The organism is Vibrio sp. YT-15 (assembly GCF_033337445.1).
In the GTDB taxonomy this organism is placed as follows: Bacteria; Pseudomonadota; Gammaproteobacteria; order Enterobacterales; family Vibrionaceae; genus Vibrio; species Vibrio alginolyticus.
Genome location: NZ_JAWOQR010000004.1, coordinates 173,015 through 288,357, shown reverse-complemented (window position 1 = coordinate 288,357; position 115,343 = coordinate 173,015). Strand labels below are relative to the sequence as shown.

General features: G+C 45.2%; 109 protein-coding genes and 1 pseudogene (2 of these 110 running past the window's edge). 52 read left to right on the top strand and 58 right to left on the bottom strand.

Annotated features, from left to right (window positions below):
- The 4 genes from R7D93_RS10455 to R7D93_RS10440 form a co-directional block, all read left to right on the top strand.
- Positions 1-1,346, top strand: the 3' portion of a protein-coding gene (locus R7D93_RS10455; protein WP_130546454.1) for a cation:proton antiporter. It extends 454 nt beyond the left edge of the window; the window shows 1,346 of its 1,800 coding nt (coding positions 455-1,800); its start codon lies beyond the left edge, outside the window; the stop codon is at positions 1,344-1,346.
- Between the two features lie 238 nt (positions 1,347-1,584).
- Positions 1,585-2,604 carry a type 2 isopentenyl-diphosphate Delta-isomerase gene (fni, locus tag R7D93_RS10450; protein ID WP_225496508.1) on the top strand — a complete coding sequence of 340 codons (1,020 nt, stop codon included), beginning with the start codon at positions 1,585-1,587 and terminating at the stop codon, positions 2,602-2,604.
- 194 nt (positions 2,605-2,798) lie between these two features.
- Positions 2,799-3,062, top strand: coding sequence for a DUF3012 domain-containing protein (locus R7D93_RS10445; RefSeq protein ID WP_005373992.1), 264 nt, complete (start codon positions 2,799-2,801; stop codon positions 3,060-3,062).
- 252 nt (positions 3,063-3,314) lie between these two features.
- A complete protein-coding gene (locus tag R7D93_RS10440) occupies positions 3,315-3,713 on the top strand; it encodes a GFA family protein (protein WP_005373991.1) in 399 nt (132 codons plus the stop codon).
- A gap of 96 nt (positions 3,714-3,809) precedes the next feature.
- Here the strand turns inward: R7D93_RS10440 and R7D93_RS10435 are convergent, their stop codons facing one another.
- Entirely contained in the window at positions 3,810-4,160 is a 351-nt protein-coding gene (locus R7D93_RS10435) for a rhodanese-like domain-containing protein (RefSeq protein WP_225496497.1), read from the bottom strand.
- Between the two features lie 267 nt (positions 4,161-4,427).
- Here R7D93_RS10435 and R7D93_RS10430 point away from each other — a divergent pair, with 267 nt between their 5' ends.
- From R7D93_RS10430 to R7D93_RS10420, 3 genes are all read left to right on the top strand, one after another.
- A complete protein-coding gene (locus R7D93_RS10430; protein WP_005373989.1) occupies positions 4,428-4,718 on the top strand; it encodes a co-chaperone GroES in 291 nt (96 codons plus the stop codon).
- A gap of 33 nt (positions 4,719-4,751) precedes the next feature.
- Entirely contained in the window at positions 4,752-6,350 is a 1,599-nt protein-coding gene (gene groL, locus R7D93_RS10425) for a chaperonin GroEL (RefSeq protein ID WP_005388702.1), read from the top strand.
- Positions 6,351-6,455: 105 nt separating this feature from the next.
- Positions 6,456-6,665 (top strand): hypothetical protein, encoded by a 210-nt coding sequence (locus R7D93_RS10420; RefSeq protein ID WP_005373984.1) that lies wholly within the window; start codon positions 6,456-6,458, stop codon positions 6,663-6,665.
- A 131-nt stretch (positions 6,666-6,796) separates the two neighbouring features.
- On the opposite strand, the gene R7D93_RS10415 is transcribed toward R7D93_RS10420, so the two are convergent.
- Positions 6,797-7,408, bottom strand: coding sequence for a LysE family translocator (locus R7D93_RS10415; protein ID WP_017635118.1), 612 nt, complete (start codon positions 7,406-7,408; stop codon positions 6,797-6,799).
- Positions 7,409-7,517: 109 nt separating this feature from the next.
- On the opposite strand from R7D93_RS10415, the gene R7D93_RS10410 reads away from it, so the two are divergent.
- Entirely contained in the window at positions 7,518-8,408 is an 891-nt protein-coding gene (locus tag R7D93_RS10410; RefSeq protein ID WP_005388706.1) for a LysR family transcriptional regulator, read from the top strand.
- A 59-nt stretch (positions 8,409-8,467) separates the two neighbouring features.
- Complete coding sequence (locus tag R7D93_RS10405; protein WP_005373979.1) at positions 8,468-8,839, top strand: VOC family protein; 372 nt, start codon at positions 8,468-8,470, stop codon at positions 8,837-8,839.
- 98 nt (positions 8,840-8,937) lie between these two features.
- Here the strand turns inward: R7D93_RS10405 and R7D93_RS10400 are convergent, their stop codons facing one another.
- Positions 8,938-9,159: a hypothetical protein gene (locus tag R7D93_RS10400; RefSeq protein WP_017635120.1), complete on the bottom strand. Its 222-nt coding sequence runs from the start codon at positions 9,157-9,159 to the stop codon at positions 8,938-8,940.
- Positions 9,160-9,281: 122 nt separating this feature from the next.
- On the opposite strand from R7D93_RS10400, the gene R7D93_RS10395 reads away from it, so the two are divergent.
- On the top strand, positions 9,282-9,809 hold the full coding sequence (locus R7D93_RS10395) for a TetR/AcrR family transcriptional regulator (RefSeq protein ID WP_005373975.1): 528 nt from the start codon (positions 9,282-9,284) through the stop codon (positions 9,807-9,809).
- Positions 9,810-9,853: 44 nt separating this feature from the next.
- Here the strand turns inward: R7D93_RS10395 and R7D93_RS10390 are convergent, their stop codons facing one another.
- Positions 9,854-10,804 (bottom strand): helix-turn-helix domain-containing protein, encoded by a 951-nt coding sequence (locus R7D93_RS10390; protein WP_213867554.1) that lies wholly within the window; start codon positions 10,802-10,804, stop codon positions 9,854-9,856.
- Positions 10,805-10,988: 184 nt separating this feature from the next.
- Here R7D93_RS10390 and R7D93_RS10385 point away from each other — a divergent pair, with 184 nt between their 5' ends.
- The 4 genes from R7D93_RS10385 to R7D93_RS10370 all read left to right on the top strand — a co-directional run bounded on the left by R7D93_RS10385 (position 10,989) and on the right by R7D93_RS10370 (position 15,936).
- Positions 10,989-12,401: an ethanolamine ammonia-lyase subunit EutB gene (locus R7D93_RS10385; RefSeq protein ID WP_213876823.1), complete on the top strand. Its 1,413-nt coding sequence runs from the start codon at positions 10,989-10,991 to the stop codon at positions 12,399-12,401.
- Positions 12,394-13,278 carry an ethanolamine ammonia-lyase subunit EutC gene (eutC, locus tag R7D93_RS10380; protein WP_171344256.1) on the top strand — a complete coding sequence of 295 codons (885 nt, stop codon included), beginning with the start codon at positions 12,394-12,396 and terminating at the stop codon, positions 13,276-13,278. The genes R7D93_RS10385 and eutC overlap by 8 nt, the downstream gene beginning before the upstream one ends.
- An 11-nt stretch (positions 13,279-13,289) precedes the next feature.
- Positions 13,290-14,693: an ethanolamine permease gene (eat, locus tag R7D93_RS10375; protein WP_225496495.1), complete on the top strand. Its 1,404-nt coding sequence runs from the start codon at positions 13,290-13,292 to the stop codon at positions 14,691-14,693.
- A 187-nt stretch (positions 14,694-14,880) separates the two neighbouring features.
- Positions 14,881-15,936, top strand: coding sequence for an NAD(P)H-dependent flavin oxidoreductase (locus R7D93_RS10370; RefSeq protein WP_225496493.1), 1,056 nt, complete (start codon positions 14,881-14,883; stop codon positions 15,934-15,936).
- Positions 15,937-15,974: 38 nt separating this feature from the next.
- Here R7D93_RS10370 and R7D93_RS10365 read toward each other — a convergent pair whose 3' ends face one another.
- Positions 15,975-16,454 (bottom strand): peptide-methionine (S)-S-oxide reductase, encoded by a 480-nt coding sequence (locus tag R7D93_RS10365; RefSeq protein ID WP_005388723.1) that lies wholly within the window; start codon positions 16,452-16,454, stop codon positions 15,975-15,977.
- A gap of 217 nt (positions 16,455-16,671) precedes the next feature.
- On the opposite strand from R7D93_RS10365, the gene R7D93_RS10360 reads away from it, so the two are divergent.
- A complete protein-coding gene (locus R7D93_RS10360; RefSeq protein ID WP_017635127.1) occupies positions 16,672-17,412 on the top strand; it encodes a DNA-binding transcriptional regulator YciT in 741 nt (246 codons plus the stop codon).
- On the opposite strand, the gene R7D93_RS10355 is transcribed toward R7D93_RS10360, so the two are convergent.
- The 4 genes from R7D93_RS10355 to R7D93_RS10340 all read right to left on the bottom strand — a co-directional run bounded on the left by R7D93_RS10355 (position 17,413) and on the right by R7D93_RS10340 (position 20,258).
- Positions 17,413-18,306: a DMT family transporter gene (locus R7D93_RS10355; protein WP_005373960.1), complete on the bottom strand. Its 894-nt coding sequence runs from the start codon at positions 18,304-18,306 to the stop codon at positions 17,413-17,415.
- Positions 18,307-18,460: 154 nt separating this feature from the next.
- A complete protein-coding gene (locus tag R7D93_RS10350) occupies positions 18,461-18,817 on the bottom strand; it encodes a VOC family protein (protein ID WP_042523322.1) in 357 nt (118 codons plus the stop codon).
- Between the two features lie 29 nt (positions 18,818-18,846).
- Complete coding sequence (locus R7D93_RS10345) at positions 18,847-19,500, bottom strand: isochorismatase family protein (protein ID WP_054579245.1); 654 nt, start codon at positions 19,498-19,500, stop codon at positions 18,847-18,849.
- Between the two features lie 32 nt (positions 19,501-19,532).
- Complete coding sequence (locus R7D93_RS10340; RefSeq protein ID WP_005373953.1) at positions 19,533-20,258, bottom strand: NUDIX domain-containing protein; 726 nt, start codon at positions 20,256-20,258, stop codon at positions 19,533-19,535.
- Between the two features lie 297 nt (positions 20,259-20,555).
- Between R7D93_RS10340 and pncB the strand changes: the two genes are divergently transcribed.
- The 4 genes from pncB to R7D93_RS10320 all read left to right on the top strand — a co-directional run bounded on the left by pncB (position 20,556) and on the right by R7D93_RS10320 (position 24,229).
- Complete coding sequence (pncB, locus tag R7D93_RS10335; protein WP_042523435.1) at positions 20,556-21,866, top strand: nicotinate phosphoribosyltransferase; 1,311 nt, start codon at positions 20,556-20,558, stop codon at positions 21,864-21,866.
- 320 nt (positions 21,867-22,186) lie between these two features.
- Complete coding sequence (locus R7D93_RS10330) at positions 22,187-22,546, top strand: hypothetical protein (RefSeq protein WP_017819785.1); 360 nt, start codon at positions 22,187-22,189, stop codon at positions 22,544-22,546.
- A 214-nt stretch (positions 22,547-22,760) separates the two neighbouring features.
- On the top strand, positions 22,761-23,279 hold the full coding sequence (locus tag R7D93_RS10325) for a glycine zipper 2TM domain-containing protein (protein ID WP_225496491.1): 519 nt from the start codon (positions 22,761-22,763) through the stop codon (positions 23,277-23,279).
- A gap of 170 nt (positions 23,280-23,449) precedes the next feature.
- On the top strand, positions 23,450-24,229 hold the full coding sequence (locus R7D93_RS10320; protein ID WP_225496489.1) for a methyltransferase domain-containing protein: 780 nt from the start codon (positions 23,450-23,452) through the stop codon (positions 24,227-24,229).
- 63 nt (positions 24,230-24,292) lie between these two features.
- On the opposite strand, the gene R7D93_RS10315 is transcribed toward R7D93_RS10320, so the two are convergent.
- A complete protein-coding gene (locus tag R7D93_RS10315) occupies positions 24,293-25,174 on the bottom strand; it encodes a DMT family transporter (protein WP_005373940.1) in 882 nt (293 codons plus the stop codon).
- 93 nt (positions 25,175-25,267) lie between these two features.
- Between R7D93_RS10315 and R7D93_RS10310 the strand changes: the two genes are divergently transcribed.
- The 3 genes from R7D93_RS10310 to R7D93_RS10300 all read left to right on the top strand — a co-directional run bounded on the left by R7D93_RS10310 (position 25,268) and on the right by R7D93_RS10300 (position 28,775).
- Positions 25,268-26,152: a LysR family transcriptional regulator gene (locus R7D93_RS10310; RefSeq protein WP_005387224.1), complete on the top strand. Its 885-nt coding sequence runs from the start codon at positions 25,268-25,270 to the stop codon at positions 26,150-26,152.
- A gap of 180 nt (positions 26,153-26,332) precedes the next feature.
- Positions 26,333-26,947: an outer membrane beta-barrel protein gene (locus R7D93_RS10305; protein ID WP_005373936.1), complete on the top strand. Its 615-nt coding sequence runs from the start codon at positions 26,333-26,335 to the stop codon at positions 26,945-26,947.
- A gap of 160 nt (positions 26,948-27,107) precedes the next feature.
- Entirely contained in the window at positions 27,108-28,775 is a 1,668-nt protein-coding gene (locus tag R7D93_RS10300) for an ABC transporter substrate-binding protein (protein ID WP_225496487.1), read from the top strand.
- Between the two features lie 75 nt (positions 28,776-28,850).
- Here R7D93_RS10300 and ompV read toward each other — a convergent pair whose 3' ends face one another.
- From ompV to R7D93_RS10280, 4 genes are all read right to left on the bottom strand, one after another.
- The gene (gene ompV, locus R7D93_RS10295) at positions 28,851-29,627 is read right to left on the bottom strand and encodes an outer membrane protein OmpV (RefSeq protein WP_017635134.1); all 777 of its coding nucleotides are present in this window, start codon (positions 29,625-29,627) and stop codon (positions 28,851-28,853) included.
- A gap of 222 nt (positions 29,628-29,849) precedes the next feature.
- On the bottom strand, positions 29,850-30,383 hold the full coding sequence (locus R7D93_RS10290; RefSeq protein ID WP_005373930.1) for a copper resistance protein NlpE: 534 nt from the start codon (positions 30,381-30,383) through the stop codon (positions 29,850-29,852).
- A gap of 261 nt (positions 30,384-30,644) precedes the next feature.
- Positions 30,645-31,874: a glycine betaine/L-proline ABC transporter ATP-binding protein gene (locus tag R7D93_RS10285; protein WP_225496485.1), complete on the bottom strand. Its 1,230-nt coding sequence runs from the start codon at positions 31,872-31,874 to the stop codon at positions 30,645-30,647.
- Positions 31,867-32,766: an ABC transporter permease gene (locus R7D93_RS10280; protein ID WP_225496482.1), complete on the bottom strand. Its 900-nt coding sequence runs from the start codon at positions 32,764-32,766 to the stop codon at positions 31,867-31,869. The genes R7D93_RS10285 and R7D93_RS10280 overlap by 8 nt, the downstream gene beginning before the upstream one ends.
- Before the next feature lie 500 nt (positions 32,767-33,266).
- Between R7D93_RS10280 and R7D93_RS10275 the strand changes: the two genes are divergently transcribed.
- From R7D93_RS10275 to nqrM, 3 genes are read left to right on the top strand one after another with little or no spacing between them, the layout of a single operon-like run.
- The gene (locus R7D93_RS10275) at positions 33,267-33,557 is read left to right on the top strand and encodes a DUF134 domain-containing protein (RefSeq protein WP_005373924.1); all 291 of its coding nucleotides are present in this window, start codon (positions 33,267-33,269) and stop codon (positions 33,555-33,557) included.
- On the top strand, positions 33,554-34,060 hold the full coding sequence (locus tag R7D93_RS10270; protein ID WP_137282820.1) for a NifB/NifX family molybdenum-iron cluster-binding protein: 507 nt from the start codon (positions 33,554-33,556) through the stop codon (positions 34,058-34,060). The genes R7D93_RS10275 and R7D93_RS10270 overlap by 4 nt, the downstream gene beginning before the upstream one ends.
- A gap of 1 nt (position 34,061) precedes the next feature.
- Positions 34,062-34,271 (top strand): (Na+)-NQR maturation NqrM, encoded by a 210-nt coding sequence (nqrM, locus tag R7D93_RS10265; RefSeq protein ID WP_017635136.1) that lies wholly within the window; start codon positions 34,062-34,064, stop codon positions 34,269-34,271.
- Here nqrM and R7D93_RS10260 read toward each other — a convergent pair.
- Positions 34,249-35,061: an aminoglycoside phosphotransferase family protein gene (locus tag R7D93_RS10260; protein WP_195723030.1), complete on the bottom strand. Its 813-nt coding sequence runs from the start codon at positions 35,059-35,061 to the stop codon at positions 34,249-34,251. The genes nqrM and R7D93_RS10260 overlap by 23 nt on opposite strands.
- Positions 35,062-35,248: 187 nt before the next feature.
- Here R7D93_RS10260 and R7D93_RS10255 point away from each other — a divergent pair, with 187 nt between their 5' ends.
- The gene (locus R7D93_RS10255; protein ID WP_005373920.1) at positions 35,249-35,443 is read left to right on the top strand and encodes a hypothetical protein; all 195 of its coding nucleotides are present in this window, start codon (positions 35,249-35,251) and stop codon (positions 35,441-35,443) included.
- A gap of 75 nt (positions 35,444-35,518) precedes the next feature.
- Here the strand turns inward: R7D93_RS10255 and fusA are convergent.
- From fusA to R7D93_RS10230, 5 genes and pseudogenes are all read right to left on the bottom strand, one after another.
- Positions 35,519-37,536 (bottom strand): annotated as a pseudogene (gene fusA, locus R7D93_RS10250) (elongation factor G).
- Positions 37,537-37,829: 293 nt separating this feature from the next.
- Entirely contained in the window at positions 37,830-38,822 is a 993-nt protein-coding gene (gene dgcA / locus R7D93_RS10245) for an N-acetyl-D-Glu racemase DgcA (protein ID WP_225496480.1), read from the bottom strand.
- A gap of 50 nt (positions 38,823-38,872) precedes the next feature.
- Positions 38,873-39,877, bottom strand: a complete 1,005-nt coding sequence (gene dgcN / locus R7D93_RS10240) for an N-acetyltransferase DgcN (RefSeq protein ID WP_137283147.1) — start codon at positions 39,875-39,877, stop codon at positions 38,873-38,875.
- Between the two features lie 101 nt (positions 39,878-39,978).
- Complete coding sequence (locus tag R7D93_RS10235; RefSeq protein ID WP_213867566.1) at positions 39,979-40,860, bottom strand: LysR family transcriptional regulator; 882 nt, start codon at positions 40,858-40,860, stop codon at positions 39,979-39,981.
- 154 nt (positions 40,861-41,014) lie between these two features.
- Positions 41,015-42,223, bottom strand: coding sequence for an MFS transporter (locus R7D93_RS10230; RefSeq protein WP_213867567.1), 1,209 nt, complete (start codon positions 42,221-42,223; stop codon positions 41,015-41,017).
- Positions 42,224-42,424: 201 nt separating this feature from the next.
- Here R7D93_RS10230 and soxR point away from each other — a divergent pair, with 201 nt between their 5' ends.
- Entirely contained in the window at positions 42,425-42,859 is a 435-nt protein-coding gene (soxR, locus tag R7D93_RS10225) for a redox-sensitive transcriptional activator SoxR (RefSeq protein WP_130546430.1), read from the top strand.
- Between the two features lie 9 nt (positions 42,860-42,868).
- Here the strand turns inward: soxR and R7D93_RS10220 are convergent, their stop codons facing one another.
- Positions 42,869-43,264 carry a DUF2391 family protein gene (locus R7D93_RS10220; RefSeq protein ID WP_005373896.1) on the bottom strand — a complete coding sequence of 132 codons (396 nt, stop codon included), beginning with the start codon at positions 43,262-43,264 and terminating at the stop codon, positions 42,869-42,871.
- A 13-nt stretch (positions 43,265-43,277) separates the two neighbouring features.
- Entirely contained in the window at positions 43,278-44,123 is an 846-nt protein-coding gene (locus R7D93_RS10215) for a tetratricopeptide repeat protein (protein ID WP_005373890.1), read from the bottom strand.
- 200 nt (positions 44,124-44,323) lie between these two features.
- Here R7D93_RS10215 and R7D93_RS10210 point away from each other — a divergent pair, with 200 nt between their 5' ends.
- Entirely contained in the window at positions 44,324-44,794 is a 471-nt protein-coding gene (locus R7D93_RS10210; protein WP_138939740.1) for an ASCH domain-containing protein, read from the top strand.
- Positions 44,795-44,848: 54 nt separating this feature from the next.
- On the opposite strand, the gene R7D93_RS10205 is transcribed toward R7D93_RS10210, so the two are convergent.
- On the bottom strand, positions 44,849-45,436 hold the full coding sequence (locus R7D93_RS10205; protein WP_213972645.1) for a class I SAM-dependent methyltransferase: 588 nt from the start codon (positions 45,434-45,436) through the stop codon (positions 44,849-44,851).
- 90 nt (positions 45,437-45,526) lie between these two features.
- Positions 45,527-47,044, bottom strand: a complete 1,518-nt coding sequence (locus R7D93_RS10200) for a phospholipase D family protein (RefSeq protein ID WP_225496478.1) — start codon at positions 47,042-47,044, stop codon at positions 45,527-45,529.
- 518 nt (positions 47,045-47,562) lie between these two features.
- On the opposite strand from R7D93_RS10200, the gene R7D93_RS10195 reads away from it, so the two are divergent.
- The 5 genes from R7D93_RS10195 to R7D93_RS10175 all read left to right on the top strand — a co-directional run bounded on the left by R7D93_RS10195 (position 47,563) and on the right by R7D93_RS10175 (position 54,881).
- The gene (locus R7D93_RS10195; RefSeq protein ID WP_005387110.1) at positions 47,563-48,720 is read left to right on the top strand and encodes an efflux RND transporter periplasmic adaptor subunit; all 1,158 of its coding nucleotides are present in this window, start codon (positions 47,563-47,565) and stop codon (positions 48,718-48,720) included.
- 13 nt (positions 48,721-48,733) lie between these two features.
- Positions 48,734-51,892 (top strand): efflux RND transporter permease subunit, encoded by a 3,159-nt coding sequence (locus R7D93_RS10190; protein WP_225496476.1) that lies wholly within the window; start codon positions 48,734-48,736, stop codon positions 51,890-51,892.
- 324 nt (positions 51,893-52,216) lie between these two features.
- Positions 52,217-52,483, top strand: a complete 267-nt coding sequence (locus tag R7D93_RS10185) for a hypothetical protein (RefSeq protein WP_005373876.1) — start codon at positions 52,217-52,219, stop codon at positions 52,481-52,483.
- 339 nt (positions 52,484-52,822) lie between these two features.
- Complete coding sequence (locus tag R7D93_RS10180) at positions 52,823-54,043, top strand: hypothetical protein (RefSeq protein WP_225496473.1); 1,221 nt, start codon at positions 52,823-52,825, stop codon at positions 54,041-54,043.
- A gap of 4 nt (positions 54,044-54,047) precedes the next feature.
- Positions 54,048-54,881, top strand: a complete 834-nt coding sequence (locus tag R7D93_RS10175) for a DNAase (protein ID WP_213867570.1) — start codon at positions 54,048-54,050, stop codon at positions 54,879-54,881.
- Positions 54,882-55,396: 515 nt separating this feature from the next.
- Here the strand turns inward: R7D93_RS10175 and R7D93_RS10170 are convergent.
- The 9 genes from R7D93_RS10170 to R7D93_RS10130 form a co-directional block, all read right to left on the bottom strand.
- Entirely contained in the window at positions 55,397-58,498 is a 3,102-nt protein-coding gene (locus tag R7D93_RS10170) for an efflux RND transporter permease subunit (protein ID WP_213867571.1), read from the bottom strand.
- The gene (locus R7D93_RS10165; protein WP_225496471.1) at positions 58,495-59,823 is read right to left on the bottom strand and encodes an efflux RND transporter periplasmic adaptor subunit; all 1,329 of its coding nucleotides are present in this window, start codon (positions 59,821-59,823) and stop codon (positions 58,495-58,497) included. Before R7D93_RS10165 ends, R7D93_RS10170 begins: the two co-directional genes overlap by 4 nt.
- A complete protein-coding gene (locus R7D93_RS10160) occupies positions 59,810-60,466 on the bottom strand; it encodes a TetR/AcrR family transcriptional regulator (protein ID WP_213903212.1) in 657 nt (218 codons plus the stop codon). The genes R7D93_RS10165 and R7D93_RS10160 overlap by 14 nt, the downstream gene beginning before the upstream one ends.
- A gap of 179 nt (positions 60,467-60,645) precedes the next feature.
- Positions 60,646-61,305 carry an HAD family hydrolase gene (locus R7D93_RS10155; RefSeq protein WP_225496469.1) on the bottom strand — a complete coding sequence of 220 codons (660 nt, stop codon included), beginning with the start codon at positions 61,303-61,305 and terminating at the stop codon, positions 60,646-60,648.
- A 2-nt stretch (positions 61,306-61,307) separates the two neighbouring features.
- Positions 61,308-62,327 carry an ABC transporter ATP-binding protein gene (locus R7D93_RS10150; RefSeq protein ID WP_025767985.1) on the bottom strand — a complete coding sequence of 340 codons (1,020 nt, stop codon included), beginning with the start codon at positions 62,325-62,327 and terminating at the stop codon, positions 61,308-61,310.
- Positions 62,324-63,112, bottom strand: coding sequence for an ABC transporter permease (locus R7D93_RS10145; RefSeq protein ID WP_025767984.1), 789 nt, complete (start codon positions 63,110-63,112; stop codon positions 62,324-62,326). The genes R7D93_RS10150 and R7D93_RS10145 overlap by 4 nt, the downstream gene beginning before the upstream one ends.
- A 2-nt stretch (positions 63,113-63,114) precedes the next feature.
- On the bottom strand, positions 63,115-64,005 hold the full coding sequence (locus R7D93_RS10140; RefSeq protein WP_213867574.1) for an ABC transporter permease: 891 nt from the start codon (positions 64,003-64,005) through the stop codon (positions 63,115-63,117).
- Positions 64,002-64,826: an alkaline phosphatase family protein gene (locus tag R7D93_RS10135; protein ID WP_005373854.1), complete on the bottom strand. Its 825-nt coding sequence runs from the start codon at positions 64,824-64,826 to the stop codon at positions 64,002-64,004. Before R7D93_RS10135 ends, R7D93_RS10140 begins: the two co-directional genes overlap by 4 nt.
- A 12-nt stretch (positions 64,827-64,838) precedes the next feature.
- On the bottom strand, positions 64,839-65,906 hold the full coding sequence (locus R7D93_RS10130) for an ABC transporter substrate-binding protein (protein ID WP_213867575.1): 1,068 nt from the start codon (positions 65,904-65,906) through the stop codon (positions 64,839-64,841).
- Positions 65,907-66,116: 210 nt separating this feature from the next.
- Here R7D93_RS10130 and R7D93_RS10125 point away from each other — a divergent pair, with 210 nt between their 5' ends.
- A complete protein-coding gene (locus R7D93_RS10125) occupies positions 66,117-66,845 on the top strand; it encodes a UTRA domain-containing protein (RefSeq protein WP_005387087.1) in 729 nt (242 codons plus the stop codon).
- A 61-nt stretch (positions 66,846-66,906) separates the two neighbouring features.
- Here the strand turns inward: R7D93_RS10125 and R7D93_RS10120 are convergent, their stop codons facing one another.
- Entirely contained in the window at positions 66,907-68,493 is a 1,587-nt protein-coding gene (locus tag R7D93_RS10120; RefSeq protein ID WP_005373846.1) for a BCCT family transporter, read from the bottom strand.
- Between the two features lie 303 nt (positions 68,494-68,796).
- On the opposite strand from R7D93_RS10120, the gene R7D93_RS10115 reads away from it, so the two are divergent.
- Entirely contained in the window at positions 68,797-71,205 is a 2,409-nt protein-coding gene (locus tag R7D93_RS10115) for a beta-mannosidase (RefSeq protein ID WP_225496467.1), read from the top strand.
- 101 nt (positions 71,206-71,306) lie between these two features.
- Here R7D93_RS10115 and R7D93_RS10110 read toward each other — a convergent pair whose 3' ends face one another.
- Positions 71,307-71,561: a hypothetical protein gene (locus R7D93_RS10110; protein WP_005387084.1), complete on the bottom strand. Its 255-nt coding sequence runs from the start codon at positions 71,559-71,561 to the stop codon at positions 71,307-71,309.
- A gap of 167 nt (positions 71,562-71,728) precedes the next feature.
- On the opposite strand from R7D93_RS10110, the gene R7D93_RS10105 reads away from it, so the two are divergent.
- Both R7D93_RS10105 and R7D93_RS10100 read left to right on the top strand, forming a co-directional pair.
- Entirely contained in the window at positions 71,729-72,088 is a 360-nt protein-coding gene (locus tag R7D93_RS10105) for a DUF6559 family protein (RefSeq protein ID WP_017819807.1), read from the top strand.
- 137 nt (positions 72,089-72,225) lie between these two features.
- Complete coding sequence (locus tag R7D93_RS10100) at positions 72,226-73,260, top strand: ABC transporter substrate-binding protein (RefSeq protein WP_017633571.1); 1,035 nt, start codon at positions 72,226-72,228, stop codon at positions 73,258-73,260.
- Positions 73,261-73,367: 107 nt separating this feature from the next.
- On the opposite strand, the gene tyrS is transcribed toward R7D93_RS10100, so the two are convergent.
- The 4 genes from tyrS to ppsA all read right to left on the bottom strand — a co-directional run bounded on the left by tyrS (position 73,368) and on the right by ppsA (position 79,032).
- Entirely contained in the window at positions 73,368-74,627 is a 1,260-nt protein-coding gene (gene tyrS / locus R7D93_RS10095) for a tyrosine--tRNA ligase (RefSeq protein WP_017633572.1), read from the bottom strand.
- Between the two features lie 82 nt (positions 74,628-74,709).
- The gene (locus R7D93_RS10090) at positions 74,710-75,516 is read right to left on the bottom strand and encodes a response regulator transcription factor (RefSeq protein WP_225496465.1); all 807 of its coding nucleotides are present in this window, start codon (positions 75,514-75,516) and stop codon (positions 74,710-74,712) included.
- Positions 75,517-75,709: 193 nt separating this feature from the next.
- Positions 75,710-76,489 (bottom strand): hypothetical protein, encoded by a 780-nt coding sequence (locus tag R7D93_RS10085; RefSeq protein ID WP_005373824.1) that lies wholly within the window; start codon positions 76,487-76,489, stop codon positions 75,710-75,712.
- Positions 76,490-76,659: 170 nt separating this feature from the next.
- A complete protein-coding gene (gene ppsA, locus R7D93_RS10080) occupies positions 76,660-79,032 on the bottom strand; it encodes a phosphoenolpyruvate synthase (RefSeq protein ID WP_225496463.1) in 2,373 nt (790 codons plus the stop codon).
- A gap of 251 nt (positions 79,033-79,283) precedes the next feature.
- Between ppsA and R7D93_RS10075 the strand changes: the two genes are divergently transcribed.
- Positions 79,284-80,120: a pyruvate, water dikinase regulatory protein gene (locus R7D93_RS10075; RefSeq protein WP_005373820.1), complete on the top strand. Its 837-nt coding sequence runs from the start codon at positions 79,284-79,286 to the stop codon at positions 80,118-80,120.
- Between the two features lie 76 nt (positions 80,121-80,196).
- Here the strand turns inward: R7D93_RS10075 and ansB are convergent, their stop codons facing one another.
- Together ansB and R7D93_RS10065 are read right to left on the bottom strand one after the other, a co-directional pair.
- Positions 80,197-81,261 carry an L-asparaginase 2 gene (ansB, locus tag R7D93_RS10070; protein ID WP_213961589.1) on the bottom strand — a complete coding sequence of 355 codons (1,065 nt, stop codon included), beginning with the start codon at positions 81,259-81,261 and terminating at the stop codon, positions 80,197-80,199.
- A 370-nt stretch (positions 81,262-81,631) separates the two neighbouring features.
- The gene (locus tag R7D93_RS10065; protein WP_213891507.1) at positions 81,632-82,888 is read right to left on the bottom strand and encodes an adenylosuccinate synthase; all 1,257 of its coding nucleotides are present in this window, start codon (positions 82,886-82,888) and stop codon (positions 81,632-81,634) included.
- A 105-nt stretch (positions 82,889-82,993) separates the two neighbouring features.
- Here R7D93_RS10065 and R7D93_RS10060 point away from each other — a divergent pair, with 105 nt between their 5' ends.
- From R7D93_RS10060 to R7D93_RS10050, 3 genes are all read left to right on the top strand, one after another.
- Positions 82,994-83,863 carry a LysR family transcriptional regulator gene (locus tag R7D93_RS10060; RefSeq protein ID WP_225496461.1) on the top strand — a complete coding sequence of 290 codons (870 nt, stop codon included), beginning with the start codon at positions 82,994-82,996 and terminating at the stop codon, positions 83,861-83,863.
- A gap of 19 nt (positions 83,864-83,882) precedes the next feature.
- Complete coding sequence (locus tag R7D93_RS10055; RefSeq protein WP_017819813.1) at positions 83,883-84,275, top strand: ribosome recycling factor family protein; 393 nt, start codon at positions 83,883-83,885, stop codon at positions 84,273-84,275.
- Positions 84,276-84,352: 77 nt separating this feature from the next.
- Positions 84,353-84,967, top strand: coding sequence for a LysE family translocator (locus tag R7D93_RS10050; protein WP_017633575.1), 615 nt, complete (start codon positions 84,353-84,355; stop codon positions 84,965-84,967).
- 93 nt (positions 84,968-85,060) lie between these two features.
- Here the strand turns inward: R7D93_RS10050 and R7D93_RS10045 are convergent, their stop codons facing one another.
- The 6 genes from R7D93_RS10045 to doeA form a co-directional block, all read right to left on the bottom strand.
- Positions 85,061-85,582, bottom strand: coding sequence for a DUF2058 domain-containing protein (locus tag R7D93_RS10045; RefSeq protein ID WP_054574550.1), 522 nt, complete (start codon positions 85,580-85,582; stop codon positions 85,061-85,063).
- Between the two features lie 172 nt (positions 85,583-85,754).
- Positions 85,755-87,158, bottom strand: a complete 1,404-nt coding sequence (locus R7D93_RS10040) for an aspartate aminotransferase family protein (protein WP_225496459.1) — start codon at positions 87,156-87,158, stop codon at positions 85,755-85,757.
- Positions 87,159-87,199: 41 nt separating this feature from the next.
- Entirely contained in the window at positions 87,200-88,720 is a 1,521-nt protein-coding gene (locus R7D93_RS10035) for an NAD-dependent succinate-semialdehyde dehydrogenase (protein ID WP_225496457.1), read from the bottom strand.
- A 155-nt stretch (positions 88,721-88,875) separates the two neighbouring features.
- On the bottom strand, positions 88,876-89,355 hold the full coding sequence (locus tag R7D93_RS10030) for an Lrp/AsnC family transcriptional regulator (RefSeq protein ID WP_054576150.1): 480 nt from the start codon (positions 89,353-89,355) through the stop codon (positions 88,876-88,878).
- Between the two features lie 123 nt (positions 89,356-89,478).
- Complete coding sequence (gene doeB, locus R7D93_RS10025; protein WP_005373782.1) at positions 89,479-90,486, bottom strand: N(2)-acetyl-L-2,4-diaminobutanoate deacetylase DoeB; 1,008 nt, start codon at positions 90,484-90,486, stop codon at positions 89,479-89,481.
- Between the two features lie 54 nt (positions 90,487-90,540).
- The gene (gene doeA / locus R7D93_RS10020; protein WP_005373780.1) at positions 90,541-91,728 is read right to left on the bottom strand and encodes an ectoine hydrolase DoeA; all 1,188 of its coding nucleotides are present in this window, start codon (positions 91,726-91,728) and stop codon (positions 90,541-90,543) included.
- A 271-nt stretch (positions 91,729-91,999) separates the two neighbouring features.
- On the opposite strand from doeA, the gene R7D93_RS10015 reads away from it, so the two are divergent.
- Positions 92,000-93,433 carry a PLP-dependent aminotransferase family protein gene (locus R7D93_RS10015; RefSeq protein WP_080996739.1) on the top strand — a complete coding sequence of 478 codons (1,434 nt, stop codon included), beginning with the start codon at positions 92,000-92,002 and terminating at the stop codon, positions 93,431-93,433.
- Between the two features lie 20 nt (positions 93,434-93,453).
- Here the strand turns inward: R7D93_RS10015 and R7D93_RS10010 are convergent, their stop codons facing one another.
- The gene (locus R7D93_RS10010; RefSeq protein ID WP_213961034.1) at positions 93,454-94,476 is read right to left on the bottom strand and encodes a helix-turn-helix domain-containing protein; all 1,023 of its coding nucleotides are present in this window, start codon (positions 94,474-94,476) and stop codon (positions 93,454-93,456) included.
- A gap of 131 nt (positions 94,477-94,607) precedes the next feature.
- On the opposite strand from R7D93_RS10010, the gene R7D93_RS10005 reads away from it, so the two are divergent.
- Genes R7D93_RS10005 through R7D93_RS09995 form a run of 3 tightly spaced genes read left to right on the top strand, consistent with a single transcriptional unit; the run spans position 94,608 to position 96,985 of the window.
- Positions 94,608-95,369, top strand: a complete 762-nt coding sequence (locus tag R7D93_RS10005; RefSeq protein WP_054574554.1) for an SDR family NAD(P)-dependent oxidoreductase — start codon at positions 94,608-94,610, stop codon at positions 95,367-95,369.
- A gap of 40 nt (positions 95,370-95,409) precedes the next feature.
- Positions 95,410-95,922 carry a 2,4'-dihydroxyacetophenone dioxygenase family protein gene (locus R7D93_RS10000; RefSeq protein ID WP_225496455.1) on the top strand — a complete coding sequence of 171 codons (513 nt, stop codon included), beginning with the start codon at positions 95,410-95,412 and terminating at the stop codon, positions 95,920-95,922.
- 4 nt (positions 95,923-95,926) lie between these two features.
- Positions 95,927-96,985, top strand: coding sequence for a zinc-binding dehydrogenase (locus tag R7D93_RS09995; protein WP_225496453.1), 1,059 nt, complete (start codon positions 95,927-95,929; stop codon positions 96,983-96,985).
- Between the two features lie 82 nt (positions 96,986-97,067).
- On the opposite strand, the gene R7D93_RS09990 is transcribed toward R7D93_RS09995, so the two are convergent.
- Together R7D93_RS09990 and grxB are read right to left on the bottom strand one after the other, a co-directional pair.
- Positions 97,068-98,192, bottom strand: a complete 1,125-nt coding sequence (locus tag R7D93_RS09990; protein WP_225496451.1) for an alkene reductase — start codon at positions 98,190-98,192, stop codon at positions 97,068-97,070.
- Positions 98,193-98,202: 10 nt separating this feature from the next.
- The gene (grxB, locus tag R7D93_RS09985) at positions 98,203-98,832 is read right to left on the bottom strand and encodes a glutaredoxin 2 (protein WP_005387027.1); all 630 of its coding nucleotides are present in this window, start codon (positions 98,830-98,832) and stop codon (positions 98,203-98,205) included.
- A gap of 198 nt (positions 98,833-99,030) precedes the next feature.
- On the opposite strand from grxB, the gene R7D93_RS09980 reads away from it, so the two are divergent.
- The gene (locus tag R7D93_RS09980) at positions 99,031-99,966 is read left to right on the top strand and encodes a LysR family transcriptional regulator (RefSeq protein ID WP_225496449.1); all 936 of its coding nucleotides are present in this window, start codon (positions 99,031-99,033) and stop codon (positions 99,964-99,966) included.
- On the opposite strand, the gene R7D93_RS09975 is transcribed toward R7D93_RS09980, so the two are convergent.
- The gene (locus tag R7D93_RS09975; protein ID WP_025506531.1) at positions 99,919-100,830 is read right to left on the bottom strand and encodes a LysR family transcriptional regulator; all 912 of its coding nucleotides are present in this window, start codon (positions 100,828-100,830) and stop codon (positions 99,919-99,921) included. The genes R7D93_RS09980 and R7D93_RS09975 overlap by 48 nt on opposite strands.
- 220 nt (positions 100,831-101,050) lie before the next feature.
- Here R7D93_RS09975 and R7D93_RS09970 point away from each other — a divergent pair, with 220 nt between their 5' ends.
- A complete protein-coding gene (locus tag R7D93_RS09970; RefSeq protein ID WP_225496447.1) occupies positions 101,051-103,930 on the top strand; it encodes an amylo-alpha-1,6-glucosidase in 2,880 nt (959 codons plus the stop codon).
- Positions 103,931-104,033: 103 nt separating this feature from the next.
- Here R7D93_RS09970 and R7D93_RS09965 read toward each other — a convergent pair whose 3' ends face one another.
- The 3 genes from R7D93_RS09965 to R7D93_RS09955 all read right to left on the bottom strand — a co-directional run bounded on the left by R7D93_RS09965 (position 104,034) and on the right by R7D93_RS09955 (position 106,781).
- Positions 104,034-105,602: a DEAD/DEAH box helicase gene (locus tag R7D93_RS09965; RefSeq protein ID WP_225496445.1), complete on the bottom strand. Its 1,569-nt coding sequence runs from the start codon at positions 105,600-105,602 to the stop codon at positions 104,034-104,036.
- Positions 105,603-105,887: 285 nt separating this feature from the next.
- Positions 105,888-106,598 carry a biotin/lipoate A/B protein ligase family protein gene (locus tag R7D93_RS09960; protein ID WP_005387017.1) on the bottom strand — a complete coding sequence of 237 codons (711 nt, stop codon included), beginning with the start codon at positions 106,596-106,598 and terminating at the stop codon, positions 105,888-105,890.
- Between the two features lie 27 nt (positions 106,599-106,625).
- Complete coding sequence (locus R7D93_RS09955; protein ID WP_213871512.1) at positions 106,626-106,781, bottom strand: hypothetical protein; 156 nt, start codon at positions 106,779-106,781, stop codon at positions 106,626-106,628.
- Between the two features lie 42 nt (positions 106,782-106,823).
- Here R7D93_RS09955 and R7D93_RS09950 point away from each other — a divergent pair, with 42 nt between their 5' ends.
- The gene (locus R7D93_RS09950) at positions 106,824-107,150 is read left to right on the top strand and encodes a DUF4156 domain-containing protein (protein ID WP_005387015.1); all 327 of its coding nucleotides are present in this window, start codon (positions 106,824-106,826) and stop codon (positions 107,148-107,150) included.
- A gap of 68 nt (positions 107,151-107,218) precedes the next feature.
- Here R7D93_RS09950 and R7D93_RS09945 read toward each other — a convergent pair whose 3' ends face one another.
- Positions 107,219-108,247, bottom strand: a complete 1,029-nt coding sequence (locus R7D93_RS09945; RefSeq protein ID WP_225496443.1) for a hypothetical protein — start codon at positions 108,245-108,247, stop codon at positions 107,219-107,221.
- A gap of 410 nt (positions 108,248-108,657) precedes the next feature.
- Positions 108,658-109,806, bottom strand: coding sequence for a PLP-dependent aminotransferase family protein (locus R7D93_RS09940; protein ID WP_017819834.1), 1,149 nt, complete (start codon positions 109,804-109,806; stop codon positions 108,658-108,660).
- A gap of 125 nt (positions 109,807-109,931) precedes the next feature.
- Between R7D93_RS09940 and R7D93_RS09935 the strand changes: the two genes are divergently transcribed.
- Positions 109,932-110,801 (top strand): AraC family transcriptional regulator, encoded by an 870-nt coding sequence (locus R7D93_RS09935; RefSeq protein ID WP_005387011.1) that lies wholly within the window; start codon positions 109,932-109,934, stop codon positions 110,799-110,801.
- 80 nt (positions 110,802-110,881) lie between these two features.
- On the top strand, positions 110,882-111,778 hold the full coding sequence (locus R7D93_RS09930) for a LysR family transcriptional regulator (protein ID WP_225496441.1): 897 nt from the start codon (positions 110,882-110,884) through the stop codon (positions 111,776-111,778).
- An 80-nt stretch (positions 111,779-111,858) separates the two neighbouring features.
- Here the strand turns inward: R7D93_RS09930 and R7D93_RS09925 are convergent, their stop codons facing one another.
- On the bottom strand, positions 111,859-112,896 hold the full coding sequence (locus R7D93_RS09925; RefSeq protein WP_225496439.1) for a DUF4382 domain-containing protein: 1,038 nt from the start codon (positions 112,894-112,896) through the stop codon (positions 111,859-111,861).
- Positions 112,897-113,128: 232 nt separating this feature from the next.
- Between R7D93_RS09925 and R7D93_RS09920 the strand changes: the two genes are divergently transcribed.
- Positions 113,129-113,368 (top strand): YdcH family protein, encoded by a 240-nt coding sequence (locus R7D93_RS09920; RefSeq protein WP_005373737.1) that lies wholly within the window; start codon positions 113,129-113,131, stop codon positions 113,366-113,368.
- A 72-nt stretch (positions 113,369-113,440) separates the two neighbouring features.
- Here R7D93_RS09920 and R7D93_RS09915 read toward each other — a convergent pair whose 3' ends face one another.
- Positions 113,441-114,112 (bottom strand): cupin domain-containing protein, encoded by a 672-nt coding sequence (locus R7D93_RS09915; protein WP_225496437.1) that lies wholly within the window; start codon positions 114,110-114,112, stop codon positions 113,441-113,443.
- Positions 114,113-114,320: 208 nt separating this feature from the next.
- Here R7D93_RS09915 and R7D93_RS09910 point away from each other — a divergent pair, with 208 nt between their 5' ends.
- Positions 114,321-115,343 carry the 5' portion of a hypothetical protein gene (locus tag R7D93_RS09910; protein ID WP_054577734.1) on the top strand. 120 nt of this gene lie beyond the right edge of the window, so the window shows 1,023 of its 1,143 coding nt (coding positions 1-1,023); it begins with the start codon at positions 114,321-114,323; the stop codon falls past the right edge of the window.

Genomic DNA, 115,343 nt, shown 5'->3' with positions numbered 1-115,343 from the left:
TGCGATGGGAAGGGATTTTGATTGACCCGCTCGGTGCGCTTTTTGTTGTGATGGTTTACGAGTTTATCGTATCTCACAGCGCGATAAATAGCGTCGAAGTGTTTGGGACGATCATTGCTGTCGGCGTCATGCTAGGTGCGGCCTCAGGCTATGCAGTTGCGACGATCATGCGTCGCTCTTGGCTACCGGAATATTTGCAGCCATTTGCGGTTTTGATGGTGGTTCTAGGTGTATTTTCGGTCTCTAACCACATTGAGTCTGAAGCTGGGTTACTAACCGTCACCGTAATGGGTATGTGGCTCGCAAACGCTAAAGACATCAATATTCAGCAAATTCTGCACTTTAAAGAGCATTTAACCATTTTACTGATCACCGGATTGTTCATCTTCCTTGCGGCTCGAATCAGTCTGGATGATTTTGCTGCGCTAGGTAGCGGTGCGTTATTGTTGTTTGTATTTATGCAGTTAGTGTCGCGTCCGTTATCGATTTTTCTTTCAACCTTCCGCAGCAACTTGCGTCTCAAAGATAAGCTGTTTTTGTCTTGGGTTGCACCGCGCGGTATTGTTGCTGCTTCGATTTCGTCTCTTTTCGCGATCAAATTGACCGAATACGGCATTGATGAAGCGATTTTACTGGTCCCTATGACCTTCATGGTGATTATAGGAACGGTCGTGTTACAAAGTGCGACGGCACGTCCTGTAGCGCTGACGTTGGGCGTTGCAGAGCCAGCACCACGCGGCTTCTTGTTGATTGGTGCTAACCGAGTAGCAAGAGAAATAGGGCAGGCGTTGTCGCGTTATGACCGTCGCGTATTAATGACTGACTCAAACTGGGAGTACATCAGTCAGGTTCGTATGTTGGGACTGGATTACTATTACGGCAACCCTATTTCTAGTCACGCGGACGACAACTTGAACTTGATAGGAATAGGACAAGTGGTTGCATTAACGCCCGATCAGCATTTCAACATTATGGCTTGCATGCAATTCGTCGACGAGTTTGGGGAAGATAAAGTTCACTGCTTACAAAAAGTGAAAACCAACGGCAATGGCAGCGAGAAGCACTCCGTGGCTCAGGAGTACCATGGTAAATTGCTGATGGGCGGCAATGTAAGCTATACCCAGCTAGCCAGTATGTTAAGTCGTGGTGCCGAGGTTAAACACACGAAATTGAGCGATAACTTCACGTATCAAGACTATTTAGCGCATCACAAAGGTAGTTCAGTTGTACCGCTGTTCCATGTAGAAGAAAAAGGAAAAATTCAATTCTGTGATGATCCCGAACAGTTTGAACCAACGACGACAAGCACTGTTGTGTCGCTAATTCTGTCGGACAGCGTAAAGTAAACTACAGAGCAATGTGATCCATTTTCATCATGGGTATCGTACGCTGATTATCTCAATTTGAAGAGAAACTTGCCGGCTTGTTTAAAACGGAAAGCGAGTTTCTTTTCTTATAATGTCAGGGGCAGTCGAGATTCATTACTCGTTTCGGAAAAGTAATCCGGCAAATTCACAAAATTCGCATTGACGTTACTGATAAGGATCGCAATACTGCGCGACTGTTTTACTTTAGGGTGACATTATGGCTCCGCAAACTAACCGAAAAGATTTACACCTAGATGCTGTTTTACATCATGATATGAGCATGAAGCATAAAACGGCGGGTTTTGAGTCTGTCGAGTTTGAACACTGTGCGCTGCCAGAATGTGACTTTCACGCGATCGATTTATCGACAGAGTTTCTTGGTCATCAATTAGCGCTACCGTTTTTGATTAGCTCGATGACTGGCGGAGCAAAAGACGCAGAAACGATCAATTGTCGTCTAGCTGAAGCAGCAAGTGAATTAGGTATTGCCATGGGTGTGGGCTCGCAACGGATTAGCTTAGAAGAAAGTCAGCATTCGGGCTTGGGTAAAACCATTCGTGAGTTGGCGAAAGAAGTACCGTTGTATTCCAATCTTGGAGCCGCTCAATTGCTCGATAAAGGTAAACTCGATAATGCGCAACGTGCGGTTGAGGCGATTCAAGCCGATGCCTTGTTTGTGCACGTTAATCCAATGCAGGAAGCGTTTCAGAAAAATGGCGACCACAATTGGGTTGGTGTTTTCCAGGCAATTGAGATGCTTAAATCTCGCGTGAAGGTTCCTATCATTATCAAAGAAGTCGGTTTTGGTATTAGCGGACACGTTGCGCAGCGATTAATTGATGCTGGTGTGGATGCAATTGACGTTGCGGGCGCGGGTGGCACAAGCTGGAGTGCGGTTGAAGGGTATTGCCAAGATAATCCGAAAATGCAGCGTGCAGCCGAGCTTTTCCGCGATTGGGGTGTCCCTACAGCAACATGTTTGGCTCAAATCCGCGCACTGCATCCTACATTACCCTTGATCGCCTCGGGAGGTGTTCGTAATGGGCTTGAAGCGGCGAAAGCCATTCATCTGGGTGCTAATCTCATTGGGCAAGCAGGTGCAGTATTAAAAGCTGCGACGATCAGCACGCAATCTGTCGTCGATCACTTTGAACAAATGGCATTAGAGCTGCGTTTAGCGTGCTTTGGTACTGGCTCTTTTAAGGTTGGTGAGCTAACAAAAGCGCGCTGCCTATAGCTTTTAGAATGGCGCGCTTTACACAGTGTCGCTCAATAATTTTTCGGTGTCTTAACACGTAGACTGATAATTTCGTTATAGTTGATACAAAAGTCACTTCAGCTAGTGACGCCTTTATTCAGACACTTGAATGGGCATGTGTTGAAGAGATTGAGTTTAATTTTACTATTGTTTGCAACTGGAACCTTAAATTTATGAAAAAACTAGTCATGCTGATGTTGGCGGCTTCTGCTTTGACCGCTTGTAGTGATGAAGTGGGCACTGAAGGCTGGTGTAACGACATGCGCGATAAGCCAAAAACAGAATGGACAGCAGACAACGCGGTAGACTTTGCAAAGCATTGTGTTCTGCAAGATGGTGTCGGCAGCGAGCAATGGTGTGAAAACCTGAAAGATAAGCCGAAAGGTGACTGGACTGCAAACGAAGCGACCAGCTTTACTAAACACTGCATTTTTTAAGCACAGCGGAAAGCGCCTTTTCTGAGGCGACATTCTGTGAGGGAAACACCAAGCGTTATTGCTTGGTGTTTTTGTATCTAAAATAGCTCGATTTTTCACGTGTCGAGCGCACTTCCCTCTGAATGGAATGTTTTACATTTTCGTTTCATTTTTGAAAACCTGTATTGCCTGTCTTTAATTTTTCGTATTGCAATGGCATGGTGTCGAGATAGCCATCTAATTCAATTAGATTCATAACAAAAAGGAATTCAAATGGAAGTACTAAAAGGCTCATGTCTGTGCGGCAAGGTAAAGTTGGAAGTGGCAGATGAATTTAAGTACATGGGAAATTGCCATTGCTCTGAATGCCGCAAGTTCACAGGTTCTGACTATTCATCTGCCGGTGGTATTGCGTTGGATAAACTGCTTATTATCCAAGGGAAAGAAGATATTCAAACTTATCAGAAAAGCGAAAATACCATGCTATGCTTTTGTCGCCACTGCGGATCGAGCCTGTATTCGAAAAAGAACAATGGGATCGTCAATATTCGCCTTGGTATCTTGGATGACACACCTTCTCACAAGCCTGATTTCCATATTTTTGTCGCATCGAAAGCGCCATGGATCGAGATATCGGACAACCTGACTCAATTTGATGCAGGGCCCAGATAGTAGAGTTGTTGTAGATAAGTATTTAGAAACAGAGCGCGTTACAATACGCTTGCGACACGCTCTGTGCTTTTACTTTGTATATTAGAACGGAGACGACTATTTGGCGTCTTGTAGTTCTTCTAAGCCACCTGCATTGTGCAGATTCGTAAAGCCTTGTGATTGTAAGTATTGATACGCTTTGCCAGAGCGGTTACCACTGCGACAGTACAACACGATAGCTTGATCTTTATCGACGTCTTGAAAATGTTTATCAAGTTCAGATAAAGGGAAGTTGACGGCATTATCCAAATGCTCTTCAGAAAACTCTTGCGGCGTACGCACATCGACAATCATCGCGCCCTTGTCAATCAATTGCCACCCTTGTTCAGCGCGTTCAGAAGCCGACACGTTGGGTGAGAGGAAGCCAACGCACAACGTTGCAAGAAATAGAGATACGGCCTTTTTCATTGTTTGATTATCCTTTTTAAGAGTACGTAACCACTCTAGATTTGATTGAGCATATTTTCCATCATAAAGAGATGCTAAGTAGTTGTGAATGCGATAATTCGATAGAAAATTTTATTTAATTTAATAAAAAATTTTTATCAAATTCACCTCTTGAACTCTCATTTTTCGACCTTATTATTTTCATCGAAAGCGAGCTGTCGACTCGCAAATCCATCTTGATGTTTATTTTGTCTTTTATTTTTGGTTCCAAGTAGGAGGCACTTAAAAATGAAAATTCGTCCTTTAAATGACAAGCTAATTGTTGAAAGACAAGAGGTGGAAAATAAATCTGAAGGGGGAATCGTTTTAACTTCTCAGTCGGTGAAAAAATCAAACCGCGGGAAAGTCATTGCTGTTGGTTTAGGTAAACGTCTTGAAAATGGCGAACGCGCTGCGATGGAAGTCAAAGTGGGCGACCAAATCATTTTCAATGACGGTTACGGCGTGAAAACCGAGAAAATTGACGGCGCAGAATACTTAATTCTGTCCGAATCTGATGTGTTAGCAATCGTTGAGTAATTATTTTTGTAGTAGTTTTTTGAGGAGATAACCATGGCTGCAAAAGACGTATTATTTGCTAATGACGCACGTCAAAAAATGCTGAAAGGTGTGAACTTACTGGCGGACGCAGTAAAAGTGACACTAGGCCCGAAAGGCCGCAACGTTGTGCTTGATAAATCTTACGGCGCGCCAACCATCACCAAAGATGGCGTGTCTGTAGCGAAAGAAATCGAACTGAAAGATAAGTTCGAAAACATGGGCGCACAAATGGTGAAACAAGTGGCGTCCAAAGCGAATGATGAAGCGGGGGACGGTACAACGACCGCTACCGTACTGGCGCAATCTTTCATCAATGAAGGTCTTAAAGCGGTAGCCTCTGGCATGAACCCAATGGACCTAAAACGTGGTATCGACAAGGCCACTGAAGCGGCGGTTGAGAAACTACGTGAAATGTCTAAGCCATGCAGCGACAAAGAATCTATCACCCAAGTGGGTAGCATTTCTGCAAACAGCGATCGCGCGATCGGTGAAATCATTGCAGAAGCGATGGAGAAAGTGGGTCGCAATGGCGTGATTACGGTTGAAGAAGGCCAAGGTCTAAACAACGAATTGTCTGTGGTTGAAGGTATGCAATTCGACCGCGGTTACTTGTCGCCATACTTCATCACTAACCAAGAAAATGGCAGCGTCGAGCTAGACAACCCTTACATCCTATTGGTGGACAAAAAAGTCAGCAGCATCCGCGAGCTATTGCCTGTACTAGAAGAAGTAGCGAAATCTTCTCGCTCGCTATTGATCATTGCTGAAGACATCGAAGGTGAAGCGCTAGCGACATTGGTTGTGAACAACATGCGCGGCATCGTGCGTGCGACCGCGGTGAAAGCGCCTGGCTTTGGTGACAACCGTAAAGCGATGATGGAAGACATTGCGGTACTAACTGCTGGTACGGTCATCTCTGAAGAAATCGGCCTAGAGCTCGAAAAAGCAACGTTAGAGCAACTAGGTAGTGCGAAGAAAGTGACCATCACCAAAGACACAACAACCATTGTGGGTGGCGCAGCAGAAGCAAGCGCGATTGCTGATCGTGTGGCTTCGATTGAAAAACAAATCGAAACAACCACCTCTCAATACGATAAAGACAAGCTTCAACAACGTGTTGCGAAGCTTTCTGGCGGCGTAGCGGTGATCAAGATCGGCGCTGCAACCGAAGTTGAGATGAAAGAGAAGAAAGACCGCGTGGACGATGCGCTACACGCTACCCGCGCAGCGGTTGAAGAAGGTATTGTTGCTGGTGGTGGTGTTGCCCTAACTAAGATCGCGAAAGAATTGGCGGATCTAAAAGGCGACAATGATGACCAAAACGTGGGTATCCGAGTTGCGCTACGTGCAATGGAAGAGCCTCTTCGTCAAATCGCAACTAACGCAGGTGACGAAGCTTCTGTTGTGGCGAACGCTGTCAAAGCGGGTGATGCCGATTACGGTTACAACGCTGCAACAGGTGAATACGGCAACATGATCGAAATGGGCATCTTGGACCCTGCGAAAGTAACACGCTCAGCGCTTCAATTCGCTGCGTCTGTTGCTGGCTTGATGATCACCACTGAAGCGATGATCACCAACCACGTTGAAGACAAAGAACTTGATATCTAACGTCATCAACCGTTAGTGATTAAGTAAGCGTTAAAATAACAATAACATTGCAAAACCTAAGCGGGCTCGCTTGAGCCCGCTAATCAGTCATTTGAGGTAAGTGTTATGACCCGTTTACCTGCGTTTTCTTTCTCAATATCTGAGCCGGGCGGTAATGAAGCTTCGTCAACGTGGCCGACTGCTATTCACTTCCCCCTCGTTCCAGCTGGGCCAGAGTTTTCGATCGAAAATGCTCTGCCTAAACGTCCGACAGTGACGATATTCACTATCGATCTGTCTCAGTTATTTAAAGGGGACGCTCGGGTCATCCATTAACTGTATCGAAACAGCCAGCGCACGTTGGCTGTTTTTTTCTAATTTAAAGTATTGATAATGTAGATTTTTATTTGATTACTGCCACTTGTTCAATGATCAATTTGAACTGGGGTAATCGGACCGCAAGCGCACTACACCTTTAAGCCCAGCATTGCGCCGAAAATGATTAATCCCGCCCCACATGCTTGATTGAGTCGATGCTTAATCTTCAACAAGAAAGCTTGTAGCTGGGATGACGTGAATAAAACAGCAACGATAGAAAACCAAATACCATGCAGCGCAATCATATAAATCCCGTAAAACAAGGCGATGTGTTGCTGACTAGAGTCGGGAGAAATCACTTGGCTAAAAATACTCAGAAAAAACAGCATCGTCTTGGGATTGAGTAAATTACACAGAAATCCCTGCATGAAAAATCGCCACATTGAATACTCGCTCTGTTGAATGGTTTCTGAGTTTGACGCAGGCTGCGAGGAGAATATTCCTTTAATCCCAAGGTAGACAAGATAAGCGGCCCCAAGATAGCGCACGAGATTAAACAACCATTCATTTTGTGAAATTAAGTAACTGATCCCTAGCATGGAGTAAGCGATGTGGATGCTGATCGCCATGCTGATACCAATCGCACTGTATACGCCTGCTTTTCGTCCTTGATTTAAGCTATTTCTTAATACCAAAACAAAGTCTGCGCCAGGGCTAATGACAATAAGCACACCTAATAACGCAAGAGTTACAAATTCCATATCGATTTCCTGTTTGAATGATGAAGTCTGGGATGTAGCGGAATTGTAGGCGTCTTTATTACTGACTATAATCGAAAAACATTCCCATATTGGTGAGAAAAACTCACAGATGCGTCACCTGAAATCTTTTTATGTCTTCCACGTTGCGGCGAGTTCTTCAAGCTACACTGAAGCGGCTGACAAACTGAACATTACCCACGGAGCCGTGAGTAAGCAGATCAAGCAACTTGAGCAATATCTGTCTCAACCTTTGTTCTTCAAAGAGGGCAGGAAAGTCGTGTTGACGGCAGAAGGCGAATTACTCAAGACATACACAGAAACGGCATTCCAAACGCTAGAAACAGGCGTGAATACGCTTATTCAAGAGAAGCATCAGCATCTTGAAGTGTCTTGTGAACCGACATTAACCATGCGCTGGTTGATGCCAAGGTTGGCCGCGTTTAATGATGAACACCGTGCTGATGTTCGTTTGTCGACGGCTGGTGGCCCGGTAACATTAGGATCAACTGGGCTTTCGATGGCGATTCGTCGAGACGATTTTGCGCAGCATCACGATTACGACAAAACCATTCTTGTGGAAGAGTGGGTGGGGCCGGTATTTTCTCCTGAGTATTGGCAATCCATTAAAGACAATTTGAAAGCAGCTCGATTGTTGAATAGCCAAACCAGACCGAATGCTTGGGCGGATTGGCAGCAATCAACACGTTGTGAAACTTTCAACGGCAACACTCAGCAATCATTCGCGCATTTTTATTTTTGCATACAAGCCGCAGTGGATGGCTTAGGCGTCGCAATGGGATCGTATCCTTTTGTCATGGACGATATTAAGCGTGGTAATTTGGTCGCACCATTTGGGTTTTCTCCATCAAGTTGCAATTACGTTTTATTGAGTCAAGATAAAAAGCGTACAGAACTCGAACATAAATTTATCACGTGGTTACAAACGCAAATGGCAGAGTGTGTGCCACTGTCATCACAGCAGATTACGCAAGGCGAATAGAAGGCATAGAGCGAGATTACGTCAGTCAGTTTTATGGAAAAAGGCTTAGGAAATTGGAAATGGAAAACCTCAATATTGTTGAAATCAAATCATTTGTTCCGGCGAAAGATTACGCGCTATCAAAACGCTTTTATGAGGCGATTGGCTTTGAAATGGCGTCGGACTTCGGTGATGTAGCATACTTCTCTCAAGGTAGCTGCGCGTTTCTTTTACAGAATTTTTATGAGCCAGAACACGGCAATAACTTCATGATGCACTTGCTGGTAGAAGACGCAGAAAGTTGGCATCAGCACTTATCCAAAGTGGGTCATGAGGAATTTGGTTCGCGTTTGACTGAGCTGGTCGAGCAACCTTGGGGCATGCGCGAATGTTGTTTGTTTGACCCTAGCGGCGTTTTATGGCGAATTGGTCAGAACATGAATACTGACTAACGCCAGTCTTATTTTCACCACATCTACGCGCAGGTATTGAGATCTCGATATCTGCGCGTTTTCTTTTTTACTTAGCCTTGCCAACGTTTGTAGCGCACTCACGCCTTTTTCGAGGTGGTGTGCGATGGGCTAACGCCAAAAAACTCCTCAAGCAGCATGGCTTTGAGTTCTGCTCTGACTTCTGCGCCACCGATTAACGCCAAAAGTGCGAGTCCTCCTGGAATAAGGATGACCATTAATATCGGTCTTAAAATATACGAAAAGCAGAAGATGGTCGGGAAGAAAATCAATCCTTGGCCTAGTTTGTTTAATACGTACATGAGCGATTCCTTTTGTTTTTATATAAAATGAGCATGCTCAATTTTATAAATGAGCGCGCTCAATTTGTCAATCTCAACCACGCAAGGTATGATCCTTTCAGGCTCATTAAGCAGACACATCAATGACGAAGCGACAACAAACCAGAGATAAAATTCTAAAAGCCGCATGGGCATCTTTTGCTCAAAATGGCTATGACATGACGACCACAAGGCAGATAGCGAGAGAAGCAGGAGTAGCCGATGGCACAGTGTTTAGCCATTTCCCGACTAAACTGTCGATTTTGCGCGAAGGGATGCTGGCGCAACTGCAACAGATCAGCCAAGAAACGCTAGTCAGTGTGGAAGGTAAAACCGATATCGACATTGGTTTGGCGCTGACGGAGAAATACTATCGCTACTATTTTGCGAACGTTGAGCTGAGCCGAGCTTTGTTGAAAGAGGTGATTTGGGATTTGGATTATTATCAGTCGTTTAACCAAGCTTTGTTTCAATCTGTAAACGGAAGCTCCGTCCTTGAGGGAAAAATACCGCTGATTTTTGACTGCTATTTTATGACGTTAATCTCGCACTTGAGCCGTGCAGAACCGGATGTTGAAGCGGCACTTGAAGAGCTTCATGCTAAGTTTCAGCAAATCATTGCGACTGCATAACATGGCCCCAACGCAGGATCTGAAAGAATATACTGCCTGTCATCTTATTTGCTGGACTCCCATTTTCTCGTTTCAGTTGGTGTCTCACCAAATAGCCGCTTGTAGCTTTGACTGAACTGCCCGAGATGGAAAAAACCAAAGTCAAAAGCGATTTCTGCAATTGTTCGATTATCTTCAGGGCTTTGTAGCACTCTACGTACTTGATTCAGGCGCATTCGATGTATGAACTGCTTTGGGGAAGTATTACAGCAATGTTCAAAGGTGTACTGTAGTGTGCGACGACTGACGTGTACTGCATCACACAGTTCACTGACGGTTATCGGTGTACGGTAGTCTAGATCCTGTAGCTGTTGTTTTATACGGTGCATCACGTGTTGACGATGAGAGATTGATATCGGATGGCTCGTGTGCAGTGAACTGAGTGAGAACAGCTCCAGCACAATATCTTTTAAGATTGCTTGATGTGTGGTTTCAGACCATCTTGGTTTGGCGGAACCAAGTAACATGCCTAAGTAGTATTTAAGTTGTTGAATGTGTTTTTCCGTCAAACCCCTTAAGTGTAATGTGTTGTTTTGGATACTCCCAAGCTCAAGTTGATTTTCTATGATGTGAACGAAGTTTTTGTCGAGCACTATTCCATAGATAGAAAACTGCTCCGGTGTCATTAACTCAAAATCAGCGCCACCTTGCCTAAGCAAAAGTTGGCTTGAATTAAACTGACTGTGATTTAGGTGTAGCGGCTTATTTTCCGCACTCAAACCCAACCAAATACCTCCCTCTTCAACCCTGCATTGCTGTCTTAGCGAGCGGTTACTGTCTTCACGAAATACATGGAAATTGGGAAATCGTCGTTCTCGAATTTGACCTAAAAATCGACCATCGCTGAGTTGGTCATATTCCTGTTGCCAGTTTATCAGACTCGCAGCTTGTTGGTTTGCATCCTTAGTGTGATGGATGCACAGCATTGGTGCAGTTTGGGGCATTTGGTTACTCATCCTTGTGATGCTCATTCCTTTTTTGTGAGTCATGTTGGAGCAGTATTTACATAACTCATTGTTTATTATTGGTTTATAAATGTTGCCAGTTTTTGATAACGCTACGGAACACATTTGGCAATACTTTCTTAAAGCTTATTGATAGTTCAGCAAAAAGCGAACCAAATAGTGAAGAGGAAGAGCAATGACGGCAACTTATCGTCGGCAACAAGGAAGTAAAGTCTATACCTTTAAGTCATTAGCTGACTTGATGGCGAAAGCGACACCGGAGCGCTCAGGCGATGCGTTAGCCGGGGTTTGTGCTCAGTCAGCGGCAGAACGTGTAGTCGCACAAATGGCGCTGTCTGAGTTACCACTTAAAACGTTTCTTAACGAGGCGGTTATTCCATACGAAAGCGACGATATCACTCGCCTAATTATCGATACGCATGACCTTGAAGCCTTTAAGCCGATTGAGCACTTAACGGTTGGAGATTTTCGAAATTGGCTGCTGAGTGAAGAAGCCGATGGTGAAACGTTGGCTAAAATTCGTCAAGGTTTAACACCAGAAATGGTGGCCGCAGTCAGTAAGATTATGCGCAACCAGGATTTGATTCTCGTTGCTAAAAAATGCCAAGTTGTCACGGCTTTTCGGAATACGATAGGTTTGCCGAGTCGCCTGTCTACTCGCTTACAGCCGAATCATCCCATTGATTCTCTCAACGGTATCGCAGCGACCATTTTTGATGGTCTGATGTACGGAAATGGCGATGCGGTTATCGGTATCAATCCGGCAACAGATAATGTACCTCAAGCTATTAAGTTAATGAACTTAATGGATGAGGTGATTCAACACTATCAAATACCGACTCAGTCTTGTGTGTTAACTCATGTCACGAACACGATCGAAGCCATTGAAATGGGTGCACCAGTCGATCTCGTTTTTCAGTCGATAGGCGGCACGCAAGGGACGAATGATACCTTCGGAATCGACTTGTCGATTTTGAAAGAGGCCCACGAAGCCGCGTTGTCTTTGAATCGAGGTAGCGTAGGAAACAATGTGATGTATTTTGAAACCGGACAAGGTACAGCGCTGTCTGCGAATGCATTTCATGGGGTCGATCAGCAGACTTGTGAAGCCCGCGCTTATGCTGTCGCGAAACAGTTCGATCCTTTGTTGGTTAATACTGTCGTTGGGTTTATTGGCCCTGAGTATCTGTTTGATGGCAAACAGATCATTCGTGCTGGGCTTGAAGATCATTTCTGTGGGAAGTTGCTTGGTTTACCTATGGGTTGCGATATCTGTTACACCAATCATGCCTATGCCGATCAGAATGACATGGATAACTTGCTGACACTATTAGGTGTGGCCGAGTGCTCGTTCATCATGGGTATTCCAGGGTCTGATGACATCATGCTCAACTATCAAACTACCTCATTTCACGATGCCCTTTACGCAAGAAAAGTACTCGGTTTGAAGCCAGCACCAGAGTTTGAAAAATGGTTAATGGAGATGCAGATTTTCGAGAGCGTGCAAGACGTTCGGTTAAGTGAGCAAATCTCTCGCTCGTTTTCGGGAGCAATTAACCAACTGAATAAGGGGTATTCTCATGGGTAAAGTAATCACCATTGCTCAGTCCCCACAAGATGAGTCTGGAGTTGTCACACACAACCCTTGGGGCAAGTTACGCGACTTCACCTCTGCTCGGATCGCTCTGGGTCGCAGCGGAAACAGTGTACCAACCAACGAGTTACTCTCATTTCAGCTGGATCATGCCCAAGCTATGGATGCAGTGCATTGCAGTTTGAATATTGAGTCTCTCGTTGCTGGTTTGTCGGACTCTTACTCGATTCTTGAAAATACCTTAGAACCTCCAGTGGTAGTGAGCAGTCAAGTGAGTGACCGGCTTATGTACCTGCAAAGGCCCGATTTGGGAAGGCAGCTCGATGAATCTTCTTGGCAAACGCTCAACTTGATAGCAAATGAGCATAACACTGACATTGATCTTGCGATTGTTATTGCTGATGGACTTTCTTCCGTCGCAATTCAAAACCATGCCGTGCCTGTTGTTACTCGATTGATTTCTCTTTTAAGCGCTGATGATGGACATCAATGGAAATTCGCACCTATCACAATTGTAAAGCAAGGAAGAGTAGCGGTAGGGGATGATGTTGGTGAATGTTTTAACGCCAAGGCCGTGCTGGTTTTAATTGGAGAGAGACCCGGTCTAACTTCTCCGGATAGCATGGGTATGTATCTCACTTGGGGGGCTAAACGAGGCTCTAAAGATTCCCAAAGAAACTGCATTTCCAATGTGCGTCCCCAGGGGCTCAACTATGACGATGCCTGTGAACGCGCATTTTACTTGCTCAAAGAGGCTCGAAAATTACAACTGTCAGGAGTGAATCTGAAAGATCGCTCCGATATCAATGAGCCAAGTGGCGCAAGCGTTGAAGATAAACACAGCGACAACTTTTTAATTTCATCAAAGTAGAAGGATTTACTATGTCTAAACATCAGGAGTACTTGGCCAAAAGGCAGCTAAAAAGAGGCACCGCAGGTTGGATTTTACTTGCTGGCTTAGGTGTCTCGTATGTTATATCTGGTGACTTCGCCGGTTGGAACTTTGGCATAGCTCAAGCAGGATGGGGAGGCTTTCTTATTGCTGCTATCGCGATGGCAGTAATGTATTTCACGCTAGTATTGTCTTTAGCTGAAATGTCTGCGGCTATTCCTGCTGCGGGTGGTGGTTACAGCTTCGCAAGACAGGCGATGGGGCCGACAGGTGGCTTTTTCACTGGCTTATCGGTTTTGATTGAATATGCGCTCGCGCCTGCTGCGATAGTGATTTTTATTGGCTCAGCAGTGAATGAATTGGTTGGTATCGATGGCCCTGTTGTTTACGCACTTTTCTACGCCGTCTTTATCGCTATTCATATGGCAGGGGTTGGCGAAGCTCTCAAAGTAATGATGGTCATCAGCGGTTTGGCTGTGCTAGCTATTCTCATTACTGCTGCTGTGCTTATTGGTCATTTTGATGTTAACAACTTATTCGATATTGCTCCGGCGACGGCTCAGGCAACAGAAATCTTGCCGTTTGGGTGGTATGGCGTATGGGCTGCGTTGCCATTTGCAATGTGGTTGTTTCTTGCGGTTGAAGGTGTGCCTTTAGCGGCAGAGGAGGCAAAAAATCCGGCAAAAGATGTTCCCAAAGGCATCATTGGTGCGATGCTGTTTTTATTGCTAACCGCAACTATCGTAGTCGTCCTTTTGGCTGGTGCGGTTGGCCCAAAGGTCATAGGCGATAGCGCGGTGCCATTAGTTGACGCCCTAAAGCTTACGGGCAATTCAACGGTAGCAATGGCCGTGAACTTACTTGGATTGGCTGGCCTTATCGCTTCTTTCTTTTCAATCATTTATGGTTACAGTCGCTTGGTGTTTGCGCTTTCCCGCGCGGGTTATTTACCGCAAACTTTGTCATTAACCAGTGACAAAAAAGTGCCTTCTCGTGCGCTTTTGGTTCCGGGCGTTTTTGGGTTCTTGGTTTCACTTACGGGTGAGGGGGACTTAATCTTGGCGATGGCTGTTGTCGGTGCGACTGTATCGTACGCATTAATGTCCTTGAGCCATATTTTATTGCGAATTAAACAGCCGGAATTAACTCGTCCATATAAAACGCCTGGTGGGATAATTACTTCGAGTATTTCTCTGGTGCTTTCTTTGATCGCAATGACAGGTGTTTATGCTTTTGATCCCTCGGCCTTTTTCATGACAATGGGATTGTTTCTTATCGGTGGTGTTTATTATGGGTTATACAGCCGCAACAAATTGGTGGCAGCAACCGCCGAGGAAGAGTTTGCCATGCTGTCTGTAGCAGAGCTAGAGCTTGAATCAGATGTCGTACGATAGTCACTCTGATTCTTGTTATTCAGCATATTAAGGGAGCCATAGGCTCCCTTTGTCATTTCTATCAAAAGTGCATAGCGCACAAATGCATCACTTTAACTTTATAAGTGGTTAATCATGTGAAAGTCTAGTCTGGATAACGATGGCGCAGATCCATCACAGGTAAAGGTTAAGTTTTCAAGGAAAGGTCATGATAAATAAGGTATTTAATACACTTTTGGGAACAGAGTTACCGATTATTCAAGCGCCAATGGCCGGTGTGCAAGACAGCCAAATGACCATAGCCGTCAGTAATGTTGGCGGGCTTGGCTCGTTACCTTGTGGAATGCTGAACAAAGACGCCATCGTAAAAGAACTTCAACTTATCAAGCAGGCAACTAACCGACCGTTTAACCTCAATTTCTTTTGCCATGAAATGCCGGAGTATGACGCCAACAAGCACGAAAAGTGGCAACAAACGCTGCAACCGTATTTTTCCGAGGTTGATGCAACCGTTCAGGCTCAGCCAAACGCTCCGACAAGGATGCCTTTCAATCATGATATTGCTGACGCGATTGAACCATTTGCACCGCCAGTGATCAGTTTCCACTTTGGTTTGCCAGACGATGATCTGTTAGCTCGAATTAGAGGGTGGGGAGGGAAGATCCTTTCGTCAGCGACTACGGTGGACGAAGCACTTTGGCTAGAAGCAAAAGGCGTTGACGGTATTATCGCCCAAGGCTTGGAGGCTGGTGGACACCGAGGTATGTTTTTATCGGATGATTTAACTACTCAATTAAGTTTGATTGCGTTATTACCACAAATCGCCAAACGGGTGAATTTGCCTGTTATTGCTGCAGGCGGAATCGCTGATAGAAGTGGGGTGGAAGCCGCGTTGAGATTAGGAGCTAGTGCCGTTCAAGTTGGCAGCGCCTATTTGTTGTGTGATGAGGCGAAAACATCGTCTTTACATCGATATGCCATTGCCAGTGAACGCGCGCAACATACCGCTGTGACCAATGTTTTCTCGGGCCGACCAGCGAGAGGCATTGTGAATCGCGCGATGTCGGAGCTAGGCTACATCAGTAAGTTTGCGCCGAAATTCCCATACGCCTCCATTGAAATGGCTCAACTAAGAGCGCTTATGGAAAAGCAAAACCGAGATGAATTCACACCGTTGTGGTGCGGACAAAACTCGTCGGGTTGTAAGGAAATATCGGCGGCAGAAATGACATTGTCATTAGTGGAAGGCATCGATTTAAACTGATATGCATCTTGCCTTTTAAAGCGATGCTGACTGAATGGTTACGAGTTATCCCTGTATTTATGTAGTAAATCTAATGGGATGTGGCAGTAATCATTCGGAAAGTTTGTGAGTCTGTCTTGGTGCTCATCATCACTTGGCACATAATTTGTGAGTGGCAGTACTTCTACGGCGATCTTGTCGGCGTCCGGTCGTGCTGCGATAAACGCTTTCGCGATGGTGAGATGCTGTTCGTTTTGGCTATAAACACCAGTACGGTACTTCTCACCTACGTCTTCACCTTGCTTGTTAACGCTGTAAGGGTCGATTATCTCAAACAAATACCCCATTAAAGTTTCAACCGAAACTTGCTCAGCATCGAACTGGGTTTTCACGCACTCTGCGTAGCCATCGTATTCGGATTGAGTGTTATCCGTTGTGCCATTTGCTCGCCCGGCTTCTGTGTTGATTACGCCCGGAAGGTGGCGCATAAATTCTTGCACGCCCCAAAGGCAGCCGCCTGCGAAGTAAATTTCTTCCATTACTTTGATCCTAGTCTCTATCGTTGTTGGGATGTAGGGAGTTAACCCCTCTTCTTCCATCCCATTTTCGTTGCCCTATTATCTGTTGATGGGAGCGATATTCGCAAGGTACAGCTTGGCTAATCAGACCACGCGTTTTTTCCTTTTTACTTTCAAGTTCTTTTCATATGAAACATCAGGTGAGTATACTGTAAGCTCATCAATAAGGAGCGAACCTGTGAACCCAAGACAAAATGAAATCCTGCAATTAGTGAACGACCGTAAACGCGTTCAAGTCACAGAGCTTTCTGACATCATTGGCGTGTCGGGTGTGACCATCAGACAGGATTTGAACTTTCTGGAGCAACAGGGCTACCTAAAGCGCGTTCACGGCGCAGCTACCGCGTTGCAAAGTGATGACATTGATGCCCGCCTAGAAGTACGTTTCGATATTAAACAATCGCTCGCAAACCAAGCTGCGGATTTGGTCGCACCGAATGAGACAGTGCTGATTGAAGGAGGCAGTGCGAATGCGTTGTTGGCTCGGACATTGGCTGAGCGCGGCGATGTGACCATTATTACGCCATCGGCGTATATCGCCCATCTCATCCGTAACACTTCTGCCAACATTATCTTGCTTGGTGGCGTGTATCAGCACCAAGGCGAGAGCTTGGTCGGACCGCTGACTAAGTTGTGTATTGAGAACATTCATTTCAGCACGGCCTTCTTGGGTATTGACGGCTTCCATCAAGACACTGGCTTTACTAGCCGCGACATGATGCGCGCTGAGATTGCAGAAACCATCATTGCGAAAAAAAGGCGCAATATTGTTCTAACGGATTCTAGTAAATTTGGGCAAATTTATCCCTCATCAATTGGTAAGACTGACGAAATATCAGTGCTGCTGACTGACAAAGCCGCTCCGAAAAGCGACCTTGAACAAATCAAAAAGCGAGGTGTGGAAGTTATATTAGGCTGATTAAGCCACGCTTCGTTTTCGCTTCGCGAGCATTGCTGTTGGGGAGAAACCGGTGACTAGCATAGTGCCGCTAAGCACTAGAATTGTTCCTATGATGGTGTTAGAGCCGACGGGCTCATCTAGCACCAAGTAGCCCCATAAGATACCAAAAACAGGAACAAGAAAAGTGACAGTCAGTGCTGACGCTGGGCCGATATCAGAAACTAAGCGGAAATAGAGCAAATAAGCGAACCCTGTGCATACAACGCCGAGCGTGACAACAGAGCTCCATTCGAAATGACTTGGTTCTGCACGCATTGGTAAGAATGGTAGCAGCGGCAGTACCCAAATAACCGCCGCCCACATACTGCCGTGAGCATTGTCAAAAGCTGGTACTTGTGGCGCATTTTTAGTGTAGTTGGTAGCAATGCCATAGCTGAAAGAAGCCATCAAACTGGCGGCAATAGGGAGCATGGCTTCTTCACCTATGGTTGAAGTATCTAAGCCGACCAAGACTGCAACGCCTCCTATGCCTATTAGCATACCGAGAACAGATTTCGCTGTGAGTGGGCTGCGGTACCAAACAAAGCCAACTAGTGCTCCCCATATTGGGGCGGTTGAGTTCAATATTGCTAAAGTTGATGCATTCAGTGTCTGGGCTGCGTACGCAAAGAGTAAAAATGGAACTGCGCTATTGAATAAGCCAATAATAAAGAAGTGTTTAGTATGCGCAGTTAACGTGAGTTTCTTCTTCAAATATACGGCGATCAATAACAAAGCGACGGCGGCAAATGTAACTCGAAATTCGATTAAGTAAGCCGGCCCGAATGTGTTGGCGGCGACTCGCATAAACAGAAACGAGCCACCCCAAATAGCAGCGAGGCAGAGTAAGCGAAAAAAACTGACGGCAGTCATTTGACATCCTTGGTCGAGGTCTAGCGCCTCATCGATTAATTGTTGCGCTAACAGTGAATTAAACCAAGGATGAGGTCAACCAGAAATGTAATGCCAGTTCCGGATCTGGCTAGCTTGGGCTCACGTTGATGGTGTGTTGTTGATTTGTGATGACTTAATGGCTCTCTGACCATACTGCGAATTCATTTCCACTCGGTTCAGTGAAGTGGAATCGACAGCCGCCGGGGAATTCGAAAATAGGGCGGATAATTTTTCCACCATGCTGCTCTACTTTTGTCTGAGTGGCCTGAATGTCTGAGCTATAAAATACTAAAAGTGCGCCACCATTTGCGGTTTGGTTTATAAACTCAGATTTGAAGAATCCGCCATCCAACCCTTGTCCTGAAAATGCAGAATATTCTGGACCATAATCGGTAAAGCTCCAGTCAAAAGCACGCTCAAAAAATTGTTTGGTCGCACTGACATTAGTGGAACCAAATTCAACGTAATTCAATTTTTCATGTTGATGCATGGTGAAATCCTTCTCGGTTACTATCGTTTCTAGGCGAACTTTTCTACGATGATGTCGTCCGCTTTCTCGACAAATAATGCGCCATTATCTCTGAGCTCTGTCAGCACATTCTCTACATTATCAGGCAGCACCGCTCGAGTTGAAGCAAGATTAACTACCACATTGTAGCCAAGTTCCAGCGCTTGCATGACGGATTTTTTCACGCAAAAGTCCAAGGCAAGGCCACCGATAACTAAGGTATCAATCCCGTTGAACTTTAGAAATTCATGCGCACCTGTCGTTTTGGTGTCGGCAATATCATGGAAAAAAATACCGTAAGGGTGCGCATCAGGATCCATGCCTTTATTAACTTGAAAATCGTAGTCCAACACGGGTGGTAAACCATCTAGCAGCTCAGAACCTGTTGTGCCAAGCACACAGTGACGGTTCCACTTTATATCCACATTCGGTAAACCAACGGGCTCAAGCATATTGGATGGCGATTCTGCATCCCACTTTGCTTTTGGTGGGTGTAAGTCACGACTGACCAGTTTTAATCGGCCTTTGGCATGATTACTCAGAAGCTCCGGTACGATTTCCAACGCACCTGCAACGGGCAGTTCATTTGGACATAACTCACTAAAGCCTTTCTCTGGATCAACGTCGATCACTGCTGTAGTTTGATAGTTTACTCGAACAGTCATGGCAGACTCCTTGTCTGTCTGATTGTCTGCGTTTATCCACGCAAACAGTTTTGAAAAAAGGTTACTTCGTCGCTAGTCAGCGTATATACCATTGCGGGTTTTCCACCTTTGCCTTTGTTGGTTGAAGCGACTTTATTAGTGGGTTTTAGTACGCCTGAATCTATCAAGCGGCGCTTAATCGTCATTCGGCTGATATCAATACCAAACTCTTGATAAGCAGAAATGATGTCCGCAACCAAAAACTCTTTGTCTAATGCAAACAAAAGAACCGATGTGTATTCAATGGATGCACGAAGCTTTTGCCACGCTTTTTCAATGGTTTTTTGATGATCAAATGCGAGAGTCTCTTCTCCATTGAGAATAGCCTGTAGCGAAAACCATTTAAGTTGGCATTCCGGTACACCTGCATTATTTATTTGCTCTACATTGTTACGATCGACTAAGGCGTAGTGCGTAATGTTTAAGCTCCAGTCTTCTGGGTCGCGCTTTGGATCACCGTCGATAAACGCTTCGCTAAAATGGCGAGGGTAGGTATGGATTTTCTCACGGCAAATTCGGCGACGCGCCGCTTCAAAGTTTTCATCGGCCGGGCGTCCGCCTTCACTGGTTAAGTCTTTATCAAAGACAAATCCGCCCGGTAGTGCCCAGACTCCATGGTATGGCCGATTTGGATTTGAACGTTTAATCAACAACACTTCCAATCCCTTATCGGCACAGCCAGATAGCCTGAATGGAATAATGTCGACAGATACGATCATGGTTGGGTCCTAATATTGATTTGTAAGTAATCTAGCGCATAACAAGTGGTCAATCAATGGGTAAGTAACGAGTTGTTAGAAACGTTTTTGGTAGTGTTCGTAATACGGTTTGAGCATAAATTTACGGATGACTCTGACTTATTCACAATGCTTGCTCGAATTCTAGACAAAAAACCTTATAAAAATGAGTGGTTAGTAACAAAAGTTGACAAACTATAGATGGGTGTTTATTGTTTACGCAAATTAGTTAGTAACAAAAAGTTATATACCCAGGAAGGGCATGTAGAAGGGCACCTAATGACCACCAAACTATTTTCTTCCCGCATCATTCAAAGCGCTTTGGATTTCGATGTCTACAAAGTCAATATGATGAGCGCTGTAACAGCGCTTTACCCTGATGCGATGGTGTCATATAAGTTTATCGTGCGCAGTGAGGAAGACCTCTCTGAGCTTTTGCCCGAGGTAAAAGCCGAAGTCCTTAAACTGCAAGATATTCAATTTACGCAAGAAGAAATTGAATATATTAAGCGTGTCGCGCCTTACCTGAATCCTGACTTTGTTGATGCACTGCGCCATTTCCGTTTCAACCCACAAAGTGATGTCTCTTTCCATAATAAAGCCATGGCTGATGGCTCAAGCCAGTTAAGAATTACCATTAACGGTTTGTGGCGAGATACCATCTTGTACGAAACGATCATCATGAGCATCGTGTCTGAAGTTCGTAGCCGTCAGCGTTGGTCAGATATCCCTGTTGCGCAATTTACCACTGTTTTAGAAGAGAAAGTTCGGCACCTAAAGTCGGAACTAAAACGTCGTAACATCACTAACTTTAAATTTTCTGACATGTCGACGCGTCGACGTTTTTCCTTCCAAGCTCAGCGCACTATGCTGGAATATTTGTGCCAGGAAGTGCCGGAATGTTTGACAGGAACAAGCAACTATCACTTAGCAAAAGAGCTAAACTTGACGCCTATCGGCACCGTTGCTCATGAATGGTTTATGGGACACCAAGCTCTGGTGAATGTGCGAGATTCGCAAAAAGTGGCGTTGCAACGTTGGCAAAAAATGTTTAATGGTGCACTAGGTATTGCGTTAACCGATACGATTGGTATCGATGCTTTCCTTAAAGACTTTGATGAAGAACTAAGTAACGCGTACTTCGGTGTACGTCACGATAGTGGTTGCCCTTATAGCTGGGGTGAAAAAATGATTGCACACTACCAGTCGCTGAATATAGACCCATTAACAAAAACACTGGTGTTTACCGACGGACTTAACTTCGAACAAGCGTTAGATATTTGCGAGTATTTCCAAGGACGTATTCAGGTGAGTTTTGGTATCGGTACTTTTCTTGCCAATGATATGGGTGATTATGTCAATAAAGATGGTGAAGCCTACCAGCCACTTTCTATCGTGATAAAAATGGTCACGTGCAATGGTTCACCGGTCGCCAAAATCAGTGACGAACCTGAGAAAGCCATGTGTGAAGATATCTTCTTTTTGATGAATCTCAAGCGCCGCTTTGAACAACCTCTTGATTTAAATGAGTGTCGTAAAATGATCGATCGTTTAGAAACTGAAGGTCAAAATTATCTCATCGACGCGTAGGCGTTATCCTCTCTCCATGATAAGCACCCTCTATCGTTACGACAAATTTATATAGGTAAACGTGGAGGGTGTTTTCGTTATAGTAATATACAGAAGTAACCAGATACAGCGCAGGAAAGCACTCAAAAGTTGATGTGTTATCTGCCTTTGATTGGTGTAAATCGATACGTTACAGCATCGTGGACGGTGTATCTCATCCGACACTAAACTCAGTCTAATCACGTAGTTTATTCCCACGTACCATGAGCTCACTTGGGTATAGACGTCTATCTGCTTTTATGACTTTGGGCTTCACGTAGTTGCTTGAATCAGGAGTCAAAATGAACCTAGTAGTACATTTGCAAAAGAAAGCGATCCGAAAATATGGCTATGAGATGGCCACTCGCCAAGCATGGAGGTGTGGTATCAAGGCAAATCTTGTAAAGCGCGTGATTGGCCTTTTTAAAGGACAAATTGTTTGTGTGGTTGAAGGTTGCCGAGCAGAGTTTTCTTCTCCTCTTAATAACCCCCTTCACGAAGATGACAAGCAGGGGCGATATGTGTTTGTTGGCGGTGTATGCTGGGAACCAAATAACATTATAGCGCCTGGTTTCCCTGATTTTATGTTTATGCACGTGCGTAATCTAAGCCACCGTCATAAGTATTTAACGGATGACGAACTATTTTTGAGCTTGGCTTAAAAATAAATCTCATAGACTAGTCCAGCCCAATCATAATCAGTAGTGATACAGTTTTAGCTCTGTTGACATTCTGCTGAGTGTTTCTTGACGTACCTCTTATAAAATAGTGTTTCTTTACTTGTTAATAACAGAGGGTTTGTTTTCGTCTGATGTGATTTCCCTTTTGCGATTTACCATAACGCTCATCAAAGCAAACCATACTGGGATGTAAATCATGAATATGAAATCTATCGCAATTGCAACGGCAGTTGTTGCTGTACTAGCAGGCTGTAAAGACAAAACGCCACCAGCTCCAACTCAAGCAAACATTACTTTGGTTGAAGCGGTGACTGAAACGGTGAAAAAGCCGCACCAAGTATGTAAAGACGTGGTAGTAACCGAGCAAGTTGCCCCTGCGGATGACAATAAAATTATTGGTACGGTTGGTGGCGCAGCAGCTGGAGCAGCGCTGGGCAACCAAATCGGTGGTGGCTCAGGTAAAGTGATTGCAACTGCAGCTGGTACGATTGCTGGTGCACTGACAGGTCGTAAGATCCAGGAGAATGTGCAAAAAGGTGATGTAGTAACAACGACGAAAAAACAGTGTCATACAGAATATACGACATCTGATAAAGTAGTGGGTTACGACGTCACTTACGAAGTTTCAGGTACACCAACGACGGTTCGTTTGGCGAGCAAGCCAGCGACAAAAACGTTCCCAATTCAAGATGGTAACGTTGTTCTACCACAATAGTTAGCGACTTAACCGAAGCGATTAACAAGCCCTTTTATCTTTGAGATGAAAGGGTTTTTTCACATAAGCGGCGTTTTCATCTGTTTTCCTATTGGAATGTGCGGCCAGAAATACCCGTTAATTTCCGCGTTCGATACAATCACTTTTCTAAAAGTACGAACGGAAAAAACATGGAAGATTTTTACCTGACCGAGCACGGTCTGGCTGGTTATTTCGAAGCTCAATGGTTCGACAAGTTCATTGAGGATCAACAGATTGAGATGATAACCAGTCGCTCAAAACAAGTCCCACTTTCTTTTTTGTCATCACCTCACTGCTCCCAAGTTGCTGATTTTATTGCGCAGGCGGTAATCGAAAGCAGCGTTCAGCCGTATTCCCTACTTGAGGTTGGGGCGGCGCTGGGAAGAAATTATTATGAGTTAGTGCAACGCTTACCTAACCTTAAAGAAGCGACGCTTGTGGAGCCTTCAAATAGGTTAATGGATGGCTTGAAGCAACTGTTAATAGAAGAACAACGCGTCGAGCTTACTTACCTTCACGATGTGAACACCTTAAACACTTTAGAGGTTGAGAATAGAGATATCGTACAGAAATGTGCTCATGTTGATTTGACGCTAATTAACCAGCCTTTTGAGCTCGATATTCTCCAATCTCGCTTTGATTTAGTCGTATGTTTAAATGTGATTGATCAATGTGAGTCGCCACTTAGCGTGATCAATGCTCTAAAAAAAACCACCAAGGTGGGTGGGCTGATCGTTGTCTCTTGCACTTATCAGTGGAACGCGAAACACATCAAAAATAAAGAAGAGGCGGTTGATGATATCAAAGAATACTTTGCTGAAGGCTGGCGTCTAGTGTCGGAAGCCGAGCATGAATATCGCATCCGGTTTAATGATCGCTTTGCAAGGCAGTTTTTATCTCACGTAGTCGCTTACGTAAAAACCGATTAGAGCCACATAAAAAAACCGAGCACTTACGGCTCGGTTTTTTAGTCTTTGGGTTAGAGCACAACTTTAAGTAACGTGCGCTTCTTGTTGCTCTTGCAACTTTTTCTTACGACGTTCTCGTTTAGAAAGCCAAACCAGAGGCACAACAATCATAATGGTTCCTATTGCCATAAATATATCTGGCACTTCTCCAAACCAAATCAATCCCACAAACACGGCACCAATTAAGCCACTGTATTCAGCGCTGGCAATTTTGTTGCTATCGATCGAGCGGTAAGCGATGACACATGTTGCTGCATAAATCATGATGAACAGACTTGAGCCAGCAGCAACAGGGAAAGCACTCCAGTCCCAAGGTTCTGCTTCGATCAGAACAAGCAAGAAGGCTACTGGAATACCTGCCAAGTTTGTCATCAATAATGTTTGCATCACAGACTGATTTTTTGGCAGTTTTCGAATGAGCAAGTTATTGATTGCTAAAGTAATTGCAACAACTAAAGCTGAAATCGCTGCCCAATCGATTTGGTCTGGACGAATGATGACCAATACACCGGCAAAGCCCATTATCGCTGCGGCGACCGATTGTTTAGATAGCTGTTCGCCAAAAAAGATTGCTGCAAGCGGCAACATGATCAATGGCGCGGCGTAAAAGATCGCGTTCGCAGTTGCGAGCGGTAAAGATGAGATCGCCAAAACCATGAATATTGCACCAAGTAACCATACGTGAGCGCGAACAGCATGCCACTTAAACCCTTCAAGAAAAGGCGCATTTTTTGTTAGCAAGTAGACTGGCAGCAGGAAAAGCACCGCTGAAATTTGTCGGAAAAAGACAAATTGAAAAATAGGCACTTCATTTCCGACACTTTTAATTAAAGAGTCCGAAAGCACCGCAATGAGATTTCCAACAATTAATAGCAGCATCGCTGCTCCGACCGATGTAACTTTCACTTTTTCCTCTCCTCTTTCTTTGCCAAAGAGTAGGTGATGTCATAGGATGAAGTGAAGTGATATTTATTAGTTTAAGTATGAGATTTTTAGATAATGAAATTGCCACCACTCAGAGCGGTTCACTGTTTTGAATCTGTTGCCAGAAACTCTAGCTTTTCGCTTGCTGCTGAAGAACTCAATGTGACGCAAAGTGCCGTTAGTCACCAGATACGACTATTAGAAGATTATTTGGGTGAATCATTATTTATCCGTCAAGGCAGAAAGCTCTCTTTGTCCGATACGGGCACCCGCTATTTAGAGGATATTAGCCCAGCAATTAGCTCAATTGCGATGGCCAGCCAAAAGGTGCGAGAAGGGGACAAAGGCAGCATACGGTTGGCGATTTATAGCTCGCTTGCCGTAAAGTGGCTTATTCCTCGTTTGTCTGATTTTAAGCGCTTACATCCAGAAATCGATCTGACACTCAATATGGTCGTTGGTGATCCTGAACAGACAGACAGCGTTGGCGATTGTTTTATCACGGTAGAAAAGCCAAAGCGAAACTACATGTCGGTAAAGTTATACGCGGAGACGCTGTATCCGGTCTGCAGCCATAAAATTTGGAAAGAGTTGCAAGATCAACCGATTCCAGAAGCGCTTTGGCGATACCCTATTTTGTCGACAGACTCAATTTATCGTGAGAGAGGAAAAGACTGGGCTGAGTGGTGCAGAGCGGGCGGTTACACCTTGCCGAAAGATGTCGATGTTCAACATTTTAGTCATATGTTGTTGGCAATAGAGGCGGCGCGTTATGACCAAGGCATCGCATTTGCGAATGATTTTATGCTTAATGAAAGAGATAAAGCGCACGATTTGGTGTATATCCCTTCTCATGGATTGGAAACCGGCGACAGCTTTTATTTTATTCATAAAAAGAGTCGAGCCAAGCAAGCGGAAATCATCAAGCTCACTAACTGGTTGAAGCAGCAATGCTTGTGAAATGACTAAATTGTCAAAATTAAGAAAGAAAGTGGCAAAGTTGTGTCTAAATATTTCATGTTTTATTGAGTTTTTATTCATTAACATCCACTTGGTTTTGAAACCAAGTGAAATGGATAGCATGGCATGCTTAAGGATGGGCAAAACACAACCTCAATAATTAACAGGCAGTGAAATACAATGTTTAAAAAAACATGGCTAATGACAGCCCTTCTAGCAACATGTTCTGTTGCAAACGCAGCTCCTTACGTTGGTGCATCTGTAGGTCAAGCATCGTTTGGTGATGTTAATGGCTCTATCAATGGTGGTGGTACTAACGCTAGCACTAAACTTAAACTTGAAGATGACTCAAGCCTTTCAGGCAAAGTATTCGGTGGTTACAAATTCAACGAATACATTTCTCTAGAAGCAGCCATTGGTGGCTACGATGCTTTAGACGGCAAAGTTGTTACTGTTGGTGATATGAAGTATCTATCGATTCAGCCAAAAGCGACTCTACCGATTGGCGATCGTTTCAACCTTTTTGCTAAAGCTGGTCTTTCTTACTTCAATGCTGAATTCAAAATTAGCAACTCTGTGATTGACGGTAGCGCAGGCCATACCACCATTTCTGACAGCACTGTAACAGGCATGTACGGCTTAGGTGCAGAGTTCGCTATTACTGAAAACTTTGCTCTACAAGTTGAATGGGAATACATGATGCCTGAGCTAGACATTGCGAAATTTGGCAATGAAAAAGTAACGGTTGATGCAGACATCAATGTATTCTCTGTAGGTATGAGCTACCGTTTCTAAGAATACTTATTCAAGTTACCTCTTGGATTAGTAAACGCTTTTGACTTCTGTTGGTCGAGCTGAGTCCAAGCTTTGAATTTGTTTAGATATAGCACAGGAAGTTTAGTTGCTAAGCGTCCTGTGCTATTTTTTTGCTTTGGAATAACTCTTAGGAATCTTTGTGAACGATGTCAATCTTAGGTATCTGGATCTACTGTTAAAGCACTTTGAACCTCACCAGTATCACCTTGTTACGCTTTCTGAGCTAGAGGCGGTGATTTGCACGTCGAGGCGCAATGTTTCTATTGTGATGAAAAAGCTTGCCACTTACGATTGGGTCGATTGGCAACCTGCGATTGGCCGAAGTAACGCTAGCCGTCTCAGTATTAATATTTCCCTCCAACAAGCGATGACCGAGTTTTTGGTTGAGGAGCTTGGCAGAGGAAGAATGAACTCAATAACGAAACTTATTGATTGGTTCGGTCAAACCGCGGTTAGAGCACTAACCATCGCTTCTGAAAAAGTGAATCGATTGAATGAATCAAATAACGCTATTTTGATTTCTTCTTACCCTTGGGTATCCAAAATCGACCCTGCGAATACTTACCGTCACACTGAATTACACGTCGCGAAAAGCGTTTATGACGTATTGCTGACCCAAAATTCCAATGGTGGTATCGAGCCATCGTTAGCACACGAATGGAAAATGGAAGGCAAGGTAATGACGTTATGGTTGCGGCCAGGCATATATCGCCATGATGGCGAGCCCCTTAACATACAGGATGTGGTTTGGAGTATAGAAAGACTCAGGGAGATAAAAGGACCAGTTCACGAGCTCTGGCAATGCATTGATAGCGTGGTTGCAGAAACATCTAACTGCTTAAAAATCATATTGAAGCATCCGAACAAGTTGTTTCCATACATGCTAGCAACTCCTCATGCGTCTATTCTGTGTCGAGATGTCGTCTCTTTCGGTTCTAGTTATTCCTACCACATCGGGACTGGACCATTTAAAATCAGCGGCTGGAACCAGGAGAGTATGACTCTTGAAGCGCACAAAGAGTATTTTTCAGCACGCGCATTGTTAGATCAAATAACGCTGTCTCATGGTGATGTTAAAACCTTAAATATGTTGAGCTTTAACCAAAGCTCCGATCACGTTGAAGTGGAAAAAATTAGCGCATTTTCATATTTGACCTACCGTGAACGCGTGGAATCCCAACTCACAAAAGAAACTTGGTATCAACTCGCTGATTACATCCATGTGCAAAAGCGAATTTATGATGCGCCAAGTGCCGTTGACAGCATTCAGTTAGAGACTCATGAGCAAGGTTTATCAATAACAGATGGTGGTGTGATACCTAAACTGAAAGGTAAAGTGGTATTAGCTGAACCTGTCTGGACGATACCGAGTTTAATTCGTCATTCCGAATGGTTGCACAGTGTGATTCGTGCAACGGGATTGGAGTTGGAGATCGTCGTTATTGATGACATTAGTTTTCCTGAGGTAGTGTCTCACCAAGCAGACTTGCTCTTCATTGAGGAAGTCATGGAAGCACCATTTGAATATGGCATCTTCGAATGGCTGTCGATAGCAACTGGACTGCGTTTTAGTTTTGATCAAAGCCAGATGTTAAGCCATAGAGAAAAGGTTCGCAGAGCGATGGCAGATGATCACTCGCTACAGTCTTTATTAAACCTAGAGAAAGCGCTGCGCGATCAGTACCTATATTTGCCTTTGTTTGTTGGCTACGAAGAAGTGACAAAAACACAGCAAGTGCGAGGTGTGCAGGTGAAGAATACAGGCTATAGCGACTTACATAGGTTATGGATTGCTCATTCACACTAACGTCTGTGTGCAAGATGATGCAAATGTCCAACGCATAAAGCCATCGAAATGATGGCTTTATAAGGGCGTGTCGGATTAGAAGTTGTACGACACACTTGCGCCAACAACCCATTGGTTTGCACTATCAACGATAGAAGAGTCGCTGATACCGCTGCCTAGGCGCGTGTATTGTGTCATTTGGCTTACTTGCCAGTTGTCGTTGATCGGCATAACAAGTTTGTAGCCCACACCATAGCTTACCGTTGAATCACCTTTGTATGCTTTGCGGTTTGCGTTTGCTTCGCGTTGTTTCACACCAAAGTAGTAATCTACGTAGTCTTCACTTTGATAAGTTAGGTTAGCAAAAGGAACAAAATCAACACTACCGAATTTCATGATGTGGAAGTAAGTCGCGCCCGCTAAGTAACCTTTGTAAGCACCACTGATATCGTGCTGAAGGTACGTAGAAATGACGTTGTTTTGATCCAGTGTAAAGTCTGCGTTTAAACCTAGATCGACGGCGAAGCGGCGTTTATCTGTGCCTTTCAGGCTTTTCGCGGTATCACCGTCGCGCATTACACCGCTACCTACAAGGTAGGCACTCATGTTGATTAACTCATTGGTGTTACCGAAGAAGCGGTAGTTAATGCCACTTAGGTCGGCATTAAAGTCGTCACCATGGTAACCACCGTTGAGAATTGGTGCTGTATTATGCTTTTGATCTTTGAAAAGATCGCTGCCTTGAGCCACACCAGCTTCTACGTTCCAACCGCCTTCGTTGTTGTAGATGTTACCGTTACGAATGTAAGTATCGCCAGCGAAAGCTGAGCCAGCAGCTGTCAGAGTAAGTAGTGCAATTAATGTTTTTTTCATCATTTTTCCGAGTTGTTCTGTTTTGTTTTGAACACTGTACAAAATGACGTTGTAAGCATCTATCGGCAAAGCGTATGGAAATGTAATGAACAATCAGGGTAAGAAGCAGAATGTTGCTTCAGAATAGAAAGGTTGCTGGAATAGCTTTCGTTAAAACAGCGAAAAAATCCGAGCTGGGGTGGCTCGGATTTGGAGTATTTATCAGGTATTGATACTAACTTCTTACTGTTTCGTTAAGTTGTATAGTGGTGCTAGGTCACCCGTTACTTTTTCGCCATTCATGTCTAGCTTCATAAGTACGTTTTCACCAACAAAGTATTGGTTTGGTGCATCTTCATTTGTCAACGTTACGATGCTGCCATTAGCGTCCCAAGTGAATTGACCTTCAGATTTTGATTGACCGTCTTCTTTGTCTTGGTAGCTTTCTTCAAGTACGTAAGTGCCATCTTGATTTAGTGTGATGGTCATATCGATACCAGCACAATCCGCGCAAGGTAGTGTTCCTTTGTAGGTGCCGTTCCAGTCCAGAGCACTTTGTGCGTTGTGTTCAGAGTCTACAAATGTCTCTTCAGTAATTACCTGTTCTTCTTCTACTGGTAACGTGTCAATTGTCTCAGTCGTAACGTCTGCACTGGTGGTGACTTCAGTTTCCGTTGCCTGAGGTACTTCAACTGCGCTTGTTTCGGCAGGTTTCTCATCTTGACAGCCTGCAAGAATGATTACCGCGCCTGTTAGTGCCAACATTGTCTTTTTCATTTTATCCCTCTTTAAATCAAGATTTTGTATGAGAGTAATAGTAGACATTTATCGAGGATTTGCGTCATCAAAAAGCAATAGAATGATCTAACTATGTCAATAAAACCGGATATGAGCATGAAATTGTCAGGAAAATCAGAACAATGTAAATGTTGCTTTGGGTATCAAGCTTGAGCCCACAGATAAATATCTAAAAAGGGGAGTGGGAGCGAGTTAATTGATAACAGCCCACATTATTGTGAGCTGTATTATCAACATCATCTAAGAAACGTTATTGAAGCTTGAGCGTGAAGTGCCCCGTTTTGTGCTTCGTTGATCAGAAAACAGCTCCGCAATAACCTGACGATTTAATTCGCCTTTCAAATGGCCGTGCTCATCGATGACGGGCAGTGAATATTCACACGACGTGACTTCAGTCAGCACTTGCTCAATGGCTAAATGTGGAGAGATGATAGGCACCTCTTCATAGATATCATCACGCCAATCTGATATATGAGTTAACTTCGCTGCGTTTAGCAATCCTTGCTGTGTTATCACGCCTTGATAGCCTGCATTGGTCTCATGGTAGGCATAATCACGTTTAACACGTTTCATTTCACTCAGTGCATCTTCAATGGTTTCAGCGCGAACACAGTACGAAGGTGGCTGCATCAGCGTTTCGACCGTCAGTGCTCGCGCTCTATTGACGTCTTTTACAAAGGCTTCAACGTACTCATCGGCAGGATGCAGTAAAATTTCGTCTGGTGAACCTTGTTGGACAAGTTCACCGTCTTTAAGAATCGCGATGCGATCGCCAAGTCGAAGCGCTTCATCTAAATCATGAGTAATGAAAATAATGGTTTTGTGCAGCTTCTGTTGCAGCTCTACCAGCTGATCTTGCATTTCGCTCCGAATCAGAGGGTCCAATGCCGAGAAAGCCTCGTCCATCAACAGTATTTCGGCGTCGGTAGCCAGTGCCCGTGCAAGGCCCACACGCTGTTGCTGTCCACCCGATAGTTGAACAGGATACTGGTGCTCATAACCCGTCAGTCCAACGGTTTCTAACCATTCATTTGCTTTTTCTAAGCGCGCCTCTTTATTTATGCCCTGAACTTCTAAACCATATGCGATGTTGTCGATAACAGTGCGATGAGGCAGCAAGCCAAAGCGTTGGAACACCATAGACATCTTGTGACGGCGAAACTGTTCAAGTTCTTTGTTAGAAAGTTGCATGACATCCACCCCTTCTACCAAGATCTGCCCCATGGTTGGATCGATTAATCGATTGAAGTGGCGAATCATGGTGGATTTTCCAGAACCGGATAATCCCATAATGACAAAAATTTCACCCTTTTGAATTTGCAGGTTGATGTCTTTTAGTCCGACCGTGTGGCCCGTTTCCGCTAAAACCTGCTCTTTACTATGTCCCAACTTAACGCGCTCAATCACGCTATTGGGCTTGGGGCCGAAGATTTTATACAGACCGCTGATTTCGATAAGTGGACTAGTCATGTTTTGAGTCTCCTAAATGAGCTTGAGTGCGTTTCGCATACGCTTGTGAAGCACGATCAAAAAGGATTGCTAGGGCGACAATTGCTAAACCATTGAGAAGACCAAGAGTGAAATATTGATTGGTAATAGACTTTAGAACAGGCTGACCTAAACCTTTTACCCCAATCATTGATGCGATGACCACCATTGACAGTGCCATCATGATCGTTTGGTTAATTCCCGCCATGATGGTTGGCATTGCAAGCGGAAGCTGAACCCCCAAAAGCCGTTGCCGAGTGCTGGCACCAAATGCGGTTGCGGCTTCCAATACTTCTTTGTCAACTAGACGAATGCCCAAATTGGTTAAACGAATAACCGGTGGAATCGCGTAGATCACTACTGCGATAAGGCCAGGAATTTTCCCGATGCCCAATAACATCACAACTGGAATGAGATACACAAATGCCGGCATGGTTTGCATGACGTCGAGTAATGGTGTTACCACCGACTGAATGCGATTAGAGCGCGCCATAGCGATGCCTATAGGGATACCAAGTGCGATGGCAAGCATAGTACATACAGTGATGATACTGAGCGTACGCATAGTGTCTTCCCACATTCCAAAATAGCCAATCAGAATCAGCGAACCAAAACATGCAGCGGCCAGTTTCCAAGAGCGGCTGGCGGCATAAACGAGAGTGGTGCAGACACCTAAAATAATGAACCAAGGTGTAGAAATCAGAAGTTTTTCAAACCAGACAAGAAACGCAAGGAGTGGATCAAACAGAGACTCAATGAGTTCACCATACTCGCGAGAGAAATCTCTGTAGGCGCCGTCGAGTGTTTTGCGAATCGCCCTGAGATCAGAGGCATCCATTTCCGGGAATTCGCTGAGCCAATTTGAGTCAGACATATGTACTTCCTTTTTCTGATATACCTAAGCGCTTTCAAGAAACTTAATTTGGCAAGAAGAGTAGGGCACCTAGGCCAAGTAATGTTCGTTCGACAGGTTCTGTATCGAAAGTATTACCCTTTAAGCTCAGGCCAATGTCGTCAAACTTCTCTTTTTCGTTCTTTAGGTATACATCCTTTTAAATAAAACAATCATTAGTGTTCAAACTAATGATTTGCTTGGATTATAGTTTTTCTTCTTCAATAAAATGAACACATTAGCGTGTATTTGTATGAAAAATCTGCGCAAACTAACGTTTTTATTATCCGGTTAATTAGAATTGATCTTTTTGTTCGTTTGTCATCAAAATTCCTAAATTATTAGATGTCTAATTAATGCTGATGTATTACGTATTTGTCGTGTTGATTTTTGCAAACTTAGTTTATTGGCATATGCTAAAAATGTTATTGGCATATGCCAGTTTAAGGCGTAATTTGACTCTGTGTTTTTGAGGGACAATGATGGCAAGACCAAAGATAGAAAGACGAATATGCGGACGTGCGGCTCACCACTGCTTTAAGCCCAATGGCATTCCATTTAATCAGTTGGAGCAAGTCGCCATATTACCAGAAGAGTTAGAAGCGCTACGTTTAGCCGACTTAGAGGGGCTTAGCCAGCAGCAAGCTGCGGAGCAGATGGGCGTTTCTAGACAAACTTTTGGTAACACAGTAAAAAGTGCAAGATTGAAAGTCGCAAAAAGTTTAGTTGAAGGTCATGCATTAGTTTTTCCGAATGAGGAGTCAAACTTATGATTTATGCTATTCCTAATGATGGTGAGCGGGTGGCAAACCACTTTGTAAAAGCACCATACATTGCTATTTATTCTGATACTGACGGTATGCTAAAAAACTTAGCGAACATAGCTTCTATGCCACAAGCGGGTTGTAATGCGAAGTCTCAGTTGATTCAGTCTCTACAAGGGTACAATGTGGATGCTGTTCTTGTGCGAAATATCGGTGAACGTGTATTGGCAAAGCTACTTAGCAGTGGCACGCCAGTATTTAGGCTGTCTACTCGTAGTTCCTTGGAAGATGTGCTTGCGGTTCCAAGAGAGCCTTTGATTGAGCCCTCTCAAGGACGCCCATCAAACAATCATAAGAAAAGTGTTCACCAACAAAAAGGCGGCTGCGGCTCCTGTGGTTGTGGTGGCCAAAAATCAAAACCCTCCTTGTTGGCAAGACCTAAAGCGCTACTCAAAGCAACATCTAGCCCTGCTATACTTAAGCTAGAGTCGATGGCTAATAAGGCAGGTTAATATGGTTTGGTTATTTACCTTTCTTGGTTTTCTCGCAATCATTTTGTTGATGTCACTTGGCGTCATTTTTCACAACAAGCGCATTCAAGGGAGTTGTGGTGGTTTGAATAATGTCGGCGTTGACAAGGTGTGCAATTGTGAAACCTCATGCGCAGAACCTGAAAGGCGTTTATATCAAATCTCAGAGCCTAACTCATCACCTGAGCGCTAAGGCTTTTGGCCCATTGCGGCAAGGTTTGCCGAAACCAGTCCAAATATTTGCTGGTCTGCGGATTCTCTCTGGAGACCAGTATGTTGACTACCTCGACAACGATCCACGCTTTTGCTAGTCCGATATCGCGCGCCAATTCTGTTGTTTCACCTTTCTCTGCGCACTCTATATACTTGCCTGCTACGTTCAAGTAATCATCAAATGTGCCCATGCCCTCGATGAGCGGCGCTAAATCTATCGCGACATGCCCTGTAGAAAAGCGTTCCCAGTCGAACAGCACTAGCTCGCCATTTTCGCGCTGTCCCCAGTTTCCAGCATTCGAGTCTCCGGAGATCAAGTTCTGTCCATCGAAAAGATGCGCCGATCGTTGTTGGAGGTTGTGGAAGAACTGCTCTGTCTCTGAGCCCAGTTCAAGTGTAGCGAGTGCTTGTTGAGTCGCTTGTGGTGTCCACTGGTGGCGGTGATAAACACCATTTGATGTTGGTGGAAGTTGGTGCAGTTTGACGAGTTGTTCAATGACTCGATCATCTTCAAGTAAGAATGCTTGCTCGACTGCGTGGGGAACGTATTCAATGTGCAGAACGTTTTTCTGGTCGTCGAATTGAATCAAGCGCGGTACGTGTATTCCAAGCGCGTTAAACTGTTCGGCATAGCGTTGATAAAACGCGACTTCTATTTGAGTAGGGTTACGTTTTTCTATTACTTGGACGCCATCTTTTTCGATGAGAAAAACTTTGGCACTGCCCATTTGGTTGAGTTCTTGCTGCGACACCGGACTTCCTGTCTTCATGTAGAGAGAGCTCACCTTAATCGCTGCACTCACGTTTGCCAATAGCCACGACAAAGTGCCTCAAAAATATTAAATGCAACTGTTTAAATATGATTTTGTCGTTGGTGTCTAAATTTTACACAGTTACGCCTGTACTCCGATAAATTCGTTCTACGCTTACTATTCGTCTTAATAAAGGAGAACCAAAATGGCTGTAATGAAGCAGGATATTCCAAATCGTGTAACGGTTTACCATGACAATATCGATCAAGAACAAGAGCTGAAAAATGCGATGCTGCCAGAGAAACCGCGCTACTTTAACGGTGCTCCGACTTACAAAGCGAACAGCATCGAAGAGTTTGAAAGCAAAATCAGTCAGATAGGTTTGTCTCTCGATAAATAATTTTTCTTTTACCTAAAAGCGCCCTCAAAATGAGGGCGCTTTTTTATTTGTATGATTGATTTGAATCGTAGGGAATTAACCTTGTTGTGCACTGCCTTGGCAGACTTGCTTCTGCACTGCTGGTGGCGAAGGCAGCTTAAGGTCATACTAAAGCTGCCTTCGCCACCGGTGATGGAGCGTAATCGACGAGCGTAATCTTGCAGCTCGTTTACTGGTGACTTGGCTCTGAGTAAGGTGAAGCTGCTGTCGATTGGCTCGGTGCCTTCGATCAAGCCTCGGTTTCCAGATAAATCACCAGAAACATCGCCAACGTTCGCGGTTGGGATGTGCAGTTCCATCTGGACAATGGGTTCTAGCACAATAGGATCGGCGTTGTTAATCGCATCTAAAAAGGCTTTCTTACCTGCGATGACAAATGCAATTTCTTTCGAATCGACGGAGTGATATTTACCGTCATAAACGGTGACTTCCACATCCTTAATTGGGTTGCCAGAAATCGCGCCTTCCTCTAACGCTTGCAAAATACCTTTTTCAACAGCAGGAATGAGCGCGGTTGGAATGGCGCCACCCACCACTTTGTTGATGAACTTAAATCCGGCGCCACGCTCGAGTGGACGAACCTTCAATTGCACTTCACCAAACTGGCCTGCACCGCCACTTTGTTTTTTGTGTCGATAATGCCCTTCGGCAGGTTTGGTGATGGTTTCAAAGTACTCGACGCTTGGTTGGCAGGTTTCGACGTCCAGTTTGTACACGTTCGCCATCTTTTCTAATGCGACTTTGAGGTGAAACTCCCCTTGTCCGCTGATGATGGTTTCGTTGGTGCGAGCGCGATGTTCGATGCGCAGCGAAGGATCTTCACTGGCGATTTTATTCAGCACATCTCCTAATTTTTGCTCATCTCCACGCTTAAGAGGCTTCAAGCACAAAGAATACATGGAGTCAGGAAGGTCCAACGTTTTGAGTTGAACTCCATCTTCTTCGTGAGAGTCATGAACGATTGAATCGAATTCGAGATCATCCACTTTGGCTAAAACGCAGAAGTCGCCTGCAAGCGCGCGAGGGATCTCGGTTCTATCTTTGCCCTGCAGTTGATATAAGTGCCCAACTTTAAATGCCTTGTTGCTTTCGCCAATATAAAGCTGGCTGCCCGCATTGATTTCACCCTGATACACACGTAAGTAGGCAAGTTTTCCCATATATGGGTCGACGCTGACTTTGTACACGTGTGCGACGGTGTGCTCTAAGGTTTCGCAATTTACTTTGATTTTTTTGCCGTTCTTTTCCAGTAGAGGAGGGTTACCCTCGTTTGGCATGGGCATGATCTCCGCCAAGGTACGAAGCAGAAGCTCGACGCCCGCGCCGGTTTGTGCTGAGACAAAACAGACCGGAATCACATGTCCAGTTCTCAGTGCTTCTTCAAACGGATCATGCAGTTGCTCTGCGGTGAGTTCAGAGCCTTGTTCCAGATACAGTTCCATTAGTTCTTCATCGACTTCGATAACTTGGTCAATCAAGGTCTCATGAGCTTCATCTACCGTCGTAAGTAAGGTTTCTCGTCCCAATTCTGGTTCGAAATAGCAGTCAACTACAGATTCCCCGTCAGTCGAAGGTAAGTTGATCGGCAAGCAGTGGTCACCAAAATGCTCAACGATGTTCTCCATCAATCTTTCTAACTGACTACCGTGGTTATCGAGCTTATTGATGATGATCATCTGACATTTTTGCTGCTCTTTTGCAAAGGTGAATAAGCGATCGGAAGTTTGGTTAAGTGGTGTTTGAGGGTCGATGACAAGGGCGGATGTTTCAACGGCAGGAAAAACGCTGATAGTACGGCCAAGTAACTCGTTTTGTCCCGGAGTGTCGATGATATTGAGCCGGTGTTTATTCCAGCGCAGTGCGACTGGCGTTGCTTCAATACTGTGTTGATATTGGATGGATTGAGGGTCGAAGTCGGTAACAGTATCGCCTTTTTCTACGCTGCCTAAATGGTGGGTGGCATCGCAGGTGAAGAGCAGTTTTTCTATCAGTGTGGTTTTACCGGTCCCGGTTTGACCGACAAAAGCGATATTGCGTATTTTATTGATAGGCATAAAGCCTCCTTGCAAGATGGCGTGAAAAACCTACGAATTGCTAGGAAGTGGGTTGTTATAGAAACCCACGCACTGCATTGGAGTAGGGCGGGATTACCGCCTATTCGTCTTCCATGTCATTTTCCGGATGACTCGATGCATAAGACCACCTTCTTGGACTACTGGAATCTTAGCATGCCTCAATAACCATATAATTTATGTGATTTATTTCATGATGGGGCTGATTGTTTTTTAATCGAGATCATAAACTCAGAGGTTCTGACTTTTGGAGCAAAACCTCTGGATTGTTTAGGCTATTTGGAAAGAACGATTTCGCCGTCGCGATAAACCAAGCTTGGCGTTACATCTTGTCCGAGCAACACCGGGCCATCAAGATCGACAACGCTTGCCTGAGCAGCAATGGGTAAGGCAGCACGCATCGCAAGCGACGTCCCCAACATACAACCGGACATGAGGCTAAAACCGAGTTTTTGGGCGTCGTCGGCTAATAATAGTGCTTCAGTGAGCCCGCCAGTTTTATCTAGCTTAATATTCACCATTTCATATTTTCCAACCAGCTGATGTAATTGCTCTCTGGTGTGACAACTTTCATCGGCGCAAAGTGGAATGGGGTGCGGAATGCTGGCGAGTACGTCGTCGCAGTCTTGTGGCAACGGTTGCTCGATCATGGTGATATTAAACGGTTCGAGTTGAGCAAATACCGTCGCGAGGTCGAGGTTTTGCCACGCTTCATTCGCATCTAAGACAATTTGTGCGTGCGGCGCGGCATCGCGTACTGCTGCAACGCGCTCAATCACGTTTTCACCATCCAGTTTTACCTTTAGCAGTTTTGCGCCTTGGCTAAGGTAAGCTTGTGCCTGTTTTGCCATCGCTTGCGGCGTGTCGATAGAAACCGTCATCGCCGTCACAATCGCCTCTGGTAACGTAAAGAGGTCGTTAACCTGCTGCTTGTGGCTCAAAAGCGCGTGAAGATGCCAAAGGGCGCAATCCAATGCATTTCTTGCCGCCCCCGCGGGCAATAACGATTGAAGCTGGCTTTTGAGAACCATGACATCAGCTTCGCCTTTGGCATACAAACTTTGCAGTTCATGTGCGGCGTGAGAAATCGCCTTAATCACCGATTCAACCGATTCACCATAACGAGGGTATGGCGTGCATTCACCTTGGGCGGTCATGCCTCGATGTTCAATTGTCACTCGGACTACGTGGCACTCTGTCCGACTGCCGCGAGAGATGCGAAATGGTGTCGCCATGGCAATCGTGACAGGTTCTACATGAATTTTCATCTCACTAGTTTCCCCTAAACCGCAGTTATTTTCTAAACCGTAAATGTTTCCTAAATCGTAAGAAGCCTATCTGCAACCGCATCAACGCCAAAACGTACAGGGTCGGTGACGGGCACTTGGTATTTGTCGCTCCAACCCTGGCATAACTGGGCTGCATCTTCTTCGCTGAGCGCCGAAGTGTTTAAGCAAATACCCACTAATTGAGCGTTTGGATTTGTTAGGCGAGCAGCGGCCAGATTTGCTTCTATCGTTTGTTCAATGGTTGGCAAGCTCACATGTGGTAAGTTGCGAATGTGCGGGCGACCAATCTCATGGCACAGTATCAGAGCGTCAGCTTGTGCGCCGTGAAGTAAGCCCAAACTTACGCCAGCAAACGAAGGGTTAAACAATGAACCTTGCCCTTCGATGATGTCCCAATCGTGATCGGTGAACTCAGGGCTGATCGCTTCTACTGCGCCGGAGATAAAATCGGCAACTACGGCATCAATCGAAATGCCACTGCCTGCGATGAGAATTCCGGTTTGACCCGTTGCTTTGAACTCTGCACGACAGTTTTTACGCTTCAATGCATGCTCAATGGCAAGGGCAGAGTACATTTTGCCAACGGAGCAATCTGTCCCTACAGTAAGTACTCGCTTACCTGCGCGAGCTTTGCCATTGCCGACCTTGAGCGGGGCATCATAATGGCGAACATCATACAGTTTGGTTAATCCGCGTTGTTCTAGATCGGCAAGAGGAGCAAATTCCGCCAAACGTTGGTGCATGCCCGATGCAATTTCAAATCCCATTTCTGCCGCTTCAAATAAGGTTGCTTGCCAAGCTTCGGGAATGACGCCTCCTGGATTTGCAGTGCCAAGCACCAGCGTTTTTGCTCCTTGCTGCTGCGCTTGTTGTAGTGTCATGTCGGTTAAACCAAGCGATACGGTTTCTGGCGTCAGGCGGATTTGGCCAAGACAAATCTCAGGTCGCCATTGATATATGCCACGTGCGGTTTTTGCTGCGAGTGGATCGGTTACATCGCCAAGAAAAAGTAGGTAAGGTTGAGCAATTTGCATGATGGTTCCCTTCGTCATCGTTATTGCTCATTAATGTAGCCAGACTGATTTAGGAAACCGAATGCTTATTTGTTAGGCAGGTATAACTTCAGGTTATACCTTTAAACCATCTGTTGTTTTAGGGCGGTGATAAATTGCTTTGTCGCAATGGATTGAGGTGTGTGCTCTGCGAATAAAATAGAGACAGAGAAGGACATATTTGGCTCCAAAGCATGCACGGAAACGGCATTATCTTGGCGATATTGTTTTGCAGTCCAAGGGTCTACAATCGCGAATCCTGCTTCGTTTTTCACCAGTTCAGCCGCCGCGGAGTAGCTGCGGACGGTAATGGCATGTTGATAATGCTCGTCACGCGCTGACAAGGTTTGATGTAACAGCAAGCCCAGAGGATCTCGGCTATCTAAACCGATAATGGGTAAATCGTGACTGATGAGTTCTTCTAAAGTGACGGTTTTTTCTGTGGGTATCGCTGCGCTTTTAGGAGCGATCAGTGCTAAGTTTTCTTTCAATAACACGTGCCCCATGATCGCTGGTGGTGTTTCTTCACCGAACGCAATGGCGACATCCAGTTCATGTTTCAGTAATCCTGAGCACAGCTCATCGCGATTGGCCGTTGAGAGCTCAAAGGAGATGCCGTGTTCTTTCGACAGCAACGCGACAGTCGGCGCTAACAAGTGTGCGGCCAAAACAGGCGGAGCACCAACTCGTAAATGTTGAGTTCCCTGTTTGACTTTGTTGGTCAGAGAGCGAAATTGTCCGAGTTGTTGATAGACTTTTTCAGCCTCTGGCAATAAGGCTTTGGCTTCTTGAGTTGGAACGAGACGGCCCTTTACACGCTCAAATAAAGCGAAGCTCAGTTGTTGTTCTGTATGGGCGAGAACTCGAGTGACATTGGGTTGGGAAACGTGCAGTAAGCGAGCCGCGCCTGACACCGTTCCTGCTTGCATAATGGCGTAAAAGACTTCTAATTGCCTTAAGTTCACGGCGATTTCCCTCTGCTCATGTTGGTCACCTCAGAATACCCAACCTTGCTGATAAGCGATAGAGGTAAAAGTGCTGGCGTAAAAAATAGGAAGACGATGTTGGTTGCCTTCCTATCTCGCTTTTTCAATTTCTCAACTTCTCAATTTATATGCTTCACTTTGCTGCTGCATGAAGGGGCAGGTCGTTAAACGGCTCTACGTCTCGACTGAGCAATCCCATCAAAATCACTGCTAACACCATGACAGCAGCTGCGATTGCAAAACCGTATTGTGTTAGCTCGTAATGACTCAATATTGCAATCAGGACGTAACTGAGAGATTGAATGGTGGTGGCAAACATGCTGATGCCGCCATCGACGCGACCTCGTTGATGAACCGCTACGGTGTGATGCATCCAGTTGACTCTCGCAATGCGATTTAGCGCGTTAAATACGCCAAACAGCGCCGTAAACAATAAGATGGTCAGCGGGTTCATCGCAAAACTCATCCCGATAAGCGCAAAAGAGACCATAATCATCGAAGCGAACATAATGTGGCTATGGGAGGCACGGCTTAGCACTTTGGTGACAATAAAGCCGGTTAGCAACGAGCCGAGGCCAAAACTGATGTTGAACCCTGCAAACCAATCGCCAGAGATGCCTTGTTCAGAAAACCAAATCGGCACCAGTTTGCTCAAATACGTCAATGCAGGATAAGAGAGGCAAGAGAGCAGAATAAAGCCATAAAATCGGGGTTCGAGACGGAATATTTGTTTGCTCTCTTTGAGTTGTGCGATGAAAGCAACGGATTTTGATGCCCTTAATTGTTGAGTATAAGGCGTCAGAATATAGAACATCGCTGCTAACGCAGAGGCGCTGGCCGCAAACAAAGCAAACTCTTTCATGCCCCACATTTCAAGCAAAACAATACCCAACGCGCCAGCTCCGAGGGTTGTGGATTGCATTACAATTTCTTGCTGACCCGAAATTTTCGCATACTCATGGTGCTGATAATTTTCTTGGGTGAAGGCGTTGTTGGTCGTCCATGCAAAATTACTTGAAACCCAATACACCAGTTGCGCAAAAGCCAGCAACCAGTGTGACTCAAACCCTAACCAATAAGCAATGAACACCACCAAAGCCATACCCGATTGAAACCATTGATTGAGCACGAGTAGTACTTTGCGTGAATGTCGGTCAATTAAAGTGGAAACGAAAGGCGTTGCTAGAAAAGAAATCGCGGTGCAGCTCAGAGAAACTAAAGCTACGAAAGTGCCCATGTTAGGTTCGGAAAGCATGACCCATGGTAGCGCCATCATGAATAAGCCAGAGGAAATGCTGTCGAAGAAGCGGCCAGCTAAGTACGGCTGAGTTTTATTTTTCATTATGTTTGCCTCTAACTCCCGATGGATTTCAAAAGGTTGATGTCCAACTGTCTTGTGTTTAACAACCAAGTCGTTCACGCTGAACACATTATCTTGAGATAGCCGGGGTTTAGCGTTAATTAAGATGGTGCAACTTTAAAACCTCAAGTAAACTTAAGGTAAAGCATTTTTTTAACAAAATTGATACACAGGGAGTCAAGGATGGAAATCAGCGTAGGAGAAGTGGCAAAACGTTCTGGAGTGAAAGTATCTGCCCTACATTTTTACGAGCAAAAAGGACTGATTTCGAGTTGGAGAAATCAAGGTAATCAGCGTCGCTACCATCGCAGTGTGTTGCGCCGTGTTGCGGTGATCAAAGCAGCGCAGCAAGTTGGGTTGTCGTTAGAAGAAATTAAACATGCGTTAGATGAACTGCCGAAACACCAAGCCCCTAACAAAGCGCAATGGGAAGAAATGGCAAGCCATTGGCATGAACAGTTAGAACAAAAGATTCAAAAACTTAAAGCGTTGCAAAACGATTTAGGCGGATGCATTGGCTGCGGGTGCTTGTCGTTAGAAACCTGCGCACTGCGAAACCCAGAAGATGTATTAGGGAAAGACCACTCGGGGTCGAACTTAACGTTATATGAAGAGTAGCGATTATCTCTATTCTTTGTCGAAACTGTCGACTACGATCGCGCCCATCGAAGCAGGCATTGTGATGACGATAACGCGCTTTATCGCAACCAAAGGCTCATTCATGAGTGGCAGCTTATCAAGACAGAAAAGAACTAACGCTACCACAACGGCCGCAATGAGGTACGCGATAACCACACGAAAAATAAAGATGGATACGCGATTCTTGATGTGGCTTTGAAACACGCTTTGATACGCGAAAAAACTGAGGAAAATGACAGAAAGACTTAACAGCATGAGCAAGTTTGCCATTGGTAGGCTCTCACCCAATCGCCACGCTTCCTCCGAAAATGAGATCGGGACTGCTAGGGCAAAAGCGCCAACCAATACTTGGCTAGCGTCTTCTAGATTAAAGTGGCTGCTCATGCTGTTTATTCCATTATTCGCTTGCTAGATGTAAGAGCTTTTCAAAACGCTCATTACCGTGCAGCAATTCGAGGTCTCGTTCTTCGGCAAGTAAATCACGAATGGATGGGCTGTATTCAATTGCGCGTTCCAAGTCTTCAATAGCTTGCTCTTCGATACCAAGGCGAGAGTATGCACACGCGCGTTGATACAGTGCAGGGCCGTTGGTGTAATCGACTTCAAGTACGCGGTTACAAATGCTAAGTGCCCAATGGTATTCGTTGATTTCCATCGCTGCGTCGGCTTTGTACGTCAACGCTTCTAAATCACCTGGACGAATTAACAAGATTTCATCATAGATTTCAATACGTTGTTCTGGAGTTTGAGAGCTTTGTGCACGTAGCCATAAGTTATGGATCTCGTTGATTTTCTCAATCTCTTTGTTGTTTTCACTGATAATGCGAGTTTTGCGTTTTAAATCTCGCTCAAGGGCGACAAACTTTTTCTCGTATTCTTGGGCGATCTTCTCCAATCGTTTATCAGCCATCTCTTTGGTGTTGTGTTTAAACTCACGCAGAGATTGCCATCCGACAAAGGCAATCAGCGATGCGACACCAGCAATGATGTAGAAGAAGTATGTAACGGTCACGTTGGCATAGTTCAACGATTTATCTGCGACCGTTAGCTCGCGATCGGTGATCTCTGTGATCATTCGCTTTTCTAGGCTTTGATAGTCCTGACGCAGCGCTTTTAGTTCATCTAAAATATAGCGTTCCATTAATGGTCTATCTAACAGATCCGATTCTGAATACTTTTCCTCCGATGCCATTGTTGGCAAGGCAAGTATCAGCGAGAAAAAAATACCAATAAATAAGCGCATATAACGTCCTTTCACGAGAAGAGTACAGATAGACCATGCAACAATAGCAAATAGCACAAACGTTTAGCAAAGTTATTACAAAAGAAATAACAGTCGTCTACGTAGAAGTCATATTCTTGTTGTTTTTCAGCTTGTTCCTGGTGGTTATTTGTTGTGATATCTTTTATCCTCCTTGCGAATTTATGATTAATGGAGTGAGCATGGACGCGCGAGCTAAGGATTACTTAGAACAATTCCTAGAACTATTATCACCAGAACAAAGGGAAGCTGTACCATCAGTCAGTGCTGACTATTATTGTGCCGATGAATACAACGCGAATGTATGCGCAGATTTGGTTCGTATTGGACAGAAAACTGCATCGTGCAGTTTGGAGCTTTGGTATCGAGAACATGGTGAAACCATGCCCCAAGTCGGTCATTTACAAGTAGTGACGAATTGGGATGGGGACCCGGTTTGCGTGATACGAATTACTGACGTAAGTACATGCAAATATGAGGATGTAACCGCAGAGTTTGCCTTCGCAGAAGGCGAAGGTGATAGAACCTTAAACTGGTGGCGTGATTCTCATACTGCATTTTTTAAAGCTGAATGCGATGAGTTGAACATCGATTGGCATGAGAAACGTACGCTGGTTTTAGAGCGTTTTGAAGTGGTGTATCCCGTCAATTAATCTCTGATAGCAGCACTGATTTGAAGTGCTGCTTTCTTTATTGAGAGACCATTTTTAGCGCTTTCGAGCGGTCACACTAAACATATGCCAATGTTTTTGGCTTCCTACTACAGTGGTCCCGTCTTCATCTCTTTCATGCAATGAAATGAGGTCGTAACCCTCGAATAAGCTTTCCACTTCCTTTTTTGTTAATGCGGTAATGTTTGGATGCATTTCGGAGGTAACCCACGAGTCTTTCACTCCCAAGAAATCGCCGCAGAAGATACCGCCCGGTTGTAATGCGCTGTCTATTTTTGTCCAGACTTGTTTGAAGCCTGTGTCAGGGCAAAAGAACAAACTGGCATTTGCGATAACCAAGCTGCACTGAGGGTAATTAAATTCAGTAAAACAGCACTGCGAAACTGAAAATCGCTTATTACCTTCAAAGCGTGTTAAACAAGTTTTTACTGCATCTTCATTGCTATCACATGCGTGAACCTTAAATCCCTGTTCGAGGAGAAAGTGGCTGTCTCGACCTATTCCGCAGCCAATATCGAGAGCGACTTTGCCTTCTATCTTAAGTCGGTTTACGGCATTCTCCACGTTTGGGCGGTGAGGTTGGCTTAAAATTTTCTGATAGTATTCATTCCATTGCGCTGGCATTGAACTTCCTTATGTTGGTTGTGTACCCTGCCCAAAACTAGCGTCCATTTTGTTTTGCTTGACTGGGGAGGTTTGCAGTATTGGCAGCTGTTATAGCTGATCTTCAATCGGTAATATTCCGGAGAACCAAGCGCCCATTTTTCGCCATACTCCTGCTTCTGGTTCGGAGTCGTATTCTTCGCCTGTTTTTACGTCGATCCAGACAATGTCCCCGTCGCGCAGAGTTAAGGCGTAGGCGTTACTCGACAGTTGATTCGGCAGTTGTTCTAGAAACATTTGCACATATTCTGGCTGTTCTATAACAACGGCCATTTCGGTATTCAAAGCTGCCGAACGTGGGTCCCAGTTCATTGAACCAACGAAAAGTGTTTTGTTATCAATCGTCATTGCTTTAGCGTGTAAACTTGCTCTGCTACTCCCCGTGAGGCTCCACTTACTTTTGAGTTTCGCGCTCGCTTTTACTTCCCAAAGCTTGATTCCAGCTTCGAGTAGATCTTTTCGATATTTTGCGTACCAACCATGCACGGCAAACACATCGTTAGACGCGAGGCTATTGGTCACAATCGTGATATCAACGCCTCGCTTGGCCGCGTTACTTAATGCTTGAGTACCTACTTCAGTTGGAACGAAATAGGGAGAGATGAGCACAAATGAATCCTCAACACTTTTAACCAGTTCCGACAAATTATCAATAAGTTGGCTCTCTCGGGTTGCGACTTTATCGGGCAGATCAAACCATACTTTCGCTTCTCCCCAGTAGAGCTTGAGTTTGCCTTGTTTTAGATCTTGGTACATATCCAGTTGGGTGAAGTCATAGCGGCCGGTTGAAAACTTTTCCTCTAACCGGAGTTTATTGACCTGCTTTTGAATCGCTTGGTCGGTAATTTGCTGTGAATTCGGTGTAATCCATTCCATTGGTATCGCATAGGCGCTATTCCAGTAGAGGTCGAACTGATCGGCAGTTTGTTGTACCGCCTCACCATAGAGCAGAAGATCAAAATCACCAAACTCAACTTGCGATTCAAAAGAGAAGTATTCATTGCCGATATTTCTACCTCCGACAATGGCGGAAACACTGTCTGCAATCAGAGACTTATTGTGCATACGACGATTAAGACGTTCAAAATCGCTAGCAAGAGCGAACCAACGGGAGTCGCGATACTGATGCGGGTTAAATAAGCGGATTTCTATATTAGGATGTGCATTGAGGGCAGCCATCACATCGTCGTTTCGCTTTTGCATATCGTCAAGCAACAGCCTTACTCGAACACCACGCTTTGCCGCTTCATACAAGCGCCACGTTATTAGCTGACTCGTTTCGTCACCGCGGTAAATATAGTATTGAAGATCAAGGCTTTTCTGAGCGGACTCGATCAAAGAGGTTCGAGCAAGAAGGGCATCGTGTCCCTGATTTAACGGTGCAAAGCCAGTTATGGACTTAGGATCTCTCCCGTAAGCTTCAAAGTACTGCGCAAGAACAGAATCCTTTTGATAACCGAGCTGAAAGCTGGTGGACTTTTCACTGGCGTCATTCAACGATACGGATGAGCATGCCGATAAAATAGTGAGCAGCGAGGGGAAGAGCAACTTGGCGAGCGTTTGTAACAAAGCACATTTCCTTGTCTTACAGAGTGTTACCTACTCCAAATTATAGACTTAAGCTGACGCCACATGCACCCAGAACCGTTTGATAACGAGCGATTAATCAATGAATTGCCATAGAGCCTGCACTAAGTTCAACTTTTAGAGCGCAGATAATCATTTATTTTAATTATCATTATGGCCGTATTGGTCATAATCACTAATATCTGGTGATTATGACCAATAGCACACTGGATAAAATAATGATTTTTATATAACCATATGATTTTTAATAAATAAATGCTTGGCATGTCATTTGCTGTTTAGAATAAAAGTTAAGTCAGAGCAACTTGCGCAGTTGGTTAATTTTTTGTTAATTTTATTAACTTTGAATTGGCAATAACTATCTAGTTCGCTGCTTAAAAGACTAGGCAAGTGCCGCTTTGATGTTTATTCAAATTCAATTCTCTCACCACCATGCTTACCGGGAGCAATGGACTGAATAAAAGTGTGGTGTTGAAAACAACAATAAAAAAGGATTTTCGATGTTAGCAAAACCCATATTACGTTGGCTTTTACCCTTCGTCGTCGTTGGAGGCTCTTATGCAGGATATGCTGCAATTGCCGCAACTGCGCCGGAAAAAGAGTCAACCAAAGATGCAATTACAGAACCTACTGTTCAGGCTTCTTCTCTTTTTCCTACCGATCACAAAGTGGTGATTACCAGTCACGGTGAATTAGTCCCTTTTGAAAAAACACACCTTTCCGCGCAAGTTAGTGGTGAAGTTACGAGTTGGCACCCGAATTTTGTGACGGGTGGCATCGTAAAACGAGGAGAGGTTCTTTTCACAATTGAAAGTGACAACTATGAAGCGTCGGTTTTACAAGCTGAAGCCGACTTAGCTAGTGCACGCGCAAACTTGATTGAGGAACAAGCGAAAGCCGAAGTGGCAAAACGTCAGGCAAAGAGACTGAGCGATAAGCAAGTGACGGATCTGTATTTACGCAAGCCTCACGTTTTGAGCGCACAAGCCCAAGTGAAGTCGGCTCAAGCGGCACTCAAACGAGCAAAAAGAGAGTTAGAAAATTGCAAAGTCGTTGCACCTTACGATGCGCTGGTTGTTGAGCGTGATATTGGTGTTGGTCAATTTGTTACATCTGGTTCTCGAGTTGCCACGTTAAACAACATTGAAGTGGCAGAGGTGCACGTACCCATTGCCGGTTTTGATAGTGCATTTTTACCCGAATCCATTGGTGAACTCACTGCGACAGTGACGCAGCAAGGTGTGTTTTCTACCACTAGAGAAGGTCGAGTAGTTCGTGATTTAGGCATGATTGATAGCGCTACCCGAATGATTAACATGGTCATTCAAATCGCGGACCCATACGGTGTCGATAACCAGCAGCCTCCAATTAAATTCGGCTCCTACGTTGAAGTGAGCTTCACTGGTAAGGAACTTAAGCATATCTATCGCTTACCACAGGAATTAGTTAAAAACCGTACCGTGTGGGTGGTGAATGGCGATAATCAACTTCAACCCAGAACTGTCACGGTTTTGAGAGCAGAAGGTGAGTTTTTGCTGGTGGGCGAAGGTTTAGAGCAAAGTGATAAGTTGGTACTGACCTTGCCCGAGTACCCTCAAAAAGGCATGGCGGTACAAATCGCAAAAAAGAGTGACGACTCCGAAACCGTCGTACAGTAAGTAGGAGTTTGTCATGGAAGATACTAAACAAAAGGGCTTGATTGCCTATTTTGCGAATAACCCCGTCGCTGCCAACCTTTTGATGGTGTTCATCATTATCATGGGTGTGGTGAGTTTTCTCTTTATTCAAAGGCAGATGTTTCCGAATATTGAGGTGAACTACATTGATGTTCGTGCGACTTATCCTGGCGCTTCTCCTCAAGAGATAGAAGAGAGTATTCTCGTTAAGGTCGAGGAATCGATTAAAGATGTCACCGGGATTAAAAAAGCAGTCTCAACGGCCTCTAGAGGTAGCGCGTATGTTTCCATCGAGGTAGACGTTAATGCCGATATCAAGCGTGTCTTAGATGATGTAAACCAACGTATTGATACTTTGTCTAACTTACCAGCGGGTATGGAACCAATCAATGTCTACCAAGTTGAATGGCGCCAAGATGTAATCGAAATGGGGTTAGTTGGGGACCGACCGCTCGAGGAGCTTAAACCGATTGCTAAGCAAATCGAAGATGAATTACTTCAGTTAGAAAACGTCATGCTGGTGTATCTGAGTGCGCCAGAAGAAGAAATAGCGATTGAAGTGGATCCACTTGTTCTTCGTAAATACGACCTGACGTTGAGCGATATCAGCAGCGCGATCAGCCGTTACTCGGCCAACTTTTCTGCGGGCGAAGTAAAAACAAATTCAGGGATGATTGCAGTAAGGATTGAAAACCAATACTACCGTGGTGATGAGTTTAGAAATATTCCTGTAAAGCTTGGCGCAAATGGTGCGAAGGTTTTACTGCAAGATATCGCCACGATCAAAGATGGTTTTACGGAAGAAGAGCGCTATTTTGAATACTCAGGGCAAAATGCGATCTACATGTCTGTTGAAGCAACTCGTGATCAGAACATTATCCCTGTTGCACAGTCCGTTCGTAATTATATTGAAGCAAAAAACAAGACATTACCGCAGGATGTTAAGCTCAAAGTTTTAGTTGATACTACTTATTATTTAAATGGGCGTCTCGACATGATGTTGAAAAACTTGCTGCAAGGCGCTGCATTAGTCGCGATTATGCTGACCATTTTCCTACGTTTCCGCTTGGCTATGTGGGTAATGATTGGGCTACCTGTCTGTTTTCTCGGTGCCGTAATGATGATGCCTGCATTAGGGATCACGGTAAACATCGTGTCTCTTTTTGCCTTCATTATGGTGCTCGGTATTGTAGTTGATGACGCCATCGTGATGGGAGAAAGTGCGTACAGTGAAATCGAAGAAAAGGGCGGTGGCGTCGAAAACGTGGTTCGTGGTGTAAAACGTGTTGCCACACCAGCCACTTTCGGTGTGTTAACCACAATTGCTGTGTTTGCCCCTTTCTTGTTGTCTAGCGGTATTGATAGTGCCTTCTTTTATGGTATCGCGGGGGTCGTGATTCTTTGTTTGATCTTCAGTTTGATTGAATCGAAGCTGATCCTTCCTGCACACCTTGCGCATACTCATTTTAAGCCAGTTAAACCAGGTGGTTGGCGTGACCGATTTAACCAACGTTTTTTTGGTTTTGTAAATGGTCAATATCGGAACTTTGTAACAACATGCACCCATTGGCGCTGGACAGTGTTTGCGGTGTTCTGTGGTTTACTGCTGATCAGCGCGGCTTTGATCAACGCGAATTATGTTCGGGTGATCCCTAACCCTAAAGTGCCGACTGACTATCCTGCGATCACTATTGAAATGAATGATACCGTTTCAAGTGAGCAGACAATCAGTGCACTCAAGACTATTGAACGTGTCATGCAAAAGATCGAATCTGAGACCATTGCAGAACATGGTCAAGGAATGATTCGTGATGTGCTGTCGTACAACAGAAGCCGCACCGAAGGTCGTGTATTAGTACCTTTGGTTGATGAAGAGTTACGCCCGTTCAATACATTTGAGCTGGCTCGACGTTGGCGTGAAGCTATGCCTGTTATTCCAGGTATGAAGAGCATCAAAATCCGCGAGCAGAGTGCGGGTGGTGGTGACAGAGATGAGTTTGGTTACTTGTTGTTTGGTTCTAACATCAATGAGCTCAACGAGGCTGGGCGTTACTTGATAGAGCGTTTACAGCAGGAAGAAGGGTTATATGATATTTCATCTTCTATTGATTCTGGAAGCAAAGAAGTACTCCTGTCTCTTGCGCCTGTAGCGTACGATCTCGGTCTGGATCTCACCATGATCGCAGAGCAAGTTGGTGGCAGCTTTTATGGTGGCGAAGCACAGCGCATTATTCGTGATGGTGAAGAAATTAAAGTTATGGTGCGTTACCCGCAACTGACGCGTGAAGCATTCTCATCATTGCGTTACGCTGTGATTACCACACCAGCAGGTAAGAAGGTCATGTTGGGTGATGTGGTGAAGATCAATGAGCAGCCGGGCGTGAGTAGCATTCGACGTGAAGGCGGGTATCAAACCGTTTATGTTTATGGTTCCATAGACGAAGAATTGGTTGAGCCTCAAGAAATCGTGAAGGTCATTGACGACAATATCTTACCGGATATGAAGCAAGCGTTCTCGAGTGTGAAAACAGAATTGGGTGGTGATATTGAAGAGCAGGCTGCGCAGCGTAATGAACAGATTTTGTTCTTTATTGCAGGCATGATCATCGTCTACATCTTGTTAGCTGTACCGTTAAAAAGTTATACCCAGCCTTTGATTGTAATGTCCGTCATTCCGTTTAGTCTGACGGGGGCGATTTGGGGCCATTTCTGGCTAGGTTTAGACATCAGTATGATGTCGACATTTGGTTTGATCGCCGCTGCTGGCGTGGTTATCAACGACTCTCTGGTTATGACAGATTACGTAAACCAAGTGAGAGAAAAGGGTATGAACATCAAACAAGCGGTTGTTGAGGCGGGTTGTGCTCGTTTTCGAGCTATCACGCTCACCTCAATAACGACGTTTGCGGGTGTATTGCCGATAATGTTTGAAACGAGTTTGCAGGCGCGTTTTGTCATACCGATGGCTGTCGCTTTGGGCTTTGCGGTGTTGTACGCAACGGTTCTGACTTTAGTGTTGGTGCCTTGTTTGTATTTAATGCTTGAAGATATTAAAAATATTTTCAGATCGATTAAGAGGTTTATCCATCGTTTGATTAATCGTTTCAGAAAGTCGCCAGTGACGTCGAGCGTTGAAGCAAGCGTATCGAGTTAACAAGCTTGATGTTAACGATTAGGAGCAGCCTTCGGGCTGCTTTTTTGTTTCCGCATTTTGATTCAAAGTGATTTTTTAGTGGGCAGTTACGTAATTATCTGATGAGAAAACTGCCTGACAAAGCATTTCTAATATATATGTTTCTAATGTTTTAAATTCGCATGGTTAATTTGACACTTGGTTAGCGAAATTTACCAGACGAAGATAACGTTGAATATGAGGTTTTATTTAAGTTATTGAAAAGTAACAAAATAAAAGTTGGCATCGTATGTGCAATATATGAATTGTAATTAAAATTAACTGCTAATCCTCAAGGAGCTTATTATGAAAAGCGTATTTCTATCTACTCTAAGTCTTATTGCTGTAATGTCATCACCAATCGCTGCTGCTAACACTTTAGACAAAGAGGAGTGGAGCTCAGATTTACGTCAGGACTTTTCTGAAATGAAACATGAAGCTATAGCAGATATTCAGCAAATGAACATGGATGCCATTCACGCACGTGATGAGCGTATCGTGAAAAACATTAAAGATGAGCAAGAACAGTTAGTAAAGGTAACGTGCCACAAAGAGAAAGCAAGCAAGTCATAAACGCCGCTAAGAGAGACTGACAGACGAAAATGAATCCAATACGAGTTCGGTGTTAGTTAGCAGTAAGCACTGACCTTGTTGCTCTACTTGCCAGCCTTTTAAGGCTGGCTTTTTTGTTTCTCATTTCATGGGTGGAGATCAGATCCTCAAGCTTATTGTCAATAGTTGGCGTGTTTGATGAGCTATTGCTGGATGGAGCGGATGTAACTTTTAAAAGTGTAGATTTCAGTAAAGTGGAGGTGATGTTAGATATTTAAAATTTTGAAAAGATCCGATCTCCTTTTTGACCTTCATAATACCTTAGTATGTGGTTCACTTTTATTTGAAGAGGGATTAGTAATGACTTGGGAATTTATTGAAAGGAAAGAGGCTTTTGATTACATTGGGCTAAATAATAAGTCGGTTAATGAGGTTGAACAATTCTTACATGGAAGAGTGAGACTTTCAGCTGCACTCTTTAGCAATAAAAAACTATACTTATCAAGACAATCCCTCATCATGCTTGCGTCTCTGAATGAATATGATCAGAAGCAAGTTGTCAAAGAAATGTATTTTCTTTCATCTAATCCAAGCACACCCTCTGTAGTTAGACACAAACGCAATCCATTGCTTCGAATATTTCGAACTAGGTATCCCTTCAAAAATTATCATTACTTATTAACTTGTATCCTTAGAGACGGGAAAATTGTAATTCATGATATTGCTTTTGATCGACAGTTGCATGGTAAGTCTATTTTTAAGCATTCACATCAAAGAACCCAAATGTATCATGTGAAGAAAGAAACAGGTAAAAATGGTGAGTATAATGGAGTGCAGAACAATGATGAAGCAAAGTTATTGTTGGCTGAGTGGGACCACACTAAAGCTCAAGTAACTCATCAAGTCAATACGCTTCATGCAACGGTAAATGGAATGTTGAATGATTATGAGAAAGCGGCGACACTGATGGGGGTACATACGCAGGTGGCGTACAAAGAAGATAAGCCAACAGAGTATACGTTGTTTCACAGCCCTTCTGATAATGCGAAGCTGGATCTTATTGAATGTGTTTATGACAAAACTCGTTTTACTTCGCACAATGCTCAACACCTAGCAGCAGTAATGAAACAATGTGCAGAGCAGGGTAAGGAAGTAAAATGGACAGTACATAGCCAAGGTGCCATTATTTTTAACTCTGCTCTTGAGTATGTTAGAAAAAATAATCCGAGCTTAAGACTATTGAATCAACAAATCGTTGTGCATGCAGGGGGAACAAATACAACGAAGATAGGGAAAAATGCACAGCAGCTTGGTTTGAAAGTTAATTACACAAAAACCCGAACGAATCCCTTTGATATTGTCCCAAATATTGCTGCGAGACAAACTCCATTATCTGCAAGTAGTCTCGTTCGTTGTTGTAAATTCTTGGGATTAGTGATGAATGGAGAGGTCACAGAGAGCCCACATACATTACCCTATTTCGGTGTGGAATCTTATCGACGACAACTGATGATGTCTGGTAATAATATGGCTAGTAAACGTTTAAAAGATATTGATGAATATTTAAAGAACAAGGGTTAGATATATGGGCCTTATTAAAATGTATAAAGATGGCTTTCGAGGAAAGCCAGATTTTGCAAACTTGTTACATAATGTATTCCAGATAGATGACTTAGTGCTGTCATTTGAGTGTCCGAACAACATATATGAAGGACATGTATACCAAGATTTTATTGAATTACAACGGTTCAATATTGATTCAAAAGTAGAGCGGCATGAAAAGTTTATAAAATTGGCCACGATTTATTTCTCTTTTCAAAATAAAATAATAAATCCACTATTACCAATCAATAAACAAGGTGGTTTATATATTCGGTTAAGGATTAAATCTTCAGATAAATATATTACTAGTGTTAATGAACTATCTTCATTTATAGAGAAAGAGTACGTGGATTTTTATCATGCTGTAGAGTCACCTGACGGCTCTCGAAAAGGTGATCATACAGAGTTGATGAATGATGCCATTGCGTACGCAAATCATCGTTGGGGAATGGACCCGATAAACGAAGAAAAAAAGAGAGCGAAAGAAGAGTTCCTTGTAGGAGAGTTTCTTCGTGGTTACCCTCCAATCAAATGCCAAGATATCAAGATTGGTGAAAATACATTTTCAAAATATGTAGAAGGAAATTTGGAGTATAAAAAAGACTATCGAAGAGTGTACAATTTGCCTATCAAAAATGAGTTTTACTTTAGCATTGAATTTTTATATGAAATCGAGCCTATGTTTGCTCAAAAAAAGTTTTTAGATTGGGTGAGAAGTGCTGATGAAACCTTTGAGAAAAAGGTGTTAGAGTTACTAGAATTGTCTCCGCTTGTTGATTCGTATACTACCTCCAAGGTTGAGAGATTGACCAAATAAAATTGATCCTGTGCGCTCTGACTTTCAACTTAAAGAAAAAAGCCCGCAAAGAATTTCCTCTGCGGGCGTAATAAAGGGCACCAAATTGGGTGTCTATTCATTTTGGAGGTGGTCGAACGTCCATATAAAACTGACAATAGGCTTGGTGAGAGGCTTACCACCAGCGCGACCAACGAGGCTAAAGTTAACATTGTTGTAATGATTGTTAAAATGTTAATTCTTCAATCAATGTTTTCATTATCGTGAGTTTAAATTGTGAATGTGTTGCCTACGTGTATTTTTACTCTGTGAAATGCCGTTTTTGACAATAAAACATATTATAAATCTTGTGCTGGTTATTTGATTTGGTTATATAAAACTCAACATACTTAATCCTTAGCTGTTCATATTCACACTTAATGAGACACAATAACCCTCTGTTTGTTAAGTGATTGTGTTTTTTAACGCATTGGTATTGAACAAAAAGCGACCTAAGCCGCTCTTGTTCATTTTGATAAGTTTACTTATCAGTCGTTTTAGATTTCTTCGTGCTTATGGACTAGGCCGAAGTCAGCTAAAATGGCATACGCAGCAGGGATCATAAACAACACCAGCAGAGTGGATGCGAAAATACCAAACACGATGGAGATAACCAGTGGTTGGATAACCTGTGCTTGCAAACTGGTTTCAGTCAGTAACGGAAGCAAACCTGCTGCAGTGGTCATTGATGTTAGGAATACTGCTCTAAAGCGTTCCCGACTGGCTTTGACTACCGAGTCATGCACATTATCCCCTTCATCCACATGATGGCGTATGTACTGAACTAACAGAATCGAGTCATTCACCACAATCCCTGCTAATGAGACGAAGCCCATCATACTTGGCATACTTAATGAGTGACCGAGTAGGATGTGTCCCCATACCACGCCAATAAAAGCGAGGGGAATCGCAAGCATGACGACGAATGGTTCCAAATAACTGCGGAATTGGTAACTCAGAATCGCAAACACGCCAAACAAACCAAGCAAGAAACCTTTACCCATTGATGCGCCAGTTTCAGCGGTATCTTTGGCTTCACCTTCAAAATCAAAGCGAAGACCAGGATACTTTTGCATAAGCTTTGGCGCCTCATCCTGTTGGAACTGACGAATAATGGCGGTTGAGTTGGCTTTCGTATTGTCGATATCGCCGAATACGCTCACAGTCCTCAAGCCATCAATGCGCTGGATTCTTACGTAATTACGTTGGAAATCCAAAGTCGCAATGGTTGCGAGGGGGATTTGACTGCCATCGGACAAGATAATCGGAAAGTTTGCCAATTGCTGTAAGTCACCGGCTTGTGCTTTATCGAGGCGAACTTCGATGGAAATGTTTTCTACCCCAACTTGGATCTCGTCTGCGGTTTGGCCAAAGAAAGCTGCACGCAATTGATTGGCGATGAGTTGGCCGTTAATCCCGTAAGCTTCTGCGCCCGGACGCAGTTTTACCAAGACTTCTTCTTTACCCATACGCATGTCATCCAACACGCCATGGACACCGTCAAACTCATTTAAGTATTGTTGAATGTCGATAGAGGCGGCTTTGAGAGCATCCAGTTCATCATGCTTCGCTCGAATTTCAATCGCTCGTCCACCTGGCCCCATGGTCGGTTGTTTAAATACCAGTGAGATAGGATCGGCAAGTTCACCAATGTCTTCACGCCATGCGTCGATAAATTCATCGATGAGTGTGTTACGGCTCTCGGCGCCCAGCAAATCCAGACGTACCGTGGCAATGTGAGGGCCAGATTCATTCGCGTCGGCGTTAGCATTGAATTGACTGGTGATGTGCAGAACCAATGGATTGCCGTCTTCCACTTTTTCTGTCCATTCTTTATCTAGCTTTTGAGCGGAAGCGACGATCTTATCGACGACAGCTTCCGTTTGAGACAGAGAAGAACCCGGAGGAAGAATAATGCGCGCTTCTGCAATGTCGCCATCCAACTCCGGGAAGGGTTGGAACTTGAGTAAACCACCTACTAACGTGGCAGCGGAGATAAGAAGCAAGGCAACCACGCCACCCATAAAGGCATAGCGATACTCGACCACTTTATCTACTGCGTTGACCAAGGTGGTGTTGCGGAAGTTTTCAAAAGAAGCGAGCAGCTTTTGTTTGAACTTCGGTGTTTTTCGCTCTTGCTTTTGTTTATGTAGCGAATGAGAAAGGTGGTTAGGTAGGATCAAGAAGGCTTCCACCAAACTCAAACTCAAAACGAGGATCAGAACTTGAGGAACTGCTTTAAGTACCGCACCCATTTCACCTTGCAGGAATAACAAGCTACCAAAAATACACACCGTAGTTAGGAAGGAAGAAATTACCCCTGGCAGTACCTTTTTCACTCCTTTGATAACGGCATCATCGATCTCTTCTCCTCGGTCGAGGTGAGCGGCAATCGATTCGGCAATAACGATGGCATCATCCATCATGATACCGATGGCCATGAGTAACCCGACCAAAGACATGATGTTGATGGACAGGCCAAGTTGCGCCATCAAAAATAACCCACCTAAGAAGGCTACGGGCAAACCAGCTGCGACCCAAAAAGAGTAGCGAAAACTAAAGAACAACCACATGGTGGCGAAAACCAGAATGATACCTTGCCAACCGTTTTTGACCATCATGGTCAGGCGATCCCAAAGCACAGATGAAAGGTCATTGGTCATTTGTAGCATCACACCGTCTGGCGCGATAGCTTGTTGTTCTTCGACAAATTGAGCAACCCGTTCCTTGATACGCAGTGCGTCATCTTCTTTGTTTTTGCTGACTTTTAGTAGGGCAGAAGGGTGACCATCGAAGAGGACTTTCTGTTCGTCCAATTCAAACCGGTCGGTAATCGTCGCAATATCTCTTAGACGGATGATTGAGCCATTTGTACCAGAGCCCACGACAATAGTCTCAAGCTCTTCTGGCGTCACACGTCGTTCATCAAAGCGGATCAGAAAGTTCTTATCTGGTGTTTCGACATTACCACTTGGCAACTTGACGTTCTGACGACCAATCTGCTCAGCAATATCACCAACACTCAAGCCAAGTTGTCGGATAGCTTGAGTATCTAACTCTACTCGGTATTGGTGGTCAGAGAAGCCTGCAACTTCAACCAAAGACACATCGTAATCGAGCTTTAATGTGCGCTTAAGTTGTTCTGCGTAAGCTTTTAACTCTGGCCATGTGGTATCTGCGGTAATGGCGACATCCACAACTGGCTCATTCCAATCTAGCTCTTGTACCACAGGAGATTCAATCTCTTGCGGGAAGTCATTAATTGAGTTGATCTGAGTTTGAACGTCGACCAGCATGCGCCCGATGTCGGCTTCTTCATTCAGTTTTAAGATAAGACGCGCAGAGCCTTCAATCGCTTCACATTGCGTTTCTTTAATGTTGGCAAGGCCATCGACAGCATCTTCCATTCGGATACAGATGCTCTCTTCTACCTCTTGAGGGGAAGCGCCGGGGTAAACCACACCAGCGAGAATGTAGGGCGGATCAAACTCAGGAAAGGTTTCCCGCTTAATCGTGGAAAGCGAAGAAATCCCCAATATCAGCAGCGTTAGCATCAGCAAGTTGGCTGCCGTTGGGTGCTTGGCGAAGAATCGGATCATGAATCAGACTCCTCAATAGCCGCTTCTGACGGTTCAGGTGACTCTTTCAATAGCATGCCGTTAATCGCAGGGAGCAAATCGTTGATGATCAGCTTCTGACCTCGCTCTAGTTCACCATCGATCACCACTTGGTTATTTCGGCGATATAACACTTCAACCGTCACGACTTGCAGACGACTATCATCGCCCATCAGGTAAATCTTATCGCCATGGAGCGCACGCTCTGGGATGACCCAACTCGGGTTCTCTTGCCCCTCAATTAGGGCTCGCACAAACATGCCGTTCACCAATGGAGGCGAAGACGTTGGGTTTAATGCACGGTAGTCTTGTTCAATTTCCAGAATCACACCGGCAGTCGCTTGGCTTGGATCAACCGTTTCACTGATGCGTGCAACTTTCGCAGGCCAGCTTGCAGAGAGGTTACCGCTGCTGAGTTCAATGTTGGCATGAATCGCATTTATATCAGGTTGTGGAATACCAGATTCATCGCGGACAAACTCACCGATGCTCGCCGCCAAAGTTTGCATGTCATGAATGGACAGTTGAGCTTCCACTTCCATGACATCAATACCATGTCCTGTCACCATGGTTTGTTGGAGGTTAACCACTTGCTTTTTCTCAATTTCTACGTCAGCAATACGCAAATCGTAAGGAAGCGTGATGATGGTTTTATCAAGCGAGCGTTCGGCCTCATCCACTTTTGATGCATTAACTTTAACTAGGGCTTCCGCGACTCGTTTCTCATCCGGCATCAAACCAATTTGATTTTCAATATCCAGTACTAACTTACGTTGAGAGAGCGCGCTTTGCTCTTGCTGATCTACATCCGATTGAGACGTTAGGCCTTTTTTACGTAGGTTTTGCTTACGGTCTAACTCTTTGTTGGCGATGACCAGACGGTTGGCTTCTATCTTGAGGGTGCTTTTGAGATTCGCTTCTTCTTGGTTCAGCTTAGCCAGAGAGGTTTGGGCAGATTTGAGATCGGCTTGAGCTTGAACCAGTTTCAGTTCGTAATCGAGTGGGTCGATTCGCAAGATTTCCGTTCCTGCTTGCAGCACTTGTCCTTTTTCCAGTTGCGGATGGCGGTAGACCACTTTACCCGTCACTTCGGCTATCGCTTTCCATTCCACTTTTGGTGCGATCTTGCCGAAACCTATGGCCACTGGAGCAATGGCTTTGAGCTCAAGAGGAATTGTCTCGACCAACCGTGCACGATCTCCTGCGGGTTTTACGGGCAAATCTGGTTTGAGGCTAATCGCCAAAAACAGAATGACGACCCCAACCGCAAGAGCAGGAAAGAACAGCAGCTTTTTATTTATCTTCATATTGGTCGCCCGAGTCTAAAAATCCATGTTTCATCAGTTGTATGTTGTGTTCGAATAATCGGTTCAAGAAGGCTTCTGAGAGCTCGATACCATGAAGGGCGAGCAACGAGGGTGGAGCCATAAAAGGAAACACCATTAAGCTGATGTAAGAAACGCGACAAAGTTGAGGGTCGGCGTCTTTTCGTAAAACGCCACTGTCGATCAACTTATCAAAGATCACGCCTTGCATTGGCTTGCTGATATCTGCGAAGACTTTTTCGAGCAGTTTGCGTTGGGTTTCCGATGGGGGCATATTCATAACTTGGGCAACTAAGCGTGGGAACTGTGGTACCTTGATCATTTCGCGGTAGTAGGTGCGCATTAGATCGAGAAAGTTTTGCTCGTTACTGTTGGATACCAACGTCTGCATCTGCTTTTGCATCGGTGACAGTGTTTCGCGCAACATGGTCTCGAACAAGCCTTCTTTGTTGCCAAAGTAGTAACGAATCATCGCCACGTTCACGCCTGCTTTCTGCGCGACTAGGCGAGTAGAGACCTTGTCATAAGCCATAATGGTGAAGAGTTCGCGCGCGTGGAAAATCAGTTTTTCCCTTGCGTCGATATTATCTGTGGGTCTTCCCGCCCTTCGATGCGCTTCCGTCACAATCTTCTCTCAAAATATTAAACATTTGATTAATTATAAGACGCTGATTTCTTATACGACATGCGAAAAATTAATCAGTATTTAATCAAGTGATTAATTTGTGAAGGAGAGGCACAAAAAAGAGCAGTAAGGTCTGCTCTTTTATATCTCATGAATAAGTCAAATGTTGTTGAGCCGATTTACCCCCAACTCAACACAGTCCAATTCGGTCTATCGGCTTGTTCTTTTAGGCGAGGGCATGGATTGACCAGATAAGCGTAGTTCGCGTATTCACACAGTGGCAAGTCGTTGATTGAATCGGTATAGAAATGGATTTCGGAATAAGGCTCAGGCTGATTTTCTAGCCACTGTTTTAATCGCGTGACTTTGCCTTCACGATAACTCGGGATACCGTCGATTTCAGCAGTATAACGGTTGTTTTTCTCGATTAAATCAATTCCGAGTGCGGTTGGAATATTAAGACGGCGACCAACGGCTTCCACCAAAAAAGTGACGCTGGCAGAGATGATAACCATATCTATACCATCACGAGACAGTTGCTCAATCAGGGTTTTGGCTTGAGGGAACTGTTTAGGCAAAATATGGCTTTCAACACATTCTTCAACCAAGGCGTTTACTTCTTCAATCGGCATGTTTTCTAGTGGCTTCATGGAGAACGCTAGGTAATCTTCCATGTCCATTTTGCCTTCAGAGTACAAGGCCATTAGACGCTGATCTTCCATAATAAATAAAGGATCAGTCGCGATGCCTTTCTCAACCATAAACTCGTTCCAAATCATTGCGCAGTCAGCGTTTATTAGGGTTTCATCCATATCAAAAACATACAAAGGTTTGGACATGTTTAGGCTCTCACTGGTTGAATTTCGTTTAGGTTAAAGAGTAGTTCTAGTTGGCTGCCATTCGCTAGTAAGCGTTCTGAAGAGCGGTTAAGTAAGTCAACAGTGAGCTCACACTCTTCAACGTTCACTTGATAGCGAATAACATTACCTAGAAGCTGGTGGTTGGTGATCGTACCTACTTGTGGCGCTGAGATGTGGCTATCATATTGACGACCTTGCTCTTTTACATATATAGACTCTGGGCGAATCGCTACTTTCCATTCGGTATCAATGTTGAAGAGTTGCTTGGCTTTATTGGCCTCTACAAGGTTGTAGTGCCCCATGAAACCGGCCACAAACTCGTTAGCAGGATGAGTATAAATTTCTTCAGGTGTTCCTGCTTGAACAATTTCCCCTTTACTCATTAGGAAGATACGATCAGACATAATCATCGCCTCTTCTTGGTCATGAGTTACGAAGATAGTGGTGAGATTCATCTCTTTCTGAATGTCTCGGATTTGCTGACGAAGGTGTTTGCGGATTTTGGCATCAAGCGCAGAAAGTGGCTCATCAAGCAATAATATGCGAGGTTTCACCACCAACGCTCGAGCGAGTGCGACACGCTGGCGCTGACCGCCAGAAAGTTGATGCGGATAGTGTTTTTCTTTACCTGCCAGATCCACCAGTTTGATGACTTTAGCCACTTCACGTCGAATATCATCATTCGCAAGCTTTTTCATTTTTAAGCCAAATGCAATGTTGCCTTCGACGGTCATATTGGGAAACAGCGCATACGATTGAAAGACCATCCCAATACCACGCTCTTGCGGGACTTGATGCGTGATATCTTCTCCGTTTACCCAAACCTCGCCTCCATCGACAGGGTTAAGCCCAGCAAGGCTGCGAAGTAGTGTCGATTTACCACAACCGCTAGGGCCCAAAAGCGTAATGAATTCACCTTGCTCGATGTTAAAGTGAATGTCCTCAAATACGGTGTTATCACCAAAACGTTTAGTCAGATTTTTCGCTGTTACGTAGCTCATTGTTTGACTCCTCGGCTGAAACGACTTGCCAACCAAGTCAGTAAAAAAATAAATAGGAAGTAGGTCATCACTAAGGCAGACGTAAAGTGGCCGCTCGTCTGACGCATGTTATACAAGTAGATTTGCAGGGTTTCATAACGTGTGCCGACTAAAATATTGGCGAACACAAACTCTCCCAATAGAAATGAAAATGAAAGGAAAAGCGATGCCATCAGTCCTTTTTTGAGGTTAGGTAAAATGACCATCAAAAACGCTTTGGTTGTGCTTGCCCCTAGCAAGTGTGCAGCGTCCATTAAATCGTTAAGGTTAATTGCTTCGAAGCTATTAGAAATCGCACGATACATGAACGGTAACGCTATGGTGAAGTAAGTACCTACTAGAATCCAAGGAGTACCGATAAGGGAGATTTCACTGTCAGCATAAAGTTGAAGCAAGCCGACGGAGGACACCACTGGTGGTACAGCGAATGGTAGCAAAATCAATACGTTCATGAGCTTATCGAGCTTCGGAAAGTAGTAAAACACCACGAATATCGCTGGCAGAACTAGAATCACACTGAGGGTTAGCGAAGCAATACAAATAAACAGCGAACGCCCAAACGCTTGCAAAAAGCGTGGGTCGGTCAGCAATTTAACGTACCAATCAAAAGTGAAACCATCTGGAAGCACCGTGGCGCCCCAGCGTGATGAAAGCGAATAGACAAAGGTCGCTAAAATCGGGATGAGCATGATCCCAACAATGGAATAAACCACCGTTTTATGGAATCGAGTATTAACGTTGTTCATGACTACTTCCTACCTGCATAGCTTTTCGAAATGAGCCATTGGTTAATCACTGTGATAAAGGCAAGTAACGCCATTAGAATCACCGAAATTGCAGCGGCGAGATTAGGTTCAAGGAACAGGTCTCCCGATACCAGACTCGCAATTCGAATTGTGATGACGTTATAGTTACCGGAGGTCAGCGCATAAACACTCGCATAAGCGCCAATTGCGTTGGCTATTAAGATAATAAAGGTACCGAATAAGGCTGGTGAGAGCACTGGCAGCGCGATTTTCGCCCAATACTGTGATGTTTTGGCTCCCAGTAGCGCAGCAGCAGCTTGCCAATCATCACTCAACGCGTCGAACGCAGGGTAGAGCAACAACACCGCCAGCGGGATTTGGAAGTAGATGTAAATGGCCAGCAGACCCCATTTACCATAAAGGTCGAAATCACCGAGTAAGCCATACTGCTTGAGCAAAAGGGTAATCGCCCCATTGGTGCCCAAAATAATGATAAAAGCGAATGACAGAGGTACGCCTGCAAAGTTGCTGCTCATGTTCGTAAACGCAATCACACCGTCGCGGACTTTAGAATCGATTCTGCGCAGAGAAGAGACCAACAGAGTCGCAATGGCTAAGCCAAAAATGCTCGACCATATAGCTAACCACAAACTGTTGCCAAACGCCTGCATCATAAAGATGGAGTCGAGCACTTCAATGTAGTTATCGAAGGCAAACTCGCCATCGTAGATAAAGCTGTTTAACAGCACCCAAATCATCGGTGCGAGTTGAAATAGATAGAAAAACAGTGCGAAAGGCGCCAACCAAATGGCTGGCTTAAAGCGCTTTAACCAAGTACTTGCCAAATTTGAACGTGATTCGCTAGAGCTTGGGGAGAGGACTGAACTGCTCATAGTGCTAACAATTCCTGAGTGTATGGCTTCGTGTGGTCAAGGTTTAGCAATTGACAAACGGTGCCACAAATATCAGTTTGCTTAATATGACAATCTTGATGGGTAAACTTATCACCAATGACAAACAGGGGAACTTCTCGCTCTTCAGGTAAAATCCCACCGTGAGAAAGATCGTTGTTCATGCCATGATCGCTGGTCACAATGATTTGATACCCATCAGCAAGCCATTGATCGATGTAGTTGGAAAGAATAATGTCTGCACCTCGCGCACAATTGCGGTATTGGCGAGAGTCTAGGCCAAACTTATGTCCTGTATCGTCGATATTCATCGGATGGATCAGTAAGAAATCAGGTTGATAGTTGCGGCGTAAATACTCTGCGTCCAGGAACAAGGCTTCATCAGGATAATGATCCCAATGGTAAAAGCAGCCGTGCTGGATATTCAGGGTTTCATCATGCGTGAAACGATCGCGAACAGGTTCAAATGGCGCGCGATTATAAAGCTCACTTACCCAGTGGTAGGCAGCCGCAGCGGTCACTTTTCCTTGGGCTTTTGCCAAACTGAAAATGGAATCGTGTTTGGATAGACGAACGATATTGTTGTTTACGATGCCGCTTTCTACAGGGCGAACGCCCGTTAAAATGCACTCATAAAGTGGGCGAGACATAGAGGGCAGCTCACACTGCACAGGATAAAGCGTTGCGCGAGTTTCTTGTTGGGAACGACTTTGTTCTAGAAGACCATTGAGGTAGCCCATGCAATCACGGGCTACCTGATAGTTCAGTCCATCTAGAACAACAAGGATGACCTTATTGCTCATAACGACTTACTCTTATTGCTGGTGGATTAAGACACTTTCTTGCCATTGACGTGGCAGCTTACGTGCGGACTTTTCCCAAGCTGAGAAGTCAGTCACTGGGTGAACATTGCTGTATTGGTCATTAGCAATTAGCTTGTCTTGCACTGCTTGAGGCAGTGTGATGTTGGTGCGGATTGGACGCGCATAACCTTCTGCTAAGTTGATTTGCCCTTGATCGCTGAAGATGTATTCACGAGCAAGCTTTGCTGCATTAGGGTTCTTCGCGTATTTATTGATTATGGTTGTATAACCAGAAATCACAGAGCCATCTTGAGGAATGCTCACTGTAAAGCGGTCGCGGTCAATTTTGTCGCGGTAGTTCAATGCATTGAAGTCCCACATGATCGCCACTTCCACTTCGCCTTTTTCTAGGTTGGCGATGTTCGGATCGGTAAATGAAAGACGACCTTGCTTCGCGAGTTCAGAAAAGAATTTGAGCGCAGGCTTGAGGTTGGATTCGTCCCCACCGTTGGCGAACGCTGCGGCGAGAACCGCGTTGTTTGCCTGTGCTGCTACGCCTACGTCACCTACGGTCACTTTGTAGTCGCCTTTTAATAGGTCATCCCACGTTTTTGGCGCGTCTTTTACGAGGTTATTGTTGGAGATAAAAGAAATAGTGCCAGTGTAAGCAAGTGCCCAATGACCATCTTCGTCTTTTGCCCAATCTGGGATGCCATTCCAAGTTGTTGGTTTATATGGCTGAGTGACGCCTTTTTTAACCGCTACACGTGCGAAGGCAAAGCCTACGTCACCAATGTCTGCGGTCGCGTTTTTCTTCTCAGCTTCGAATTTTGCGATTTCTTGAGCCGAGCTCATATCCGTGTCTTGGTGCTTAAGGTTGTAATTTGACTTTAAATCAGCCCAAGTGTCTTTCCAGTTTGCCCAACTGTCAGGCATACCCACACTGTAAACCGCCCCTTCTTTTTGTGCTGCTGCTACCAAAGATTCAACATCGGCTTCTTTCGCTACTGTTGGCGCAGCGAGCGTTACCGCAATGATTGCCGCTGGTGCGGTAATTGAACGACTTAGCAAAGTTTTCATTGTCTCCATCCTTCTGGACTAGGTCAGTAAGTTCGCTTTGTATGCTATGGATGGAATGTGACGATTTAGCGCAAGTAATTTGACAGTTTTGCTGATTTTATATGGCACTTATATTTCATACGTTCAGTATGTCTTCTGTTGATTAATGTCATATTTTTGTTACGTAAACGCCTTATGTTGTTCGTCAAATTATCGTTGGACTAGATCAGAATGAGAGCGACAGGCACCGGACAATTTGGTACCCAATTAGGAAAAATTAGAAGCAGCTTAAAACAGCAGATTCTTTCCGGCATCATGTCGGAAGGACAAAAACTGCCGTCAGAGAGAGAGCTCAGTGAGCTGTTTTCTACGACTCGAATCACTATCAAAGATGCGTTGGTGTCTTTGGAAACGGAAGGTCTTATTTATCGAGAAGAGCGCCGGGGTTGGTATGTATCTCCTGAGCGTATCTGTTACAACCCGTTGTCTCGTTCTCACTTCCATCAGATGATTCGAGAGCAGCATCGTATTGCAGAAACTAAGCTACTCAATGTGCGAAGTGAAATGGCCGCAGGTGAGTATGCCAAATCGTTAGAGGTGGAGCGAATTACCCCAATTTATGTGATTGAACGGTTACGTTTTATTGATGGGCGAGCGGTATTGTTTGTTGAGAACGTGCTCAAAGCGGCACTGTTTGAGGGGATATTGTCTGAGAACCTCACCATGTCCCTGACGGGCATTTATCGTGAGAAGTATGGTTACGAGACAAAGCGCTCTCGTTTTGATGTGATTCCCACGTCAGCTCCTGCTCATGTCGCTAAGGCGTTGAACCTAGCTGAAGGACAACCCGTTCTGAAAATTCGGCGGGTAAACTACAAACAAGATGGGCATTTAATGGACTGCGAATTCGAGTATTGGCGTCCAGACGCAGTGATGATTCGTATTGATAGCGTAGGATAAAGCGCAGAATTAAAAAGAGCCCAATGAAGGGCTCTTTTTCGCATATTGGTAGGAAGGCGCTTTAAACGAGGCCTTGCTCTTTTGCCATTCTGCTTGCAATGCCGGGTGCTTTCCAAATGCTTGGCAGCAAAATGAAAGACACAGGTACGGCAGTAATTACAATGAAAGACTGCAATGCAGAAATACCACCAGAGCCCATTGAGATAAGCGCAATAGCGACAATACCCATAATCAGCCCCCAGAACGAGCGAATCACTGCGTTTGGTTCTGTTGAGCCTGTCATCACTACACTGATTGTGTAAGTCATCGAGTCACCCGTCGTCACGATAAATGTTGTCGTTAAGATCAGGAAAAGAACCGAAATGATCATTGGGTAAGGTAATTCACCAGTAATCGCTAGCAGTGCTGCGGGCAAGTTAAAGCCTTCAAACGCAGATGAAATCAAACCAGGGTTATCAAGTTCAAACGCAAGGCCACTGCCACCAACGATACTAAACCAGAAGCAAGTAATCAGCGGTGCCGCGATGCTAATAGACATGATTAATTGGCGAATTGTACGACCACGAGAGATACGAGCAATAAAGATCGCCATCATTGGGCCATAACCGATAAACCAACCCCAGAAGAATACTGTCCACCAGCTTAGCCAGCCTGTATCACCACGGTAAAGTGCCATAGGGAAGAAGTTATCCACCATACGACCAACGCCTTGCACGTAGCCGTCAACGATAAAGCTTGTCGGCCCGAAGAACAGGATGTAACCAATTAACAGTACAGACAAAATGATGTTGTAACGACTGACGATTTGAATACCCTTGCTCAAACCGCTCAGTGCGGAAAGGGTATACATCAGGATCGCCGCCATAATAACCATACTTTGCGTTACGAACGTATCTGGCAGGCCAAACAATGAGTTTAGCGCGTAGCTAATTTGTAAACCTAAGAAGCCGATAGGACCGATGGTTCCTGCTGCTACTGCAATGATGCTACATGCGTCAGCAACATCACCAATCCAGCCTTTAATGGCTTTATCACCAAACACAGGGTAAAGCAGAGTACGCGGCTTAAGAGGCAGGCCTTTATCGTAATGCAAGTGCATTAAGACAATGGAAGATAGACCACCAAGGATCGCCCAAGCTAAGAAGCCCCAGTGCATAAAAGACTGAGATAGGGCATTGATTGCGGCAGTTTTCGGTGAGGCTTCCCCGTATAGAGGCGGAGCAGTCACAAAGTGCGCGATAGGCTCAGCTGCGGCCCAGAACACACCACCACCTGCAAGTAGAGTACAGAGTACGATTGACAACCACTTAAAGTTATCAATATCAGGTTTCGCTAGACCACCTAGGCGCACATAACCAGTGCGACCAAACGCAAGAGCCAAACCAATTAGGAAATTCAGAAGAAGCAGTACTTGCCAGTAAGCTCCGAAATATTTAGTAGCAAAGCCGAAGCCGGTGTTAACCATTGCGGTTAGAGAGTCGGTATTCGTTAGAGCAAGTAAAACGAATAGAGTGAGGAAGCTACCACTTAACCAAAAGACAGGATTGGTGAGTTCGAGGCGCTTGAGTAAAGATGGGGGATGAATAGCAGAATAGTCAGCATCCTGAATAGGCGCTGTGTGGGAGGCGGCATTCGTCATATTTGACATAATTACTTCGCTTTTTAGGGCTATGAAGCCGTGCATTTCCCCTCACATCGTTTCAACGAAAAGTGTGAGGATGTTCAAAAAGCCGATGATGTTAACATGTCGAAGTTGCAAATATAACCTTAGATTTCGATTAATTTTTAACAGGTTAGCCAAGTTGCTGATTTTTGGGTAGAGATCAAAAGAAAGAGTTTTTACGTGAAATGCACCGCATTTCGTATGTAATTAACATTTCCCTTGTTTTTGCATGGGTTTATCAGGATTACATTGAGAAAACATGTTTTTCCCAAGCTAAGGTTTAACTCGATGGCTCACTTCGAACTTAACGGGCAGTGGATGCTTACCTCGCCACAGCGCCCCAATCTTGAAATTCCAATGTTTATTCCGGGCGATAATGTGTCGGCGCTTTTACAAGCAGAGCAGATTCCAGATCCTTATTTTGCCGATAATGAAAACAAAGTTCGATGGATTGAAGAGTGTGAGTGGCATATCTCACGTGAGTTTGACGTCGACGCGTTTACGTTGTCTGCCAAGCAAATTTGGATGACGCTAACTCGTGTCGATACATTGGCAACCTTCTATGTTAATGGTGAGCTAGCACTAACTTGCAGCAACATGTTTACCCAGCAACGTGTGGATATTAAACCGCATTTAAAGCAAGGTACTAACACGATTCGGGTTGAGTTTGCTCGGGCGGATTTAGAAGGTATCGCAAGAGCAAAAAAACTGCCATTTCCTATTCCATCGGCAATGGGCAACAACCAAATTCCACACATGAACTTGATCCGCAAAACACAGTGCCATTCCGGATGGGACTGGGGCATTTGCTTGATGGTATCGGGTATTTACGACCCCATTCAAATCGACATTGTGAATGAGCTTTGGCTCAAAGGCTTCTCGACAGAGCAGCAATGGCAAGCCGATGGGAGTGTGTTTCTTGATGTAGTAGTTGAAGTGGAAACGGACAGTCAACGCCATGAAATGATGGTTGAATTTAATGGTGAGCGTCAATGTATTCAAACAAAAGGAAGTGGTCACTATCATTGCCAGTTCCACATTTTGGAGCCTCAACGCTGGTGGCCATCGGATTATGGCGAAGCGTATCTCTATCCCATTACCATTTCTTGCAGAGAGCAAAAGTTAACGCACAACATTGGTTTGCGTCAGCTAACTCTAAATAATCAAGCTGATGAGCACGGCTCTGCAATGGAATTTATCGTCAATGGCGTACCGATTAATGCTAAAGGTGCCAACTGGCTCCCTATTGACGCAATGCCGGGGCGAGAGTGCGAAACACGTTATCGCAACCTTTTGCAAAGTGCGGTTGACGCCAACATGAACATGATTCGCGTATGGGGCGGTGGTCAGTACGAGAGTGAAATCTTTTATAACCTTTGTGATGAACTTGGCTTGTTGGTGTGGCAAGACATGATGTTCGCCTGCTCGTTGTACCCATCAAACGACGAGTTTTTAAAAGAGGTAGAAGAAGAACTTAGATTCCAAATCCCGAGGCTCAAGGAGCACCCATCAATCGCACTTTGGTGTGGTGACAATGAAGTGATTGGAGCTATTGGTTGGTATGACGAATCTAAGCGCAGTAAAGTCAAATACACGGTTAACTACGATCGCCTCAACCGCATGATTGAGAAGGAGATTACCGAGCAAGATAGCACTCGCCGTTTCTGGCCAAGTTCCCCATGTAATGGTGAACTGGATTTCGGTGATGCGTGGCATGATGATAGTAAAGGCGATATGCACTTTTGGGACGTTTGGCATTCAGGAAAATCATTCAGTGCCTACCTTGACGTGAATCCTCGTTTTTGCTCTGAGTTTGGTTTTCAATCTTGGCCATCTTTTGCTGAAGTTAAGCGGTTTGTCCCTGAGCAAGACTGGAATATTACATCCCCAACTTTCGAACAACATCAGAAGAACCCTCGAGGTAATAGTATTATCACAGAGATGTTCACGCGCTATTTTCGTTTTCCCTCTGGATTCGAGAGCATGCTGTATTTAAGTCAAGTTCAGCAGGCAATCGCGATCAAAACTGCATGCGATCATTGGCGTGCCATTTCTCCAGTTTGTCGCGGCATGCTGTACTGGCAACTCAACGATAACTGGCCTGTCAGCTCTTGGTCTAGTTTGGAATACAGTGGTCGATGGAAGCAGTTGCACTACCATGCAAAACGCTTTTTTGCGCCGCAGTATTTGGTATTTTCCGAGCATACAGGCAAGTTGAGCCTACATTTGCTCAATGATGCCAAGGCGCCCGCAAGCGTCAACGCACTGCTCAAGTGGGTAGATTGGCAAGGGAAAGAAAAGCAATGTTGGAGCTTAGAACAAACAGTCATAGCAGACAGCAATACGATTTTGTGGCAGTTGGATGAATCGATCGAGAAGGACGAACTTACGTCAGGCTTCTTCTATGTTGAAGCGCAAATCGGTCAAGACAAAATAAGCAACACATGGTTTAGTACTCACGAGCTAAAAACCTTGCCGATAGCGAAAGCCAATATTGGTGTCTCTATTGAAGGGAGTCAAATTACATTGATTGCGGATAAGCCTGCGTTTTTTGTTCATTTGGAAAGTGATGTTGATGGAAGGTTCAGTGACTCCAGTTTTACTCTACTGACCAACGTTCCAATGACGGTTGAGTATTTAGGTGATGATGTTTCAGGTATGCAGCAGTCGTTGAGGGTATACCACCTTAATGATTAAAGCGGGTATAGAACATCTACATGCTGATAACTAAAAAGGGAGCAGTTGCTCCCTTTTTAGTTATTAAGTATCCGTTATTAAGCTCAGGTTGAGACAGAAGTTTATTTAAGTTTCTGATGGACCCGATAGCTAACGACAAAGCCAATGTAGAATAGTGCAGCAAGAGTAATCACTGCCGTCGCGTACGCCAGCAGGCTGTTTAACCCTAAACCAAAAGCCAAAGTGAAGGCGATACCATGAATGGCTTCCGCAGGGATTCGGTACCAAGCAGCGTGGACGGAAGATCCGAATAGGATAAAGGTACTAAGTAAGACAATCGTGCCGCCTATAAAGCCGACCCATCTGCTGTTGTTCATGTTGCAGTCTCAGGGGTTACCGAGGTAACGTAACAAAATGTTTCAGGATCGTATTATACAACCGATCATCGCGAAAAGCGCTAGAGAAATTTCGCGGATAAAACAGAGTGTTTTAATTCGAACAAAAGAATACGACCATAGCCAACTTAATACAGGAATAACAAAACATGTTGAGATTTATACAACGTCGTCGCATTAAGAAAGTGATTAAACTAATGAGTACCAGATTGGTGGTGGGATACGGCAGTCGTGAGTATTTTTCGGTTGGTCAGGTAAAGACGAGCACCAGTGAGTTAAGCGCGTGCCAACAAAAAATTGCGTTGGCATTATATGCGGATCCGCAAGATCTTGATTTGGAAAATCAACCAGAGTTGCAAGCAATACGCTCAGACGTGGCGCATGATTTCTTTTCTGGTGCCGACTATACCGCTCAAGATGTGCTTAATTTACTCGGCTCTGGTGGCTGGAAAGGCGGCCGAATGGAAGATGGAATGTCTCATCATTTTGGTATGCACAGTCGCTATTAAAAACATGCGTTAATTTTATAAATTCGATAAATATTTTTGCTGTTAAAGATTAATTAAATTTTCTTTCAATTGGGTAACAATTACCTAATTATGCACCCGAATCCCAGCGCGTCGCTGGACTGGTTGGATTGCATACCATGAAATTAATCATCAAAGGATTGGGGCTGAGTGCTCTTGTGCTCAGCATGTTTGCTCATGCAGATAGCAAAACGTTGAACGTTTATGCATGGGGTGGCTATTTGCCGGAAGCATCGTTAAAAGCGTTTGAAAAACAAGAAGGCGTTACGATTAATTATTCGACCTTTGAGAATAATGAATCAATGTACACTAAGCTAAAATTGCTAAAAGGTTCTGGTTACGATGTGGTTTTTGCTTCTGCGTACTTCATTGAAAAAATGGGTCGAGAAGGACTGCTTTCGAAAATAGATCACGCTCAAGTGCCAAACATGCAAGACACAATGGACGGCTTACTTGGCCAAGCGCACGATCCGAAAAATGATTACTCGCTGCCTTATATTTGGGGCATTACAGGGATCAGCTACAACGAATCCATGGTTGAGCAACCAGTGACAAAATGGGCTGACTTATGGGAGTCTCAATACGAACAACAAGTTATGTTGATTGATGACGTCCGCGACGTGTTCGGTATGGCGCTGAAGAAAAATGGCCATAGCGTGAACACAAAAGACGAAGCTGAAATCGAACAGGCTTTTGATTCTCTAGTTGCGCTGAAAAACAACGTATTACTGTATAACTCAGATGCGCCGCAAGTCCCTTACGTGTCCGGTGAAACATCGGTCGGCATGCAATGGAACGGCAACGCATTCCAAGGACAGGTTGAAATGCCTGAGCTGAAGTTCGTGATGCCGGAAGAGGGCGCGGTATTATGGATGGACAACTTCACTATTCCGTCTGGCAGTAAAAACAAAGCATTGGCGCATAAATTTATTAACTTTATGTACCAATCAGAGAACCAAGCGGAAATCGTGACCAGTTTGGGTTATGCGTCGGCAACGAACGCTGGGCGTGACAAATTGCCAGAAGAGTTGAAAAACAACCGTACTATTTTCCCTTCATCAGAAGACTTGAAAAAAGGCGAGTTTATTAATGATGTTGGCGCAGAAACGTTAGCGATTTACGAAAAGTACTGGCAACGTTTAAGAACGCAATAAGCAACGTCTTTGCCTATTGTTAGGCTTAAAATCGTTCAAATTTGGATTCCCCTCATCACGAAAGTGGTGAGGGGAATTTTTTTATAGGTTTTGTACTGCGAGTGTTGCTACGCGGCACGCTTTACGAGGCAGAAGTGCTTTTTACCGCGTTGCAGTAACCAATATTGATCAAACAGTGGGAAGCTTAAACTCGGGTTATCAGCCGCCACTCTTTCACCGTTTACACTGATGGCGTTGTTGCTGATGTGTTCGCGTGCAACACGCTTCGAACTTGCTAAGCCCGACTCAATCAACAGCTCAACCAAATCTTGTTGTGTGCTCTCAATGCTTGGTAAACCATCCAACTCCAACTGTTTTAATTCACCCAAACTCAGTTGTTGCACATTACCGCTGAATAAAGCTTGAGTGATACGCTCGGCACTGGCTAGGCCTTCTTCGCCATGAACAAATCGCGTCATTTCTTCAGCGAGAATACGTTGTGCTTGTGGCTTACCTTGGCTTGCTTGGTCTTGCGCTTCAATGCTGGCAATTTCTTCGCAGCTCAAGAATGTGTAGTAACGCAAGAAGTGGTAAACGTCGGCGTCTTCTGCGCCAAGCCAGAACTGGTAGAACGCGTAAGGAGAGGTTTTGCTAGGATCTAGCCATACTGCACCACCTTCGGTTTTGCCAAATTTGGTACCATCGGATTTGGTGATCAGCGGCAGAGTTAAGCCAAATACTTGCTCACCATTTTGACGGCGAGTTAAATCGATCCCGCTGACGATGTTTCCCCATTGGTCATTGCCACCGATTTGCAAACGGCAACCGTATCGACGGTTTAGCTCGGCAAAATCGTACGATTGCAGTAGGGCGTAGCTAAATTCGGTGAAGGAGATACCTTGGTCAGGTCGTTGCAGGCGTTGTTTTACCGATTCTCGGTTGACCATAGTATTGATTGAGAAGTGCTTACCCACATCGCGGAAGAAGTCGATCACATTGATCGCTTTCATCCAGTCAGCGTTGTTTACCATGATCATCGGCTTGGCCAGTTGGTGATTCATCAACTGCTGAATTTGATTAGAAAGATCGTTAACCCAGCCTGAGACGATTTCCTCTGAGTTCAGACTGCGCTCAGTCGCTTTAAAGCTTGGGTCGCCAATCATGCCCGTTGCACCGCCAATCAAGGCAACAGCTTGGTGTCCGGCATCTTGAAAGCGCTTAAGCATAATCAAAGGCACGAGGTGGCCGATATGTAAGCTGCCAGCTGTAGGATCGAAGCCGCAGTAAACGGTTTGTGGCTGTGAGAGAAGTGTCTGAATTTCTTCCAAATCGCTGGCTTGTGCAATCAAGCCGCGATCTTGTAAATCTTGCAGTAATGGTGTCGTCATTCTTTTTGTCTGCTTTAGTGGTTGTTACATTCAGACTAAAACGCGACACCTTTTCTCGATATATCCCTTAAGGGACAGTTTTTTATCTTGAATGGAGAATGAGGTGATTGAGGAAAAGCTGGAATAACTCACTCAATGAAGACACATTTAATTGCGAGTAAATTCGCTTTCGATGATTTTTGACCGTGCCTTGAACTAAGTGTAACCGCGCGGCAATTTCTTTGGTGTCAAACCCTTGAGCGAGAAGCGAAGCTACCTCTTGTTCGCGACGGGTGAGTGATTCTACGCCAAACGTTGCTAAAGCTTGCTCAATGGCTAATCGCATACTGCCAGAATAAGCACCCTGTGCAAAAACAGGCTCAGAAAAGGTAAATTCCGTTTGTTTCCAATGCTGCTGACAAAGCGACTGAATTATCGGGAAATAGGGCTTTAGCTTATTGATTTGTTGCTGAGAAAAGTATTTTCCATCAGTCATATATCCGAAGTACAGCATGACCCAACGGCCAGATTCAACTTCGACTAGCATGCTAAGTTCGTCTTTCCACCCTGTTTGATGATAGAACTGCTCGCAGTATGAGGTGAAGTCAACGCCTTTACGCGCCACGTCTTTGAGCGTAAATACGCCTTGTTGCTTTGTCTCGTTTAGTTTGAGAAAAAAAGGGTCATTTTGAAATGAGTCAGTAAGGTAGCGTTGAAAAAGTAACTCTCGCTCGTTCTCAATTGAGTCGTAGAGATAAATAGGATGTTTACCTTCTCGGTAACCTAAAATAACTGCGCAATCAAAATGAAAAAGAGTGCGAATGACACGCATAAGTTTAGGAGTAAAGTTAGGCGTGTTAAGAGCAGAAATTGCTTCTGCTAGCAGATTATTAAAGTTATTGTCAGGCATGGGATACCGAATTGCAGGTGGTTTTGCGCAAGCATAACCAAAAGCAATCTAACGAGAAAGGGAAGTCGCCATCTTCTGGTGACTTCCATAGAGAAAGTTGCGTAAGTGCTCAGTTTTGAGGAATCATATCCCCGTTAACTTATTGATAAGGGTGCATAACAACGGTTTTATTTAAGCGATTAGTTGCTATGCATTACTGCGAGTTAGTGAGCTCTTCGTTAACCCAATATTTAGAACCAGACACGTTAGCATCGATGAGCAAACCTTTAGCGTTCAACTGATAGACGGCGACGCCGCTGTTAAATTGTTTTGAAAGTTGCTCTGAATCTTCGCCCGCAACAGCAGAGGCTTCACTTGTGGCCTCCCATCCTTCGTTGACGAACGTATCAAAGTCTTCTTTGCTCTCAAACAGAACCACTTGTTGGTAAAATTTGCCGCCAGCCCCAAGTGCAACGCCCAAACCAAACATATTCATATAAGTGCGTTCTTCTGTTTCCTTATTCACTGCGACTCCTGACCCTGAGTTGGTGTGAAACAGCAAAGATAATTTACGAGAATCAAAGACCGCGTAGCCGTACGCGTTGTCGTAAATAGCTTTTGCCTCCGGCTTTTCATTAAATAACTTGAGCAAAGCGCTATCTGCCATTAAGTCCACGGCTTGGCGAGCTTCTTCTGGCGTATCGCCTTCCATCAGCTCATCAATTTTTTTGTCGGCAGCATCTATCCATTCTTTGCTTTTCTCGATGCTGGCTTCTGTCCATTCGCCTGCGGTATTGATCGCTTCCTCGGACCAGTTCGTGAAATCTTGCCACGCTTGTTTTGAAAACGCTTTGGTATCGTCCCAAGCATCTTGTGCAGTATCAGAAACTGCGTCGCCAAGCTCAGACATTTTATTGGAAATTTCATCCCAATCGGCATAAGCAGGGGATGCCAGGAGCATCAAAGTAGTAAGGAGTGCGATAGGCTTTTTCATCAAATTCTCTCTGGAGTTATCGATATACCATTCATTTTAGGTCATCAGACTTTGATAATGAAATTGACTAAATGACGAACTTGAGAGAGGAATCACGAACTGATTGTGAAATGACGTGTGAATAACAAAGCCCTCACAAGGGGAGTGTGAGGGCTAGAGTTTATCGTGTGTTACTTGCTGCTAACTTTACCGAGTTTTAACCAAGTATCGATAACCGTATCTGGGTTTAGTGATACAGAGCTAATTCCTTGATCCATTAGCCATTCCGCTAGGTCGTCGTGGTCTGATGGGCCTTGACCACAAATACCAACGTATTTGCCTGCTTTTGTTGCCGCGTCAATCGCCATCTGAAGCATCACCTTAACCGCTGGGTTGCGCTCATCAAATAGATGTGCAACATCGCCAGAGTCACGATCAAGTCCAAGCGTTAGCTGAGTCATGTCGTTTGAGCCAATCGAGAAGCCATCAAAGTACTTCAAGAACTCATCGGCAAGGACCGCGTTGGATGGCAGTTCGCACATCATGATGACTTTAAGACCCTGATCGCCACGGCGCAGATCAAACTTCGCTAGCAAATCAATCACTGATGCTGCTTCGCTTGGTGTACGCACAAATGGGATCATGATTTCAACGTTTTTCAGACCCATTTCGTTACGAACGCGTTTGATTGCATGAGTTTCTAGCTCGAAGCAGTCTTCAAACACTGGAGAAATGTAACGAGACGCGCCACGGAAGCCAAGCATTGGGTTTTCTTCATGCGGTTCGTATGCTTTACCGCCAACCAAGTTGCTGTATTCGTTAGACTTAAAGTCAGACATACGAACAATAACGCGTTTCGGCCAAAATGCCGCAGCAATGGTTGCGATACCTTCTGTCAGTTTGCTTACGTAGAAATCGATAGGATCTTTGTAACCACGAATACGCTGAGTGATTTCTGCTTTTAGCTCATCGCTTTGTGCATCAAAGTTAAGTAATGCTTTCGGGTGGATACCAATCATCTTATTGATGATGAATTCAAGACGAGCAAGACCAACACCTTCATTTGGAATTTGTGCGAAGTCAAACGCACGATCAGGGTTACCCACGTTCATCATCACTTTTGTTGGTAGCAGTGGCAGTTCATCAACAGAAGAGCGTTTTACATCAAATTCAAGTTCACCTTGGTAAACGTAGCCCGTTTCACCTTCAGAACAAGATACGGTCACGGTTGCGCCATCGGTTAACTTGCTTGTCGCATCGCCACAGCCAACGATTGCAGGAATACCAAGCTCACGAGCGATGATGGCAGCGTGGCAAGTACGGCCACCACGGTTGGTTACGATTGCAGATGCTTTTTTCATCACTGGTTCCCAATCTGGGTCAGTCATGTCTGTAACTAGCACGTCACCTTCTTGGACTAGAGACATTTGGTCCAGAGAGTCAACCAAGCGAACCACGCCTTTACCGATGCGCTGACCGATTGCACGACCTTCAACCAAAACATCCGCTTTGTTTTGTAGCTCGTAGCGCTCAATCACGTTTTGTTCCGTTTGTGAACATACGGTTTCAGGACGCGCTTGAACAATGTACAGCTTGCCATCAATGCCATCTTTTGCCCATTCAATGTCCATTGGACGCTGATAGTGCTTTTCGATGATCATTGCTTGTTTTGCGAGCTCTTTGATCTCGTCGTCGTTCAATGAGAACGTGTTGCGCTCTTCATCAGAAGTATCAACGATATCAACTTGTTTGCCGATTTCTTGGTTATCTGAGTAGATCATTTTGATCAACTTAGAACCAAATGTTTTCTTAACGATTGGGTGTTCGCCTGCTTCAAGCATTGGCTTGTGAACGTAGAACTCGTCAGGGTTTACTGCACCTTGAACGACCATCTCGCCTAGACCCCATGAAGAGGTGATGAAGACAACTTGGTCGAAACCCGATTCAGTGTCTAGTGTAAACATAACACCCGACGAGGCTTTATCTGAACGCACCATACGTTGGATCCCCGCAGATAGCGAGATGCCACGGTGGTCGAACCCTTGGTGAACGCGGTAAGAAATCGCACGGTCGTTAAATAGAGAAGCGTAAACGTGCTTAGTTGCTTCTAGTACTGCGTCGATGCCTTTCACGTTCAAAAACGTTTCTTGCTGACCAGCAAAAGAAGCATCAGGTAGGTCTTCTGCCGTAGCAGATGAACGAACTGCGACTGAAAGCTCAGGATTGCCTTCGATCAGTTCTTGGTAATTTTCACGAATTTCTTGTTCAAGGTCCGCAGGGAAAGGGGCCTCTAATACCCATTGACGAATGTTTGCACCTGTCTTACGCAGAGCTTCTACATCTTCAACGTCTAGTTCATCGAGTAATTGGTGAATACGCTCATCCAAACCTTCGTGGTCAAGGAATTGGTTAAACGCGTATGAGGTTGTCGCAAAACCATTTGGTACAGAAACGCCTGCGTTTGCTAGGTTAGAAACCATTTCGCCAAGTGAAGCATTCTTACCGCCGACTTTGTCGACATCATCCATGGATAGGCCATTGAACCAGAGGGTGTTCTTTTGCATGTCTTTCTCCAGAAACATTGCAGCTTAGTAGGGGGACTTAAATCGATCTAAACAATCGCATGTTGGCTGTTATTACACGTTGACCATACATTGCTTCATTTAGATTGATATCAAAGGCAAACGATTACGTTCTGGCTGAAAAAAATTCAAAAGAATTTTTAAAGCTGTGGTGAACCTAACTGAAAGCCAAACTGATTTATTAATATTATGTGTACCATCCTACTCAAAAGATTTTGAAAAATTAAACAGAAATGCAAATAAATAACCAAAGTCGTGATGTATTCTATGTTTCTGACGGTACGGCGATAACATGTGAGACATTAGGGCATGTTGTTCTCGGTCAATTTCCGTTCATTCCTAACGAAAAAACCTTTCCGTTTGTAGAAAGCCAGGACAAAGCTACTGACGTAGTCAAAGAAATTGAAACTTCCTACCAGCGCAATGGCGTCAAACCTCTGGTCTTTTTCTCAATTGTCGTTCCAGAAGTACGTGAAATGCTGCTTGAAGCGCCGGCATACAGTTACGATGTGTTGGAGAGTATTGTGCAGAAAGTGCAAGACGACATTCAGATGGCACCAAAGCCTAAGTTGCAGCGTTCTCGCAGTGTGGGGAAAGATTCCGACACCTATTTTGACCGTATTGCGGCTATTGAATACACATTGGCGCATGATGATGGCATCACGCTAAAAGGGTTGGAACAAGCCGATATTATCCTGCTGGGAGTATCGCGCAGCGGAAAAACGCCGACTAGCTTGTACATGGCGATGCAATTTGGTTTACGTGTTGTGAACTATCCGTTCATTGCGGAAGATGTGAAGATGATGCGTTTGTTGCCTGAATTTGAGATCCATCGTCATAAGTTGTTCGGGCTGACTATTGATCCCGAGCGCTTGACTGAAATCCGTGAAAATCGTTTGTCTGGAAGTGATTACGCTAGCACAGAGCAGTGCAAGCTGGAGCTAGACACTGTTGAGGCGTTGTTTAGAAGAGAGGCGATCCCATATATCAATACGTCCTCTCTGTCTGTTGAGGAAATTACTACGCGTATTCTGGAAAAAGCAGGAATGAAGCGTCGCTTGTTTGGCTAACAAGAGACGCTCATGTCGCTATGTGTAAGAGGAGGTAAGATGTATACCTCTTCTATCGAATGAACCTTAGACAGAATTAATAGTATTGGAACATCTTTTGGATGTCTTGATAGTTTTTGGTCTGAGTTAGTGACAGCATCAGTAAGATACGTGCTTTTTGTGGGTTCAATGTACCAGCGGCAACAAAGCCGTATTTGTTGTCATCAATTTCAGCATCCAAAGTGGTTGAGCCGCTAGGCGTTCGGGAGCTTCTTACAACAACAACGCCATCTTTACTCGCTTTCTCTAGCTCATCAAACACAGTGTGGTACAAGTTACCATTACCGACACCAGCACTTACGATGCCGTCAAACTTCGCATCCACAAAGGCTTTCACTGGCAAATTGGAGGCATTTGCATAGTTATAAACAATACCGACCTTAGGCAACTTAGTAAGCTTTGATACATCGAATGGGGTTTCTGTCGTATGTTTACGCTCTGGGCTTCGTTGATATTTGGCATCGCTATTATGAATGTAGCCGATAGCACCAAAGTTGGGTGACTGGAAAGTGCTGACGGAGGTTGTATTGGTTTTTGTCACATCTCGCGCATCGAAAATCGTGTCATTCATTGCGACTAGCACGCCACGTCCTTCTGAATCTTCATCGGTGGCTGTTACGACTGCATTGTATAAGTTGACTGGTCCATCAGCACTCATTGCGGTGGAAGGACGCATTGCACCAACGATCACGACAGGCTTTGTGCTCTTGACGGTCAGATCAAGGAAGTAAGCGGTTTCCTCTAACGTATCCGTACCATGAGTAATGACGATGCCGTCAACATCATCTTGAGCGAGTAGCTCATTAACTCTTTTCGATAATTTTAGCCACACTTCATCATTCATATCTTGTGAACCGATACTGACCACTTGCTCTCCAGAAATATCGGCAATCTTGGTCATACTCGGCACCGCAGAAATCAATGATTCAACGCCGACTTTACCTGCTGTGTAGTTTGACTCGGTTGCAGATTGACCTGCGCCTGCAATGGTGCCGCCAGTGGCAAGAATTTTAATGTTCGGAAGATCGGATTGCGCGAAAGACAAAGAACTAAGGCACAAACCAAGGGTTATCGTACTGAGGCGGAAAAGATTTTTCGTCATGGGAATCACCTGCTGTTAGGTTGGATGTTGGGGAACTCATCTATCCTAAAAACAGCGGGTTAGATTTTTTGAGTACTAGTTCAACAAATTGCAGATGAAGATCGTGATCAACTAATCACTTAAAGAATATCAAATCAACCAGTTAACCTAATTGACGTGCTTCTTTAACAAGTGAGATGTGCTAGTAACGTGCACAACGTGTTAAGTCCTATAATTTATTGATTTATAAATAAAGGAGGTAGGAGTCTCGTGATGAGGTTATTAAACATGAATTTAGCCGTGCAATTTTCCAAAGTTTACAGTGTAAAAAAAAGCGGCTTTACCCCGGAACAGATAAAAGCCGCTTGCCAATGATGTGTTAATTCACATCTTATCGCATAATCATTTGTTCACGACCAGGACCCACAGACACCATTTTTACTGGTACGCCCATGAGTTCCTCAATGCGTAGAACGTATTTCTGTGCTGCTACTGGAAGCTCTTCAAACTTACGACAACCTGTGATGTCCTCGCTCCAGCTTTCCATCTTCTCGTAGATTGGCGCAAGAGAGGCAGTTTGAGGCCAGATTGGGTTTTCGCTGTGGTCGCCTTCGTAGCCAACACAGATTTTCAGATCGTTAAGGCCAGTCAAACAGTCTACTTTCGTTAGTGCAATTTCAGTTGCGGCTTGCAGTTCAACGCCATTTTTCGTAGCGACTGCGTCGAAGTAGCCCATGTCGCGTGGACGACCGGTAGTTGCACCGAACTCGCCAGCAAGTTCGCGGAAAGCGTCTTGCTCTTCCATTGCAGTGATCAACGTACCAGTACCCACTGATGAGCTGAAGGCTTTTGCAACCGCAATAACGCGTTCAGGACGAAGTGCCGGAAGGCCACTACCGATACCCGCGTACATTGATACAACGTTAGAAGATGTTGTCCAAGGGTACTCACCGTAAACAAGGTCACGACCCGCGCCAAGCTGCGCTTCGAACAATAGAGTTTTGTCTTTCGCTTGTAGTTCTTTTAGAGGAAGCGTTACGTTGCAAATTGAATCGCGCCAAGGTGCAGAGACTTCTAGCAGCCAGTTCGCCAGTTCTTCAGCGGTTTGTTCAAACTCGAACGTTGGGTAAAGTGCACGCAGTTGCGGCAGTTTCCAATCCATCATGAATTGAAGGCGTTCAACCAATACTTCTGGTTGCTTCAACCAACCAACTAGGATGCCTTTCTTCATTACGCGGTCACCGTACGCAGGTGCAATACCTTGACGAGTTGAACCGTATGCTTTGTCGCCTAAACGTTGTTCTTCTAGCGCATCTTCTAGTGCGTGTAGAGGTAGACACAGTGTTGCGCGATCAGAGATGCACATATTCACTTTTACGCCCGCTTCTTCAACTTCCGCAATCTCCTGAGACAGCAACGCAGGGCTGATAACCATACCCGGACCTAACACTGCCAAACAGTCAGGGTTGAATACGCCACTTGGAAGCTGGTGCAGCTTGAACGTACCTAGATCGTTAACCACGGTGTGACCCGCGTTGTTACCACCTTGGAAACGAATGCTCGCAGAAGCTTGCTCTGCCAAAAAGTCAACGATGCGGCCTTTGCCTTCATCACCCCAGTTTGCACCCACAACAACGATAGACGACATAATTTAATCTCCAAAAACAGATGCAAAAATCTTAAGGTGTTCGCCATAATAAGAGAAATTAATTATACTCATTAACTTGATAAGAATCTCATATCGGAATTGGCAATGTTAGATTTGAACTGGCTGCGAACCTTCGTAACTCTTGCAGAGGTAAAACACTTTGGTAAAACAGCGATGGAACTCCACATGACACAGCCGAACGTAAGTTTGCATATCAAGCAGTTGGAGCAAGCCACGCGCACGAAATTGATTGAGCGAAATCCTGTGCAGTTGACGCAAGCGGGGAAGCGTTTGTTAGCTACGGCGCAGCGGATGCTCAATGAGCTGCAAATTTGTCAGTCGGATCTCAATGCCATCAACGATCTTACGCAGGGGACGCTTTCTATTGCGGCGAGCGATATTGTTTCACGTTTACTGCTTATCAAACCATTTCAGCAATTCAAAAGTGAATATCCGGGGATCGACTTGGCATTGTTCAACACCACATCTTCTCAAGCGGTGGATTTGGTGAAAAGTGCGCGTGCCGATATCGGCTTTGTTATCGCACAAAAAGAGAGTCAACCGCTGCATTTTACGCCTCTCACGCAGATTCACTGGTGTGCGTTTGGCGATAACATTTTTGAGTGGCAAGACAATCGAAAAGAGAGCCAGACGCTGATCCTGCTAGGGCACGATACTCGAACCCGAGAGCTGATTGATGCGTCTTTACCTGAACTAAATCTGCCTAAGCATCGCGTGATGGAAGTGGGCAGTGTGGAAGCACAAATCGACTGGGCGGAAGCGGGGTTTGGGACTGCTATTGTGCCGGATTTCTCGCTCGATCCGAGATTAAAGCTTTCTCGTGAAGTTACGCCTTTGCCAAGTTTTCCAAACACTGATTTCGGCTACATCGTGCGTCAAAATCAGGTGTTATCCAAAGCGGCAAAACAGTTGTTGGTTTGGGTTGGCGAGAATGTGTCGGTGGTTGAGGGCTGAGACGATGAAAGAAAAGGCCATGAAAGAGACGAAGATTACGATTTCGCTCCCATCCTTGATTCACCGTATTGGGGGCGACCATGCCAAGCGAGCGAAAACACTCGCAGCAGAAAAACAGTGCGATCTTAAGCGAATTAGACGATCTCGTCACTGGCAAATCTCGGGCGAGGCTTTGGATGTAAAAGCGTTTTTAGAGCATCTCAAAAATGAAGAAGCAGAGACGATGCGATTTGCGATCAACAAAATCGAACAAGCTCTACTTGCTCACCAAGACAAATTGGAACCTTTGGACGTGAAGTTGATACGTTTGGTGAGACAAAACCCAAACATCACCTTAGCGGAGCTGATGGCTGAAACGAACTGCACGTTAGTTCAAGCTCGCACGGCACGATTTGATGCTGAGTTGCTTTAAGATTGGTTTGTGGTTTACTCACTTTATTAACAGATGTTAGGGTACCGATCAATATCACTCACTAAGACCATTTTATTATGGATATTTGGCAGCTTCTCCTTTTTATTCCTGCTTGCTTCGCTCTAAATATGGCTCCAGGCCCAAACAATTTATTGGCAATGAATAATGCGCGTTGTTACGGCTTTAGGGCCGCGTTTACGGCCAGTTTAGGCAGAATTGCCGCTTTTTCAGCAATGATTGCGTTGTCTGCATCAGGTCTGGCTGTGATTTTGTATACGTCAGAAATGCTATTTTTGGCAATAAAGCTGGTAGGGGCGCTGTATCTACTGTGGATTGCGTTCAACCTTTGGCGTTCAGAGTCCAGTCCGATCTCTGACTTGGACAATTCGCGCAATTACGCAGGACTTGCGAAGCAAGAATTTACGCTTGCTGCTGGCAACCCGAAAGCGATTCTTATTTTTACTGCATTCTTGCCGCAATTTGTTGATGCCAATGCCAACGTTCAAGAGCAGTTTTTTGCCCTTGGCTCGACGTTTTTGATATTAGAAATGGTCGCCATTTCAATCTATGCCATCTTTGGTTTGTACTTGAGACACTGGTTTTCAAATCCAAAAATGGCGAAACGTTTCAATCGCGGATGTTCGTTGTTTTTAGCTGCATCAGGTGCGAATTTGCTTCTAAGTAAGCAATAACAAAACATCATCTCTGTAGATTATTTTTCTATAAAAAAAGCCGCTGATGTTACATTAGCGGCTCTTTTCGTTGATGTATCGATTAATTTATTGTTACCACATCAAATCGTCAGGCACGACGAAATCTGCGTATGGATCGTCTTCTGCTGGAATGTCCGATTCAGGTTCTTTTTGTTCGATGATTACGGACTCATCACGTTGAGTAATTTTATTCGCTACTCCACGTGGAATGACAACATAGCTTTCACCAACAATTGCGATTGCCAAAATACCTTTGATCAACTGCTCGCGGATAAGTGAATCTACATAAAGTGATTTCACTAGCGTACCGTGAGTGAAGTTGTATTTGATGTCGCCATCTTTTAAGTCGATCTTGTTCATCTCAATCAATTGATTGATCTGCGCTTTGATCTCTTTATTTAATCGCTCAGCATTTTGTTGCTCGCTCAATTGTTTATCACGCTCTAACTGTTGGCGTTTATTCTCTTCAACCGCCGCTTTTACTTCGCGTGCTTGAACGCGTGATTTTTTAGAGCCTTTCTTCGCTTTCTTTAGTTTCTTTTCATTAACTAAGCCAGCTTTCAGCATTTGTTCTTGAAGGGTAAGTTTTGCCATGTTTTATCCAGTTAGTGCGCAATTTTGGGCATTTTACCCACTATTGCCACTTGTAGTAAATAATAGTGCTTTCTATGGGTCTAAAATGTTTGGTTGGCTTGTTATCTCTTTAATGGAAAGTGCAAAGCGGGCCTTCTCCAAAGCCCGCGAGCATTACTGAAATCTAGGTGGGTTATGGTTGCCACTGTTTAGATGTGACGAGGTTATCCATCACTTTGTTTACCGCTTGATGCGCTTTGTCGACAATGGTGTCTATATCGTTACGATTTGCGATAAGCGGTGGAGCAAAACCGAGGATGTCACCATGTGGCATGGCGCGAGCGATTAAGCCTTGCTCTAAACACGCCGCCGCGATTTGCGGGCCTACTTTCAAGTTTGGATCAAAGTGTGCTCGGCAAAGTTTGTCTGAAGAAAACTCCAACGCATGCAACAAGCCAACGCCACGAGTATCACCGACTAATGGATGATCGTTAAACGTCTCTGCCATACGTTGCTGCAAGTAAGCGCCGACTTCGGCCGCGTTTTGCACTAAGCCTTCACGTTCAATGATATCGAGGTTGCAGTTCGCGGCTGCCGCTCCCATTGGGTGACCAGAGTAGGTATAACCGTGTCCGATAGCGCCCCATTGGTCCGTGCCGTTTTCTAGCACACTCCAAACTCGTTCACCGACGATCACGCCAGACAGCGGTTGATACGCTGAGGTTAACCCTTTCGCTACCGTGATGAGATCCGGTTTCATGTCGTAATGGAGTGAGCCAAAATCGGAGCCGAGGCGACCAAAGCCACACACCACTTCATCCGCAATCAAGAGCACATCGTATTTGTCGAGCACTTTGCGAATCGCCTGCCAGTACCCTGCTGGTGGTGGCACAATACCGCCAGTACCGAGCACTGGTTCTGCAATCATTGCTGCTATCGTTTCTGGGCCTTCTTCCAAGATCATCGCTTCGAGTTGATCTGCGCAATATTGAGAGAATTCAAGCTCAGACATACTCTCGTCTTCACGGCGATAATAATATGGCGCGATGGTGTGTTTGATACGCTCAAGTGGTAAATCAAAATGGGCGTGGAACAGCGGCAAACCTGTCATTGAACCGGACGCGATACTTGAACCATGGTAGCCGCGGTCACGCGAAATGATTTTTTTCTTCTCTGGTAGACCACGAGCATTGTTGTAATACCATACCAACTTAAGTTGAGTTTCGTTCGCGTCGCTGCCTGACATGCCGTAGTAAACTTTGCTCATGCCTTCAGGCGCCATTTTGATGATGCGATCTGACAGTGTCACGAGCGCTTCGTTCGTATGACCGACGTACGTGTGGTAGTACGCCAGTTCTTTGGCTTGCTCATAAATCGCATCGGCCATTTCGGTCCTGCCATAGCCAATGTTTACACAATACAACCCGGCAAAGCCGTCTATCAGCTCGATGCCTTCTGAATCGGTGATGCGTATTCCGCTTCCGCTCGAGATAATTCTTCCCGGAAGCTCCCCGGCCGCATACTGCTTTAGGTGGGTTGAGGCATGAAATACTCTCTGACGATCGATCTCTAAAAGTTGTTGGGTTTTGTTACTCATGATCCTTCTCCTCGAATAATTGGATATCCATATTTCGTGTCTCAACTGCCACTGACGGTTGGTAAAGCGCCTAAGCAGCAGTATTTGATTTCGCTGTATTCTTCAAATCCGTGACGGCTTCCTTCTCGTCCAAGACCAGACTGTTTCACGCCGCCGAATGGGATAGGGTGCCCTGTCATTTTGACGGAGTTCACGCTCACCATGCCAAACTCCAAACCGCGCATGCAGTGCCAAATTTGGTGGATATCGTGACCATAAACATAGGCAGCTAAGCCGTATTCAGTGTCGTTGCTCATTTCAATCACGGTATCTAAGTCTTGGTAAGGCAATACGCCTGCCACAGGACAAAAATTCTCTTCGCGATACACCGCCATTTCAGGGGTTACATCGGCTAGCAATGTCGGCGCGAAGAAGTTTTCGCCTGGTACGGGCTGGTGGTATCCCGCTACCAATCGCGCGCCTTTGTCGAGCGCGTCACGCACCAAATCATGCGCTTTATCCACCGCAGTGCGATTAATAAGTGGTCCCATGGTGGTTTTTTCGTCTAAGCCATTGCCCAAAACGATGTGGCTCATTTCTTTGGCAAATGCTTCCAAAAACGCTTCGTACTTATCGTTAGGGACGAAAATACGGTTTGCGGCCAAGCAGTCTTGTCCTGCGGTTTGAAACTTCGCATCCACGGCGGCTTTGGCTGCTTGCTCGACATCCATATCTGGCAGCACGATGAAAGGGGCGTTACCACCGAGTTCCATACTGCACTTCTTCACGGTTTGTGCCGCGTCGCGTAGCAATAGTTTGCCTACTCGAGTTGAGCCTGTGAACGAGAGCGCTTTGACTTTATCGGAGTGACACAAGGTTTGTGACACCATCACCGCATCGCCAGTGATCACGTTAAACACACCAGGTGGAAAGCCAGCTCGATCTGCTAACTCTGCCAACGCTAACGCAGAAAAAGGCGTTTCACTGGCTGGCTTAATGAGCACCGGACAGCCTATTGCTAGTGCGGCTGCGGCTTTGCGTGTGATCATGGCATTAGGAAAGTTCCATGGCGTAATCAGTGCTGCGACACCAATTGGCTCGCGCACCGTTGATAGCTGCGCATTCGGAATATGACTTGGGATGGTTTCGCCATAACAGCGGCGTGATTCTTCGGCAAACCAACGAACAAAGGATGCGCCGTAGTCAATCTCACCTACAGCATCACCTAGTGTTTTTCCTTGCTCCATCACCATCAAATGAGCAAGATCTTGCTTTGATTCTAGAATCAGGTCGTGCCAACGCATGAGAATTTCAGCGCGCTCTTCTGCTTGCATTTTTCGCCATTGACGAAAGGCTTGGTCGGCTTCATCAATCGCTTGATAGAGTTGTTGCTGAGATAGCTTAGTGATGTAACCGATGACCGTGCCATCTGCTGGATTATCCACCGGATGAAATTGATCACCACTTACCCATTTGCCATTTACGTACGCTAAACCTCTCACCAAACGTACGTCTTTCATTATCGCCATCATGTCGTGCGAGGCTTTTAATTCCTCTGCATGTAAGCTGTGCAGTGCTGTCATGAGTCCTTCTCCCAGCATCGTTGTCCATAATGAAACTGTAATGGAGAAGTGACCGAAATAATTTCTGATACCGAGGTTTAAAACGTCAGAACTTTCTTTTTAGTGCCGTTAAATATGGTGTTTTTTCTGTTCACGTCTGATGCGCATTTTCCCTTTTATAACAAAGCGTTTTGGTTTACTTCGAATGTGCCCGCATCACGTTTGATTGTTTTTGTCACAATGTAAGTAAAGTAGCGCTCAATGCCCACATCTGAGTCTAACCAGTTGTCGATAAGCCGCTGATATTGGTCGATATCTTCTGACTGAATTTTAAGGATGTAATCGACACCACCGCCCGTGGCATAGCAATCAGTGACTTCTGGTGAATGTTGAACCAGTTGCTCGAAGCGTTTGAACGCTTGGGCGTTGTGTTCTTTGAGCGTAACTTCAACCATAACCGACGTTCGTTTGAACAAAATATCGGTATTTACTCTTGCTCCGTAGCCTTCAATGATGCCTGCTTCTTCCAGTTTTTTGACGCGCTCCCAGCAAGGGCTCACGGATAGGTTGATGGCCTCGGCAAGGTGAGATTTGGTGATACGACCATTATCATGAAGTATTTGTAGAATTTTTACGTCGTAGCGATCGAGGCGCATTATGAGTCTCCCTGTTGAATACTAATCATTTCATAAAGGCTGATGACTGGTCGCTGTTATAAGGTGCTTTCCAGTTTGCTTCTGGTATGCCATTTGTTTTGATTTCTTTAGTTGGCTTTTCAATCAGCCTATCTCGCCGCAGTCTTCGGCTATAACTGCGATAGTGTCACCGATATTCACCATAGCAGGAAAACGACGTGCCGCGAAAATACCATTGCGCTGTGACTTGTACTCAACGGGGGCGGTACCTGTGCGCTCGGTCGAGAAGATTCTCACTAATACATCTCCCTTTTTGACGGTATCGCCAAGATCAAATAAGTATTCTGTGATGCCGTGGTGCTGGCTTTGCACATAACAACTTGCATCAGGCATATCTAATAACTTAGTTGGTTGGGTTGGTTGTTCGTAGTCACCGGGCAAGTTGCCTGAGAAGCGCAAGAAGTTGCGAATGCCACGGTCGGAATAAGCGATGGTTTCTGGAGTGCTGGTTCCGCCTCCTCTGAGTTCGGTGGTAACAAAGATTTTTCCCTGAGACTCCACGGCAGTGTCATACAGGCTGGTGGCGTCCATTTCGAGCAAGATCATGGTGTAAGGTGCGCCAAACAGTTTTGCACCTAATATGCAGGCTTCTTCTTGATCGAGATTGTCGAGACGATGGGCAGCGGCGAACGGCACGATATCTAACGTTTTACCACCTGAGTGAATGTCTAACGCAAAATCGCACTTAGGAACTAGGTAACGAGTAAAATAATCCGCAATTTTCTCGGTCACTGTGCCTATGGGGTTGCCGGGAAAGCTGCGATTTAAATTCCCTTTATCGATAAACGACGTACGTGAGGCATTTTGTACCGCAGGTAAGTTCATCATGGGTACAATAATGACACGACCTTGGATTTGATCTGCCTGAAGCGAGTTCGTCAATTTTAGCAGGCTGGTGATGCCTTCGTATTCGTCTCCGTGATTACCGCCAGTAAGCAGTGCGGTTGGTCCGTGACCATTTTTGATCACGGTGATAGGTATCATAATACTTCCCCAAGCGGAGTCGTCATGTGAATAGGGCAGCGTTAAAAAGCCGTGCTGTACACCTTCTCGGTCAAAGTCTATGGTGGCTGTGATCGAGCTTTTTTGCATATCAAGTCCTTTTAGTTCTCAGACCTAGCTCAACAGAGCCTGAGGTTTGAAAAATTAGTGTTTAACAAATAAGTGGCGTGGAAAGTCACACAGCGTTTTTGCTCCATCATGGGTAATGACGATACTTTCCGTTGTTTCTAACCCCCAATCTTTGAACCACAGCCCCGGCATAAAATGGAATGTCATGCCTTCTCTCAAGATGGTTTTATCGGTGTCTCGCAAACTCATGGTTCGTTCCCCCCAATCTGGCGGGTAGCTCAAACCTATTGGATAGCCACAACGGGCGCCTTCGCGTGAGAATCCCGCTTTATCGAGAACCTGGTTTAGTGCATTGGCGATGTCGGCGCAGGTATTTCCGGGCTTTGCCACTTTTAGGCCTGCTTCAAGTCCTAAAGTTAGGGCTTCGTCGGCTCGTTTGAACTTGTCGTCAGGCTCGCCAAGAAAAATAGTGCGTGAGAGTGGGCAATGGTAACGTCGGTGCGCACCTGCGATTTCAAAAAACGTCCCTTCGCCTTTCTTGAAGGGTCTGTCATCCCAAGTCAGGTGAGGTGCGGAAGCATCAGAACCTGATGGCAAAAGCGGCACAATCGCGGTGTAATCGCCAAAGTGGTCTTCATGCCCGAGCACGGCTTGGCGGTTAATCTCGGCAACAAGGTGGTGTTTCGGTAATCCTGGTTCAATCATGTCGAACGCGACGCGGTGCATATTTTCAACAATGCGAGCGGCACGGTACATGTACGCCAGTTCTTGATCGGATTTAACGGCGCGGCACCAGTTGACTAGTCCGGTTGCATCGAGAAGTTGAGCATTCGGTAGGTGCGTAGTGAGTGATTCGTAAGCGGTGGCGCTAAAGTAATAGTTATCTTTTTCTACGCCGATACGACCACGATCCCAAAGGCGCGGAGCCAGTACGGCTTCGACTAGGAAATCCATCGGGTGTAACGGTGGGTTCATTACATAATGGTCTGGATAGTAGGTAATGTTTTCTGCCGACATATACGCAGTCCTGTATGCTCCGTTGGCATCTTGGCAGCGTCCAAACCAAACAGGTTCATCAGATGGACCAACAACGACACATTGTGGCACGTAAAAAGACCACCCATCATAGCCTGTCAGCCACGCCATGTTAGAAGGGTCATGAATGATAAGGACATCCAATTCTCTTTCTTCCATCGATTGCCGAACTTTCGTTAACCGATCCTGGAACTCATCCAGTGTAAAATGCAAAGCAACGCCTCTCATATTTTCTCCTTGTTAGAAATCCGACGCCTTATGGGCCTTCGGAGACGCTGAGGTATTTCTACCTTCTACCAGCTAGCCAGATCTGCGTTAAAAATGATTGCAATTTACCTCTGGGGTTGTATTTGGATTGAACGATGCTGTTTAACATGTTTGTTTAACCCATACATTTCATGTCAATCATTACAATTGTGGTTTATTTTTGTGCATTTTACCTCGTTTTGTGAGTTAAAGTTCGCCATTTGTTAAACGGAAGTTACAATGAGCGTTAAAAATGAATCAATTAAAATATTGTGTCATGACAATTTCTTTGAACCCGATCATTCGGCCAGGCACCGCTAAATACATCTCCATTGGTAACTATCTTGTCGAATGTGTCCGCAGTGGTTATCTAAAACCGGGGACTCGATTACCCACACATCGTGAGTTTGCAGAGCAAATTGGCGTCAGCGTACAAACGGTGAGCCATGCATATGGTTATGCAGAGAAAAAAGGGGCGATCGAGTCTTGGGTTGGGAATGGTACTTTTGTCAAATCAGGTTTTGTGGATGAAAGTACGGACACGGAGTTCATGCTGACACAAGAGATGAAAGAAACGCCGGATGAAATTGATATGTCGATTGCACATCCAGTGGTGACCGATCGCCACATTACGCTTTTTAATCAGGCGTTAATGGAGATTGCTGGGCAAACAAACAATCGTGGTTTGATCAGTAAAGCAAAGCCGGTAACAGGTCAGCCTCATCATATTGAGTCAGGAGCACGATTTCTAAGTAGCCAAGGGTTGGATGTGGGTGCCGATCAAATATTACTCACAAATGGCGCATGCCATGGTTTAACGTTGGCTTTAAGCACAGTTGTTGAACACGGCGATTTAGTTGCTTGTGGTCACTTGGTTGATCATGGCTTGATCTCTCGCTCGAGAATGCTTGGATTTAAGTTGCAACCACTTGAAATGGATGAGTTTGGTATAACGCCGGATGCATTTGAATGGGCATGTAAACACAAACCAATCAAGGTATTGTGTTGCACACCGAGCATGGCTAACCCGACTAGTGCGCATATGGATGTTGAACGCCGAGAGGCGATAGCGAATATTGCGCAGCAATACGACATCTATGTAATTGAAGATGACGTGTATGGAGCACTAGAACCTAACCGTGTCCCACCCCTTGCCACATTGTTACCCGAACAAGCTTTCTATGTCACCAGTTTAACCAAAGTTGTAGCGCCAGGCATGCGCACTGGCTATCTGACGGTCCCACGTCATTTTTTGCAGCACGCGATTGGTCGTTTAGCGGCAACGAGTTGGTCTGCGACTCCATTACCATTTGAAGTTGCTCATTTGTGGATCGAAAACGGTACGTTAAATCGACTTATTCGCTTTCAAGTCAATGAGTTTGCCAAGCGACAGCGAATAGCAAAAGCCGCTTTAGAAGGGCATGTTTATAGCTCGCACCCGAATGGACAGCACATTTGGTTGAGACTACCCGAGCAGTGGAATAGCGATGACCTGGTTGCTTCGGCAAAGCGTTCAGGGGTGCAGATCACGGGATATAAACCGTTTGTTCTCGATACTAATCAGCCAATGCCTTACGTGCGAATCAGCTTGGGAGCAGAAACAAACCGAGGCTACATCAAACACGGGTTATCTGTGATTGCTGAAATTCTCGATACCAACCCTCCCACCTCACACTTTTTGGTTTGAACGATAGGTTATTTATGCTTTTAACTGATGGGCTTAAACGTTTGTAACTGAGTTTTTTCTTGTCGCCATTGCCTTGGCGATTTTCCCGTCCAGCGACGAAAGTGGCGGCTGAAGACCGCAGTTTCTGCATAGCCCAGTTGCAACGCGATATCGGTAATACTCTGAATATTCTCATGCAATCGCTGTTCGGCGAAATCCTGACGCACTTGTTGTAAAAGCTGCCGATAATTTGTGCCCTGTTGTTTCAGCTTGTTTTGCAGCATTCTCGGATGCAGATCCAATGCTCTTGCAACGCGCTCAACGCTGCATTCTCCGGTTGAGAGCAGACGGCCAATCATGTTTGCTGCTTGGTCACTGAGATTGTTGGGGTAACGGGTTTGCAGCTCTTTGAGGTGCTGTTGAAAATGGCGCTCCAGTGCGTCTTCATCTTGGTGGTTCTTAGCGTTAAGCAGAGTCGCTTTAAGTAGGATACCGTCAAACTTATCACCGAAACGCAGTTTGTTCTGCTGGGCAAACTTGCTTTTTTCTACTTCCAATGTTGCGTGTTGAGTCAAATGTAGCGCGAAGTGACTTGCTTCAATATCAAGTAAGCTCGCAACAAACATCGCCAGATGCGACACACTGAGCTGCATCAACTGCGCGATACCTCGTTCGCTGTGCACATCAATATTGAGCGACAACCGTACCCAATCATCTTGTGGCGTCATGTTGAGAGTTACCCCTGACGAATGTAGATAGAGAAAATCATTCACCCGCGCCAAGGCATCACCGACCGTTTCCGCTCGAGAAACCAACATCGGCAAATCGCCTAAACTTTGCAGGTTTTGGCGCTCGGCGAGTAACGCACCAAACAACTGTTGCTTACAACGAGCAGCCGCTTCTTCCAGTAATTCAGCCAACCTAGGGTAGGCGAGATAGATATCGGGATCGCGAAACTGCGCGGCAGACAGGCCAACAGCGGCCATTATCTCTTGCGGATTCTGCCCCAGTTCGGAAACCAAGCTATCAAATTTATCGGCAGCGCCACTTCGTACGATATACATGTCTCGATTTTAAAATGTTAATAGGTTGTAAATCGCAATGTATCAAATTTACTTCGCAAAAGGTCAAGTGAGTGTCAGTGAGTTGATCTAGGTTACATTTTGATAACAACAACGCATGGATGAGAAGGTGTATGGAACTTATCAATAAAACGGCCATTGTGACTGGGGCAGCTGGTGGAATTGGCCAAGCCATCATTGCAAAGCTGAGAGAGCAAGGAGCCAAAGTGCTTGCTGTCGATATTTCAGAACAATCACTGCAAATGTACACAAGTTTTGACTCAAAGCAGTTGGGAACCTTTGTCGCGGACGTCACCGATTACCAACAAGTTGAAGCTATGGTGAAGTGCGCGGTCGAACAGTTTGGCTCGCTTGACATCATGGTCAACAACGCGGGCATCGGTGCACCGAAACCTCTGCTTGACCACGACCCAATTGCCGATTTTGAGCCGATCTCTAAGGTCAACCAAAATGGCGTTTACTACGGCATTCTTGCCTCTGGAAGACAATTCCAAGCGCAAGGCACGCCGGGCGTGATCCTCAATACTTCTTCTGTTTACGCACGAATGGCGTCTGAGATGACCTTTACCTACAACGTCAGTAAAGCCGCAGTCGATATGATGACCAAATGCGCCGCATTAGAACTCGCACCATTGGGTATTCGTGTTTGCGCCGTCGCTCCGGGACGCGTTGATACTCCGATGTTAAGGCAATACGAAGAGATTGGCCTGTGGGACCACATTCGCAAAGAACAGATGCGTCAAAACTTCACACAACCAGAAGAGATTGCTGATGTGGTGGCGTTTCTGGTAAGCGAGAAAGCCAACTGTATCAACGGTTGTACCATCAGCGCATCTGACGGTTTCGAGAATTTTAAGTACCCACTTATGGGATAGGCGAGTACGCCACATTACAGCAATAGCGAGGATGTAAGTTATGTCATTACCAGAAGTTATTCAGCACCAAGATTTCTTATTAACTATTAATACCAATGAGGAGTCGCTCATCAAAGACGCATTACCGGGTGTGGATGTTTACCCGTTGTTTCTTGACCCAGAAAATGGTACTTGGGTGATTCGTGCCAAATTCAAACCGGGTATCACTCTGCCTAAGCACTTCCACACTGGCGTGGTGCATTTCTATACGCTGAGTGGCGCTTGGCACTACATTGAGTACCCAGATCAAGTCCAAACCGCTGGTAGCTACTTATATGAGCCAGGTGGTTCGATTCATACCTTTCACTGTCCAGAAGAGTCGGGTGGTGCAGATGGCTTTATGGTGATCCAAGGTGCGAACATTAACTTTGACGAAGAGGGTAACTTCATCAACATTATGGATGCAGGTTGGATTGAGCAAGTGGTGGTTGCCGCTGCCAAAGCGCAAGGCTTCACTGCGCGCTACATCAAACCGGGTGCGATTGTTGGCCTAAGCGATGAGCTAGCGGAGTAACCCCATGCAACAGATGAACAGTATCATAATGCAGGATGGTAGTGTCCGCCTGAAGCAAGTCGAAATCCCCAAACCTGCAGCGGGACAAGTGTTGGTTCGTAGTCTCGCCTGTGGCATTTGTGGCTCCGACCTTCACATTACTCGACACGCGGATGAGGTATTTGATGTATTCCACCAGCTCGGGTTGATGCCTGATGAAGCCGGTGAGCACGCTCAAGTGATGTTGGGGCATGAGTTCTGCGCGGAAATTATCGAATACGGTGCCGATACGCAGCAAACGTTGTCCGTTGGTAGCCGAGTCACCTCAGTACCGATGTTGCTCAGCCAAAATGGCGCGGGCGTTGGTGTTACTCCGGGGACTTATGGCGCATACTCTGAGTACTTCCTGCTTGATGAAGCGTTATTGCTACCTGTGCCAGACGGAATGCCGTCTGAGGCGGCGGCATTAACCGAACCACTAGCGGTCGGTTTGCACGCGGTCAACCGCAGTGAAATCGAAACGGAAGAAACAGCGCTGGTTGTCGGTTGCGGCCCTATAGGGCTGGCGGTGATTGCTGCACTGAAACAACGTGGCGTCAGCAATATTCTTGCGGTCGATCTTCAGGAAGAGAAGTTGCTACTTGCTAGTGAGTTTGGCGCAAATCGATTGATCAACCCGACCAAGGAAGACGAGATCGCCGTTGGTGAGCAGTACGCGATGAATTCACGTCTGGTCATTTATGAGTGTGTGGGCAAGCATACCTTGATTGACGATTTTATGCGCCGCGCCCCTGCCCGAGCGCGAATCGTCATCTCGGGTATCCATACGACACCCGCAATCATTAACTACGCGTACGCGACGGTAAAAGAGCTCGACTTGAGATTCTCTTACTACTACCAACCGCACGAGTTTGAGCAATGCCTACAAGCGATTGCCGAACACAAGTTGCCTTGGCAGAAAATGCTCACCGCCAAAGTGGGAATCGACGGTGTCGAAGACGCGTTTAGACAGTTAATGACGCCAAATGACCACATCAAAGTCGTTATCGAACCTTGGCGCTGCGGCGCGTTAGAAGTGATTTAACTCTTAGCCAGATTAAGCTAGCTAAAACCAATTTTAGTTTGGTGACAGCCCCAACCGTAGCTGCTAGGTTGGGGCTTTTTTGTTAGGCCTGTTCTGCGCATCCCTGTTGCAGAGCAGGGTAATCGGTGTAGCCTCGTTCGTTTCCGCCAAACAACGTTGAGCCATCGAGTTCTGCCAACGGATGGTGATGTTGCAAGCGAGAGACTAAGTCTGGGTTTGCTACAAATGGCCGTCCGAATGCGACAAGATCCGCGTAGCCTTTCTCTAATACTTCGTTTGCTCGTTGAGGATCGTAGCGACCGGCAACAATAATAGCGTTGCGAAAGCGCTTTCTAAGTTCGATTCGAAACGTCTCAGGAATCGTTGGTGCATCGGCCCAATCGGCCTCGGACAAGTGCAAGTAGGCAATGTCGCGCTCCTGTAGCTGTTTTGATGCCTCTAGGATCGTTGGCACGATATCTGGGCAGTCCATATCTTTAAACGTAATGAATGGTGCCAATCTCACTCCAACTTGATGCGCACCAACAGCGGCGATAACTGCATCCACTACTTCGATAAGAAAACGGATACGATTTTCTCGTGAACCACCGTAGTTGTCTGTTCGATGGTTTGAGTTGGTTCTTAAGAACTGATCGATCAGATACCCATTCCCGCCATGGATTTCTACACCATCAAAACCCGATTCAATGGCGCGTTTGGCTGCGTTCGCGAAATCACCGACAACTCGGTTGATGTCCGCTTGTGTCATGGCGCGAGGCTCAACACAATCGACCATATTGCCGTTGCCTTGTTCATCTGCAATCCAAACTTGCGTCTCTACCGGAGCGAGCGCAGATGGCGCGATAGGCTGTTCACCATTTTGGAATGTTGGGTGAGAGACTCTGCCCACATGCCATAGCTGACAAAACATCGCTGCGCCTTGTGATTTGACCGCTTGGGTCACACCCTGCCAGCCCGCCACTTGCGCATCGGTGTAAACGCCAGGGGTGAACGAATAGCCTTGAGAATCGTCCGAAATTTGTGTGGCTTCGGAAATGATCAGCCCGGCAGAAGCACGTTGTTGATAATACGTTGCCATCATCTCATTCGGGATGTTGCCCGGCTGAGTGGTGCGTGCGCGAGTCATTGGTGCCATGACAATGCGGTTTTGTAGTGACAACGCTTTTAGTTGAGCTGGTTCAAACAGCTTATTTGTTCTTTGTTTCATGATGCGCTCCTTAGATAAGTACTGGCACGTTGGTCGCTTTACGAGCGGTTGCCATCCAGTGAAGTACGGCTGGATCCCATTGCACTTCGGGCGCACTGAAAAAGCCGCGTAGAATGGAGAACATAATGGCCTGATCAACTAGTGACGTTTGCTTTTCTGAACTTAGGTTGAGCAAGGGTTTGGTTTGTTCTATCAAAGCGGCGACTTCTTTCGCAATCGCAGGTGTATCGTTAATCAAAGCTTCAAAATTTAACGCTTCGGTTTCTTTTTTTGCACGCCATGCTTGTTTCGCGGTTTCTGTTGCAAATTCCGGTAACGTCATGTTTGACCAACGCGGATACCCGACTTTTTGTAGCGGTAAAAACGCTTGTTTTTGCCAGTCTAAAACCGGTGTTGAGGGTTGGCTGCTTTCATTGGAAGATGCCAATTCAAGGAAGTAGTTGATGATGTCTAAGCTTTCCGCCATGGCTTCACCATCGTCTTTGATCAAAAGAGGAACTTGTTTGGCGCCGATGATGTTTGTGGTGGTGCTCTCGTCGTCATAAGCAATGTTGATGACGTCGAGCTGAATATTCAGCATGCCTGCAACAAAACGGACGCGGGCGCTAAAGGGGCAATGTTCATAAATGTACAGTTTCATGTTTTGTTTCCTATCTCTGGCTGGGCAGGGCGTGTTGTTGTGCGTTGTACAGCGTTACGGCGTTTAACTTTGCCCTGTCACATAACGTTCTGGGTCTAAACAATGTCGATAGGGCCAGTATATGGATTCGACTTAATTTGATAATTGGGTAATATCTGAATTGATTATTCAGTTTTTCTAAACAATAAGGGCGCGAAGATGGATAAGTTTTCGGATATGACGTTGTTTGTCAGCATCGTTAAACATCAAGGTCTGGCAGCGGCGGGAAGGGAGTTAGGTTTGTCTCCGGCGACGGTAACGGCAAGGCTGCAAGCGATAGAAGAACGCTATGGCGTAAAGCTGCTCAACCGAAGCACACGCCACGTATCACTCACGGACGCAGGGGCAATGTACCATCAAGCTTGTCTGAACATCATTGATAGCGTGAAAGAGACGGAAAACTTGCTGCAAACGGGTATTTCGCAAGTGCGCGGAACGTTGAAAATTTCAGCTCCACGAGATATTGGCAAACAAATTATTTCGCCGATGGTGTCGGCTTTTTCTGAGCAATATCCGGATGTGACGCCTTATCTTTATCTTAATGACAATTTATCGAACTTGGCTGAATCGGGGCTCGATTTGGTGATTCGTTACGGTGAGTTAGCGGACAGTAATCTCATTTCGCGCAAGCTGGCGTCGAGTCAACGTGTGCTGTGCGCGTCACCTGATTACTTGGCGAAGCAAGGTGTCCCAAACTGCCCACAAGATCTCACGGTTCATCGCTGCTTAGCCATGGTGCGCAGCAATGAAGAATTAAAAACGTGGCACTTTAAAGATGAAGAGTCTCACCAAACGATCACGGTCACGCCAAAGCGCTTTTCTGATGATGGTGAAGTGATTCGACAATGGGCGTTGGACGGTGCGGGGATTGCGTTGAAATCGATTTTAGATATTCAGCAAGACCTAAAACAACAACGTTTAGTAACGGTTTTGGATGGGTATATGAAAAACTTCAGCGCCTTTTCGCAAGGCGCTGAAGCGGATCTGCATGTCATTTATCAGAGCCGCCAATATCAACCGAAAAGAGTTCGCCTGTTTTTGGACTTTCTAGTTGAGCAATTTAGCGCGCTGAGTGATGCCAGCAATCAGATCTAGATGCGATTCAGAGGTTTCTCGGCGGTGGCGATAAATCCCGACGGTGCCAGGGTTTGGTTCGTTTTCCATGGTTAAGCATCGTAAGCCAAAGGATTCCAAATACGATTGCAGGTGGCGGGTATAAGACATCACCGCGACGCTTTCTTTCAGTACATCAATACTGGCGAGCAGAGAATCCACTTCGTAAGTCGGTCTGTCATCCAGTTGCTGCCTTTCGCGTTCATTTTGTTTCGGGATTGGGTTATCGATGACGTGAGCGAATTTCTTCGCGTCATAAGTGACCGAAAGAGCAGGGTATTCGTGCAGCATCTCTTCGGTGACGGTTTTACCTAGCAGTGGATGGTTTGGGGAAACAAAATAGGCATCAACCGTTTGAAATAGCGGAATAAACGTAACATCGCATTTAGACGACAAGCCGACAATCTCGTGGCCGATGAAGAATTCAATCTGTTCGTTGATTAATGAATCCATCAAGCCTAAGTGGTTGCCAAATTCGACGTGCGTAGATGCCGAAGGCTGCTTGGTCAGATGTTCATTGAGTGCTTGTTTGACGAACAGCGGCCACCACGCATCGCCAGTACCCATTTTAATTTTTCCGACTTGGTATTGTTTCCGTTCATCAATGCTTTGCATCATTTGGTTGTATTCATGCTGCATCGCGTTGCTATGGCGATAGAGGATGCGTCCGTATTCGGTCAACACCATGCCATTAGGATGACGTTCAAACAGCGTCACGCCGAGATTCTCTTCCAGCTTCTTTAAATTGCTTGTTACCGTTGGCTGGCTTAACCCTGCCATTCTTGCCGCAGCGCTGATGCTTTGGCAGCGTGCAACCAGTAAAAATTGCTGCAGAGATTTGTCCATTTTCTTTCCCCTCTAAGAACGAGGGGTATTTTGCACAATTTCATTTATAAATCACAAATCTGTAATCTCATTTGATTGAAATTATGCGCATTTCATAGATCTACATCACTGTTGGGGTTTGGCGTATAGATGTTATCTATAGCTCGCTCCTGACTTCCTATTTTCCCCTCAAAAGGGTGTTCTTTAGACTGTCGCCAAAACAACAATCTAAGGGATGAACATGAAACCGAGTTTTATTGCGCTTGCTGTCGCGTCTTGTATTGGTCTTGCTGGATGTGGGTCAGATTCCTCTGATGCGCCTGTGCCAGTCGACAAACCAATTATTTCAGCCGACTTATATTTACGTGGTTTAAATGGGGATTGGGGCACGGCAGAGCATGCCAAGCTAAACTATTTGGGTAATAACGAGTACGAAACCGTACTGCGCGTCGCTCGAGGTAGCAATCAGTTCAAGATTGCTGATCCGGGTTGGCAGATCCAATACACCTATTTTGAGGAGCCCGCGGCGTTGGATAAAGCTCAAGAGTACCAGCCAAAACCGGACACGAATGAAGCGTGTATGAACGATGATTGCAACTCTGAGATCACGTTTGAAGACAAAGGGTATTACAAGTTTTCTGTGAGCTTTGCCGATGAAAGTCGCGCGACAATGACTGTGACGAAAGCAACGCAAGAAGAAGCGGAAAAATACTACTCTGATGCGATTCTCGACCCTGTAATGGTGCATGAAGGGCATCAGAGCAAAGAAGTGAAACTGTTCGCCAATTACGATGACTCGAGTGATACCGTGATTTTTTCGGTGAAAGATCCTAAAGCTGAACTGCGTGAATTTGGTATTTCAACGACGACAGAATTGCGTGATGCGCTCGACCAAGGCTTAGTGATTAATGAGCAAACAGGGCCGCGAGTGGTGTCGGGTGATGTCGCGTTTGACGCGTTGTTTGCATTGACGATGAAAGAGCTAGACCAGCTTGCCGTTTCTGAAATCAAAGACGGCAATTACAACTACAACAACCCAATCAAAGCGGAAGTTTTTGAGACGGGCGCGAAGTGGCATTACGTATGGACGCGTGATTTGGCGTACGCAGCAGACCTTTCGCTTGCATTGATGAATCCAACTCGGGTGCAAAATGGTTTGAATTTCAAATTGTCTGCTTTCCGCGACACGACCGATCAGCAATACGATGGCGAGCAGATTGTGCAAGACACGGGCACTGGCGGCAGTTGGCCAATCAGTACCGACCGCACGACTTGGGCGCTTGGTGCTGAACGCTTACTTTCGGCATTAGATGGGGAAGAGTACAACCAATTTTCTGAGCGCGCTTACAAAGCGATCAGCAATACACTTGAAGCCGATCGCCTGGCGGCTTTTGATGCGAAATCCGGTTTATACACTGGTGAGCAATCATTCCTCGATTGGCGTGAGCAAACGTATTCAACGTGGACGCCAAACGATGTCAATACAATTGGTAGCAGCAAAGCGTTATCGACAAACGTGGTTCACTACCGCGCGATTCAGCTCGCGGCTAAGTTGGCAGAGAAGTACGATTCAACCAACGCGGTCAAATACACCGATTGGGCTGCACAGCTAAAAACCGCTATCAACGAGCAGTTTTGGAATGCCGAACGCGGTATGTACGTAAGTTATTTGTTTGATAATGGCAAAGACATCGCGGTCGACAAATATGACATGTTGGGCGAAGCACTTGCGATCATCAGTGGTGTGGCAAGTGATGCGCAGGCGAAACAAATCATGGCCAATTACCCACACAGTGAGTTTGGCGTGCCGGTTTACTTCCCTCAGCAACCGGACGTGCCTGTGTACCATAACCGCGCAATTTGGCCATTTGTTACCGCGTACAGCTTGCGCGCCGCGCATCAAACACAAAACGTGGCAGCAGTGAACAATGCCATTCAATCGTTGGTTCGTGGTACGGCAACTAATTTATCCAACATGGAAAACTTAGAGTGGCTTTCTGGTAAGTCATCCATCATCCATAGTGATCATGGCGAAGATCCGAGCTTGGATGGCCCAGTGATTAACTCTCAGCGTCAGCTTTGGTCTGTGGGTGGCTACTTGAACATGGTGGTAGAGACCCTATTCGGCATCCATACCGAAACAGGTAAGTTGGAAGTGAAGCCATTTATCACAAGTTGGGTGCGCAATAATTTGTTGGCTCAGTCTGAACAAATCACGTTGGAAAACTTTGCCTTCAAAGGAAAGAACTACTCGGTAACGATTGACTTGCCTGAAGTAAGCAAAGATGAAACAGGTTACTACCCAGTTGAAAATGTCACGATGGACGAAGAGGGGCATTTTCACGTGACACTGGGCGCGCTTGTGAATGTAGATAGTAGCATTACTTTAGTTTCTGGGGTGAAACCGTATGTGAGTGAAGATAGCCGCGTATATTCTCCGCAAGAGCCAACATTGGTGGTAAAAAGCGTTGATAATTCGGTTTCGATTGACGTGACGAGCAAGTACAACGTGAACTTGTATCGCAATGGCGAGCTGATTCAAAAGAACGTGATTGCTCAATCTTATTCCGATACGCCAACAGGTTTTGCTTGTTATTTGGCTGAAAGCATTAACGATAAAGGCTTCCGTTCTAACCCAAGCCAACCAGTTTGTGTCGGTGAAGAGATCCGCATCAAACTTGATGGCGAATATCAGCCACTCAAAGACAATATCTCAGTGGTTACGGTGAGCAAAGAGAGTGGCGTTGTAAAAGGTTCAGAGTCGTTTACAGCCCCTGTAACGGGCACTTACCAGTTTGATGCTTGGTACAACAATAACCTAGGGCAACTTAATACTGGCATCACGAACACCGTGAAATTGTTAGAGGTATTGGATGATGCAGGTAAAGTGGTTGGTCAAGGTTACTTGCAGATGGGCCATATTGGTGAAAACCAAGGTATGCGTTACTCAACGCCAATTGAGGTGACGTTGGAGCAGGGAAAAACCTATCAGGTCGCGCTGAAGGACCACTTCAATATGAGTTACCTCAAATCGAATGAAACCTACATCTACGCAGGTGGTATTGAGGGTGAAAAGAACGAAGCGCAAATCGCAGATATTCGAATCACACCTTTAATGTAGGCTGTTTTAACAAAGCTGTGTTCTAAAAACTGTGTTCTAAGAAAGACAAAGCCGCTGAGATTATCAGCGGCTTTGTTGTATTTTCTATCGGGCTGTTTGCAGATTAGTTTGTGGCCAGTGGACGAGGCTTACGACGCTGACCTGATGGTTTGTTTCCTGCAGGTTTAGCATTGTTTGGCTTGCGGTTACCAGACGGTTTACCAGCGTTGCCACTCTTATTACCGTTTGGTTTATTTCCACTCGGTTTATTGCCATTTGGCTTGTTGCCGTTAGGTTTGCGGTCATCTGGTTTACTGTTTGCACGACCTTGGCCTTCACGGTTGCCTTTAGGCTTGCCCGCACCGCCTTGGTTGGTGCTGTTTTTGTTGCCGTTGTTACCACCGTTGAAGCGACGCTTAGGTTTGTTTGCACCATTGCCTGTTTTCTTTTCGGTTGCTGGAGCGTTTTCACTTGCAGCATTTGGCGTTTTTGGTTTTTTTGGCTTCTTAGGTTTTTTCGGTTTGATTGGGCGCGTATCCAGTTTAGATTCTGGCACCACATTGGTTGGCGCAAAACCTTCCAACTCTTTACGTGGTAGTACTTCTTGAATCAAACGTTCAATCGCAAACAACTCAGATGCTTCTAGCGCACACACCAGTGAAATCGCTTTACCTACTTCGCCCGCGCGGCCAGTACGACCAATACGGTGAACGTAGTCTTCTGCCACTTTCGGTAGCTCAAAGTTCACCACTTGCGGTAATTGCGGAATATCGATACCGCGCGCAGCAATGTCCGTCGCGACCAACACACGAATTTCACCCGATTTGAAATCCGCCAGTGCTTTGGTACGTGCGCCTTGGCTCTTGTTGCCGTGGATGGCAGCAGCCGGTAGATTTTGTTCGATCAGGAACTTCGCCAGACGGTTTGCGCCGTGTTTCGTTTTCGTAAACACCAGCACTTGCTTCCAATCGCCGTCTTTGATCAATTTAACCAACATCGGTGCTTTCTTCTTCACGTCTGCTGGGTAGATGCTTTGCTCAACCGTTCTCGCCGTCGAGTTTGCCGGGTTAACGGAAATCTCAACCGGGTTGTTCACCAAGCCTTTCGCAAGGTCGCGGATTTCATCCGAGAAAGTCGCAGAGAAAAGTAGGTTCTGACGTTGTTTTGGTAGCAGAGCTAGGATCTTACGAATGTCACGGATAAAGCCCATATCCAACATGCGGTCTGCTTCATCCAGCACAAGAACTTCTAGTTGGTCGAACTTCACCGCATTTTGGTTGTACAAATCCATCAGGCGGCCTGGTGTCGCAACCAACACATCCGCACCTTTGCGAAGACGCAGCATTTGCGGGTTGATCTTCACACCACCAAAAACAACCGCACTGCTTAGTGGAAGATGACGGCCGTACATAAACACGTTTTCTTGCACCTGAGCCGCAAGTTCACGCGTTGGCGTCAGGATAAGTGCACGAACTTGGTTAGCACGAACGCGAGGGCCGTTCGATAAACGCTCAAGAATCGGTAGCGTAAAGCCTGCGGTTTTACCTGTACCAGTCTGCGCTGCTGCCATTACGTCTTTCCCTTCCAAAATAGCAGGAATTGCTTTTGCCTGAATTGGCGAAGGGGTGTCGTAGCCTTTCTCTTGAATAGCTTTAAGGATTGGAGCAGATAGACCTAACGAGGTAAAACCCATATGTATGATTCTCAATTGTAGAGTTAGATAACAACGCGCCGAAAACAAATCGGTACGAAAAGTGCGACATTCTGAGGCTTTTACGCGCAGGCTTCAACTAATTCCGTCATGGATAAATATTTGAACTGGATCTCATTTCTTTTTGGCAGGCAAAACTGATAACTGGTTTGATCGATCGATTGAATGGTTTTACGTTGGCGATGCCCATTCTTACATCGTTATCACGGCATGCAGTTTGAGTTTATCGAATGCTTTTCGGAGCAAGGGGGGCGCTTGATCCTTTCATTACTCCGCTTTTGCATGCATTAAAAACGCGCTAGTTAATTGCTGAAAGAGTGAATCTACCGACGGACGGTCGGATATATGATGGAAGAGCGGTGTGTGGACATCACCACGAATATCATCGCTGTGACCGCAAAGCTGATTACACATTCGTACTGGTTCGACAATCTTCTCGACGTCGGCATCAATCAGAATGCATGCTTGTGACAATACCACTTGTCCGCCGCCTTTTTTAAGTAAAACACGCTGCGCGGTTCCCACGACTTTTTGCCCGCCAATGTTGAGGTTGTACTCGCCATCGCAGTAGGAATAAGGCGTAGCATGAACATCCACTTTCACGCCGAGCTGTTTAAAGAAAACCGTTAATATCGCACATAAATCGAGATACGCTTTTTTGATGTTGTAAGGCTCGCCTTCTGGCCAGTGGTAAATGTGGGATAGATTGATAATACCTGGCACCTGAGGGACTGGGGCACCACCGGTTTTACGAGAAAAGAGCTTCCAGCCAGACGTATTTAACGCATGTTCTAACTCATTAGACACTGGCCATTTCTTACCCGCGGGAAGCACGAGCGTTGGACTTTTTACTTGCCAAAGCAATAGCACTTGCGAGAGTTGGTTGGACTGAACTTGTTTAATGAGCTCATCTTCTTTGTCAAATGCATCAGCGACTTCCGTAGCTGTGTAGCGAATTAGCTTATTTTTAGCAACCAAACTCTATCCCTCGCGGCTATTTAATCATTACTGTTGTATCTCAGATACAGCTTTATTGCTAGGTCTGTGATTATTAGGTTTTTGCTCGCTAGCTGCATGATCACCTTTTGGATCTTTTCCGTTGTCCATTAATTCTGCTTGAACACGCGATAAAAAGTTTTTGCTAGTCATCACATCAGCCATTCATAAAATCTGCCATCTATGAAAAATTTTGGCGATATAAGTATGAAAAAGCGAGTGATGACTCTCGCGTTAGCGGCATCATTAACGGGATGTGTGACGTTCCCAACTCAAGAATCTGAGCAAGTACAGGTGCTTTGGGACAATGTGAATGCGATTGAAAACTGTGAACTAATGGGTACCGTGATCGGCTCAGAAGGCCACTTTTACGACTATTGGCTTCACGCAGATAAAGACATGGTTTGGGGTACGCTAAACCAAATGCGCATCAAGGCGGCGGATTTAGACGCAGATACCTTGTACTTATATCAACCATTGAGCTTTTCTACGTCAGTAACGATGTTTGCAAATGCTTACAAGTGCAAACAGTAGCTATAGGCTTGAAGACAGGCGCTGCTCTCCTGTCTTTGATGCGTTCTACAAATACTGGCTACCTTGCGTTAATTGACGTTTGCTGTCGCCACCGCTGATGTATCAGAGAACGACAATGTAAAGTCTCGCTCGGTATTAAGCACTTTGGCTGGAAACTCTAAGCTCAACTGCGTATGTGGCGCGACTTCTGAAGCAATGCTAGTAACGAATTTTCGGGTTTCTCCAGGAGAGATCGATATGTCACTTCCACCTTGTGATGAGAGCTCAGCGATACCCATTGTTTCAAGTGTGTTACCTGCAGTATCCGCCAGGTGTAATAAAGATTCTGACTTGTAGATTAATTCTCCACTTTCTGTGCGATATGCATTAAACGTGTTGAAATTTGGTTGTAACGATCCTTGTGATCCAATGTTAGTAACGGAAAATGTCACATTAGCGCCATCAAAGTTCTCGACTCTTACGAGTACGTTACCGTCTTGGTAACGAGCGGCTGCTGCCGCGGTTGCTTGTTGTTTCTGCCGCTGTTTCTCTTTTTCAATGTCGCTTAACTGTTTCTGCTCATTAGCGATTCGATTCTTTGCCATGGAGTACGACTGATCGACCATTGCTATTAAAGCGGGGATTGAATACAAAGTGAGGCCTTCCAAATGGTCAAAGTCGATTTTGGCATGTTGAGTACGTTTATGATTAGAAAATTGGCAGTAACCATCAATCAAACTGATGAAAGCCACTTCAAAAGTGCCCTGTAATCGGCTTACTTCCTGTGCTGCTTTCTCTATATTTGAGCGGACTTTCCGAATCTCTTCCAAACTCTTTTGTGAAAGACGACCGTTTGGCGATACGTCGTTAGAAACCGAAACCAGTTCTTCGGTCACAAATGGATTGTTTTCGGCTGGAATCACCGTAGTTATACGGTTGGATTTGGTGATGTCTTCGCCCAATAAAACCATCATTTTTTGCGATGCGGCGGTTGTGTTGCCCGCTAATACGTCACTACAGTTTGGCGACGTATTGGCATACACGGCGAATGCGGTAAAAAGTGAAAGTGTAACGGACCAGCCGATGGTGACGAGTCCTGTCGTGGTTCGAGTATTCATCCTGATAACCCCTCTGTCATTTGGTGCGATTCACTGACGTAATTGCCAATCAAAAGATTGGCTCGCGACATTCAGAATGGTTCTGGTCAACCCTTCGTAGTGGGTCTGCCCACAGATGCTTTTTTAGTCGTTTATCAACCGCTAAGCCACGATTGATAAAGTGTCTGAAATTGAGAGCATTAACGCTGCGAAGTTGATGTCTTTGACTGAAAGATAGACGTAACTTTTCTAACCATCAAATACGTGATTGAGTTCTCATTTTTATATGAGTGAGAGGTTCAAGAGAAAACAGGCACTTACTGTAGAGAGTTGATTTGAAGGAAAAATATAAATTTTTTTGGGGAACTTTTTTGATGCTGCCTTTGAGACTTTTTTGAATCTCAAAGGCAGGTTCTTACACTCGCGTTCAATTACAACGTGTTGAGGACATCCGCGAGTCGAGAGACAGCTGTCGTCAGTTCTTCTGGTGTGGCATTGGTAAAGTTAAGACGCAGAGCGGCTTTTACCTTTGAACCTTCTGGATAAAAGACCGGGCTCGGCACTACAGCAACCCAGTTTGCGAGAAGGTTTTTCGCCAGTTCGAAGGTGTCGCATTCTGGAATTTCGACCCAAACGAACATACCACCATCGACGGGTTTGAGTACGCAACTTTCTGGCAGCTGTTTTTGCAGTTCAGCAAACATGACATCGTAACGTGATTTGTAAAGCGCACAGATGGTTGAAATGTGCGTTTCGAAGTTGTCATGTTGCAGTAGACCATGCAGCAAAGCTTGCATCGGAATACTAGAGTGCAGATCGGCACCTTGTTTAATTTTGATGAGTGGCTCAAGGTAGCTACTCTTGCCCGTAACTACACCAATACGCAAGCCTGGTGAAGCTATTTTGGAGAAAGAGCGCAATACGATGGAGTGCTGCGGGCAGAAATCCGAAACTAGCGGCAGTGCTTCACCAGAAAAACGCAGCTCGCGGTATGGTGCGTCTTCAATGAATGCAACGTCGTATTGGATACAAAGCTCGGCAACTTTTTGGCGAGTCTCTAGCGCCCAGCATACGCCCGTTGGGTTGTGAAAATCGGGTACGGCGTAGAACATTTTTGGTTGCTGCGTGGCAAAGCATTGTTCGAGTTCTTCAAGGTTTGGACCACACTCGGTTTGTGAAACGGTCACGATGTTGGCTTGCACTAGACCGAATACTTGCATAGCACCAAGGTAGCTCGGTGCTTCCATCACCACTTTATCGCCCGGGTTCACGTACGCACGCGCAATCAAATCTAGCCCTTGCTGAGAGCCCGTTGTGATCATCGCCAAATGAGATTCTGGCAGCTGGTAATAATCGGTCAAAAAGTTAAGTAGCGGGGCGTAGCCTGCTGTTGCGCCATATTGAAACACCTCTGGCATATTAGCGAGGTTTTCGAGAGTCGGTTTCATTAAGTCGATCGGGAAGGTTTTTTCGTCCGGCAAGCCACCTGCAAGAGAAATAACGTTCTTATCGCTCGCTGCTGCGAGGATCTCTCGGATGTAGGATGACTTAGTTTGTTGTAATGACTGTGCGATTTCCATGTGCTGTGCTTCTCGTAATTGTCTTTTTTTATGTCAGAAATAGTATAGGTAAATTGCCAAGCTTGGTGTGTCCATTTATGCTGTTAAATATGTCTGTTTATGCTATTTAAGCGAAAGTTTACTCCGTGAGCCATCAACAAGTTTCCAGAATCAATGACGTGCTGTTTTACATTCACCAGGACATTAGCAGAGATTTATCGGCTAAAGAGCTAGCAGATGTAGCAGCCTATTCTGAACAGCACTTCCATCGTATTTTTAAAGATGTGGTAGGGGAGTCTGTCCATCAATATATCCGTCGCACAAGAATGGAATACGCCGCCAATCAACTGATGTTTGATACCAGCTCGTCGGTGTTAGACATTGCTAACAAGTGCGGCTTTAGCTCGGTATCTTCTTTTAGCCGAGCATTTAAAGCAACGTTCGCTATGTCTCCTGGCGCGTGGCGAAAGCATGATTTACAAGTCGCAGAAAAGCCGTATCTAAAAGATCCGGAAGTGGCTGCGGGTTATCATCGGGTTGCTAAACGCGAGTTGCCAGAACCTAAAATTATGGAGGTTCCACAACGCTTTGCGGCTTATGTGCGGCATGAGGGTTATAGCCGTTCCATTCGTAATGCGTGGCTGATTTTGAAGGCGTGGGCAAGCTCTGAGAATCGGGACTTTTCGGTTCAATACGGTTTGCATCACTCCAACCCCGCTTGGGTTGAGCTCGATAAGTGTCGCTATGTGGCTTGTATGGCGATTGATAAGCCGCTTAAAGTACGCGGTGTCGTGAATCAAATGACGATTCCGGGTGGTTTGCATGCTGTTTTTCGCTTAACAGGGGTATATGGAGAGCTTCTTCCTCAATTGAGTATGGTGTTAGAAAAGTGGTTGCCGAATTCAGGCTTTAAGCAGCGTTCTACTCCCGCTTATGTTCACTATCATAAAAACCATTTCCTTAGCCATGATGAGGCGTTTGAGCTGGACTTCTATCTGCCCATCAGTTTTTTCTAACTGGAGTATTTATTTACTATCCGTAAGGAAGAAAATGCTAAGCTCTATATGGTGATTTTTTACAAATAATTGAAAATTAAATGAACATCGATCATGTAAAGCTATTTGTCCGTTTGGCTTCGACACACAACATCAGCATGGCTGGTCAGGAGCTTGGACTTTCTCCTGCTGTCGCTAGTGCGCACATCAACAAACTTGAGGACAGCTTAGGAGTTCGTTTAGTTCATCGCACCACACGCAAAGTTTCCTTAACTGAAGAAGGGCAGGTTTTTTTACCTCACGCGGAGGAGGTCCTTGCAACAGTGGAGGCAGCAAGGGGAGCTGTTGGCTCAGGGCAGAGTGCGCCAACGGGAGTATTACGTATAACCGCCTCTGCAACTTTTGGTCGCTTGCATATTGTGCCCGCATTAAAAGGTTTTATGGCGCGTTACCTAGGGTTAACCGTGGACTGCCGATTTTCTGATTCCATTATTGATCTGGTTGAGGGAGGTTTCGATGTCGCCATTCGTGTCGCTGAGTTGAAAGATTCTTCATTGGTCGCAAGAAAGCTTGCGCCAGATCGTCGTATTATCGTTGCATCACCAGATTATATTGAACAATTTGGGAGACCTAACAAGCCCCAAGACTTGACGAATCATGAATGTATTAACTTAGTTGGAATGAATAATTGGTCATTCAATACAAAAGATGGAATGTTCAATGTAAGAACTTCTGGTCGTTTTAAAACCGATAATGGTGATGCGATGAGAGACGCGACGGTAAACGGGTTAGGTATTTCTATCAACTCGGTTTGGAGTGTTTATCAAGAATTACAAAGTGGTCAGCTAGTGGAAGTACTCGAAGATCACCCTTTAGCGATGGATGCTGGGATTTGGGCTGTGTACCCAAGCTCTCGTTTAATTGCGCCTAAGGTGCGTGCCTTTATTGATTACTTTGCTGAATACTATGGCACGCCACCTTATTGGGAAGAGGTTTAAAAGTCACAAAGACCATGATCCGTGCTCAGTTGGAATAGCAAAAAAAGCAGACCCATGCAGGGTCTGCAGTGTTAGAGAGATTAAAAGTCTGCGTTTGTATCGGTACCAACAAAGACGCTAATTCCGCTGGTAGATTGATAAATGCTAAAGGTTTCACCTGCAACAATACCATCTACAGAATCGTCATTTGCGGTACAGGTATAGCCGACGGAGTACGTACCGGGCTCTACAAAGCCAAATTCATATTCGTAATTTGCTTCATCAATGTCTTCCACTACGTTCGCCGCTGCGATTGGCATTATTTGGCCTTCTGCGCCTGCAAATGGCCCCATGTTCTCTTCGGCGATATTTCCTTCATATAGGTAGACCGCGTGTGCATACCCATTTGCGCTTGGGGTATCCGTTTCGCAGTTTTGGTAGGTTAATGTTGCGATATCTCCCTGAATTTCACCCGTTGTAACCGTGTTAATTAAAGTGACTGAGGTGCGCTGAATACTGTAGCCCTCGTTTTGCCTAGTTCCGTCTTTTAAGCCACGACGCAGGTCAAACTCCACCACAAATTCGTTGTTGTCAGGGTTGACTGCGAAGGTATCATTAAAGAACAGTACCCCAGAATTCGGATCTTTTCCGACCCCCTGCGGACAAGCCCCATTACCTTTTACGGTCAGTGGTATTTGATTGCCGGTCGCTTCATCAACAACATAGGATGGATAATCCGGATGATCGCCATCATTCGCAAACACGCAGAGTTTGTAATTGCCAGTGGGTATCAGCTCGTCGTCCACTAACTCTTGAGCGTTACTGCCCTGGAAGTCGAGTAAGTTAACGCTTAATGGTATTGGATCTTCATTATCGAGCAGAGGATTACCATTTTCGTCAACGAAATTTCCGTCTTCGTCGGTTTTATACACATCGAAAACTTGTGGTGTACCACCATCCAAAGGGAGAAATGCCACTTTGTTGTATGCGATAACCACTTCTGATACGTCATCAATAGGGGCATCTGATACAGACAAGGTAACCGGAGTCATTGTGCTGACAGAGTCACTGTCTGAATTACAGCCAATCAACGCAACTGTTATTGACGCACTGATCAAGCCAATTTTCATGCTGTTCATTTAGATGTACCTTTTTATTAGAAGTGTATTAAATGTAGTCGATTATTGATAAAACACAGAATAATAACGAGCGGAGTCGCGCGGTTAAAAGAGTGATAAACCATGACTAAGAAGTTCAGTAAAAGTGTGCTCAAATCGACGATATTGTGCTATTTGAAGTGCTATGGTTAGAAGTGTTCCGCTCAAAAAATGAGCGGACAAATACATCAACAACTCTAGCCAAGAGGTCTCTATGTTAGGTGAAAATCACTCATTAACTCATGAATTCCCAGAACATTTGGATACCATTACTCAGCTTACCGAAAACGATGCATCATTTGCTGAAACCGTTAAAAACTACAATGCTTTAGATAAGGAAATCCGCGTACTAGAACTTCAAGGAAGCCCGATTGATGATCACGAAATGAACGTATTAAAACATAACCGGGCTGAGCTCAAAGACTGGCTCCACTCGCGAATAATGGGTTCTTAGTGACGAAATGATCATCGGCTCGTAAATAGCGGGCCGATTTTAGTTCCAATGGACGATGCCAGTGTGCAAACATTAGGAGTGCTGAGCAGGAGCTTGGAGCGGCAGGTGACCAGTTTTTACCCAAATGATCGTTTCTTGCTCTACAAAAGGAAAATGCTCGCTCATATGTGGGCTTCGGATCCAAGAGAGAGCGGGATAGGTACCTAGCTCGTCTCTAAACTCTCCTGACAATACGAAAATTTCTTCACCACCAAAGTGACGGTGTGGTTGAAACTTCTCACCTTTTGGCCATTTAACCAACGCGACATGTTCGTGCTCAAAATGATGCAGAGGCATGACTTGCAACCCACCGACACCACTCTGCCAGCTCGCTTGGTTTGTATTAATGCGAACTGTTTCAAGATCCTCAGATTCGAACTGATTTAGTTTAACTAAAATCACACAGCCTTCTTTGCTAAATGGTGCGTGTTGACTTCCTGGAGGGTTACGAAGGTAAGTGCCGGCAGGGTAGTCACCGTATTCGTCAGAGAATACTCCCTCGAGCACCAATATTTCTTCTCCTTGAGGGTGAGGATGAGTTGAAAACTGCGAATTTGGCTCGTACTTAACGACGCTGGTGGTATGCCCTGATTCTTTGGCTTCTCGTTCCAAAGGTTTGCGCCACACACCTTTGGAAGGGCTGGCGATCCATTCCTGTTGAGCAGTATCTATCACGATTCTTTTTGCAAAATCCATATTCAACATATTGAAATTCCGTTACTTATTTAATTACTAATTCTCATTAGTATACGTATAAAAAACATCAATTGATTCATTTGTTGATAGCCCAATTCATGGATTGAGTACGAACATGAAATCGGAGCCTAATTTAAATTTCTGCTTGTGTAATGAGAATTGTTATATTATAACATCGCAAAATTAAATGTTATAACATAACAAAAAGGAAAAAGTAGTGAATAAGAAATTGGTGTCTCTCGTGATCGGTAGCATTTTTGCATCCCCTGTTTTTGCCGACACACTATCGAACCCACAGATTGGTGTTGTTGTTGATGGCTACTACCAAGATGGCCAACGTCATAATTCTGAGCGCGAAGAAGGCTTTGGTCTAGGCCATACGGAATTAAACTTCTCATCGAATATCGACGACAAGTTTTACGGTGCATTGACCGCGGTTCTTGAAAGTCACGGTGATGAGACAGAATTAGAGCTTGAAGAGGCATTCATCGAAACTTTGGCATTGCCATATGGTGTAAATGTGCGCGCTGGCCGATTCCTATCTGACTTTGGTTATCTGAATAACCAACACATGCACACCGATAGCTTTGTCGAGCGTCCAATTGCTTATCGTACTTTCCTTGGCTCGCACTACTACGATGATGGTGTACGTGCAAACATCGTGTTGCCAACCGACCTTTACGTAAAATTTGGTGTAGAAGCGCTTAGTGGTAGCAAAATGTCTTCTGTCGAAGATGGTTCTGAAGTTGGCGTGTACACCACGACGCTGAAGCTTGGGAATGACTTCTCCGAATCTTCAAGTTGGCAGTTTGGTTTAAGTTACCTGCGCAACGAAAACGGCAAGGTTAAAGAATTCGAAGATCACGACCACGGTCATGAAGAAGAGCATGATCACGATCACCATCATGGCGCAGCAGTGACAGGTGCGAACCTTTACGGGGCTGATTTTGTTTGGAAATGGGCACCAGACGGTAATTACAAATACAGCAACTTCACGCTATCGGCTGAATACATGCTGCTAGACGGTGTGGTAGACAGTAAATATAAAAACGATGCAGAGTCACCAGACAACTTAAGCGCCTACTATGTTTCGGGCGTTTATCGCTTCAACCCAAGCTGGTCAGCAGGTCTACGTTACGGCGAAGCAGAAAGCTACGATGGTCATGCACACGGCGACCACATGCATTTTACTGAGCTGAATGATAAAGAAATGGATGCGATGATCGCATGGGATTCTTCT

Coding starts and splice junctions, on each gene's coding strand:
- fni (WP_225496508.1), top strand. CDS start 1,585: ATGGCTCCGCAAACTAACCGAAAAGATTTACACCTAGATGCTGTTTTA.
- R7D93_RS10445 (WP_005373992.1), top strand. CDS start 2,799: ATGAAAAAACTAGTCATGCTGATGTTGGCGGCTTCTGCTTTGACCGCT.
- R7D93_RS10440 (WP_005373991.1), top strand. CDS start 3,315: ATGGAAGTACTAAAAGGCTCATGTCTGTGCGGCAAGGTAAAGTTGGAA.
- R7D93_RS10435 (WP_225496497.1), bottom strand. CDS start 4,160: ATGAAAAAGGCCGTATCTCTATTTCTTGCAACGTTGTGCGTTGGCTTC.
- R7D93_RS10430 (WP_005373989.1), top strand. CDS start 4,428: ATGAAAATTCGTCCTTTAAATGACAAGCTAATTGTTGAAAGACAAGAG.
- groL (WP_005388702.1), top strand. CDS start 4,752: ATGGCTGCAAAAGACGTATTATTTGCTAATGACGCACGTCAAAAAATG.
- R7D93_RS10420 (WP_005373984.1), top strand. CDS start 6,456: ATGACCCGTTTACCTGCGTTTTCTTTCTCAATATCTGAGCCGGGCGGT.
- R7D93_RS10415 (WP_017635118.1), bottom strand. CDS start 7,408: ATGGAATTTGTAACTCTTGCGTTATTAGGTGTGCTTATTGTCATTAGC.
- R7D93_RS10410 (WP_005388706.1), top strand. CDS start 7,518: ATGCGTCACCTGAAATCTTTTTATGTCTTCCACGTTGCGGCGAGTTCT.
- R7D93_RS10405 (WP_005373979.1), top strand. CDS start 8,468: ATGGAAAACCTCAATATTGTTGAAATCAAATCATTTGTTCCGGCGAAA.
- R7D93_RS10400 (WP_017635120.1), bottom strand. CDS start 9,159: ATGTACGTATTAAACAAACTAGGCCAAGGATTGATTTTCTTCCCGACC.
- R7D93_RS10395 (WP_005373975.1), top strand. CDS start 9,282: ATGACGAAGCGACAACAAACCAGAGATAAAATTCTAAAAGCCGCATGG.
- R7D93_RS10390 (WP_213867554.1), bottom strand. CDS start 10,804: ATGAGTAACCAAATGCCCCAAACTGCACCAATGCTGTGCATCCATCAC.
- R7D93_RS10385 (WP_213876823.1), top strand. CDS start 10,989: ATGACGGCAACTTATCGTCGGCAACAAGGAAGTAAAGTCTATACCTTT.
- eutC (WP_171344256.1), top strand. CDS start 12,394: ATGGGTAAAGTAATCACCATTGCTCAGTCCCCACAAGATGAGTCTGGA.
- eat (WP_225496495.1), top strand. CDS start 13,290: ATGTCTAAACATCAGGAGTACTTGGCCAAAAGGCAGCTAAAAAGAGGC.
- R7D93_RS10370 (WP_225496493.1), top strand. CDS start 14,881: ATGATAAATAAGGTATTTAATACACTTTTGGGAACAGAGTTACCGATT.
- R7D93_RS10365 (WP_005388723.1), bottom strand. CDS start 16,454: ATGGAAGAAATTTACTTCGCAGGCGGCTGCCTTTGGGGCGTGCAAGAA.
- R7D93_RS10355 (WP_005373960.1), bottom strand. CDS start 18,306: ATGACTGCCGTCAGTTTTTTTCGCTTACTCTGCCTCGCTGCTATTTGG.
- R7D93_RS10350 (WP_042523322.1), bottom strand. CDS start 18,817: ATGCATCAACATGAAAAATTGAATTACGTTGAATTTGGTTCCACTAAT.
- R7D93_RS10345 (WP_054579245.1), bottom strand. CDS start 19,500: ATGACTGTTCGAGTAAACTATCAAACTACAGCAGTGATCGACGTTGAT.
- R7D93_RS10340 (WP_005373953.1), bottom strand. CDS start 20,258: ATGATCGTATCTGTCGACATTATTCCATTCAGGCTATCTGGCTGTGCC.
- pncB (WP_042523435.1), top strand. CDS start 20,556: ATGACCACCAAACTATTTTCTTCCCGCATCATTCAAAGCGCTTTGGAT.
- R7D93_RS10330 (WP_017819785.1), top strand. CDS start 22,187: ATGAACCTAGTAGTACATTTGCAAAAGAAAGCGATCCGAAAATATGGC.
- R7D93_RS10325 (WP_225496491.1), top strand. CDS start 22,761: ATGAATATGAAATCTATCGCAATTGCAACGGCAGTTGTTGCTGTACTA.
- R7D93_RS10320 (WP_225496489.1), top strand. CDS start 23,450: ATGGAAGATTTTTACCTGACCGAGCACGGTCTGGCTGGTTATTTCGAA.
- R7D93_RS10310 (WP_005387224.1), top strand. CDS start 25,268: ATGAAATTGCCACCACTCAGAGCGGTTCACTGTTTTGAATCTGTTGCC.
- R7D93_RS10305 (WP_005373936.1), top strand. CDS start 26,333: ATGTTTAAAAAAACATGGCTAATGACAGCCCTTCTAGCAACATGTTCT.
- ompV (WP_017635134.1), bottom strand. CDS start 29,627: ATGAAAAAAACATTAATTGCACTACTTACTCTGACAGCTGCTGGCTCA.
- R7D93_RS10290 (WP_005373930.1), bottom strand. CDS start 30,383: ATGAAAAAGACAATGTTGGCACTAACAGGCGCGGTAATCATTCTTGCA.
- R7D93_RS10285 (WP_225496485.1), bottom strand. CDS start 31,874: ATGACTAGTCCACTTATCGAAATCAGCGGTCTGTATAAAATCTTCGGC.
- R7D93_RS10280 (WP_225496482.1), bottom strand. CDS start 32,766: ATGTCTGACTCAAATTGGCTCAGCGAATTCCCGGAAATGGATGCCTCT.
- R7D93_RS10275 (WP_005373924.1), top strand. CDS start 33,267: ATGGCAAGACCAAAGATAGAAAGACGAATATGCGGACGTGCGGCTCAC.
- R7D93_RS10270 (WP_137282820.1), top strand. CDS start 33,554: ATGATTTATGCTATTCCTAATGATGGTGAGCGGGTGGCAAACCACTTT.
- nqrM (WP_017635136.1), top strand. CDS start 34,062: ATGGTTTGGTTATTTACCTTTCTTGGTTTTCTCGCAATCATTTTGTTG.
- R7D93_RS10260 (WP_195723030.1), bottom strand. CDS start 35,061: ATGAAGACAGGAAGTCCGGTGTCGCAGCAAGAACTCAACCAAATGGGC.
- R7D93_RS10255 (WP_005373920.1), top strand. CDS start 35,249: ATGGCTGTAATGAAGCAGGATATTCCAAATCGTGTAACGGTTTACCAT.
- dgcA (WP_225496480.1), bottom strand. CDS start 38,822: ATGAAAATTCATGTAGAACCTGTCACGATTGCCATGGCGACACCATTT.
- dgcN (WP_137283147.1), bottom strand. CDS start 39,877: ATGCAAATTGCTCAACCTTACCTACTTTTTCTTGGCGATGTAACCGAT.
- R7D93_RS10230 (WP_213867567.1), bottom strand. CDS start 42,223: ATGAAAAATAAAACTCAGCCGTACTTAGCTGGCCGCTTCTTCGACAGC.
- soxR (WP_130546430.1), top strand. CDS start 42,425: ATGGAAATCAGCGTAGGAGAAGTGGCAAAACGTTCTGGAGTGAAAGTA.
- R7D93_RS10220 (WP_005373896.1), bottom strand. CDS start 43,264: ATGAGCAGCCACTTTAATCTAGAAGACGCTAGCCAAGTATTGGTTGGC.
- R7D93_RS10215 (WP_005373890.1), bottom strand. CDS start 44,123: ATGCGCTTATTTATTGGTATTTTTTTCTCGCTGATACTTGCCTTGCCA.
- R7D93_RS10210 (WP_138939740.1), top strand. CDS start 44,324: ATGGACGCGCGAGCTAAGGATTACTTAGAACAATTCCTAGAACTATTA.
- R7D93_RS10205 (WP_213972645.1), bottom strand. CDS start 45,436: ATGCCAGCGCAATGGAATGAATACTATCAGAAAATTTTAAGCCAACCT.
- R7D93_RS10195 (WP_005387110.1), top strand. CDS start 47,563: ATGTTAGCAAAACCCATATTACGTTGGCTTTTACCCTTCGTCGTCGTT.
- R7D93_RS10190 (WP_225496476.1), top strand. CDS start 48,734: ATGGAAGATACTAAACAAAAGGGCTTGATTGCCTATTTTGCGAATAAC.
- R7D93_RS10185 (WP_005373876.1), top strand. CDS start 52,217: ATGAAAAGCGTATTTCTATCTACTCTAAGTCTTATTGCTGTAATGTCA.
- R7D93_RS10180 (WP_225496473.1), top strand. CDS start 52,823: ATGACTTGGGAATTTATTGAAAGGAAAGAGGCTTTTGATTACATTGGG.
- R7D93_RS10175 (WP_213867570.1), top strand. CDS start 54,048: ATGGGCCTTATTAAAATGTATAAAGATGGCTTTCGAGGAAAGCCAGAT.
- R7D93_RS10170 (WP_213867571.1), bottom strand. CDS start 58,498: ATGATCCGATTCTTCGCCAAGCACCCAACGGCAGCCAACTTGCTGATG.
- R7D93_RS10165 (WP_225496471.1), bottom strand. CDS start 59,823: ATGAAGATAAATAAAAAGCTGCTGTTCTTTCCTGCTCTTGCGGTTGGG.
- R7D93_RS10155 (WP_225496469.1), bottom strand. CDS start 61,305: ATGTCCAAACCTTTGTATGTTTTTGATATGGATGAAACCCTAATAAAC.
- R7D93_RS10150 (WP_025767985.1), bottom strand. CDS start 62,327: ATGAGCTACGTAACAGCGAAAAATCTGACTAAACGTTTTGGTGATAAC.
- R7D93_RS10145 (WP_025767984.1), bottom strand. CDS start 63,112: ATGAACAACGTTAATACTCGATTCCATAAAACGGTGGTTTATTCCATT.
- R7D93_RS10140 (WP_213867574.1), bottom strand. CDS start 64,005: ATGAGCAGTTCAGTCCTCTCCCCAAGCTCTAGCGAATCACGTTCAAAT.
- R7D93_RS10135 (WP_005373854.1), bottom strand. CDS start 64,826: ATGAGCAATAAGGTCATCCTTGTTGTTCTAGATGGACTGAACTATCAG.
- R7D93_RS10130 (WP_213867575.1), bottom strand. CDS start 65,906: ATGAAAACTTTGCTAAGTCGTTCAATTACCGCACCAGCGGCAATCATT.
- R7D93_RS10125 (WP_005387087.1), top strand. CDS start 66,117: ATGAGAGCGACAGGCACCGGACAATTTGGTACCCAATTAGGAAAAATT.
- R7D93_RS10120 (WP_005373846.1), bottom strand. CDS start 68,493: ATGTCAAATATGACGAATGCCGCCTCCCACACAGCGCCTATTCAGGAT.
- R7D93_RS10115 (WP_225496467.1), top strand. CDS start 68,797: ATGGCTCACTTCGAACTTAACGGGCAGTGGATGCTTACCTCGCCACAG.
- R7D93_RS10110 (WP_005387084.1), bottom strand. CDS start 71,561: ATGAACAACAGCAGATGGGTCGGCTTTATAGGCGGCACGATTGTCTTA.
- R7D93_RS10105 (WP_017819807.1), top strand. CDS start 71,729: ATGTTGAGATTTATACAACGTCGTCGCATTAAGAAAGTGATTAAACTA.
- R7D93_RS10100 (WP_017633571.1), top strand. CDS start 72,226: ATGAAATTAATCATCAAAGGATTGGGGCTGAGTGCTCTTGTGCTCAGC.
- tyrS (WP_017633572.1), bottom strand. CDS start 74,627: ATGACGACACCATTACTGCAAGATTTACAAGATCGCGGCTTGATTGCA.
- R7D93_RS10090 (WP_225496465.1), bottom strand. CDS start 75,516: ATGCCTGACAATAACTTTAATAATCTGCTAGCAGAAGCAATTTCTGCT.
- R7D93_RS10085 (WP_005373824.1), bottom strand. CDS start 76,489: ATGAAAAAGCCTATCGCACTCCTTACTACTTTGATGCTCCTGGCATCC.
- ppsA (WP_225496463.1), bottom strand. CDS start 79,032: ATGCAAAAGAACACCCTCTGGTTCAATGGCCTATCCATGGATGATGTC.
- R7D93_RS10075 (WP_005373820.1), top strand. CDS start 79,284: ATGCAAATAAATAACCAAAGTCGTGATGTATTCTATGTTTCTGACGGT.
- ansB (WP_213961589.1), bottom strand. CDS start 81,261: ATGACGAAAAATCTTTTCCGCCTCAGTACGATAACCCTTGGTTTGTGC.
- R7D93_RS10065 (WP_213891507.1), bottom strand. CDS start 82,888: ATGTCGTCTATCGTTGTTGTGGGTGCAAACTGGGGTGATGAAGGCAAA.
- R7D93_RS10060 (WP_225496461.1), top strand. CDS start 82,994: ATGTTAGATTTGAACTGGCTGCGAACCTTCGTAACTCTTGCAGAGGTA.
- R7D93_RS10055 (WP_017819813.1), top strand. CDS start 83,883: ATGAAAGAGACGAAGATTACGATTTCGCTCCCATCCTTGATTCACCGT.
- R7D93_RS10050 (WP_017633575.1), top strand. CDS start 84,353: ATGGATATTTGGCAGCTTCTCCTTTTTATTCCTGCTTGCTTCGCTCTA.
- R7D93_RS10045 (WP_054574550.1), bottom strand. CDS start 85,582: ATGGCAAAACTTACCCTTCAAGAACAAATGCTGAAAGCTGGCTTAGTT.
- R7D93_RS10040 (WP_225496459.1), bottom strand. CDS start 87,158: ATGAGTAACAAAACCCAACAACTTTTAGAGATCGATCGTCAGAGAGTA.
- R7D93_RS10035 (WP_225496457.1), bottom strand. CDS start 88,720: ATGACAGCACTGCACAGCTTACATGCAGAGGAATTAAAAGCCTCGCAC.
- R7D93_RS10030 (WP_054576150.1), bottom strand. CDS start 89,355: ATGCGCCTCGATCGCTACGACGTAAAAATTCTACAAATACTTCATGAT.
- doeB (WP_005373782.1), bottom strand. CDS start 90,486: ATGCAAAAAAGCTCGATCACAGCCACCATAGACTTTGACCGAGAAGGT.
- doeA (WP_005373780.1), bottom strand. CDS start 91,728: ATGAGAGGCGTTGCTTTGCATTTTACACTGGATGAGTTCCAGGATCGG.
- R7D93_RS10015 (WP_080996739.1), top strand. CDS start 92,000: ATGAATCAATTAAAATATTGTGTCATGACAATTTCTTTGAACCCGATC.
- R7D93_RS10010 (WP_213961034.1), bottom strand. CDS start 94,476: ATGTATATCGTACGAAGTGGCGCTGCCGATAAATTTGATAGCTTGGTT.
- R7D93_RS10005 (WP_054574554.1), top strand. CDS start 94,608: ATGGAACTTATCAATAAAACGGCCATTGTGACTGGGGCAGCTGGTGGA.
- R7D93_RS10000 (WP_225496455.1), top strand. CDS start 95,410: ATGTCATTACCAGAAGTTATTCAGCACCAAGATTTCTTATTAACTATT.
- R7D93_RS09995 (WP_225496453.1), top strand. CDS start 95,927: ATGCAACAGATGAACAGTATCATAATGCAGGATGGTAGTGTCCGCCTG.
- R7D93_RS09990 (WP_225496451.1), bottom strand. CDS start 98,192: ATGAAACAAAGAACAAATAAGCTGTTTGAACCAGCTCAACTAAAAGCG.
- grxB (WP_005387027.1), bottom strand. CDS start 98,832: ATGAAACTGTACATTTATGAACATTGCCCCTTTAGCGCCCGCGTCCGT.
- R7D93_RS09980 (WP_225496449.1), top strand. CDS start 99,031: ATGGATAAGTTTTCGGATATGACGTTGTTTGTCAGCATCGTTAAACAT.
- R7D93_RS09975 (WP_025506531.1), bottom strand. CDS start 100,830: ATGGACAAATCTCTGCAGCAATTTTTACTGGTTGCACGCTGCCAAAGC.
- R7D93_RS09970 (WP_225496447.1), top strand. CDS start 101,051: ATGAAACCGAGTTTTATTGCGCTTGCTGTCGCGTCTTGTATTGGTCTT.
- R7D93_RS09965 (WP_225496445.1), bottom strand. CDS start 105,602: ATGGGTTTTACCTCGTTAGGTCTATCTGCTCCAATCCTTAAAGCTATT.
- R7D93_RS09955 (WP_213871512.1), bottom strand. CDS start 106,781: ATGGCTGATGTGATGACTAGCAAAAACTTTTTATCGCGTGTTCAAGCA.
- R7D93_RS09950 (WP_005387015.1), top strand. CDS start 106,824: ATGAAAAAGCGAGTGATGACTCTCGCGTTAGCGGCATCATTAACGGGA.
- R7D93_RS09945 (WP_225496443.1), bottom strand. CDS start 108,247: ATGAATACTCGAACCACGACAGGACTCGTCACCATCGGCTGGTCCGTT.
- R7D93_RS09940 (WP_017819834.1), bottom strand. CDS start 109,806: ATGGAAATCGCACAGTCATTACAACAAACTAAGTCATCCTACATCCGA.
- R7D93_RS09930 (WP_225496441.1), top strand. CDS start 110,882: ATGAACATCGATCATGTAAAGCTATTTGTCCGTTTGGCTTCGACACAC.
- R7D93_RS09925 (WP_225496439.1), bottom strand. CDS start 112,896: ATGAACAGCATGAAAATTGGCTTGATCAGTGCGTCAATAACAGTTGCG.
- R7D93_RS09920 (WP_005373737.1), top strand. CDS start 113,129: ATGTTAGGTGAAAATCACTCATTAACTCATGAATTCCCAGAACATTTG.
- R7D93_RS09915 (WP_225496437.1), bottom strand. CDS start 114,112: ATGTTGAATATGGATTTTGCAAAAAGAATCGTGATAGATACTGCTCAA.